Raw genomic sequence first — 114804 nt, 5'->3', positions numbered from 1 at the left:
CCTTCCCGGCCGGGTGCGGTGCAGGCGGCCGGTGCTCGGTTGTCAGTCCTTCCAGTTTGGCGCGCGTGCTTACCCGGCGACTAGGGCCAAAGGTCCTTAAGAGCGCACCAGCCGGGCGATGGCAGCGGATGCTTCCTGCAGCTTGGCCTCGGCTGCCGCGCCGCCAGCCACGGCCGCGTGCAGCACGCAGTGGTTCAGATGGTCGTCGAGCAGGCCGAGGGCGACCGACTCGAGCGCGCTCGTCATTGCCGAAATCTGGGTGAGAATATCGATGCAGTACTTGTCGTCGGTGACCATGCCCTGCAGGCCGCGAGCCTGGCCCTCGATGCGACGCAGGCGTTTGAGGTATGCGTCCTTGTTCGAGATGTAGCCGTGCGGGCCGTCGTGGGTCTCTGACTCGGTCATGACATTACTGTACCCCCTTGGGGTATAGTGGGGCAACGGTACCCCCAAGGGGTATGCTGGAATGAAGGCCCCGTTGCGGGGTGTGGCCCCTTAGCGGGGAGAAGACAGTGAGGCATAACCATGAGCACCACGACCGCCTACGGCGTTGACGGAATGACCTGCAATCACTGCGTTGCGAGTGTGACCGAGGAGATCGGGGGTCTCGCGGGCACCGAATCCGTCAGCGTCGACCTGATCTCGGGCGGCACCTCCCGGGTTACCGTCACGAGTGCGTCGGCGCTCGACCCCGCTCTGGTTTCTGCTGCCGTGGAGGAGGCTGGCTACCAGTTGGTGGCCGTTTGATGTCCGCCGGTCAACAGGTTGACCTGCTCGTCGGGGGCATGACCTGCACCTCCTGCGCCGCGCGCATCGAGAAGAAGCTCAACCGGATGCCAGGCGTCGCCGCCACGGTCAACTACGCCACCGAGAAGGCGAGTGTTTTCGTTCCGGTCGGCACGAGCGTCGACGACGCCATCAAGACCATCGAAGCCACCGGTTATACGGCCGTGCTGCCGACTCCCGTGGTCGTGGACGATGCCGGCTCGCTTGAGGTCTCTGCCCTGCGCCAGCGCCTGCTGATCTCGGCCGCGCTGACCCTGCCGGTCGCCGTTTTATCGATGATTCCCGTGCTGCAGTTCACCAACTGGCAGTGGCTGGCCCTGACCCTTGCGGCGCCGGTCGCCGTCTGGGGCGCCTGGCCATTCCACCGGGCCGCCTGGCTGAACGCCCGGCACGGTGCCGCGACCATGGACACCCTGGTCAGTGTCGGTGTACTCGCCGCCCTCGGCTGGTCGCTCTACGCGCTGTTCTTCGGCCTTGCCGGGATGGCCGGCATGACCATGAGCTTCAGCTTCTCGGCCACCCCGGGAAGTGGCGCCGACGAGATCTATCTGGAGGTGGCATCCGCTGTCACCGTGTTCATTCTGGCCGGACGCTATGCGGAGGCGCGGGCCAAGCGCAATTCCGGCGCGGCCCTGCAGGCGCTGCTCGAGCTCGGTGCGAAGGAGACCACCCTGCTCAAGGACGGCGTGGAATCGCGCATCAGTACCGCGCTGCTCGTGGTCGGTGACCAGTTCGTCGTGCGGCCGGGGGAGAAGGTCGCGACCGACGGGGTGATCGTCGACGGTTCAAGCGCAATCGATGCGAGCCTGCTCACCGGCGAGTCGGTGCCGATCGAGGTCGGGCCAGGCGACAGCGTTGTGGGGGCCACGCTGAACTCCGGCGGGCGGCTCGTGGTGCGCGCTGTGCGGGTTGGCGCTGACACCGAGCTCGCCCAGATTGGCCGGCTGGTGGAGCAGGCGCAAACCGGCAAGGCCGAGGTGCAACGGCTGGCCGACCGGGTTTCGGGTATCTTCGTGCCGATCGTAATTCTTCTCGCCCTCGCTACGCTGGCCGGCTGGCTGCTGGTCGGTGCCGGGGCTTCCGTCGCGTTCACGGCGGCCGTGGCAACGCTGATCATCGCCTGCCCATGCGCGCTCGGGCTGGCCACGCCGACCGCGCTGCTCGTGGGCACTGGGCGCGGCGCGCAGCTGGGCATCCTGATCAAGGGGCCGCAGGTTCTGGAATCCACGCGGCGCGTCGACACGATCGTTCTCGACAAGACCGGAACGATCACCACCGGGCGCATGACGCTCTCCACCGTCGCTCCGCACGAGTGTGGTTCTGCCGATGAGCTGCTGCGGCTGGCGGGGGCGGCGGAAAGCGGGTCGGAGCATCCGATCGCGCGGGCCATCACGGCTGGTGCGGTTTCCCGGCTGGGCGGGGTGGCTTCCTCTTCGGAGTTTGCGTCGGAGCAGGGGCTCGGCGTGCAGGCCATGGTTGAGGGCCGGCAGGTTCTGGTCGGGCGGCCCTCATGGCTGATCGATCGGTGGCAGATTGCGATACCCATCGAGATGCAGGCGGTGATGGCGACCGCCGAGGGGCTCGGCAAGACGGCCGTCATGGTGGCCTGGGAGGGTCAGGTACGGGGCGTGCTCACCGTCGCCGACACCGTGAAACCCACAAGCGCTGCCGCCATCGCCCGGTTTCGAGCTCTCGGGCTGACGCCGCTGTTGGTGACCGGTGACAATACTGCCGCAGCGCAGACTGTTGCGGACGTGTGTGGCATCACCGATGTGACCGCCGGGGTACTGCCGGCCGACAAGGCGCGGTTGATTGCTTCCCTGCAGGCGCAGGGGCACGTGGTTGCGATGGTCGGTGACGGGGTCAACGATGCGGTCGCCCTCGCAACCGCTGACCTCGGTATCGCCATGGGGTCGGGCACCGATGTGGCCATCGAGGCGAGTGATCTCACGCTCATGCGCAGCGACCTGCTCGCCGCAGCGGACGCCATCCGCTTGGCTCGCCGCACCCTCGCGACGATCAAGGCCAACCTGTTCTGGGCCTTCGCCTACAACGTCGCGGCGATTCCGCTCGCTATGGCCGGGCTGCTGAACCCGCTCATCGCCGGGGCCGCGATGGCCCTGTCGTCGATTTTCGTGGTGACGAACAGCCTGCGCCTGCGCGGCTTCCGGGCCCTGCCGGCCTGAGCATTCCGGCCTGAGCCTTCCGGACGGGGCCCGGGCCCCGTCCGTGGGCCCAGTTTATAGACTGGGCCCCGGTTCCTAAGGTGGGCCCGGGCGAGCGGATACCCCGCCGTGCCGGCTTGTGCGCGGATACCCCTTGGGGTATCCTTGGGCTGGAGGTAAACGTGAAAATCATCATCGTAGGCGGAGTTGCGGGCGGAATGTCGGCGGCAACGAGGTTGCGCCGGCTCGACGAGACGGCCGAGATCATCGTGTTCGAGCGCGGCCATTACGTGTCGTTCGCGAACTGTGGCCTGCCCTATTTTGTCGGTGGAGTCATAAGCGATCGGGGCGATCTGCTGTTGCAGACCCCCCAGTCTCTCGGAGCCCGTTTCGCGCTCGACGTGCGCGTCGACACGGAGGTCGTGCAGATCGACCGCGTCGCTCAGACCGTCACGGTGCGCGACCTGCTCACCGATGTCGAGAGCGTCGAATACTACGACCGCCTTGTGCTCGCTGCCGGAGCCTCCGCCAGGGCCGGCGCTGTGAGCGACGCCACCATTCCCACGCATACGCTGCGCACGGTCGACGACGTCGACCACATCACGGCGGTGCTCGCGGGGGCGGGCGCGGTATCCGCTGTGGTGATCGGCGGCGGCTTCATCGGCCTCGAAGCCGTCGAAAACCTCGTGCACCGCGGCGTGCACGTGACCCTCGTGCAGCGCGGGCCGCAGATCTTCACCCCGCTCGACCCCGAGATGGCCGCGCCCGTGCTTGACCGCGTGCGCGAACGTGGCGTCGACGTGCGGCTGAACACGATCGTGACCGGGCATTCTGGTGACAGTGTCACCCTCAGCGACGGCACAACCGTGTCGGCCGACCTCGTGATCGACGCGAGCGGCGTGCGCCCCGACGTGACCCTCGCGGAGCAGGCCGGCCTGCGCATCGGCGAGAGCGGCGGCGTCTGGGTCGACGGCACCCAGGCCACGAGCGATCCGCTCATTTTCGCCGTCGGCGACGGTGTCGAAAAAACGGATGCCGTCACCGGCTCCGGCACGCTCGTCACCATGGCCGGTCTCGCGAACCGCCACGGACGCTCCGTCGCTGACAGCATCGCCGGCACCGCCGAGCATGCCGCCCCGGCCCTCGGCACCGGAATCCTGGGGATCTTCGGTCTCACCGTGGCACTGGTCGGCTGGAACGAAACACGCCTCCTCGCCTCCGCGCGCGCGCACCGCATCGCGCACACCCACCCCGCCAACCACGCCGGTTACTTTCCCGGCGCGGAGGGCATGTCGATGAAACTACTCATCGACGCCGATACCGACGCCATTCTCGGGGCGCAGATCGTCGGCGGCGCGGGGGTGGACAAGCGCATTGACGTCATCGCGGTGGCGATGGCGGCGGGGCTGGGCGCATCCGCTTTGACGCGTCTCGAACTGGCCTATGCGCCGCAGTACGCCTCGGCGAAAGACCCGATCAACCAGCTCGGCTATGTGGCCGACAACCTCGCGCGGGGCACAAGCGTCAACCTGCAATGGCACGAATTGGAGGCTGCGCGCGCGGCGGGCTCCGTGCTTATCGACGTGCGTTCAGCCGGAGAATTTGCGGCGGGCAGCATTCCGGGCGCGCTCAACGTGTCACTCGACGACCTGCGGGCACGGCTCAATGACCTGCCCCGCGTGCCGCTGATCGTGCACTGCCAGGTGGGCCAGCGCGGCCACACCGCCGCGCGCATACTGGCCCAGAACGGCTTCGATGTGAAAAACCTCGACGGCGGTTACCGCACCTGGCTCGCCGGAACGTCTAGCCTTGTTGTTTCCCCCATTGCTGAAAGGGTCCTCGCATGAAAGAGATCACCGTCACCGAGCTGTCCGCGCTCACCGAGCCCGTCGTCATTGACGTGCGCGAACCGTGGGAGTACGAAGCCGCCCACGTGCCCGGCGTAACGCACATTCCCATGGGGGAGGTCGTTGCGAGAATCGGCGAGATTCCAGCGGATGTGCCGGTGCACGTCATCTGCGCGATCGGCGGTCGCAGCGCGCAGGTTGCCGAGTATCTCGCAGCTCACGGCCATGACGCCGTGAATATTGCCGGCGGCACCACCGCCTGGCAGCAAGCCGGACTTCCGACCGAGCAGGGGGCCTGAGATGGACGAGGTTCGGGCTGCTGAGCAGAAGAAGATCCTGAACCGGTTGCGCCGGGCGCAGGGGCAGTTGACCGCCGTGATCGCGGCGGTCGAGGGCGGTGGCAATTGCCGTGACGTCGTCACCCAGCTTGCCGCGGTGTCGAGCGCGCTCGACAAGGCCGGCTTCGTGATTGTGTCGACCGCGATGCGCGACTGCATCGCAAATCCCGACAGCGAGAACTCGCTCACGGTGCCCGAGCTCGAGAAGCTGTTCCTGACGCTCGCGTAGCGGAGAATCCGCTCGCCTGATAAGCGAGGGTTAGGTGACGGGCAGAATTTCGGCGAGCAGTGCCTCGATGCGCGCCTTGATCTCGTTGCGAATCGGTCGCACGCTCTCGATGCCCTGGCCGGCCGGGTCGTTTAACTGCCAGTCCTCGTAGCGTTTGCCCGGGAAGATCGGGCAGGCGTCGCCGCAGCCCATGGTGATCACGACGTCCGACTGCCTGACCGCCTCGGTCGTGAGGATCTTCGGCACGTTGCCGGCGATGTCGATTCCCTCTTCGGCCATCGCCGCGATCGCGACCGGGTTGATCTGGTCCTTGGGTTCGGAGCCGGCCGAGAGTACCTCGACGCGACCCTGAGACAGGGCGGTCAGAAAGCCGGCGGCCATCTGCGAGCGGCCGGCATTGTGCACGCAGACGAACAGTACGGAGGGTTTCATGGAACTCTTCCTTGTGACGTGTGGCTTAGACGAGAGCGGATGCCGGCGTCAGCGCGTCGGCTGCCGGCATCCGTTTGGGGAACAGTCGTGGCTTGAGCCAGAGCGCGACGTAGACGAGGGCGACGAGGGCGGGAACCTCTATAAGCGGGCCGACGATTCCGGCCAGGGCCTGGCCGCTGAGCGCTCCGAAGGTGCCGATCGCGACGGCGATGGCGAGCTCGAAGTTGTTGCCGGCGGCGGTAAAAGCGAGCGTCGTGGTGCGCTCGTAGGTTAGGCGCAGCAGCCGCCCGGTGAGAAAACCGACCAGGAACATGACCGCGAAGTAGACCAGCATCGGCAGCGCGATGCGCGCGACATCGCCGGGGTGGTCGATGACCTGCTGGCCCTGCAGGGCGAACAGCATCACGATCGTGAACAGCAGACCCCAGAGCGCGAACGGGCCGACTCTGGGCAGAAAACGCACCTCGTACCAGACTCGGCCGCGGCGCGCCTCGCCGATGCGACGGGATAGATAACCGGCCAGCAGCGGGATGCCGAGGAACACCAGCACGCTCGCGGTAATCGCCCAGATCGAGAACTCAGCGCTCGTGGTTGGCAGGCCGAGCCAGCCAGGGAGTACCTGCAGGTAGAACCAGCCGAGCGCACCGAATGCTACGACTTGGAACACCGAGTTCACGGCCACGAGAAAGGCCGCGGCTTCGCGGTCGCCGCAGGCGAGGTCGTTCCAGATCAGCACCATGGCGATGCAGCGGGCGAGGCCCACGATGATGAGACCCGTGCGGTATTCCGGCAGGTCGGGCAGAAAAATCCAGGCCAGGGTGAACATAAGCGCCGGGCCTACCAGCCAGTTCAGCAGCAGGGAGGAGACCAGCAGCCGCTTGTCTGAGGCGACGGCGCGGGCATCCGTATAGCGAACCTTGGCGAGCACCGGGTACATCATGATGAGCAGCCCGATCGCGATCGGTACGCTGATCGAGCCGATCGTGAACGCGTGCAGCAGGTTGCCGACGGCCGGCACGAACACGGCCAGGAGCAGGCCGAGGCCCATGGCGGCGAGGATCCAGACCGGCAGCAGGCGGTCCATCGAGCCGAGACGGGTGGGGGCAGGCGCCGAAATGCTCACGAAACTCCAAAGTATTGACGACAGCGACTCGCGGTAACGTTGATCGGTGTCGATGCCTACGCTAGAACATTGCATCGACCGATGTCAATCTAAGGAGAGTGTGTTCACGTGACGGTGACCCCGGTGCTGCCTCTGACCGCCATTGCAGCGGATGCCTGCTCCTCCCCGCTGGCCCGCGCGGCCATCGCCGCCCACAGCGCCGATAGCCTCGCCCGCTCGCTCAAAGCCCTCGCCGATCCGGCCCGGCTGCGCATCATCTCGATCGTCTCCGCCCACGCCGACCAGGAAGCCTGCGTCTGCGACCTGACCGACCAGCTCACCCTGAGTCAGCCGACCATCTCGCACCACCTCAAGGTGCTCGTCGACGCCGGGTTTCTGACCCGCGCCAAACGTGGCACCTGGTCGTATTACAGCCTCGTACCCGGCTCTCTCAGCGCCGTTGCCGAGGTGCTTACGAGCGTCTGACCCGATCGACGCGCGTGCGGCGGCCCTAGCCGTGCGCCAGGAAAGCGGCCAAGCTGGAACCGCAGCCGTGAGGCGGAAAGGAAATCCTCGTGAACACCTACGTGATCGTCGGAGTGACGCCGGGCCAGCCCGACGTGGTCGTGCTGGAAGCCGCCGCCTTCGCGGACCGGTTTCACGCCGAACTCGTTTGCGCCACGGTCGAGCCGGGCCGCTATGTCGTCGACGAATTCGCCGACGGCAGCATCATGTCGCTGCCGGTCGATCCCGACCTGCTGGATCTGGGTGATGAGGGCTTCCCGGTCGCCCTGCGATCCCACTTGACGACCCTGCTCGGCGGCGGCACGCTGATCTGGTCGACCCGCGCCGTGGCCGGTGACCCGGCCAGGGCTCTCGCTCACCTCGCCGACACGCTCGACGCCGCGATGATCGTGGTCGGTACCCGCGAGCGGGGCATGCGTGCCACCGTGCAGGAGTTTCTCGGCGGATCCGTGGCGGTGCACCTCGCGCACCGGCAGCACCGGCCGGTCGTTGTCATTCCGCTGGCCCCGGTTGCCTTCCGTGATCAACTACCGTGGGAGTCCACCGACTAGGGCGGTGTATTCTGGCCACGGCGATGGATCCCGCCGGAGCATCCGCTCGAACTGCCCGCGCTGATGGTTCCTACTGATTGCACCGGGTAGGTGAACCATCGACACGATCACACCGCGGCCTGCGCACCTGACCTGGCCCTACCTCGGCCTGGTCTTTCTCGGCGGAACCGCCGGTACTGCCCTGCGTGAGGCCCTCGGTGTGCTGCTGCCGTTCGATGTCGCCGCGGGTGCCCGCCTGCCGCTGACCACCGTCGGCATCAACCTGCTCGGCGCCCTGCTGCTCGGGCTGCTGCTTGAGGCCCTTGTGCGCCGCGGGCGGGACGCCGGTGGTCGCCGCTACCTGCGCCTGCTGCTCGGCACCGGCCTGCTCGGTGGCTTCACGACCTATAGTGCGCTCGCCACCGACAGCGCCCTGCTGTTGCAAGGCGGGGACATTCCGCTTGCCGTGGCCTATGCCCTCGGTTCGGTTCTGCTCGGCGGCCTCGCCACCTGGCTGGGCATCGTGCTGGGCGCGGCGCTGCACCGGCAGGCATCCGCTCGGGGGGAGAACGGATGACCCCGCTCCTGTTCCTGGGTGTCGCTGCCGCTGGCGGCGTGGGTGCGGCCGCCCGCTTCGTTCTGGACGGCCTCGTGCGCAGCCGCCTCGGCGGGGCGTTCCCCTACGGCACCACGATCATCAACGTGAGCGGGTCGCTGCTGCTCGGACTCGTCACGGGTTTGGCCATGAACCACCTGCTCGCTCCGGAGTGGAGCCTCGTGCTCGGCGTCGGCCTGCTCGGCGGGTACACGACGTTCAGTACGGCCAGTTTCGAAACCGTGCGGCTGGCGCAGGCGCACCGCTACTTCGCCGCGCTGGCCAACGGTGTGGGCATGCTTGTCGCATCCGTTGCTGCTGCTGCGCTCGGCCTGTGGGCGGGTCTCGTGCTCGGCTAGTCGTGGGGGTTGCTCGCGCCGGGCCCAGGTTATGAACCCGGGCCCAGTCTATAAACTGGGCCCGGGGACGGGGCCCGGGCCCCGTCCAAAAGCGCCGCAGGTCCCACGCCGCGCGATTGTGGGTGGGCGAGGGCTACTCGCCGGCTGCGGTGGTCATCTGCGTGGTGACGAACGCTTCGAAGGCGGCGGCGTCGGTGAAGGAGCCGGTGTAACTCACACCATTGACCAAAATTGTTGGGGTTCCTTTGACCTGCTCGATGTCGGAGTTGGGTATGGGCCCGTCGAGAGCGCGCTGCGTCGACGCGTCGACCCAGCCAGAATAGGTCTGGTCGGTGATGCAGCTCGCGACCTCGGCCCCGGTCGCCCCGGCCCCGTCGACCAAACTGGTCAGTTCGGCATCGGTCAGTCCACTCGAATTCTCGGCGGGCTGCTGGGCGAACATCGCCGTGTTGAAGTCGAGAAACTTATTCGGTTCGTAGTTGGCGACGCAGGCCGCGGCATTGGCGGCTCTGGTGGCGTATTCGGTGCCCGACGACAGCCGGTCGAGTATCGAAATCGGGTGCACCTCGACCGTGGCGTTGCCGGCGGTGACCCAACTCGTGATCTGCTCGCCGTTGGTGTTCTCGAAATTGCCGCAGATGGGGCAGAGATAGTCGACATACATGACGATGTTGGCCGTATCGGCCAGTGCGCTCTGATCGGTGGCCGTCGGGTCGGCGTCGGCTTCGAGGGCGGGCGTCGTGGCGGCGGACACCGTGGTGCCGTCGCTGCCGAGCAGAATGCCGTCGCTGGCCATGTTCGCCGGTCCGGGGGCCGTCGGTGCGTTGACGTTGTTGACGATGACGAGGGTGACGATGGCGACGACGGCGAGCAGCCCGATACCGATTCCGCCGCGCAGAAAGAGGCGACGACGGGAGTCCCGCTTGACCTGTTCGGCCCGCATGAGGCGAGCAGTTTCGCGGGCTTCCTCACGGCGGTCTTTCTTGGGCGGTCGGGCCGGGCCGGAAGTGCTCATGCGAAAGTTCACCGTTCGTTCGTCGCTGCGCTGCCGAGGCAGCCTTTTCTTATGACGTTAGCGGTCCTGCCTAATGGTCCGGTCCAGACTGGCTGGGAGCCGGCTGGGAGAAGACTTCGCCAGGGTACCCGCTGCGAGACGTGGGTAATTCAGAAAAATCCCGGCGGGCAGCATCCGTTTTGCGTGTCGGGCAGCGGATGCCGGCACGCCCCGGCTCGGATCTCCTGAATTAACCACGGGGCACGCGGGGGAGCTGGACGTGGTCCCGCCAGCTGTGCTCGGGCGCGTAACCGAGCAGCCGGCGGGCCTTATCGATGCAGAGCAGGGTCTCGTGTTGGGCTACCGGCCGGGTGAATCCGACCCGGGGAAACACCTCAGCGGCGAGATCGGAGCTGGACCGGCTCGATACCGTGTCGGCTGCGGCGATGATGAAGGCCTCAAAGCCCGGTCCGGCCGTCGCGAGCGCTCGGGACACAGCCTGGGCGCCGTCGCGCCCGTCGATGTAGCCCCACAGGTTCCATTTGCGGGTTTGCGCCTTCTCGTCGTAGTCGGAGAAAGCGGCGTAATCCTCGGGGTCCATCACGTTCGAGAAGCGCAGCGCGGTGATGCTCAGCGACGGGTCCCAACGCACGAGCTGAATGGCCATCTGTTCTTCGAGGTGTTTGGCCAGGGAATACGTGCTTTCGGGCCTGGCGGCATACTCTTCATCGACCGGCAGGTAGGGCGGGTCGATGTCGAACGGCAGGCCGAGCACCGTTTCGCTCGACGCGTAGACGATGCGGGTGATTCCCACCCGACTCGCGGCCTGAAAAACGTTGTAGCTCGTGAGCATGTTGTTGTGGAACGTTGCCGCATCAGGGCGCAGGCCAGGGGCCGGTACTGCCGCCAGGTGCACGAGCGCGTCGAAGCCGGTCGCGGTGTCGTCGACACCGTGAAAGGCATCGAGAACCTCGCCATAGTTGGTGAGGTCGATGCTGAGATAACCGGGGCCGCGCGTGCCGGCCCGATCCAGGTTGAGCACCTCATGGCCTTCGTTGGCCAGTCGCGCAACGACGCTGCGGCCGAGTTTTCCGCTTCCTCCGGTGACGATGATTCTCATGGGGACTCCAGAACGATCGAGTGAATTAGGGCAGGAACCCGGGAAACCTATCACGGCGACCTGCCGGATCTGGTCGCGGACTTCGCGAAGTTGGGAATACTGGCGGTCTACCCCGCCTTGCGTTCAGAACGGTCGGGTGTGCAGTTGCCGCCTCGCCTTCCCAACCAGCCAAGGACATCCGCTTTCGTGATTACTGCCAGCATTCCCGTGGTTAGCGCCGCACAACTCGCCTCGACCGCCGAGCACCCCGGGGATAAACTGACTCGCCGCCAGCGCATCGTCTACATTCTCATTCTCGGGGCGCTCACCGCGCTCGGCCCATTCACCATCGACCTGTACCTGCCGGCGTTTCCGACGCTGGAGCAAGAATTTGGTGTGCTGCCGTCGGTCATTCAGCTCACCCTGACCGGAACCATGATCGGCTTCGGCTTCGGGCAGCTGGTCGTGGGGCCGTGGAGCGACAAGGTCGGCCGTCGGCTGCCACTCATGCTCGCGACCGGGCTGCACATTCTCGCCTGCGTCGGTGCCGCGCTGTCGAACGAGATCGTCATGCTCGCCATCTTCCGCGTGCTGCAGGGGTTCGGGGCAGCGGCCGGTGCTGTCGTTGCGATGGCGATGGTGCGCGATCTGTTCGGTGGCAAGCCGCTCGTGCGCATGCTCTCCCGCCTCGCCCTGGTCAGCGGACTCGCTCCGGTGCTTGCTCCGGTGATCGGGTCGCAGCTGCTGCTGGTCATGAACTGGCGCGGCATCTTCTGGATGCTCGCCGCCTACGGCGTCATCGTGATTCTGGCGGTCGCCTTCTGGATCGTGGAAACCCTGCCCGAAAGTGAACGTCACGCGAAGGGGCACAACACCCTGGGCCAGCGCTACAAGGCGGTTCTGAGCGACCGCACCTTCGTTGGCGTCGCGATTATCGGGGCGATGACTTTCACCGGTCTGTTCTCTTACCTGTCGGCGTCACCGTTTCTGTTCCAGAAAGTTTACGAGTTCAGCCCGCAGGAGTACGGTCTGCTGTTCGCCGTCAACTCCCTCGGCGTCGTCACCGGGGTTCAGCTCAGCTCGCGCCTGATGCACCGCTTCAACATCGGGCCGCAGTGGATCCTCTCGGTCTCAACGGTCGTGCTGGTCGCCACCGCCGGTGCGATCGTGCTGCTCGACCTGGCCGGCATAGGACTGTGGGGCACCCTCGTGCCGCTCTGGTTCTTCATCGCAGCCTGCGGCTTCACCCTGCCGAGCGTGCAGGTCATTGCGCTCAACACCCACGGACACGAGGCCGGAACCGCGGCGTCACTGCTCGGCGCGGCCAACTTCGGTGTGGCCGGTCTGATCTCGCCGATTGTGGGAGTGCTCGGGGTGGGAACGGCGCTACCGATGGCATCCGTTATGGGCGTCACCGCGGTGATCTCGATTCTCTCGCTCTGGCTCATCGTACGCCCGAGCCGCGTGCCGGCACTCGACCGCTGAGTCGGCGCGCCCACTTGAGATTTTCGCCGACTGGGCCCATGTTGTAGCCCCGGGCCCAGTCTATAAACTGGGCCCGGGGACGGGGCCCGGGCCCCGTCCAAAATGCAGAGTGCGGATGGTGGGGGCGGCACGTTGCGGGGTCGATGGCGGGGTGCTCCTCTACTATGGCGGGATGAGTAAACCGGAACGCGCCGCAGACCCCGCTTCCCGCCGTATCTCCCGTCGCTGGCCCGTCATTAGCGGGCTCTCCGCTGTGGCACTCGCCGCCCTGCTGGGCCTCGTCGTGGTCGTGCGCGCCAACGGCCTCGCCCTCGAGGTCGACACCGAGTGGATGGACGAGATCATCGAGCACCGCTCGCCGATCTGGGAGGTTCCCTCGCTGTTCATGAACGCCCTCGGCGGCGGCCTGTTCGGTGTGCTCGTCGTACCGCTGGCCATCGCCCTGATCGTCGTGCTGATCAAACGGCCCTGGGCGGCGGGGTACTACATCGTGGCAACCGTGCTGAGCGCGGGCGGTGTGCAGGTGCTCAAACAGGTCTTCGGGCGCGCGCGCCCCGAGGACATGCTGGTCACTTCAGATTTCGGGTCGTTTCCCTCCGGTCACGTCGCGAACGCGGCGACCATGGCGGCCTGCCTCTTCATAATCTTTCCGCGGCTGTGGGTGGGGATCGCCGGTGCCGCGTACACGATCGTGATGCTTCTGAGCCGCACCTATCTGGGCGCGCACTGGCTCACCGACACCATCGGTGGGTTGCTGCTCGGTGCCGGCATCGCCATCGTGCTGTGGGCACCGATCGCCGCCAAACTCGACGGCGAACGTGAACTCGCCGACCGTCGACGCCTGGAACGTCAGCGCCACAAAGCCGCCAGATCATGATGAAAGCCCGGCGCAACGGAGACGTATCGTTCTGGTGGGACTAGCTCGGCCGGCCAGCTCCGCGCGCCGCCCTGCCCGGGTCGACCAGCAACGGAATCGTCATGGTCGGTGCATACCTGTACGCAACGCACGAGTAACGACCCAGCCACCGGGTGCGCTCCGGGGAGCCGAAACCACCGCGCTGTATCGGGCCTGTTCCCCCGCCGATCGGGCCGAACTCGGCAGCCGCCGCACGACGTCAACGCTCGCGCGAGTGGTCGATATCGCGTCGGGCCGGGGTCACTAGACGCCCTGGCGGGCTGTGCGTCGCGCGCACCGGCGCACCAGCTGCGGCCGGAGGCGGCCGAGATCGGCGACGGTGAGCGGGTCGGGCGGGCGCACGACCGCGACCCCGAGCGTGTCGATCAGTTCTTCCATGCCCGATCGAGGCCAGATCTGGCCCCGGAGGCGCAGCACAACCTCGCCGTCGGCGTCGAGCAGGTACAGGTGCGGGAGCGTGTCGAGCGTTCCGCTTTGGTACAGGTTGACGAGTACGACGCTGGTGATCGCGCTCGCGTCGATCGTGGTCACCCGACCCATCAGGTTGCGGCTCTCCAACTGCGCGGCGCTGACGGTGACGCGCATCCTGCGCACGCCGAACACGGCCACGACGGCGAGAATGGTCAGCCCGAACTGAACGGCGGCCACAAACATCCAGGTGTCGAGCGGCACGGTGAGCCAGTACAGCACAATCAACAGGGGTACCAGCAACGCCAGCGCGGCAATGATCGCCCGGGACGCCAGCTGTTCCCGGGGTCGCAGAACGTGCCTATCTGCCGGTTCAAGCCCTTTGCGCACCATGTATTTCGTATGCCCCCCTAGATTGAGTATCCCGCACTTCGGGTGGTATTTCTGTACCGCGCCGCGGGGGTAGACGAATCCTTCTAGAGCGAGTAAACGCTCAGAACTCGAGAGAACCCGGCGGCCGGCTCAGCGTAGAGTTGGCTTCGTGCATTCACGGGCCGTCCGCGTAGGCGGCAACACAGCGAAGCGGTACCGCCTCCATCCGGCGCAGGTCGTCGTCGCCGGCTTTGCCGTCACCGTTCTGGTCGGCACCGCGCTTCTCATGCTGCCGAACGCCCGGGTGGGACCCGGCGGGGCCTCGTTCCTTGAGGCGCTGTTCACAGCGACCAGCGCCGTCTGCGTCACCGGGCTGACCGTCGTCGATACGGCGGTGTACTGGACACCGTTTGGGCAGGTCGTGATTGTGTTGCTCATCCAGATCGGCGGTTTCGGAATCATGTCGTTCGCGTCGGTCGTCGGCCTCGCGATCTCCCGCAAGCTCTCGCTGCGCTCCCGCATGACGGCCGCGGCTGAAACGAAAAGCGTGGGATTCGCCGACGTCAAGGGACTGGTCTTCGGCGTCGTGCGCATCTCCCTCGCCATCGAGATCACGGTGGCACTCGTTCTTTCCCTGCGTTTCATGCTCGGCTACGGCGAGCCGGTGGGTCGGGCACTTTGGCTGGGGGTGTTCCACGCCGTGTCGAGCTTCAACAACGCCGGCTTCGCGCTGTTCAGCGACAGTCTCATGGGCTACGCGACGGATGCTTGGATCTGCCTGCCCATTAGCGCCGCGATCATTCTTGGTGGGCTGGGCTTTCCCGTGATCGTGCAGCTCCGACGGCACCTGCGCGAGCAGGCGAGGCATCCGCTGCGCTGGTCGCTGCGCACCTGGACCATGAACAGTCGCATCGTCGTGGCGGGCACGATTACGTTGCTCATTCTCGGAACGATATGTATCACCGCCATTGAATGGTCCAACGTAAATACCCTCGGTGCGCTGGACTGGCCGGGCAAGTTGCTCACCGGGTTCTTTCAGTCGGTGCAGACCAGAACCGCCGGGTTTAACAGCGTCGATATCGGCCAGATGGACTCCGCCAGCCTGCTCGGTATGGACGTGCTCATGATGATTGGTGGCGGCCCGGCCGGCACGGCGGGCGGAATTAAGATCACGACTTTCGCCGTGCTCTTCTTCATTTTGTGGACCGAGCTACGGGGCCAAGTCGCCGTCAACGTCTTCGGAAAGCGGCTGTCGCGCGCGGTGCACCGCGAAGCGCTTACCATCGCCTTGCTCGCGGTTGGCGTCATTATCGCAGCGACAGCCGCGCTCATGCTCATGACCGACCTTTCCATGGACGTGCTGATGTTCGAAGCGATATCGGCCTTTGCGACTGTCGGGTTGTCTACGGGAATCACCGCAGGACTTCCGTGGGAGGGGCAGCTGGTCCTTATTGTGCTCATGTTCATTGGCCGGCTCGGCCCGATCACCATTGGCTCGGCCATCGCCCTGCGCGAGCGCCACACCACCTTCGAACTCCCTAAGGAAAGGCCGATCATTGGCTAAATACTCATTCTTCGGCCATCGCGACACTGCCCGCATTGCGGAGGCCGAGTCGGTCGTCGTCATTGGGCTTGGACGTTTCGGCAGCGCTCTGGCGCTTGAGCTCATGCGCAGTGGCACCGAGGTGCTCGGCATCGATGGCGACGAAGAAGTCGTGCAGGCCCATAATGGCCTACTGACTCACGTGGTGCGGGCAGACTCTACCAAGGAGGCCACCCTTCGAGAGCTGTCGGTACCCGACTTCTCCAGCGTGGTCGTGGCCATCGGCGGTGATATTCAGGCGAACATCCTCACCGCCAGTCTGCTGCTCAAGCTCGGCATCCCGAACATCTGGGCCAAAGCCGTCAGCGACCCACACGGTGAAATCCTCACCCAGCTGGGGGTGCACCACGTTATCTCGCCGGAAAAGGATATGGGCAAGCGGGTAGCCCATCTCGTGCGCGGCGCCATGCAGGACTACATCGAAATCGGTGAAAACTTTGCGCTGGTCAAGGCCGCGCCGCCGAAGTCGCTGATCGGGATTCCACTCGGCCAGGCCAAGGTGCGCGCCCGCTACGGCATCACCGTGACGGCGTTTTACCGTCCCGGCACCGGCTGGAGTTACACGTCGCTTGACACCGTGATCGAAGACGGCGACATCATTCTCATCGCCGGGGAGTCCGCGCGGGTCGAAGAGTACAGCCTGATGCGGTGAGCGATCCCTTCGCTTTTCTAGCGGATGCCCCGCTCGGCACCCGTGTCGTCGTGCGCACCCGCATCCCGGGTGGCTACACCGACGCGCTCGGGTTTCTGCGGGAGCGGAGCGCGGCATCCGTTTCGGTGGAGACCAAACGCGGCCTGGTCACGCTCGCGATGGAGGATGTGGTGGCCGCAAAGAACGTACCGCCCGCGCCGGCGCCGCGCCCACGACGGGCTTAGGCTTTCGGGGCCTGGTTGGTGCTGACGTCGTCGAGAGCGGCTGCTGCTTCGGGGCTCGGCCGCGCTGTCCAGTCGCTACCGAGGTCGACGACGCAGAGGTGCGGGCCGACGAAGGGGCGCAGCGCGATTGCTGTGTCGTCCTGCCCGAGCGTGCGGGCCACCCGTTGGATGAGCCCGAGGTGCACGGAGCAGACCACGGTCGGGTTCTCGCGAGCCGCCTCGCGAAACGGGCAGGTCGTGAGTGCGATCGTCTGCTGGGCCTCGTCGAGTTCGGGGGCGAATTCGAGCCGGGCGAGCAGGTCGACCAGCGGCGCGGCGCCAGTACCGGCCCCGGCGGCGAGGCCGCCGGCGAATGCCTCCGACCACTTCTCGCCGGCCCGGATGGCCCGGGCCCTGCCGCCGTCGTCGTCCTCGGTGAGCACGCTCGCGAGCGCGTGGCTGAGCTGGGTTTGCGGGTCATCGTGGGCGGCGGGCATGGCGGTGAAGCGGATGCGCGGTCGCCCGCGCTGGCCGGAACGGTCGGGTTCGCGTTCAATCAGCCGGGCCGCCAGCAGCGAGTCGAGGTGAAACCGGGCGGTGGTGATGTGCAGGTTCATCTGGGCGGCGACATCCGCTGCGCCCTGCGGTACGCCGGATTCGACCAGGAAGTCGAGCACGCTGCGCCGAATCGGCGACGCGAGCGCGGCATGCCAGGCGGGTGTGCGTTCTTCGGATTCCACGATTCAACAGTAGCCCTGATTTATAAGCAGTAGTGTGCTCTTAATGCCGCGGCACGCGCGCAGGCTACAGAACGATGCGCAGCGGCTCCTCGAGCAGGGTGACGAGGTCGCGCAGGAACGCAGCAGCGACGGCACCGTCGAGCACCCGGTGATCGACCGTGAGGGTGATCTTGACCGTGGGAACGGCTACCAGAACGCCGTCCCGCACGGCGGGCACGTCGCTCGCCGCGCCGATCGCCAAAATGCCGGCCTCCGGCGGGTTCAACACGGCGGTGAACGAGTCGATGCCGAACATGCCGAGGTTGCTGATGGTGAAGGTTCCGCCGGTCATCTGGCCGAGGGACAGGCTGCCCGTGCGGGCCAGACCGGCCAGGGCGCGCGTCTCGACGGCGATGGCGCCGAGAGATTTCTGGTCGGCGTCGGCGACGACGGGCACGAGCAGTCCGTCGTCGGTCGCGACGGCCACGCCAACGTTGACGTGGTGGTGGCGCCGGATGACGCCGTCGCCCCAGGACGCGTTGACTTCGGGGTGCGCGCGCAGCGCGACCGCGCTGGCCCGCACGAACAGGTCGTTCAGGCTTACCTTGGTGCCGAGCGCGGCGAGCGACTCATTGACGTCGGCGCGGAAGGCGACGAGGCGTTCCACGTTGACGACGCTGGTGAGGAAGAAGTGCGGCACGGCCTGGCTCTCGGTGAGTCGGCGGGCCGTGACGGCGCGGATGCGGCTGACCGGCACATCGACGGAATCGGTCGGCCCGGTCGTGCTCGGCAGCGGTGAAGCGGATGCCGGTGCCAGCGCGGGTGCGCTGCCGGCCTCGCGGCCCACGGACTCCTGCTCGGCGATTGCCGCGTCCACGTCGGTGCGGGTGATGCGACCCTGCGGGCCGGTGCCGGCGATGCTGTGTAGGTCGATGCCGTGCTCCCGGCCGATCTTGCGGGCCAGGGGGGAGGTGCGCAGTTCGCCCGTTCGGGTTGGCGCGGCAGTCGGGGCAGGCGCGGCAACCCGGGCAACCGGGGCAGGCGCGGCAACCGGAGCAGCCGGAGCCGGGGCAGCCGGAGCGGCGGCATCCTCGGGGGGAGTCGCAGGGGGAGTCGCGGCAAGCGGAGCCGCGGGCGCTGCGTCACCCGTGACGATGTTGCTGCCGTCTCCGATGCGGGCCACCGGCGCGCCGATCGGCACGAGGGCACCGGCTTTGACCAGCAGCTGTTCGAGGATGCCGTCGTCGAAGGCCTCAAGATCCATCGTGGCCTTGTCGGTCTCAATCTCGGCGAGCACATCACCCTTGTGAATCTCGTCGCCGACCTGCTTGGTCCAACGGCTGAGTTCGCCCTCCTCCATGGTGTCGGAGAGGCGGGGCATGATGACATCGGGCATTAGTGGGCTCCAACTGGGAGGGGTGAAACGTTCAGGACCTCACGCACGACCTTGGCAAGCGCGGCTGCATTGGGCAGCGCGGCAAGCTCGAGGGCCTTCGCGTAGGGCAGCGGCACCTCGGCGGCGCCGACGCGGCGCACCGGGGCATCCAGAAAGTCGAAGACGCTCTCGCCGATCGTGGCCGAGATCTCGGCACCGATTCCATAGCTGAGCCAGTCGTCTTCAAAGATGACGGCGTGGCCGGTTTTTCGAACGGAGGCGCAGATGGTGTCGCGGTCAAGCGGCCGGAGGCTGCGCAGGTCGACAACCTCTATGGAGAGGCCCTCGGCCTGAAGCTGCTGGGCGACGTCGAGGGCGGTGGTGGTGCCGCGGGAATAACTGACGATCGTCAGGTCGGTACCGGTCTTGACGACGGCGGCCTTGCCGATCTCGGCGACCTGCTCGCCGTCTGGTACTTCACCCTTGGCGCTGTAGAGCGAGAGATTTTCCAGAAAGATCACCGGGTCGTCGTCGCGAATGGCCGCAGCCAGCAGTGCTTTCGCGTCGGCCGGGGTCGAGGGTGCGAGCACCTTGAGCCCCGGAATGTGCGCGTACCAGACCTCGAGGTTCTGCGAGTGGGTTGCGGCGAGCTGCTGGCCGCCGCCGCCGGGCATGCGAATAACCATCGGTACCGACACCTGGCCGCCGAACATGGACCGCATCTTCGCCGCATGGTTCACGATCTGGTCGATCGCAATGAGGCTGAAGTTGATCGTCATGATCTCAACGACCGGGCGCATGTCGATCATGGCGGCGCCGATGGCAGCGCCGACGAAGCCCTCTTCGGCGATCGGGGCGTCGAGCACGCGTTCGGGGCCGAACTCATCGAGCAGGCCGGCGGTGATCTTGTAGGAGCCCTCGAAGACGCCGATCTCCTCACCGATCAGGATGACCTTGTCGTCGCGGCTGAGTTCGGCCCGCAACGTCTCGTTGAGTGCCTGCCGGTAGGTGATCATGCGCGTGGCCTGGGGGTCGGGTGCTTCGGTGTTACTCACAGTGCGTCCATTACGGGTTCTCCTGGCAGAGCGGATGGCGCGTTGGCCACCGATGTCGCGTATACGTACTTGAAAAGGTCGTCGGGGTGCGGCTCTGGACTCTCGTCGGCGAAGGTGACGGCGGCCGTGGTGCGCGCTTCGGCGTCGGCATCGATGGCGGCGGCATCCGTTTCGCTGAGTACGCCGGCGGCTATCAACTGGGCCCGAAAGGCCGGGACCGGGTCGGAATCCTGGGCAATGGTGGTGTCTTCGGCCGAGCGGTAACGTGCCGGGTCGACGACCGAGTGGCCGCGCAGGCGATAACACATAACCTCGAGCAGCACCGGCTGGCGGGACTCACGGGCCTGTTGAAGTGCCTCGCGGGCGGCGTCTCGCACGGCGAGCACGTCGTCGCCGTCGACGCGCACACCGGGAATCCGGTAGGAAGCGCCGCGCTTGTAGAGGTCGGGTTCGGCCGCGGCCTTCTCCACCGTTGTGCCCATGCCGAGGCCATTGTTGACGATGACGTAGACAATCGGCAGGTGCCACAGGCCGGCCAGGTTGAGCGACTCGTGGAATGCACCAATGTTGGTGGTGCCATCGCCGAGCAGGCACATGACGGCCGCGGCATCGGGGCCGGGCTTCTGCTGGTAGGTCAGGCCAAGCGCGACACCCGTGGCCGGCGGAATCTGGCCGCCGACGATGCCGTACCCGCCGAATAGGCGTGATTCGCTGTCGAACAGGTGCATCGAGCCGCCGCGCCCGCCGGAGATTCCGGTGGACTTGCCGAACAATTCGGCCATGACCCGCTCGGGCGACAGGCCGCGCAGCAGGGCGTAGCCGTGGTCGCGGTAACCGGTGAACAGGTAGTCACGGGTTTCGATGGCGGCCATCAGGCCCACCACGGTGGCCTCTTCCCCAAGATTCAGGTGGCAGTAGCCACCGATCTTGGCCCGGGCATACATCTCGCTGGAGCGCAGCTCGAAGGCCCGCACCAGCGACATCCGTTCGTAATACTCACGCAGGGTGTCGGCGGGTTCACCGCCCGGCGCCTCAACTTGCTTGGGCCGTGTGCGGGCTTTGGCTGCCATTCTTTCCCACTTTCCTGCTGACTTCGTCTAACAACCCTATTCCTTTGATCGCACAGGTTTCCTCTCAAATGCGAATCTGAACAGATGTGTAAAAAATTGGCCAGATCGGTTTCTGCGTCTGTCAGAAGAGATAATGAAACATGGCCGCCCAACCCCCCAGCTACAAAACGCTCGCCAGCCTGAGCCGAATGAACCTGCTCTACCAGCTGCAGAGCCGCGGAACGATGACGGTGAACGACCTGGCCGAGGCCGCCGGGCTGCACCACAATACCGCGCGCGAACACCTCGACCGCCTGATCAACGATGGCTTCGTTACCTGTGCGCCCGAACCCCGCGACAGCAAAGGGCGCCCCAAGATGCTCTACAGCGCGGCCAGCGGGGCGGGCACCGAACTCGGCTCCATTCGCAGCCGCAAAATTGCCGCCGCGCAGGCGCGTGCCGAACAACTGCGACGGATGCTGCCGCTTCTTCCCGCGGGCCAGCCCACCCTGGCCGGGTGCACCGGCCCTGCGGCGCAGCGTCAGCTTGACGCCCTCGACGACCACCTCGACCAGGCCGGTTTCGATGCGAGCGTTGCGTCCAATGGCGAACAACTGCACCTGCACGACTGCCCGTATTCTGAGATGGTCAAAGACCACCCTGAGGTGTGCGGTGTGCACTATCGGCTCATTCAGGGAGTGCTGGAACAGGCCGACGGCCCGCTGCGCGCGGTCGGTCTCAACCTCATCGACGCCCCACACCGCTGCGTGATCGACGTGATCGCCACGGCGGTACCGACCGCCACCGTGTCGACAGATCACACGAGCATCCCCACAAAACATTATTAACGGTCTTTTGCGGTTGTAGCCGTGTCGCGCAGGGGCAAAGCTCATTCTGAGGGTGAGTGCCGCTTCGGCATCCCCGGCACTAAGGGGCAGCCGTGAAAACGCGAACAAGCACAACGACCGGTTCTGCCGGTTCCAGCAAGCCCGGCACCGACGGCCCGGTGGCTGACTCCCTGCTCAAGCTCGGCCGTTTTCTGCGCCGCGGGGAAACCAGCGAAGACCTGCGCACCGTGTTCAAAAACGGCGGCCGCGGCGCCGACACGTTCTACCGCGACCGCTGGACCCACGACAAAGAGGTGCGCAGCACCCACGGCGTGAACTGCACCGGCAGCTGCTCCTGGAAGGTGTACGTCAAGGACGGCATCATCACCTGGGAAACCCAGCAGACCGACTACCCCAGTGTCGGCCCGGACAGCCCGGAATATGAGCCGCGCGGCTGCCCCCGTGGCGCCGCCTTCAGCTGGTACACCTACTCGCCCACCCGGGTGCGTTACCCCTACGTGCGCGGCGTGCTGCTGAACCTCTACCGCGAAGCGAAGGCCCGCCTGGGCGACCCGGTCGACGCGTGGGCTGAGATCACCGGCAACCCTGAAACTGCCCGCCAGTACAAAAGCGCCCGCGGCCAGGGTGGCCTGGTGCGCGCCAGCTGGGACGAAGCCGCCGAGATCGTCGCCGCCGCCCACGTGCACACCATCAAGAAGTTCGGTCCAGACCGGGTCGTTGGCTTCAGCCCGATTCCGGCCATGTCGATCGTGTCGCAGGGTGTCGGCAACCGATTCATCTCGCTGCTCGGCGGTACCATGCTCTCGTTCTACGACTGGTACGCCGACCTGCCGGTCGCCAGCCCGCAGGTGTTCGGCGACCAAACCGACGTGCCCGAATCGGCCGACTGGTGGAACTCCAGCTACCTCATCATGTGGGGCAGCAACGTTCCCGTCACCCGCACCCCCGACGCCCATTTCATGGTCGAGGCCCGCTATCGCGGCCAGAAGGTCATCACCGTCTCACCCGACTACGCTGACAACTCCAAGTTCGCCGACGAGTGGCTCGCCGTGCACCCCGGCACCGACGGCGCCCTCGCGCTCGCGATGGGCCACGTCATTCTGAAAGAATTTCTGGTTGACCGCCGCACCCCGCGCTTCGTCGAATACCTGAAGAAGTTCAGCGACTCGGCCTACCTGATTGCGCTCACCCCGCGGCAAGACGCCTGGGTTCCCGGCAAATTTCTGACGGCCGACGCGCTGCCCGGCACCGACGCATCCGTTTCGAGTGCGGCGTTTAAGACGGTCATGCTCGACGAGAACGCCGAACCGTTCGTGCCGAACGGGTCGATTGGCCACCGGTTCAGCGAGGCCGACAAGGGCAAGTGGAACCTCGACCTGGAGGGCCGCGACCCGCTGCTCTCCATAGCGGATGCCCCCGACTACGACGGTGCCACCGTTGCGATCGACCTGCCCCGCTTCGACGTGACCCCGGATGCGAGCCACGATAGCGCCGGAGAGCAGCATGCCGGAGCGGCCGGCATCGTGCGCCGCGGCGTGCCGGTGCGCCTCGTCGCCGGTGTGCTCGTGACCACCGTGTTCGACTTGCTGCTCGCCCAGTACGGCGTCGGCCGTCCGGGTCTACCAGGCGTTTGGCCCACCGGCTACGATGACGCCTCAACCCCGGGCACCCCGGCCTGGCAGGAGGAAATCACCTCGGTGCCGTGGCAGGCCGCCGCGCGCATCGGCCGGGAGTTCGCGCAGAACGCGGAGGACTCCGAGGGGCGCTCCATGATTCTGATGGGCGCCGGAACCAACCACTGGTTCCACTCCGACACCATCTACCGCGCCTTTCTCGCCCTGACCACCATGACCGGCTGCCAGGGCGTCAACGGCGGCGGCTGGGCCCACTATGTGGGCCAGGAAAAGGTACGCCCGCTCACCGGTTACGGCCAGTACGCCTTCGGCCTGGACTGGGTGCGTCCGCCGCGCCAGATGATTGGCACCGGTTTCTTCTACCTCGCCACCGACCAGTGGCGCTACGACGGACTGAGCGCCGATACCCTCGCGAGCCCACTCGGCGTCGGCACCTTTGCCGGCCGCACCACCGCCGACTGCCTGGTCGAATCGGCTAAGCGTGGCTGGATGCCGAGCTACCCGACCTTCAACCGCAACTCCCTCGACCTCGTCGACGATGCCGCCACCGCGGGCCAGGAGCCCGCCGAATATGTCGTCGATTCCCTAAAGGACGGCTCGCTCGAGTTCTCCTGTGAGGACCCCGACGCGCCAGAGAACTTTCCGCGGGTGCTCGTGGTGTGGCGGGCAAACGTGCTCGGTTCCTCGGGCAAGGGCAACGAATATTTTCTCAAGCACCTGCTCGGGGCGCCGTCCGCCGTGCGCGCCGTCGAATCGATGCCGGCTCGCCGCCCGACGACCATGAAATGGCACGAGAGCGCCCCGGAAGGCAAGCTCGACCTGCTCGTCACGAGCGACTTCCGCATGACGAGCACCACGATTTACAGCGATGTCGTGTTGCCGCCGGCCACCTGGTATGAGAAAAACGATCTGTCGACGACGGATATGCATCCGTTCATTCACTCCTTCAATCCGGCGATCGCCCCGCCGTGGCAGGCCAAGACCGACTTCGATATCTTTCACGTGCTCGCCGCGAAGATCTCGGAGATGTCGGTGAAGCACCTCGGGGTGCGCAAAGACCTCGTCGCCGCGCCGCTTTCACACGACACCCCCGACGCCATGGCGACCCCACACGGCACCGTGCGCAATGACCAGCCGCTCATTCCCGGGGTGACGATGCCCAAGCTGGTGGTGGTGGAACGCGACTACCCGGCCTTCGCCGCACAACTCGGTGCGCTCGGGCCGCTCACCGAAAAGCTCGGCATGGTCACCAAGGGGGTGAAATTCAACCCCGACGTTGAGGTTGACTACCTCGGCAAGAAGAACGGCCTGGTGCAAAGCGGCCCGGCTGCCGGTCGGCCCCGGCTGTCAACGGCCATTCACGCCTGCGAGATGGTGCTCGCCCTGTCGGGTACCACCAACGGACGCCTCGGCACCCAGGGTTTTCGGCAGCTCGAGGAACGCACCGGCGTCAAGCTCGCCCAGCTGGCCAGCGACAATGAGGGCCGCCGCTTCTCCTACCCGGATGTGCAGGGCGCGCCGGTTCCGGTGCTCACCTCCCCGGAATGGTCGGGCTCAGAGCATGGCGGTCGGCGTTACAGCGCCTTCACCATCAACGTTGAGCATCTGAAGCCCTGGCACACCCTCACCGGTCGCCAGCACTTCTACCTCGACCACGACTGGATGATCGAGCTCGGCGAGCAACTGCCCATCTTTCGGCCGCCGCTTGACATGCACCGCCTGTTCGACGACTCGATCGTCGGCGCGACGACCTCCACCGGAGCGCCCGGCTCTGAGGGTCACGCCGAGGTAGCGGTGCGCTACCTCACCCCGCACTCGAAATGGTCGATCCACTCCGAGTACCAGGACAACCTGCTCATGCTCTCGCTCTCCCGCGGCGGGCCGACCATCTGGATGAGCCCGCAGGACGCCGACAAGATCGGGGTGCGCGACAACGAGTGGATCGAGTCGTACAACCGCAACGGCGTCGTCGTGGCGCGGGCCATCGTGTCGCACCGCATGCCGGAGGGCACGGTGTACATGTATCACGCTAAGGACCGCACCATCAACGTGCCGGTCGCTGAAACCAGCGGCATGCGTGGCGGCACCAACAACTCGCTCACCCGCATCCTCTTGAAACCGTCTCACCTGATCGGCGGCTACGCCCAGCTGTCCTTCGCCTTCAACTACCTCGGCCCGACCGGGAACCAACGCGACGAGGTCACCGTGATTCGTCGTCGCAGCCAGAAAGTGGACTACTAATGCGTGTCATGGCCCAGATGTCGATGATCATGAATCTCGACAAGTGCATCGGATGTCACACCTGCTCGGTTACCTGCAAGCAGGTGTGGACCAACCGCACCGGCGTGGAATACGCCTGGTTCAACAACGTGGAGACCCGGCCCGGTATCGGCTACCCGCGCGAATATGAGAACCAGGAGAAGTGGAAGGGCGGTTGGGTGCGCAATAAGCGCGGCCGGCTGCAGCTGAAGGCCGGCGGGCGCCTGAAAAAGCTCTCGCAGATCTTCAACAATCCCAACCTGCCGCAGATCGACGACTACTACGAGCCGTGGACCTACGACTACGACATGCTCACCACGGCACCGGCCGGTACGCAAAGCCCGGTCGCTCGCCCGAAGTCGCTGCTGACCGGCGAGAACATGGACATCAAGTGGTCGGGCAACTGGGATGACAATCTCGGCGGCTCGCAGGAGACCGCAGCGCAGGACCCGATTCTCGCGACCATGAGCGAGCACGTGAAGATGGAGTTCGAAGAGACCTTCATGTTTTACCTGCCGCGCATCTGCGAGCACTGCCTGAACCCCGCCTGCGTTGCCGCCTGCCCCTCCGGAGCCATGTACAAGCGCGAAGAAGACGGCATCGTGCTCGTTGACGAAGACGGATGCCGCGGCTGGCGCATGTGCGTCTCCGCCTGCCCCTATAAGAAGGTGTACTTCAACCACAAAACGGGCAAAGCCGAGAAGTGCACGCTCTGCTACCCGTTGATCGAGCAGGGCAAGCCCACCATCTGCTCCGAAACCTGCGTGGGGCGCCTGCGTTACCTTGGCCTCATGCTGTACGACGCCGATGCCGTACTCGCCGCAGCCTCGATTGAAAACGATCAGGACCTGCTTGACGCCCAGCGTGCCTGCTTTCTCGACCCGTTCGACCCCGAGGTCATCGCCGCAGCCAAGGCCGAGGGTATGGCCGATGACTGGATCGAAGCCGCCCAGAACAGCCCCATCTACAAGCTCATCTCCGAGTACGAGATTGCGCTGCCGCTGCACCCGGAATACCGCACCATGCCCATGGTCTGGTACATCCCCCCGCTCTCACCCGTCGTCGACGTTGTCAGCAACTCGGGCAGCGACGGGGAAGACGCCCGCACCCTGTTCGCCGCTATCGACAAGCTGCGCATTCCGGTGGAATACCTCGCCGGGCTGTTCTCGGCCGGCGACGTGGTTCCGGTGGAGTTGTCGCTGCGCAAGCTCGCCGCGATGCGCGCCTACATGCGCGACATCAACCTCGGCAACGAGCCAGACGAGCGCATTCCAAACGCGGTCGGCATGACCGGGGAAAGCATCCAGGCCATGTACCGGCTGCTGGCCATTGCCAAGTATGAAGATCGCTACGTTATTCCCAAGGCCCACGTGGAGACCGCGCGCGAGCTCGAAGAACTCGGTTGCTCGCTCGACACCGATGGCGGCCCCGGCATGGGCGGCCCGGGCGCAGCGGGCCACTCCGGCCCCTTCGGCAACACCGTTGGAATGCCGCTCGGCGCCACGGTCGACAACTACAACGAGATGACCGGCCGTTCCAGCGCAACGGCACCGACCACTCCGGGCCGGGTCAATCTGCTCAATTGGAACGGTGGCGGCGTTCCGAAGGGCATGTTCCCACCGGTAGCGGATGCCGGGAGCCCCGCGTGAAAACCGGCACGGTTTTGCCCGCCCTTGCCGCCCGCATGAACTTTGGTTTTCGAGCACCGAAGGTGGCTCCGCGGGCCATCGCGGCTGTTCCGCTCACGCCCGAGCAGGGAGTGATCGCGCACATGGCGGCGTCCATTCTGCTCGACTACCCGACGCCACAGCGACGGGCGCAATTCGCGCTGGTGGAGGAATCCGTTCACGATCTGCCCGGTGATTTACACCGGAGCTTCGAGGCCTTCTTTGCCGCGGTGAACCCACGCAGCCAGCAGCAACTGGAAACGCATTTCACCGCCACCTTTGACCTGAAACGCAAGTGCTGCCCGTACCTCACCTACTATGCGGCGGGCGATACCCGTCGTCGCGGTATGGCGCTCGTGCGATTCGTCGAGGCCTACCGGGCGGCCGGCTGGCAGGTTGACGCCGACGAACTGCCCGATTACCTGCCGATGGTGCTGGAGTTTTCGGCGCTGTCGGACTCCCCGATCGCGCAGGAACTGCTCGCCGCGCACCGCGATGGCATCGAGGTGCTGCGCTCGGCGCTCGAGAAGTTTGAGAGCCCCTACGCCCACCTCGTGGAGGCGGTGTGCCTCTCGCTGCCGGTGATCGACGACGAGACGCGCGAACGCTACCTCAACCTGGTCAATGAGGGGCCGCCGACCGAGACGGTCGGCATGACGTACCTCGGCAACCTGAAGCCGTTTTCCGCGAGTTCGAATGAGGTGCGAGCATGACCGCCTGGGATTACCTGCTCTGGGTCGCCTTCCCCTACGCCGCCTCCGGCGTGTTCGTGGTCGGTCACCTGCTGCGCTACCGCTACGACCAGTTCGGTTGGACGTCGCGGTCAAGCCAGACCTACGAGAACCGGCTGCTGCGCTGGGGTTCGCCGATGTTCCACTACGGCATTCTCATGGTGATCGGCGGGCATATCGTTGGCCTGTTCATTCCCAAGCCATGGCTGGAATTCTTCGGGGTGACCGAGCACCTGTACCACCTCGGTGCCACCTGGCTGGGCAGTTTCGCGGCCGTGCTGACCGTGGCCGGGCTCGCCATTTTGATCTACCGGCGGCGGCTGACCAAGCGGGTGCTGCTCGTTACGACCGTGATGGACAAGGTCATGTACGTGTTCCTGGCCGGCACCATCGCCTTCGGCACGACCGCGACGGTGCTGTACCAAATCTTTGGCGGCGGCTATGACTACCGCGGGTCGATCTCGCCATGGATTCGCTCGCTCTACAGCCTGCAGCCCGATCCTTCACTCATGAGTGATGTGCCGTTCTTCTTTCAACTCCACGTGCTCACCGCCACGACGCTCTTCTTGCTCTGGCCGTTCACCCGCCTGGTGCACGTGTTTTCGGCGCCGCTTGGCTACCTCGTGCGCCCCTACGTGGTCTACCGCTCACGGGACAACCCTCGCGGCGCCGGGTCGCGGGCCCCGCGTCGCGGTTGGGAAAAGAGCGAGCGGCCGCTCGAACGGTCGAGAAAGTAGTTCACATGGTGCGCATCAAGCGGGCATATGAGGCCGCATCCGGTGATGACGGATGCCGGGTGCTGGTTGATCGGCTCTGGCCACGCGGCGTCTCCAAGGAGCGCGCCGACCTCGACGAATGGCTGAAGGATGTGGCACCGTCGCCCGCGTTGCGCACCTGGTGGAACCACGACCCCGAGCGCCTGGAGGAATTCGCGCTGCGTTATCGCGCCGAACTCGATGCCAATACCGAGGCGGTTGCGGCGTTGCGGGCGCTCGTCGCCCGCGGCGTCACGACTTTGGTCTACGGCGCCAAGGACCCGCAGGTGAACCACGCCCGGGTACTGGCGGAGTATCTCGAGCAAAACGGCTAGACCTGCTCGAGGGGGACCGACTCGTCGGCCAGGCGCGCGGAATCGACCCGGTCGCCGCGGCGAATCAGAGCCTGCACGGCGTCGTTGACGTCCCAAACGTTCAGGTTCATGCCCGCGACCACCCGGCCGTCGTTCAGCCAGAACACCACGAATTCCCGGCTCGTGCGGTCACCGCGGTAGACCAGCTCGGCGCCGCTGGTGAGCGGTCCAAAACCGGAATACTCCATGCCGAGATCGAACTGGTCGGTGTAGAAATACGGGATGGCGTCGAACGAGACGTCCTGGCCGAGCATCGCGCGTGCCGCGACCGGCCCGCCGTTCAGGGCGTTCGCCCAGTGCTCGCTACGCAGGCGCAGTTTCACGAGCGGATGCTGCGCATTGGCCACATCGCCCGCCGCGAAAACGTGCGGGTCGCTCGTTGCGAGGTGTGCGTCGACCAAAATTCCGTTGTCGACGTCGAGCCCGGCTTTCTCGGCGAGTTCCACGTTCGGAACCGCGCCGATCCCCACCAGCACGAGGTCGGCGGGCACAATTTCGCCGCCGGCGAGCATTACCCCGGTCACCTGGCCGCTGAGACCGACGAGGCTCTCGACCGTCACGGACCGGCGCACGGTCACCCCGTGCTCCTCGTGCACCGTTGCGAACAGGGCGCCGAGTTCGGGGCCGAGCGCCGCAGCGAGCGGCACGGCGCCGCGTTCGAGAACGGTGACGTCGTTACCGAGGGTTCTGGCCGTCGCTGCTACTTCCAGGCCGATCCAGCCCGAACCCACGACGACGAGCCTTTTGCCGCCGTCGGCCAGCAGGGACTGCAGCACCTCGGAGTCGTCGATGGTGCGCAGGTAGTGCACCCCGGCCAGGGTGGCCCCCGGCACGGTCAGTCGACGAGGCCGAGAGCCGGTGGTCAACAGCAGCCGGTCGTAGCGGCGTGATCCGCCATTATCCGTGCCGATCCGACGGTCCTCAAGGTCGAGGCTGACCGCTCGCGTGCCGGGGTGAAACTGCACGTCGCAGTCGGTGTACCAGGTCTTGCTTTCAACGAAAACCGAAGCCCGGTCGGCGCTGCCGGCGAGATAGTCCTTCGAGAGCGGCGGGCGAATATAGGGAAGATGCTCTTCGGCGCCGATGAGGTGAATCTCTCCCCGGAAGCCCTCATCGCGCAGGGTGCGGGCCGCGCTCGCGCCCGCGAGCGATGCCCCCACAATCACGAAAGTCTGTTGGTCGGCCATGGCGTGGTCCTCCCTCGAAAGCGTGCTCTGACTGTACGAGGGTTTGCCCGTTTGGGCGAGGGGCGGTTTTCGGGGCCTGGGCCGGCATCCGCTTGGCGCGGCTGCAGGTTCCCGCTGGACGGATGCCCCGCCCGGGTCGAGCGGGCGGGCTCAGCTCGGCGAGACCACCGTATCGCAGCGCCAGCAGGGAGCAGGCAGCTCGCCGGAGACGTAGGCGCCGCACTCCGGGCAGACCTGTTCGAGCCAGCAGACCGGGTCGCCGCCGATGGATTCCTGTGGGGTCATAGTTTCAGTATGGCCCCCGGGCAGAAAAAACCCGAGGACCCCCGCTGGAGGAGAGGGGGCCTCGGGTGGGAGGAGGGCGTCAGCTCGGGTTGGGCGCGCCGGGCCTGGCGTAGTAGAACCAGGCCAGGCCGGTGCAGATCACGCAGAATACCGAGCAGCCGATGAAGAACGTCGTCGGGCTCATGGCGGTGAGGGCCATGCCCACGATGAACGGTCCGAAGGCGGCGATCGCGGCGGTCCAGCCGATCGCGCCGCCGGCCTGCCGCTTGGGAAAGATCATCGGCATCTGTTTGAACGTTCCGGCGTTGGCCAGGCCGGAGAAGAAGAAGATGATGATCATGCCGGTGAGAAAGCCGGAGAACTCATTTACGCTCGTCGGGGTGAGGAAGAACACCGTGACCAGGGTGCCGACGGCCATACCCGCGCCGCCGATGAACGTGAAGATGGCGCCGCCGAACCGGTCGCAGAACGGGCCGGAGGCCGCGCGCACCAGGGCGCCGACGACGGGGCCGATGAAGGCGAAGGCAAGCGGGTTGGGCGCGTCGGGAAAGTCGCCGTAGACGTTGAGGATGATCAGACCCATCTGCGCGGCCAGGCCGCTGAACGCGCCGAAGCTCATCAGGTAGATGGCGGTCATGATCCAGGTGTGCTTGACCTTGAAAATATCCATCTGCTGGCGAAAATTCGCTTTGATCGGTACTTTGCGCAGAAAGATCAGTGCCAGGGCGACCGCGAGCAGCACCCAGGGGATGAGCACGAGGCCGCCGTTGTGCAGCCAGACCAGTTCACCGTTCGAGTCGCTCTCCGGGGTGAGTACCGCGGTGCCGAGCAGGCCGAAGCCGACGACCCAGGGGGTGAGCAGCTGGATCAGTCCGATGCCGAAGTTGCCGAGGCCGGCCTGCAGGCCGAGCGCGGTTCCGGCGAGGCGCTTGGGAAAGAAATAGCTGGTCGAGGCCATGAAACCAGAGAAGCTGCCGCCGCCGATGCCCGCGGCGAACGAGAGGGAGAGGAGCACCCAGTAGGGGGTGGAGACGTCCCGGGCGACCAGGGTCCAGCCGATCATCGGCAGCAGTAGCAGAGCGCTGGAGAGGGCTACGAGAATGCGGGTGCCGAGAATCGGAGGTAAGAACATGAACACAAGACGCAGCAGGCCGCCGGCGAGGCCGGGCAGCGCGACGAGCCAGTACAGCTGGCCGATGCTGAGGTCGAAGCCGATGTCATTGAGTCGCGGCGCGATCGCGCTGACCAGGTACCACGCGGCGAAACCGAGGGTCATGCTGAAAGTCGTGATCCACAACGTGCGCCAGGCGAGGTGCGAATCCCAGGTTTCGTCGTGTTCCGGATCCCAGTTGGAGAGGTCCGGCTTCAGCGTGGACGTGACACGTGGGGGGGAGACGGTTGGCATGGGCTTCCTCGGTTGTTCGGTCGGGCGTGTGGCCCGTTGTGATAGCCAGCTTGTTCGCTTATGCATCGAGGTGCATCGCGCAAACACCGTGACAAATGATTCCAACGAAAGCGGATACCGGTGGCCGGCCCTCTGCGCTCTTCGGTCGCGCGCATTCGATGTTCGAGCTCGCCGCGATCAACGTCGACTGGTTGATCGTGTCCAGGGTCGCCGGCATCCGCTGCAATCGGAGCGCTTTCGCTGCGTCGGGGTACTGTGGAACGGTGAAAACTCAGCTCAAGCTAGGGGCCGAACTCGGGGCCGTCGTGATCACCGTGTCTGATCGCTGTTCGCGCGGCGAACGCGAGGATCGGTCGGGCCCCGCCGCCGTCGATGCGCTCCTGGAGGTCGGCATCCCGGCTGGTCCGCCGCGCGTGGTGCCCGACGGAATCGAGAGTGTGGCCGGGGCCATCTCGGCGGCGCTCGGCGACGGTGCCCGCCTCGTCGTGACGACCGGCGGCACCGGTGTGTCTTCGCGGGACCTCACCCCGGAGGGAACGGTGACCGTGCTGCACACCCTGCTGCCCGGCATTGCCGAGCGGATGCGCGCCGTCAGCGTCGCGACCATTCCAACCGCCATGCTCTCCCGCGGCATCGCCGGCATTGCCGATTCGGTGGGCAATAACGGTGCCCTGGTGGTGAACCTGCCGGGCTCGGTTGGCGCCGTGAACGACGGTGTGGGTATTCTCGCACTGCTCGTGCGGCACGTCATCGACCAGCTCGACGGCGGCGACCACTGATGGCTGCCGGCTTCGCGCTGGTCACCGAGTCAACGCTCGATGTCGGCGAACACGTTTCGGCCGTGTCCAATGCGACGCACGGCGCCGTTGTGACGTTCATCGGGCAGGTGCGCGACCACGATCCCGATGCCACGGGCCGCGTCACGGGCCTCGACTACAGTGCGCATCCCGACGCGGGGCGCATTATCGGTGAGATCGCCGACCGGGTGCGGGGGCAGCATCCGCTCGTGGTGTTGGCGGTCAGCCACCGCATCGGGCATCTCGACGTGGGCGACCTTGCGCTCGTCGCCGCGGTCGCGAGCGGGCATCGCGGCGACGCTTTTGCGGCCTGCGAGAGCCTGGTCGAGGCCGTCAAGGCCGAGGTTCCGATCTGGAAGAAGCAATACGAGGTTGACGGAACGCATGCCTGGGTCGGTCTGTAACTTTTTACCGGGGTTAGCCGCCGGCGAAGGGCGGGAGTACATCCACCGTATCGGTGGGAGTGAGCGTGACCGCGTCATCGCTCGCGCGGGCGCCGTTCACGAGTAGGGAACACAGTTTGAGCACGCGCACGAACTCGCTGCCGTAGCGCTCGCCGAGCTCGGTGCGCAGTTCACCGATCGTGCCAGCGTCAAGGGTGGCTGTCTCGGCGTGCGCGGCTTCGGCAGCGCCGGCGAAGAATCGCAGGGTCGCCATCAGAGCTTCTCGGGCGCCCAGTCGCGGGCAAGTTCGCTCGCGACGGCGCAGGCGGCTTCGATATCGGCGCCGGTTCCGCCGTTCTTCGCGGCGGCCAGGCCGATCAGAAAGGTGCTGAGCGGCGCGGCCGGGCGGGCTACGTTGTGGGCGACGTCACGGGCCACATCGAGCAGGTCGCCCACCGGCACGTCTGCCGGGTCGAGCTGGAGCCGATCGGCGAGGGCCGTGAGCCAGTCGTCGAGCGCTTCGGGAGGTAACGGTGCAGAGCTCATTCGGGGTCACTCCTCGGGTCGGGTTGATGAGCACCGGTCAGGCGTGCGATGCTGCTCTCAACATCCTGCCACGTGTCCACGTCAGTACCGGCGTCGGATTGGTCCAGCAGTCCGTCCAGGTTCAGCCCCGCGAGCAGCTCGCGCATGCTGGCACCGTTGACCTTGTTGCCGAGACGAGCCACGGCCGCGCGCAGGGCGGACGCCCGGTAGATCGCGGCGAGCCATTGCGCGTGGCCGGTGTCGTCGACGAGGTGTACCCCATCCGCATCGAGAGTGGATGCCGCCTGCACGAGCAGGCGGGCAGCATCCGCTCCCCAAGGAAGGTCGCAGGCGAGCACGAGCACCCAGCCGTCGGTTGTCTTTTCGTGCGGTTCGTTGCCTGCGTGGGTATCGAGTGCAGCGAGGCCCGCGGCCAGGCCGGCCACGGGGCCGCCGAACGGCGGGTCTTCGAGGGCCCAGATGAGTGGTGGGAACGCGCGAACCTGGCTCTGGGCCGGCACCGGCACCGACACCGGCGCGGACACCGGCGCGGACACCGGCACCGACACCGACACCGACACCGGCGCGGACACCGGCACCGACACCGGCGCGGTCGCGGCGGGCTGGGCGGCGGGGGGACCGACTACGACCGCGTTCCGGGCGAATCCACGGGCATCGAGCACTCGGGACAGCAAAGTGCGCCCGGCTACCTCGACCGCCGGTTTGAGGGCACCACCGAGCCGACTGCCGCGGCCGCCCGCGAGCACGATGAGGTCGACCGGCAGCATCCGCTTAGCTGTTCTCGCGTAGCCAGTCGCCGCTTTTGCCGCCACTCTTGGCGAGCAGGCGCACGTTCTCGATCGTGACGGACTTGTCGAGGCCCTTGACCATGTCGACGACGGCGAGGGCGGCGACCGAGACGGCCGTGAACGCCTCCATTTCGACGCCGGTGCGGTCGGCGGTGCGCACGGTGGCGGTGATGCTGACGCGGTCGTCCTCCACAACGAGGTCGACGACAGCGCCGTGCACCCCGATCACGTGGGCGAGGGGGAGCAGGTCGGCGGTCTTCTTGGCGCCCTGGATGCCGGCAATGCGGGCCACGGCAAGCACGTCGCCCTTGGGCGCGGTGCCGTCGCGGAGGGCCGCGATCACTCTCGGGCCGCAGCGCACGAAGCCGGCGGCGGTGGCGCTGCGCACGGTGGGAACCTTGTTGGTCACGTCGACCATGCGGGCCTGTCCGGCCGGGTCGAGGTGGGTGAACAGCTGGGCGGGCACGGCCGCGCCGGTCGTGTCGGTGGTGTGCGTCATGATGTCAGCATGACAGTGATGCGGTCGCCGCCGCGAATGTGACTCGTGTCTTCGGGCACGATGGCGAGCCCGTTGGCCTGGGCCAGGCCGGCGACGAGGTGCGAACCCGACCCCCCGCGGGAGGCCGGGCGCACTTTCCAGAGCGTTCGGTCGCCGGTGCCTTCGGTGTCGGTCGTCACGATGACGGGCATGTACTGGGCGCGTCCTGGCGGAGACTTCCAGCCGTCGGCGACGGTTGCCGTGATCGTTTCGCGGTGCAGGTTGGGCTGGCCAAGCAGAGCCTGCACCGCGGGGCGCACGAAGACTTCGAACGAGACGTAGGCGCTGACCGGATTGCCGGGCAGGGCGAAGATGAGTGGTCCTGGCACGTCTCCGGTGGCGGGCCACCGTCCGAATCCCTGCGGCTTGCCTGGTTGCATCTTGACGGGTCCGAAACCGACGGTACCGAGCGGTTTCAGCACGGCTTTGACCACGTCGTAGGCTCCGACGCTCACGCCGCCAGAGAGCACGATCACATCGACCGTGCCGGCCAGCTCGGCCAACAGGGTGCGCAGCACATCATCGTCGTCGGGCACGGCGCCGATGCGCACGGGAATGCCACCGGCCTCGGCAACGGCTGCCGCCAGCAGAAAGGAGTTCGAGTCGGGAATCTGGCCGCGACGGGTCGGGCTGCCCGGTGTTACGAGTTCGCTTCCGGTTGAGATGACGGCCACGCGCGGAGCGGGGTGCACGAGAACCGTGCTGGTTCCGGCGCTCGCCGCTGCGGCGACGCGGGCAGGCCAGAGCACGCTGCCGGCGGCGAGCACCCGGTCGCCGGCGCGGGCGTCCTCGCCGGCTCGGCGCACATGCGCGGCGGCATCGGGGGCTTGGGTAATCGTGACCAGCTCGGTGCCCTGGTCGGTGTCCTCGATTGGCACGACGGCATCCGCTCCATCAGGAATCGGCGCGCCGGTCATGATGCGCGCCACCTGCCCGGGCACCAGAGTTGGGTTCTCGGCGGTGCCGGCGGCGAGGTCGGCGACAACGGGCAGCGTGATCGGGTTGCTAACGGATGCACCGAGCAGGTCCGCGCGGATGACGGCGTAACCGTCCATTGCGGAGTTGTCGAAGGGAGGCGTGTCGGTCACGGTGAGCACGTCTTCGGCCAGCACGAGTCCGCGGGCTGCGTCGAGCTCGACGTGCACGGGCGGTAGGGGAGCGACGCTGCCCAGCACGAACGCGAGTTGCTCGGCGACGGTGCGGGCGGATGCGGCGGGGGCGCAGGCATCCGCCCGCTCGGTGTGCGTATGCCCGGGGGTGTGTTCGGTGTCGGTCACCGGTCAGACCAGGCTGTCGGACTGTTCGGCGCTGCCGGCGTCATCGCGCGCCGACGCGTGCCGCCCGGTCGCGGCGGTTTCGGGCGAAGCCCAGCGGCTGCCGAATCCGGGGGCCCGCCCGGCCGTGACGAGGTCATCCCAGGCGAGGATCCCGCCGGTGAGTACCGAAACGTCGGTGAAGCCGGCCTCGCGCAGCGCGTTCGCGGCCCGGGCAGCGCGGCCACCGGCGTGGCAGTGCACGATCAGAGGGGTGTCTTCCGGCAGCGCGGCGCGGCCGGTCGAAGAGAGCACGCCATCGGTCAACAGCTCGCCGAGGGGTAACAGCCGGGCGGTTGGAATCGAGCTCTCGGCGAATTCGCTGGGCTCACGCACGTCCACGACAAGAAAACTGTCGGTGCCGGCGTTCTGGGCGGCGAGGCGGTCGACGAGTTCAACGCTCGAGACTTCGGGGGTGCCGGCCCGGCAAGCCTGCGCCGCTTCGGCGGCGAGCTCGGCAGCGGTCGGCTCGGCGGCAATACCCGTTCCGAGCAACGGAAGCTCGCTGAATCGGCCCGACAGCGCATCGATCACGAGCACCCGCCCGATCAGCGGCGAGCCGATTCCGGTGATGAGCTTGATGGTTTCGGTCGCCATGAGCGATCCGACCTGGCCGCAGAGCGCGCCAAGCACACCGGCGTCGGCGCAGTTGGGCACCTCGCCCTCGGCCGGCGGGGTCGGAAATAGATCGCGCAGGTGCACTCCGGTGATGCCGGAACCCGCGGGAGGCGTGGCCCAGAACACCGACAGCTGGGCGTCGAAGCGCAAAACGGATGCCCACACCAGCGGCAGCCCGAGACGCGCGCAGGTGTCATTGACGAGAAAACGGGTGGGAAAGTTGTCGGTGCCGTCGATGACCACGTCGTAACCACCGAGGATCTCGGCCGCGTTACTCGCGACCAGGCGTTCGGCGTGCCGCACGACGCGCGTTTCCGGAGCGATCTCGGCGATGCGCTCGGCGGCGCTGTCTACCTTCGGGCGGCCGACATCCGCTTGGCCGTGCACGATCTGGCGTTGCAGGTTACTCGGTTCCACGTCGTCGCCGTCGACGATTCCGATGGTGCCGACCCCGGCCGCGGCGAGGTAGAGCAGAGCAGGGGAACCGAGACCGCCGGCGCCGAGCACGAGCACCCGGGCGTTGGCGAGGCGGCGTTGGCCGAGCTCGTTGAGCTGGGGGAGGCGACGTTGGCGGGCGGTGCGCACGGATTCAGATGCACTGAGTCGATCGACGGGCTCAACAAGGGGAGAAATGGCCATGCCTTAACGCTAGGCGCTAGGCGGGCCGTCGGCCACCCATCCGCTCGACGGCGCATAACTCCTGCAATTTCTAGCTGCCGGCAGAGCGATGCCCCTGTTTCAGGCATAGTCGCTGACCGGCGCAAGCAATTTGCAGGAGTTATGCGAGTGGGTCGGCTGTCTCGGTGCCTAATTCAGGAAATCACCCGGCGGTCGGCCCCGCGAAGAGGGGCGATCGGTCATCCGGACGCCGATTTTCTGTATGAGCCACGGGTGGTCGTGAAGACTGAAACCGAGTCAGGCAGGCATAACCGCAGATGCGGTGCTATTGTCCCGTTTATGACGCAATATCGTATTAGCGAGGCCGCCGAGCTGCTCGGCGTCAGCGACGACACGGTGCGACGCTGGGTCGACGGTGGCCGTCTCGCGGCCGATGCCGACGCATCCGGTCGCCTGGTGGTTGACGGCGCCGCGCTCGCCGCTTTCGCGGTGGAGCAGGCGAGTACCCCGGCCGACCCGTCGAGCGTAGGCCGCAGCGCCCGCAATCGCTTTGTCGGCATTGTCACCGCCATCACCATGGACACGGTCATGGCTCAGGTCGAATTGCAGTGCGGCCCGCACCGCGTCGTCTCGCTTATGTCGAGCGAGGCCGTGCGCGAACTCGGCCTCGAGATCGGCTCGCTCAGCGTTGCCGTCATCAAGGCCACCAACGTGATCGTCGAAACTCCCGGGCGGATGCCATGAATCGCTCTGCGAAGACCCACCCGCCTCGGCCCACCCTGTTGCCCAAACGGTTGCGCAATCGATTCGCACTGACCGCGACCGCGGCCGCGGGCCTCGTGCTACTTGCCGCGTGCACTACCCCGAACGCCACAATCGCTCGAACGGATGCAGGGAGCCCTGATGCCAAGGGCCCGCAAACCCTCACCATCTATGCCGCAGCCTCGCTGTCGGGCGTCTTTGACAAGTTGGCCGCCCAGTTGGAAGCCGACAACTCGTCAATCACCGTCGAGACCAATTACGACGGCTCGTCGACCCTGGTGACCCAGATCACCGAGGGCGCCCCGGCCGACGTTTTCGCCAGCGCCGACACCAATAATATGGATGCCCTCACCACCGCCGGCCTCGTCGGCCCGGCCACGCTCTTCGCCTCGAACACTCTGCGCATCGCCGTCGCTCCCGGCAATCCGCTCGGCATCACAACTCTGGAAGACCTCGCCCGCCCCGACGTGCTCAGCGTGCTGTGCGCGCCCCAGGTGCCGTGTGGGGCGGCATCCGCTACGTTGCTGAGCAACGCGGACATCACGCTGTCGCCGGCCAGCGAAGAACAGAATGTCACGGCCGTCGTGACCAAGGTGGCCGAAGGCATAGCGGATGCCGGCCTCGTCTACTCCACCGACATTGCCGCGAACCCCGACCGCCTTGAGGGCATCACTCCCGAAGGGGCAGCGGATGTCGTGGGTCACTACCCGATCGCCGTCGTCGCGGGCAGCGCCCATGCCGAGGTCGCCCAGGCCTTCATCGACCTCGTGCTCTCAGAAAAGGGCCAGGCAATCCTCGCCGAGGCCGGGTTTCTCGCCCCGTGAGCGCTCATTCCTCATTGACCTGTGAGTATTGGTCGGCGACATGTGATTTTGGGATCATAAACAGGCTGAATTCGGATCGAAACTCACATGTCGGTGGCCGCACCCGCGCCCGCGCCATATGATTCCGCGGCTGCTCTATATTCCTGCGAGCATCGGGCTCGCCCTGCTCGTCGTGCCACTCGCTGGACTCCTGCTGCGCGTGGACTGGGCCAGCCTGCCCACCCTCTTGCTCTCGAAGGAGGCGCTGGAGCCGCTCGGATTGTCGCTCGCGACGGCATCCGTTTCTACCCTGCTCTGCCTGCTTCTCGGCGTTCCCCTCGCCGTTGTGATTGCCCGGTCCACTCCGCGAATGGCCGGCGTGCTGCGCGCCCTCGTGACCATTCCGCTCGTTCTGCCGCCGCTCGTGGGCGGCATCGCACTGCTCTCGCTGCTCGGCCGCACCGGTGTGCTCGGCGAATACCTCCACCTGGTGGGCTTGAGAGTGCCCTTCACCACGGCCGCCGTCGTTATCGCGCAGACCTTCGTGGCGATGCCGTTTCTCGTGATCGCGGTCGAGGGCGCGCTGCGCACCGCCGGAACCCGCTTCGAACGCGTCGCTGCCACCCTCGGCGCGCACCGCGCAACCGTCTTTGCCCGCATCACACTGCCACTCGTGCTGCCGGGCCTCCTCGCCGGAACCGTTTTGAGCTTCGCCCGGGCGCTCGGCGAATTTGGAGCGACCGCCCTGTTCGCCGGCAACCAGGCTGGCGTAACCCGCACCATGCCCCTCGCCATCTACACCGCCTTCAACGGCTCAGGCGTCACAACCGACCAGGCCGTCGCCCTGTCGCTGCTACTCATTGCGGTGGCCGTGATCATCCTTGTGCTGGTCGGAACCCGCCGAGCGAGCGTGCTCTCGTGACCTTCGTGAAAACGGATGCCGCTGGCCGCGCCAAGCGCGCCGCCCCACCGAGCATGGTCCACACGCCTACCCCGAGCAGACCGGCGGACGCGGTCCGCGCCCTCGGCCCGAACTCAACCCGGAGCCCGCTGTTATGACCCCCGCCCTCTGGAAATCCGCCGCCAACGCCCTCCTCGCCGCCAACCTGCAGCTCACCCGCGGCTCGTTCACGCTCGACCTGCAGCTCGCGCTGGCGCCCGGCGAGGTGCTCGCGCTCCTCGGACCGAACGGCTCAGGCAAGTCCACCGTGCTCGAGCTGCTCGCCGGCCTCGCCACGCCCTCCAGCGGAACCGTCACCCTCGACGGCGCCGTCCTCACCGCGCCCGGCCGATTCGTGGCGCCCGAACGACGCGCCATCGGCCTGCTCGGGCAGGAGCCCCTGTTGTTTCCGCACCTCAGCGCCCGCAACAATATCGCCTTCGCCCTGCGCGTAGGCGAAGCGCGCTTGAACGCCGCCGAGGCCCGAAAACAGGCCGACCGCTGGCTCAACCGCGTCGGTCTGGCAGGCTTCGGCGAGAGCAAACCCGGCGCTCTCTCCGGCGGGCAGCAACAGCGCGTCGCCCTCGCCCGAGCCCTCGCGGCCGGCCCGCGCCTGCTGTTGCTCGACGAACCGATGGCCGCCCTCGACGCCGAAACCGCGCCCCTCATGCGCCAGCTCATCCGCGAGCAGCTCGCCGAATCCGGCACGAGCGCCATCATCGTCACCCACGACATCGTCGACGCCGTCGTGCTCGCCGATCGTGTCGCCGTGCTGCACGACGGCGCCCTCATCGACGAGGGCACGACCGTCAGCGTGCTCGCCGCCCCGCGCAACCCGTTCGTCGCGGCGCTCGCCGGCGTCAACCTCGTCGTCGGCACCCTCCAGAACGGTGCGGTCGTCGCCCCCGACGGCCGCACCTTCGCGGTGCGTCCTGCGGATGCCGCCGCCCTCGGCTCCACGGCACCCGCCGCGAGCCCCGGCGCACAGACTTCCGCAGCACAAGTTTCCGCCGCGGAAGCCTCCGGCGGAGAAGCCTCCGCTGCGCCTGCCGCGAGCCCCCGACTCCCCGTCGCGCCCATATCCGGAAACCTGTCCGCCGCGGCGGTCTTTCCCCCGGCATCCGTTGTCGTGCAGACCGAACAGCCGCGCCACGCCAGCCCTCGCAACGTCTGGTCGGCCCGGGTGACCGGCATCGAACCGGGCAGCGGCGGGGTACGCCTGCGCACGAGCGGCGACCCCGAGATCATCGCGGAGCTCACCCCCGCCGCCGTCGCCGACCTCGGCCTGCAGCTGGGCTCGACCGTCTGGCTATCGGTCAAGGCCACCGAGGTCAGCGCCTACCGCCGCTGACGCCGTCCTACTGGCAGTCTCGTTCACAACTGCGGAGATTTGCGGAACTTTAGGCCCCCACACGGTGAAACGGGGCCCCAGCGCGAAGGTCTCCGCAGTGCTGAACGTTCACTAGCCCCGCGGCCCGGCGCCGCCACTTGCGGAGCTTGCCAGGGACGGGGCCCGGGCCCCGTCCGCAAGCCGGGGTACGGTAAAGGAACAACGAAGGAGACCCATGACTCCGTCCGAACTGCTCATCGAAGAATTCTCCCGCATCCAGGGCACCGTGCATCGCGCTCTGAAAGACGCCAGTGTCGCCACCCTCACTTTTCGAGCGGATGCCGACGCCAACACCATCGCCTGGCTCACCTGGCACCTGTCCCGCGTTCAGGACGACCACCTCGCCGACCTGGCCGGCACCGCCCAGGTGTACGCCGACCAGGGCTGGGCCGACCGTTTCGCCCTGCCGTTCGGGCCGACGGCCACCGGCTATGGCCACACCTCCGCCGATGTCGCCACCGTGCAGGCCGACGCCGAGCTGCTCGGCGGCTACTACGACGCCGTGCACGCGGCGACCGTGGCGTACCTGGGTACCCTCGTCGAGGCCGATCTCGACCGGGTCGTCGACGAGTCCTGGACCCCTGCTGTCACGGTCGGCGTTCGTCTGGCGAGCGTACTCTCCGACGACCTGCAGCACGCCGGCCAGGCCGCGTTCGTGCGCGGCCTGGCCGACCGCGCCGGGGTCTGACCACAGGACTACTCGCGTACAGGACTGCGGGGATTAGCGCCACCGCGCTGTGACTTCGCCAAATTCGCCCCGGCACCGGCGCGACCTTGCGCAGTTCGGCAGGCCACCCGGCGAGCCAGCCGCCTACAGGCCGCCCGGTACTGTCTGGAGCCGACGAATGATCTGGTCGCGCACCGTCACCGTGCGCCAGTCCAGCCTGTGGGCGGCGATGGGGCCGCCGCCCGCGAGGGCCGTGTCGTGGCCGAGCACCACGAGAATCTCTCGCCCAAAGTCAGACCGCAGGGCGTCGAGCAGCCGGGCAGTACTTGGGCGCCGACCGTTGGAGATGGCCACAACGGTCGTGCGCGCCAGCCCCGCTTCGCTGTACCTCGCCCGCACCGACTGCAGCACACGATGCGCGGCTGCGATTCCGATGGGAGTGTTCGCCGTCACCACGATGCCGAGACTGCTCGGTGATTCGAGCAGGTCGAGTCCTTCACCCTCTGCGTGTGCGCCCAGGTCATGCAGCAGGACCGCGGGGTCGATCGCGGCGGCGGAGTCGCCTCGGGCCAGCCGAGCGCCGAGGTTGCCCGAGGTGTGGTCGGCGAGGGTGGCGACGCCGCCCGAGGTAGAGACGCGATCGAACAACAGGGCCGCAAGCGTGGTGGTACCCACACCGCCGGCGGTTCCCGCCAGCACGATGCGCACGGTCATGAGACCACCACCGGCACACGCGCCTGGGCGATCTGCACGATGCGCGGCCGGTCACCGCGACGCACCAGACGCCCGCGCCCTGGCGGTAGCTGCTCGGCATACACACCGGGTGAGATCTGTCCTTCGGAGCGTTCGCCGCTCAGGATCAGGCTCGTGGCCCCGGTGTCACGCAGCGACTGCAGCACGACGTCGTAGAGTGCCCGTGTTGCGCCGGCGACGGGACGCGTCACAATGACGTTCAGCCGCAGCTCGCGGGCGCTCGGCAAAAACGGCAGCAGCGGGTTGAGCGGTTCGGTGCCGCCGGAGGCGAGAATGTCGAGGTCGTCGGCGATGACCACGATGCGCGGCCCCACCGTGCGGTCAGCGGATGCCTGTCGCGCTGTCAGTTCCCCAGCGATCGCCGTGGCCAGGGTGCGCGCTTCGCCGCTCGACGCGGCGAGCCCACCCAGGTAATCGTCGGGGCAGGCCGCCGAGATCTCCCCGCGCACGTCCATGATCGCGATAACGAGCTCGTCGGGTGTGTACCGATCGGTCAAGCCCTGGATCAGTCCCTGCAGCAGGGTGGACTTGCCCGAAGCGTGGTCACCGAATACCAGCAGGTGCTGGTCGGTTGCGGCGAGGTCGAGGTAGGCGGGTTCCATGGTGTCCTGGCGCAACCCGAACGGCACCGCGTCGGGCGAGTCGATCGCGTCGGGCAGTTCGTCGGCCGAGAAATTCTCCGGCAGCAGTCGGATGGGTGCGGCTGCCGGGCCCTCCCAGCTGCGGGCCGACCGGGCGGCGAGCGCTGCGAGTTCGTCACCGATGAGCTCGTCGGCGGTGTCTTCGAGTACCGGCAGTGCGATCTGCGCGAACAGGCCGGAGTCGGTGAGCGCGCGTCCCGGCTGGTCGACCCGCAGCGTGGCCGACAGTTTGCGGCCCATCTGCGAATCCATGGCGTCGTTCAGGCGCAGTTCGATGCGGGTGCCGATGAGGGGTTGCTGTGCCATGCGCAGCTCGTTCCAGCGGGTCATCGACATGACCACGTGCATGCCGAAGCTCGACCCGCGTGCCAGCAGGTCGTAGAGCGCCGGTTCCAACTCCTCGAAGTCGGCGCGCAGGGCCCCAAGTCCGTCGACGAGGAGCACGATGTCGGCGGCCACGAGCTCCGGAATGCGTCCGGCCGCGTGCTGGCTGCGCAGGGTCGCGAGCGAGTCGATGCCGCGCTCGGCGAAAAAGCGTTCGCGCACGTTCAGCATGCCGGCGAGTTCCTCGAGCAGACGCCGCAACCGGTCCGGATTCGACCGGGTCGCGACCCCACCCACGTGCGGAAACCCGTCGATCCGGGTGAGTCCCGAGCCGGTGAAGTCCATCGCGTACACGCTGACCTGCCGCGGCGTGTGGGTCAGCGACAGTGACACGGCCATGGTGCGCAGAAAGGTGCTGCGCCCGGTCTGCGGCGCCCCGAAGATGGCCAGGTGGCCGCCACTGCGGGTGAGGTCGACCAGCCACGGGTCCTGTCGTTGCTTCTCGGGCTCATCGAGCAGGCCCATCGCCACCTGCAGGTTCGACGCTGGCGCGTCCGCGATGATGCGGGAGAGCGCCATCCGCTCGGGCAGTGGCGACAGCCAGATCGGCGGCACCGCCTGGTCGGCGTGCCGCAGTTCGTCGACGGCGGCGTCAACGAGAATGCGCCCGGTCGTCGGTCGGGCCAGGGCTTCCTCGGCGGTCTCGGAGTCGTCACGCTGGCCGAGCCCGTTGTACAGCGGCAGCCGGCGGGCTTCCAGCCGGTCGCCGCCGAGGTCGCTCGGCGTCAGCTCAGCCAGGGCGAGGGCACCGGAGACGTACCCGGAGCGAAAGCGTCGGTAGACGGAGGTGTCCACCTTGAGATAGGCGAAGCCGGGAATGGCTGGCAGGTGAAAGGCATCGGGCGTGTCGAGCACGATCGAGCTTTCCGACGCCGAGAAGGTGCGCAGCCCCACGCGATACGAGAGGTACGTTTCGAGGCCGCGCAGCTTGCCCGCTTCGATGCGCTGGCTGGAGAGCAACAGGTGCACCCCGATCGAGCGCCCGATGCGGCCAATGGTCAGCAGCAGGTCGACGAAGTCGGGCTCGGCGGCGAGAAGCTCGCCGAACTCATCGATCACGATGAGCAGGTGCGGCAGCGCCGGCAGGTCGGGCCGGGTCGCCTGCAGCTCGCGGTAGTGCGTGATCGAGGGCGAGTTGTCGGCGTCTTTGAGTAGCTGTTGGCGCCGCACCACCTCCCCGGCGATGCTCACGCGGGCCCGCTGGGTGAGTTGCGGGTCGTCGGCGAGGTTGTCGATGATGCCGGCCACGTGCGGCAGACCGGCGAACGGGGCGAAGGCCGCGCCACCCTTGTAGTCCACGAGCACCATACTCACGTCCTTGGGTCCGTGCGAGAGGGCGAGCGCGAGAATCAGGGTGCGCAGCAGTTCGCTCTTGCCCGAACCGGTCGCCCCGATGCACAGGCCGTGCGGTCCCATACCGAGCTGGGCGGATTCCTTCAGGTCGAGCAGCACCGGCTCGCCGAAATCATCGAGCCCGATCGGCACGCGCAGAAAGTCGCGCGGTGAGCGCTGTTCCCAAGCGGATGCCGTATCGAAATTGGCGATGTCGTCGATCTCCAGAAGCTCGGCGATATCCACGGCCCGCGCTGATTCCACCTCGTCCTGACGGGTGAGGTTCAGCCGCAGCGGTGTGAGCATGCGGGCGACGGTCTCGAACAGTGCGCCGGAGATGCGGTCGAGCACGGCCCGCTGCACCGCGACCTGCCCGTCGGCGTCGTCGCGGGCATCCGTTATTTCGGCTTGGCCGTCGGCCACGCCCACGCGAATGGTCACGTCCGACGGCTCGTGCAGCCGATCGCTGAGCAGGTGCACCATGGTGATGTGCAGGTCGGAGGGCGAGAGATCGGCATCGGGTACTGGCAGAGCGGATGCCACATGGCCGTAGTCGTCGACAAAGACGATGAGCCGGGAATTCTCGGCGACGGCAGCGTTACTACCGCTGCGCTTGGACGTCGCGGCGAGCTGCGCGCGATCGCCGAGGTCCTGGCCGAGCACCCTGCGCAGGGCCGTGATGTCGGGCGCGACGCGGCGAGCCGGAACCGGCCCGTCGAAGGTGGATTCGTCGACGAAGTGCGGGAGCAGGTCCACGCCGGCCCAGTCGGCGGCCGCACTGGGTGGGTAGGCGATGGCGAGGTGCACATCGTCGGGGGCGTGCAGGGCCGCCAGCTGGAGCATGAGCGCGCGCGCGACCTGCACGGTGTCCGAGCGGTCGCCGATGATGGCGACGGTGCCGGCCCCGTCGAGCCGCAGCTCGATCGGCATACCGCGCAGGGTGGAATAGTGCAGGGCGACCTGGCCGGCTTCTCCCGCAAGAATGGGGTCGAAGGGCTGCACCGGGTTCTGTTCAGCCGGAATGATCAGGTCGAACCAGGTCTGATCGCCCAGACCGAGCCGGGGACGCAGAAAATCGGCGTGCTGGCGGCGGCGCTCCCACAGGCGGCCGGGATCGCGTACGAGCTCGATCAGGGCGGCCGGTTCGGGGCTCAGCAGTGATGCCAGCGCGCGTACTTCCTTGCCGCGGCCGCGCATGCGGGAGCGGAGCCGTTCGAGGTAGTCGAGGTAGCGTTCCCGCTGCACGCGGCGGGTGCGGGCGGCATTGCCGCGCTGGGTGAGGGCCATGGCCAGGCCGCCGACGATCGCGACGATGAGAATGAGAGCGCCGATCACCATGAACAGGGCGTTGCCGCGCAGCGTCACCATCATGACCACGCTGGTCGCTGCGCCGAGCACGGGGATGAGCGCCTGGATGGGCAGCCCACCCTGGGCTCCGTCCTGCATGGCCGGCGGCGGGGAGATGATCTCGGGTTCCGGGCGTCGCAACGGCCGGGTGACCCGGGTAGGACGGTGGATGAGTTTCAGGGTCATCGCCGGGCCTCGATTCGGGCGGGGCCCGGCAACAGGGTCAGCTGCGCCTCGGCCAGGATGGCGCCCGCCAGGACGGCGTGGGCGATGCGGGCTGCCGTGCTCAGGTCTTCGCTCGCCACGGGGGTGGCGCCGCCGGCCGCCGCGTCGTACGGCACGTGCACGATCGGCACGCCGAGGTGCGGCAGTATGCCCAGGCGGGGTGTCAGCCGTGCGCCGCCACCGACATCGACGATCACGAACACGATGCGGGGGGCATCGGCCCGGCCGAGCAAGGCCGGAACGATCGCGGCCGCCTCTTCGACGGCGTGGCGTTCCGACCGGGTGACGACGCAGATGACGTGGCTGGCCACGGCCACCTGGGACAGGTCGATCTGCCAGCCGCGCACTCCCCAGTCGGTGATGACGAGGTCGAAGAAGCGCGAGCGGGGGTTGATCAGGTCGAACCAGGTACGGCTCGCGGCCGGAGTGGTCGGCTGCGACGGGTCGCGCAGTTCCAGCCCGATCAGCCCCGACGGTGCCACGCCCAGCCCCGCGGTGGCGTGCCGGGTCTCACTCGGCGTCGCCGGCGCGGCCGGGCCCACGACGGCGTCACCGCTGCCGACTCCGGCGTGCCAGAGCATATTGTGCGTACCGGCCGAGGCGTTCACGCCGAGTACCAGACCGGTGCGGCGGTGCGCGAAGATGCTGGCGATGCTCGCCGCCACAACGGATGCCCCGACGCCGCCGGCCACCTGCACCACCCCGATGCGCCGGTTGAGGGTGAGCGGCAGGCGAATGCGCGCATCCGCTTGGGTGAGGTCGTGCAGGCGTGCGCTCGCGCTGCCGAGCACGGCCAGGGGAAGCGATCGCAACGCCGACGCGATGCGCGACATTTAGAACGTTCCCAGCAGGTCGGGGTAGATGCCGAAAATTCCCAGCAGTACGGGCAGCAGCGAGACGACAGCGAGCATCTCGATGCCGTTGCCTACCCGTCGCAGTCGGGCCCTGGCGTGCGGCGGCGGGGTCAGCGCCACGGTCACCAGGGTGATCGCGGCCAGCGCCACGAGCGCGGCGATGATGCCCCAGCCGTCGGCGTGCGCGAAAGCCGCCAGCACGAGGGTGAGCAGCGCCGCCGCCCACAGGGTGATCGCTTGGGCGGCGAGCGGGAAGGCGCGCGTGCGCAGGGCCGTGACCGCGGCGAGGGCAGCGCCGAGTGCGATCGCCCACCCGTTGGTCGAGGCGGCGAGCGCGGTGGCGGTGACGAAGAGCGGCACGGCCACAGCCACCGTCGACCAGGTCAGCGAACGGTAGGCGTCGTTGACGGTCGTCAGCACCGCCGCGCGGTGGGTGAGCCGGCCCGCGATCACGAGGTCGTCGAGTCCGGTCAGCCCCGAACTGTTCATGGCGTACCAGGGCAGCAGGCCGCACATCAGGGCAGCCGTGATTCCGACGATCCCGGCCGTTTCCAGCCCGCCGACGCCGATGACCGGCAGAGCGAGTGCGAGAACGACCAGAATAAGGGCGAGGCCGCTCGCCCGCAGGGCCGGGCGGAGGCCCAGACCGATTCCGAGGGCCAGACCGATCGTGAGCCAGACGAGGCCGAAGGCGACGATGGCGGCGGGCGCGGCGGCATCCGTTGAAAGCAGAGCGGATGCCAGCGCGAGCGCCGTCGCCGGAACCAGGCCGAACGCTGCTGCGCTGAAGCCGATGGCCGGCCAGCGTCGACCGAGCAGGCCGAGCGCAGTGGCGACGGCGAGGCAGCCCAGAAAGGCGATGCCGAGCCCGAGCGCGACCGGGGTAGCCGACGTTCCCAGGGGGATCGCGAGCCAGCCGGCGGTACCGGTGAACAGGCCGATCAGGGCGGCACCGACGCCCTGTCGGTGTGCAGCCTGCCAGAGGCCGCGCCGATCGTCGCGGGCTTCAGCGACGACGTCGGTCACGTCGGCGACTTCGGGCGGCGCCGGAGCTTCGTCCACCCGCAGCAGGCGCAGCAGCTCACCGGCGGCGACCGCCTGGTCGACCAGCGTTAACGCGGTGTCAAGCTGCTGACCGGTCGCGCGTACGAGGGTGAGCGGGCGGGCCACCGATCCGGTGTGCTCGTCGAGCAAATCCATCAGCTGGGGAATGAGCGCAGCGATCGTCTCGTCGTTGGGCACCACGATCTCGGCCTTGCGCGTGCGGCCCACAATGGTGAGCCGGGTGAATCCACTCACGGGGTGTCCGTTTCTATTGCTGTCGTCGGTGTCGGCACCGGAGCGACGGGGGTCTGGGTCTGGCTGGCAGCAGCGGCGCGCTGTGCCAGCAGGTCCACCACGAACGAGACGCCGATGCAGCCCGCACACAGCACGGCGGCCAGCACCATGCTCCCGATCACGCGGCGCACATTGTCATTGGCCGTGCGCCGCTCCGACAACTCGCCGAACAGAAAGGCGGCACGCAGTCGGTCGCGGTGCGTTTTGACTGTTTCCAGCAGCACCACATCGTGGTCAGAAGACACCGGACGACCTTCTTTCCATTGTCTCGGCGGTGCTGGTTTCAGGTGCGCGCACCCCGAAGGCACGATCGCCGAGCTCCACCGTGCAACCGCTGGCTGCGGCGGTGGGCGTTCCGGCGACGAGGCGCATCCGCTCGCCCTCCGGCGTCACCAGCGTCGTTCCGTTCGCCGAGCCGAGGTCGGTCACCCAGAGCAGGGAGCCCGACCAGGTGAGCAGGGCATGCGTCTTCGACAGGGTGCGCGAGAGGTCGGCCCAGGCGTACAGCGGATGCTGCGCGCCGTCCGCTCGATTGGCCGGTCGTCGACCCATCAGCAGCGACGTCGCGACCTGCAGGGTCTGGTCGTTGTCGAGCACGATGCTCACCATCGCCGCTTCCGGCGGTTTCGGCGCGTAGCCGTCGTCGGCCGGCTGCACCGCGCGCCCTGGTACCGCGGGTGCTGCTGGTGCTGGGCCTGCTGGGGGTGCTGCTTCGGGTGCTGCGAGTGTCGCCGGTGTCGCCGGTGTCGCCGGTACGTCGAGCGGATGATGCGCCACGGGTTCACGCGCTCCCGTCGCTCCCACCGCGGTCGGCCCGGCCGCGTCGATGTGGACGGCCGCGATACCGCTGGTGTCAACGATCGGCGCGGTCGAGTGCGAGGGGCGCACGTTGTGCCCGAGCTGGTCGGCGCCGAGCGGGGGCAGGGCCGGAGCATGCGGGTCGCGTCCGCGACGCAGGTTGGCGGTGACGGTCGCGCCCGCCGCCTGGGGCGTCACGTCCAGCACCGAGGCCGCCGCCCGAACAGTCGTCGGCGGCAGGCCGGTGAGGGAATCGACCGTGCGCAGCCCGAGCAGCAACCGACCGACGCTGCGCCCGCACGTCGTGAAGAGCGCGACCTGAAGCACCAGGAACACCACGAGCAGCGCTGCGAGCTGAAATGCCACGCCACCGCGCCCGGTGAGCGCCCCTCCCACAGCGAGGGCGATCAGCACAACGGCGGGTACGGCATCGATAGAAAGGGACCAGAGCCGCAGGTTGACGCTGGCCGGCACGACGCCGCCGAGCATGCCCTGGCTTGATCCAGGTGCCAGGGCCGCGATGCGCACGACGCCGCAGCGGTCGCAGTAGTGGCCGAGGGGGGGCAAACGGGCGCCGCATCGGCCGCAACTGATCGCGCCGAGAAGTGCGCTGCCCACGTGTGCACCCCAGTTTCCGATAGATCACTCACAGTGGGGTTCCACGGCCCGCCAACGACGTCGCCCAATTCCCCAAAATCCCCGAGGTCAATATGAGCAGCCTAGCCTGAAGGCTCACCCACCTTGGGGGTAGGGCCGGCCCTTCGTGTATGAGGGGTGGCAGTTCGTCGAAGATTGTGCAACTTTACCCAAAAACCCCCGCTGCACAGCTTGGGGGCCTATCCTGAGGGCTCACCGACTTTTGGGGGTATTCGATGTCTGGCATGAAGTTTGCGATGGGGTCTGACGTTCTGTCGCACCTGGTCAAGAAGACCAGCACGTCTTCTGATGATCTGGGTTCGCTCGTGAAGCAGCTGTTCGAAGCGGCCGCGCCGCTCGAGGGTCGGTTCAACGGTGCTGGCCGTGCCGCGTTCGACCGCTTCAAGAATGAGACGGATTCCATTTCGGCTGAGTTGAACGGCGCACTGTCGTCGATCCTCACCGGTATCGCCGGCCAGGACGTGGCCTTCGGCCAGGCCGACCAGGAGTTCGCTGACCAGACGACATCGGCACAATCCGGGGCGGGTTTCGACTCGGCACGGTTCGGTTCACGGGGATAGGGGAACACGCTCATGGCTTCAGGCGGTAACGCGGCGGATCGTCGCGACTATGACATTGCAGCATCACAGAATGCGCAGGACAACTTCAACGCCATTGCTGGCCGGCTGGAGGCGCTCATCGATCAGCGTGATGCCGATGTGAAGGCCCTGATGGCCGATTACCAGGCCGACGGCGTGTCGGAAGAGTACGCATCGAAGGAAATCCGCTGGAACACGGTGGCCGGTCAGGTGAAGCAGATCATCACCTCGCTGCGTACCTCGCTCGCGTCGAACGATGAGACCGCGCAGGCCGCCCTGGCTCGTGGCCGTTCCGCCGTTCAAAACATCGGATAGACGTATGCCTTCGGGCGTTGGGAAGGGCTCGGGGGAATGAGCGGCTGGAGTATCAACGCGCCTGGCGTGCAGTCCGTGCTGACGTCGGTGGAAACCGCCGCGACCGAGCTGAGTACTGCGCTCGATGGCATGTCGGCGGCGTTTTCCGAGCTCAGCAGCGGTGCCGGCTCCGGCTTGGCCGACGTTCCGGCGGCCGTGCAGGCGCTGATCACCAGCGAGCAGAACCGCCTGATCGCCATCGGTAACCGCATCACGGCGGGGTCGCTCGGGGCCAGCGCCGCCACCATCGGGTATGTGCAGGGTGACGAGGAGATGGCGGCGACCGCGCAAGCGGCGGCGAGCCAGGCCGCGTCATCCGGTGACCTGTCGTTCTTCACCGGTGCGTCCTAATGGCCGCGCAGATGTGCCTGGTTGATGGCGATCTGATCCAGCCCGACCTGATTCCGGGAGCGGATATCGATCCGGCGACGCTGGCCGGGTCGGCGACGGGCTTTTCCACCGCGGGTACGGCGGTGACCGAGAAGGGAGCCGCGGTCGTCACGCAGTGGGCGGGTTTGTCGGGCGTGTACGTCGCACCGGAGTCAGCCGAGTTACTGGAGGTGATGGCGCCGGTCGCCATGGATTCCGCGGCCCTCGGCCAGACCTTCGCGTCGGTTTCAACGATCATCGCCAACTTCGCCGACGACGTCGCTCCGGTGAAGGCGCGTTTGGCGATCATTCGCGAGGAGGCTCGGGCGTTCGTCGCCCGGGTGTCCGACGGCGTCACCGTCACGATGGGGGACTCGGATCACCCGCTGTGGTTGTTGGGCCTTTCGGCCCCGACGGCGGCGGAGATGTCGCCGACGGTGATCACCTGGCGTGAGCATAAGCCATCCGTTGAAGAGAATAAGGACCTGATCCACCGGGTGAACGTTGAGGTCGCCGCGCTCGACACCGTGCGGGTCGATTGTGTGAATGCGATCAATGCGTTGCGCACGGATGTGTGCGTGGTTGATGGGGTCGCGGTGGCGGTGGCGGACCTTGACGGTGACGGTGTCTCGTTGCCGTGGGGCGCGGCAACGGACGGAGACCGGTCTGGCCTGGAGTCGTTTGGCGATGGTGCTTGGGGTTCTTTGGTGGGTATGTGGCAGGGTGCTACCTCCCTGGTCGGTTTTAATGCGGTCACCGGTGAGGGCGGTGATGGGGCGCTGGCGGGTCAGGCGTGGTCGGGTGTGGGGATGTTGTTGGTCGGGATCGTTTCCTATAGCCAATATTCGCCGAATTCGCCCGGGCGGGTCACCGATGATCTGCCGGTGGGTGTGAACCCGGTCGCTGATTATATGAGGGCGTCGACGGAGCAGGTGGATGCTGCGCTGTTGGCGTTGGTGGCGGCCGATACGTGGGCGGAGAACCCGGCCGAAGCGGCCGGGGCGGTGCTGGTGAACGTGGGAACTCTGTTCATCGGTGGTGGTGCCGGGGCCGGGGTGAAGGCCGGCTCGATCGGCGGGCGCGCGGCGAGCATTGTGGGTCACGTGGCTGAGTTCGCGGTACCGTTCGGATCGTGGGGGGTGCGCGGGGCGACGGCGGGTCTGCTGCATGCCGGTCAGGGGTTGGCTGTGGTGACGGATGCGGCGAAGGCGAGTCTGGTCTCCGGCGTCGGCGCGGCGCGCGGCGCGCTCGCGCAGGCGATGCACTCGTTGGCTGATTCCATTCCGACGGTGCGGGTGGAGCCGGGCCTGTCAGGGGTGACGCCGAACGGTGCTGTGCTGTTCGAGCCTCCGCGGGTGGTGGTCGGTGAGCCGGGCAGTGGCGGGCAGGCGCTGCACAGCACCGCCGACCAGATGGATGCTCCGGTGACCGATCCGGGTGTCCCTCCCGCCCCGAACGGTCCGGGAGGGGAGTACCCCAGTCGCCCGAACTCGCGGAGCGATCACACTGCTCCTAGCAATGGAACGCATGACGGCTGGACCAATACAGATGGCCTAGGCGCTGCCGATTCTGGACGCGACGGCGACTATGACGCCATTCGGAACGACGGGAGCTGGACCCCTGAACCCGGCCAATCAGATCCAGCTAGCGATCCGAGAAGTCCTCACTACAATCCCGATCCGTTTCAACACGCTGGCCAAAGGCCGCGGGCGGAAGGACCGATGTATTCGCCCGACGACACCGGTGACGGCTGGAAGAGGGTCCCGGACGAGCGCATTTCCCTGAGAGGATTCGGCGAACCGCACGTAGATCACGGACATGTGGAATCGTGGTTCCAGAAGCCTGTCGCGGTGACCAATCCCGAAACGCAAAGGATCATTGGCCACCCCGAGGCACCCAACGGATGGGACGAGGCCGGTCAGCCCCTTGATCGTCAGAATTGGGACCAGCGATACGCGAAACCAGACAGCTCAGACGGTGATCCAGGTGGGGTGAGATGGCCTGGAAACGATGGTGCAGTGAACGGCACACGAGTTGAGTACTCGAGCATGGAGGCGCTCCTGCGTGACTACCCGGAGTTTCAGCACCTCGATAGGCTTGGCCGAGATGGCGGTGATTACCTCACCGTCTATGGAACGCAATTCGAGCAACGCGGACTCACCCCCGGTCACACGGCATTTGACTACAACGACTACCAACTCGCGAGCGCACTCCCAGAGAATGTGAAGGTGGAAGTTTCGATCGTCGCCCCCGCCAATGGGTTTCCCGGGGGCGGATGGCAGGTACGGTTCTGGGACGAGAATTTAGGCGACTGGCTGTCAGTCGAGGATCTGAAGAAACCGAACTTAAGGCTATTGCAATGATGGTGAGTGAAAGACTTGAAGGTTTGATCGAATTCGCGTCTTCGGGCGGATGGCATTGGCGTGTTCCGCCTGGAACTGTCTTCGCGTTCATGACGGGTGACCCTGACGATATGTGCACTTTCGACGACGGCGTGTACGTGGTTCGAAAGCATGAGCGCGGTGTGGTCAGTAAGCCATTGATCAGGTCAGCTCGTTTGGAAGACATCGACAAGTATCTTTCGTTTAGATATGGCAACACGGTCAGGCGTAAGTCGGGCCTTCCCGAGGTCTGGCTCCCGGCCTTACTGCCGGCGGAAGTCGGAACTTCGCGGGATGGCTTTTCCTTCAGCGGAACGCCAGCCGACATGATCGTGTCTTGGACAGATTCGCTCGGTGGGCATGAGGTACGACTCAATTACAGAAGCGCTGCCGAGTGGGTGCAGTACTCGCGGTTCTCGGCACAGGAAATCCGTGACTCGTTCCTAGATCCTGAAGGCAGTCCGGTGTTCGATTCCCGGGTGCAACACAGATCCTGGTCCTGAAGCACAGTGAGTGTCTCGCTCCGACGGTTTTCACTAGAGTAGCTATCCATTTAGGTGCGTAATTCTGCGGCTTTCCAGGGACTCATAGGAGGTGATGGGCGGGGCGCACACCATCTTCCGCGACTGAGCGTACCGGCGCAAACCCCTAGGGAAGGCAGAGCAACGGTGTCGGCTAGCGAGTCAGGAGTGACGGTTCTTGGACGATCGGCGGAGACGCCCATCAGGCCAGCTTTTCCCGTGGGGTCGGTGGAAACAACAGGGCAAGAATCTTTGCTCAAGCCGCTGACGCGTCTCTGTCGGACGTTGTGGTGGCGCTGACCGCAGCGGACGGCGGACAGATATTTGCGATTCACGAAGAGGCCTCACCTACGTCCTCGTGAACTTGGTCCAGCTCCACGTAGCAGTACTTCCCAGAGGATTTTGCAGCCGATCTTGACAGAGCTCACGCGGAAACGAAGAACACACGAAACGTTCGGAGCGGTGGCGCCGGCTGTCGTGGATGCGTCCTGATGGCTGACGGCGGGTCTGCTGCATGCCGGTCAGGGGTTGGCTGTGGTGACGGATGCGGCGAAGGCGAGTCTGGTCTCCGGCGTCGGCGCGGCGCGCGGCGCGCTCGCGCAGGCGATGCATGCGTTGGCTGATTCCATCCGACGGTGCGGGTGGAGCCGGGCCTGTCAGGGGTGACGCCGAACGGTGCTGTGCTGTTCGAGCCTCCGCGGGTGGTGGTCGGTGAGGCCGGCAGCGGCGGGCAGGCGCTGCACAGCATCGCCGACCGGGTGGATGCTCGGCCGGGTGCGGCAGCGGAGGCGCCCGCCGGCGGTTTTGAGGATGCGTCGTCCGACGGTTCCGCACCCACCGGCTCTGCGCCCGAGGGCTCGGGGTCGGGCGGTGTTGGCCACCCGGAGGTCGAGACCGAGGCGGGGGCCGGCGGTGGCCCGCAGCTTCAGGTGGACTTTCAGGTTCCGGGCACGACGAAAACCATCGACTATGTCGCGTACCACGAGACGCTTGCGGCCAGCGTGCACAACGCGGATGCGTTGGAAGTTATGCTCGGCAAGTGGGACGGCGGCGGGCCGGAGAGCTACGTTGCAAAGGCCGAGGCCGGCGGGTATAAGTATTTCAGCCTCGGAGCTGACTGGGACCCCATCATGGAGGCCCAGGGTCTAACGCTGTCAGACATGTTCGACGCCTACAACGTTCCGTTCCTGGACGCTGCCATCAGGGAGGGCAAGACGTTCCACTTTTCCCATGATCCGCAAGTTGACAAGGGATCCTTAGCGGGAGAGTTCAGATATTTGAATGGACACGGCTATGAATACGACCCAGTATCCATGACCGCAAGCCCGTTAAAATAGTGATCGACATGAGGTTAGGACGAAAGAAATGAAGGACGTATTCACGTACCGTGATCTGGTCCTCCTAGCTCGTGATCTCTTTGGCGAACGGATGACGGAACAGGTCAGTTATCGCGATGATCAGATCATGGTCGCTAATTTGTATGGTGCCCTGGCGTTCGCCGGGCACCTTGACCCGGCTACGGGCAGCTTTAGTGCGGCGATTCTCGTTGGTGCCGGTCTCAAGGTGAATGGTGGCTCACAGGGCAAATTTGTGTCGGCTGGAGATCGTGAGTCAGTGTTGGGGGTGTTGCGCGCTGTGGACGAGTCTTGTCGCCTGCGGCTTCCCGAGGACTACTTGGCGATATTTGATGTTGCCTTTGATTGGGACATGAAATTTTACGGACCGCGAAAGGATGGGCCTCCGCTGCCGGACATGCCGTATGCGGAGTTCTACGGACTGGCGGTGGATTTTTTCGGCCCCCGGCTGTCGATCCCGACCAATGATGAAGCCGGCCGCTCAATGACGGGCGTTCTTTACGATTCGTTTCTTTTTTGGTGTGGTTATGACGAGCAGAAACCGATGTTTGGTGCGTCTATTCGCCTCAGCCCTCAAAGCGGTATCGGAAGTTTTCTGGGGCGTAGTCCTTCGTGGAGTTCGGATCGTGATTCGATTGTGGAGAGTTTCCAACTGATTGATGAGTATTGTCGGTTGCGTTTGCCGGAGAAGTTTTTGAGTGTTTTTGATGTGGCTCATGGGTTGTCGCGTCCGGTGTTGGAGGGGTGAGTGTGGTTGATGAGTCGGCGCGGGATCCGCGTGAGGGTTATAAGCATTTTGATTTGGATCGGGATTGGGAGAAGGTCAAGGCCGAGCAGGGTTTGACCGATGATGACATGTTCGCGGCGTATATTGTTCCGTTTTTGGATGGGAGTATTGCGCGGCGTCAGGTGATTCGTTTTGCGTCGGATCCGGTGGGGGACCCGGGTTTTCTGGGGCGGCAGTTCGAGTATTTGTTGCAGCACGGCTATGTGTATAACCCGCGGGAACGCGCGGCGTCGTGGCCGGTCGATAAGACGGGGAGCCAGGTATGAATCCCGAGGAGTTTTTCGCGTTGGTCGGGGAGTTCTTTGGTGCCAAGGCATCTCAGATGACGGTGGACAGCGCAGGTCCGATGACGACGTGTGTGTTGTATGACTCGTTCGTGTTCATGTGTGGCCTCAATGGTGAGCATGGAACATTCACCGGTGGGATTGAGTACGACACGAACAAGTATTTGACGGTGTTTCTGAATGAACGGTTCTCGTTCAACACCGATCGGGAGTCGATCCTGCATAATCTGCAGATCGTTGATCGGTATTGCAGGCTGCGTCTGCCCGACAAGTTCCTGCAGGCCTACGAGGCTCACTAGCCGGAACTGGCCGACCCGTGCGATCAGTGGACTCAGGACGCATGGGTCGCTTCAGGCGCCTGGAGGCGGTCAATTGCCACCAAACACCTCAGGAACGGTGCAGGCGTGACCTTCGACAATGACCCGAGCGACCTGACTCATCCGCGTGATCTGAGTATTTTGCGCGACCGAGCCATTCCGGGGGGTCGCGTGCACCTAGAGGGGTGGGCACGGTTCAACGGGGTTCGCGTTCACGTTGAGTCGGTCAGCCCGCGGGGTTTGGTGGCCGTGAACGGTGAACTGCCCCTCCGCGGTGTGCACAACCTCAAGTATCTCGACGGGAGCTACCCGGGGTCGCGATCGCCGTTGATGTCTGGCGAGGTGAGCTTTCTTGATCTCGATCGTTTCTGGTTGACTCGCACGTCGGTCTTCGACGTGATCGACGGCGAGACACCCCTGCCCGGATTATTGACGACGATGGACGGTAAGGACTTCGGCGTTGCCGATTCCGCAGGCACGGTCAGCCTGGCCGGCGTGCCGCAACTTCAGCTGGTCTGGTTGGACGATGGCGAGCCGCCGGGCGATGAGTGGCAGCCGGACGGGTATCAATCGTTCACCCGTCTGGTGCCGCGCGACCAGGTGCCGGGACTTCGTTATGTGGAATGGACCGCGGTGTGGCGTGACATCACGGTGAAGGTCGCGGGAATCCGCGGCGCCCGCGCGCACATCTTCGTTGAGCGTGGAGGATTGCCAGCGGTCGAGCATCCCGAAATTCGGCACGGGGCGAACGTGAAGAGCGGATGGTCGGCCGTCGTCTCGCGCACCGAGCTCAGCCTGCGTTCGTGGTCAAGTGCAGAAAGGCCCGTTGGCCGGGGAACGGTCATCGGGTGCGTGGCACACGTACGCGGACGAGCGGGCGTCGTGGTGCTACCCGGCGACCGGGATGAGCATGACGAAGGAATCATCGTGCGCAAGGACCTCGGTGAGACCGTGACCGAAGACTATGGGCTCTACGCGCTCGGCACCCAGCGCCATTCCCCCATGGAATGGCGCACGATCGTCGCGGCCGCGCTCAAGCCGATCTATACCGCCGCTGACGCCGAGACGGCCTGGGACGCCCTGACCGAGTTCGCGGCGTCGCCGCGGGGCGTGAAATACCCCACGGCCGTCAAAACGTTCGAAGATGCTTGGGAACGCTTCACCCCGTTTCTCGCGTTTCCGCCCGAGCTGAGGCGGGTGATTTACACGACGAACAGCATCGAATCGTTGAATTTCCAGCTGCGGAAAGTGACCAAGAATCGCGGCCACTTCCCCAACGACGACGCCGTGATCAAGATGCTCTGGCTGGCCATCTGCAACATCGAAGACAAACGAGCCCGCGACCGAGCCAAGGAACGCGGCCAACACCGCAGCACCAAACGCACCGCCGAAGGCCGCCTCGTCGAAGGCCAAATCACCACCAACTGGAAGCAAGCCCTCAGCCAACTCGTGATGATTTACCCCGACCGAATCAACCCCCACCTCTAACCAATTCCCGACACTTACACAAAAAACTTGACAGGCTCTCGCGCCGCGCTGGCCCAAGCGTTGCACTCCATCGCCGATCAGATTCCCATGGTGCACATCGAGCCGGGCTACACGGCCGTGACTCCGGATGGCGCCGTCGGGTTTGGCGCGCCGCCGCACCTGGCCGTTGGCGAGGCCGGCAGCGGCGGCAGCGCTCTGCACAGCATCGCCGACCGCGTGGCGCCGCCCGCCGCAGCGGCCGCACCTCCGGTCGCTGCGCACGTTGATGCGCACGTCGACGTCACCCCGACAGCGGATGCGCCCGCCGGCGCAATCGACGACGTCGCGCCCGACGCTGCGCCCGACGGACCTGGGTCTGGTGGCGCTTCCAATGGATCCGAGCCCGATGGCCAAACTTCGGAGAATGCGGGCACAGGCGAGGCGTCGGGTTCTGACCTGGATCCGAACGCCGGTATCGGCACCGCACCGGTGCAGGCAGACTTTCAAGTTCCGGGCACGACGAAAACCATCGACTATGTGGCGTACCACGAGACGCTCGCGGCGAGCGTGCACAATGCGGATGCGTTGGAAGTTATGCTCGGCAAGTGGGACGGCGGTAAGCCGGGCAACTACGTTGAAATGGGCGAGGCCGGCGGGTATGAGTATTTCAGCCTCGGCGCTGAATGGGACCCCATCAAGAAGGCCCAGGGGCTCGACGACTCGGACATGTTCAACGCATACAACATGCCGTTTCTAGACGACGCGATCGCGTCGGGAAAGACGTTTCATTTCTCTCACGATCCGCGATTCGACGAGGGCGCACTTTTTAGGGAGTTCAAGTACCTGGAAGCCAGTGGCTATCGATATGATCCAGTGGCGATGACGGCGTTACCTCGTTCGGCGAGGTTGTAGGTCAAGAAATGGGAAACCACATGACGTTCGATGAGCTGTATGACCAGATGCTGGCGTATTTTGGCCAGCGGCTGGATATGCCCACCTATAGCCCGGGATCGCAGACTTTCACGGGTGTGCTCTATGGAGCTATGTGCATTAGAGCGGTGTTAGACCCGGCCAGTGGTGGATTCAGCGCGGCAATTTTCGTGGGGGCAAATCGCGATGATAGAGGAGGTTCCGAAGGTCAATTTGTGTCGGCTGGTGATCGTGATTCGGTGTTAGGTGCGCTGCGGGCCGTGGACGAATCTTGTCGCTTACGGCTTCCTGACAATTACCTTGCGAAGTTCGACGTGGTCTTTGATCGAAGTCTGCGACTTTTCGGTCCTCGAAAGGGCGGGTTACCGGCTCCCAGCCTGCCGTATGCGAAATTCTATGAATTTGCACTGAACTTTTTTGGAGCTCGAATCTCGTTGCCGACATCTGACAAGGTTGGTCAGCGGATGGCCGGGGTATTGTATGACTCTTTCTTGTTTTCCTGTGGCTTTGATGAGCAGCGGATGATGTTTGGTGCGTCGATCTGGATCGGCTCGGAAGGCGCTATCGGAAGTTTTATGGGTCGGAGTCCGTCGATGAGGACGGATCGTGATTCGATTCTGGAGAGTTTGCAGTTGGTGGATGAGTATTGTCGGTTGCGTCTTCCGGAGAAGTTTTTGACTGTTTTCGATGCGGTTCATGGGTTGTCGCGTCCGGTGTTGGAGGGGTGAGTGTGGTTGATGAGTCGGCGCGGGATCCGCGTGAGGGGTATAAGCATTTTGATTTGGATCGGGATTGGGAGAAGGTCAAGGCCGAGCAGGGTTTGACCGATGATGACATGTTCGCGGCGTATATTGTTCCGTTCTTGGATGGGAGTATTGCGCGGCGTCAGGTGATTCGTTTTGCGTCGGATCCGGTGGGGGACCCGGGATTTCTGGGACGGCAGTTCGAGTATTTGTTGCAGCACGGCTATGTGTATAGCCCGCGGGAACGCGCGGCGTCGTGGCCGGTCGATAAGACGGGGAGCCAGGTATGAATCCCGAGGAGTTTTTCGCGTTGGTCGGGGAGTTCTTTGGTGCCAAGGCATCTCAGGTGACGGTGGACAGCGCGGGTCCGGTGACGACGTGTGTGTTGTATGACTCGTTCGTGTTCATGTGTGGCCTCAATGGTGAGCATGGAACATTCACCGGTGGGATTGAGTACGACACGAACAAGTATTTGACGGTGTTTCTGAATGAACGGTTCTCGTTCAACACCGATCGGGAGTCGGTTCTGCGTAACCTGCAGATCGTTGATCGGTATTGCAGGCTGCGTCTGCCCGACAAGTTCCTTGCGGTTTACGACGCGCACTAGCCAGAACTGGCCGACCCGTGCGGTGAGTGGTTGAGGACGAATCGGGCGCTTCAGGCGCCTGGCAGCGGTCAATTGCCGACCAAACCTCAGGTACGGTGCAGGCGTGAACTTCGAGATGACACCGTGAGTACGGTTCTGCAGAACGTCGTACGGGGGCGCCTGGCTGACATGGGAGGGATGATGGGGACAGAGGTTTTGCTGCTGCGGTCTGGCATCCGCGCCGAGACGGAGTGCCAACTTGGTGGCCCCATTAACTTCAACAAGTGGATCGACACATTGGGCGGGCCCAAATCGGGCAACGATCTCCTGCTGGAGCGGCTTGAATCTGCGCTCCTGCGCCTGCACGAGCTGACGTTCCTCATCCCCGGCGCCGCGTTGCAGCTGTCCCGCAATTCTGTGGGCATCGACGTGCCCGGCGCACCAACGGTCACGGTGACCTTCGACGCCCACCAGTGTCGCCTCTCGGCCCGCGCCTCGGGCGTGGAACGAGAGCTCGGCGTCTTCGCCAATCCCGATCTGCTCCTGCGGGCTGCCGTCTGGTCGATCGGCGCCGCAGCGTGGGGCGACCGATGGATCGACCCGCCCGCGGTGCCGCTGTCGATCCTGCCTCCGGCGGATGGTCGCCGTGACGCATTCCGGTGACAGCGACTCGACCGGCGCGATCTGCGGCAACATCCTTGGTGCTCTCCATGGAGAGTCGGCGCTGCCGTCAGTGCTCGTGGCCGGGGTCGAGGGTCTGTCCACGACGCGCGGTGTAGCCGATGCCCTCGCGAAAGCGCGATGATGGAAGACGCACCTGCCCGTAGCGAGAGACGAGAGTTCCGATATGTCATCGGCCGATGAGCAATCACCCGTAAGGAAATTTCTCGCGACGATGGACAAACTTCCGCCGTGCGCCGGACTGGTCTACCACGGCCTTCGCAGCGACCCGGGGAACGGGGCAGTCACGCTTCGCGGGCTGGCTGCGTCGTCGCGCAGCCCTCGCGTAGCGAGCGAAAACTTCAGCACGCCGTTCCTCCTGGCGATTCTCACCCGCACGGGTCGCGACCTTGCCCCCCTCGCCGGCAACCCCAGCGAGCAAGAGACCGTTCTTCTGCCCGGCACCGTACTGGTCGACGTCGAACGGTTCACCTTGGCCTCGCCTCGGCTGGAGGTGTGCATATTTGAAGAAATCAGCATGGCTGAAGCTGCGACTATACCTCCCGAGTGGCCGGTATCTCGCGAAACACTGAAAGATTTCATTCAGTCTGGCATCGACACTGCGTTCGCCGAGGGATCGGTGAACGTGGCCTCCCCGGGCAAGTTCATCGCCGACCTGCCTCGCTGATGGTCTGCGGAGGACTCCTGCTCCCATATTCCCCTCTAGATACTCGTGGGATGGCCTGAGGGCCCGAGTGTGCGACGGCGTCACCGTCACGATGGGGGATTCGGATCACCCGCTGTGGTTGTTGGGCCTTTTGGCCCCGACGGCGGCGGAGATGTCGCCGACGGTGATCACCTGGCGTGAGCATAAGCCATCCGTTGAAGAGAATAAGGACCTGATCCACCGGGTGAACGTTGAGGTCGCCGCGCTCGACACCGTGCGGGTCGATTGTGTGAATGCGATCAATGCGTTGCGCACGGATGTGTGCGTGGTTGATGGGGTCGCGGTGGCGGTGGCGGACCTTGACGGTGACGGTGTCTCGTTGCCGTGGGGCGCGGCAACGGACGGAGACCGGTCTGGCCTGGAGTCGTTTGGCGATGGTGCTTGGGGTTCTTTGGTGGGTATGTGGCAGGGTGCTACCTCCCTGGTCGGTTTTAATGCGGTCACCGGTGAGGGCGGTGATGGGGCGCTGGCGGGTCAGGCGTGGTCGGGTGTGGGGATGTTGTTGGTCGGGATCGTTTCCTATAGCCAATATTCGCCGAATTCGCCCGGGCGGGTCACCGATGATCTGCCGGTGGGTGTGAACCCGGTCGCTGATTATATGAGGGCGTCGACGGAGCAGGTGGATGCTGCGCTGTTGGCGTTGGTGGCGGCGGATACGTGGGCGGAGAACCCGGCCGAAGCGGCCGGGGCGGTGCTGGTGAACGTGGGAACTCTGTTCATCGGTGGTGGTGCCGGGGCCGGGGTGAAGGCCGGGTCGATCGGCGGGCGTGCGGCGAGCATTGTGGGTCACGTGGCTGAGTTCGCGGTACCGTTCGGATCGTGGGGGGTGCGCGGGGCGACGGCGGGTCTGCTGCATGCCGGTCAGGGGTTGGCTGTGGTGACGGATGCGGCGAAGGCGAGTCTGGTCTCCGGCGTCGGCGCGGCGCGCGGCGCGCTCGCGCAGGCGATGCATGCGTTGGCTGATTCCATTCCGACGGTGCGGGTGGAGCCGGGCCTGTCAGGGGTGACGCCGAACGGTGCTGTGCTGTTCGAGCCTCCGCGGGTGGTGGTCGGTGAGCCGGGCAGTGGCGGGCAGGCGCTGCACAGCACCGCCGACCAGATGGATGCGACGCCAGGACCGGTCGCCACAGGTCATGGAAATCCCGAGTCGTTCATGCCCTCTGAGTCAGGGATAGTAGGGGGGCCGGATGTTGATGTTTCTTCCTTCCCCACAGACGGAATCAACGAGGTGCCTACGGGTACTGTGCAACCCGCCGATCCGGTCCACTCGTCCGCGTCCGCCGGACCGGACTGGGTTCGTTGCCCAGACTATGGAACGGTGGACGCGCAGTACGGTCTGCCCCAGACCGACCACGGGCAGCTGCCTTATCGATACAGTGCGCCCGGTCAGCTCTCGACGGAGATGCGTGCTTTGGTCGAACGCCCCGATGCACCCTACGGCGTCTCCGTAGACGGCGTTCCCTACACGAAGGAGCAGTTCGAGACCCGATTCGTCGATGAAAATGGTCGCTTGCGTTGGCCGGGGAATGACGGAGCGGTACCCGGAACGATAGTTCACTTTTTCACGCTGAGAGCGTTCGGCTTGCACTACCCCGAGGCAATCCAGCTGGATCGAATTGGGGCAAGATCGGGCGCATACCTAGCGATCCGGGGTGCTCCCTTCGAGGACCGCGCTCTGGCCCCGAGCCACTTAGGCGGAGAAGTGAACAACTACGATGTTCAGTTGGATGCGGATATCGACATTCGGGTGGAAATATCCGAAGTTGCAGCCGGATTCGGCCAACCAGGCGGGGGACTGCAAGTGCGATTCTTTTACAAGAACAATCTCGACGAGGCCCTGAGCGTGAGCGACCTCATTGATGAAGGAGTACTTCGATGATTGACGTTCCATTGGAATTCGTCGAATGGTGTGGCTACCAGAGCGCTCCACTGAAGGAAGGCGAGCTGGCGGCGTACGACGAAGTCGAAATGCGCTTCGCCCTCGCGCGTCGCGATTCACTCGTGGTTGTACAGCGTTGGTCCAGGGGATCAGGACCAACCGAAATGGGAGTATTTTTGCACGAGAGCGATGCGATTCGGCATCTGGTTATTCTCATAGGAAGTGATGGGCGGGGCGCACACCACCTTCCGCGACTGAGAGTACCGGCGCAAACCCCTAGGGAAGGCAGAGCAGCGGTGTCGGCTAGCGAGTCAGGAGTGACGGTATCTTGGACGATCGGCGGAGACGCCCATCAGGCCAGCTTTTCCCGTGGGGTCGGTGGAAACAACAGGGCAAGAATCTTTGCTCAAGCCGCTGACGCGTCTCTGTCGGACGTTGTGGTGGCGCTGACCGCAGCGGACGGCGGACAGATATTTGCGATTCACGAAGAGGCCTCACCTACGTCCTCGTGAACTTGGTCCAGCTCCACGTAGCAGTACTTCCCAGAGGATTTTGCAGCCGATCTTGACAGAGCTCACGCGGAAACGAAGAACACACGAAACGTTCGGAGCGGTGGCGCCGGCTGTCGTGGATGCGTCCTGATGGCTGACGGCGGGTCTGCTGCATGCCGGTCAGGGGTTGGCTGTGGTGACGGATGCGGCGAAGTTCTGGTCTCCGGCGTCGGCGCGGCGCGCTCGCGCAGGCGATGCATGCGTTGGCTGATTCCATTCCGGCACTGCGGGTGGAGCCGGGCGTGTCTGGGGTGGTGCCGAGCGGTGCTGTGCTGTTCGAGCCGCCGCGGGTGGTGGTCGGTGAGCCGAGCGGTGCTGTGCTGTTCGAGCCGCCGCGGGTGGTGGTCGGTGAGCCGGGCAGTGGCGGGCAGGCGCTGCACAGCACCGCCGACCAGGTGGATGCTCGGCCGGGTGCGGCAGCGGATGCGCCCGGGGGTTCGGGGCCGGGCGGTGGCCCGCAGCTTCAGGGGACTTTCAGGCTCCGGGCACGACGAAAACCATTGACGATGTCGCGTGCCACGAGACGCTCGCGGCCAGCGTGCATAACGGGGATGCGTTGGAAGTTATGCTCGGCAAATGGGACGGCGGTAAGCCGGGCAACTATGTTGAGATGGGCGAGGCCAGCGGGTATGAGTATTTCAGCCTCGGAACTGAGTGGGACCCCATCATGGAGGCCCAAGATCTAACGCTGTCAGACATGTTCGATGCGCGCAACGCGCTGTTCCTGGACGACGCCTCAAGGAGGAAAGACCTTTCATCTCTCCCATGATCCGCGTTTGGATAGCGCTTCTCTAGGTCGAGAATTCGAGTATTTGCAGGACCATGGCAACAGGTTTGATCCCGACGCGATGACGGCTCTACCGCCAAGTTTGAAAGTTAGTTCAAGAAATGGGAAACCAGATGACGTTCGATGAACTGTATGACGAGGTGTTGGCCTATTTTGGCCAACGTCTGGATACGCCGACGTACAGTCCGGGGTCGCAGACTTTCACGGGTGTGCTCTGCGGTGCGGTATACATTCGAGCGGTGCTGGAACGGACTGGTGGTGGATTTAGCGCGGCGATTCAGGTTGGTGCAGGTCGCAATGTTACGAGTGGCCTTCACGGCGAGTTTGAGTCGGCTAATGATCGTGAATCGGTGGTGAATGTGCTGCGTGCTGTGGATGAGTCTTGTCGGTTGCGGCTCCCGGACGACTACTTAGCGATATTTGATGTTGCCTTTGATCGAGACCTGAGGTTTTATGGGCCGCGGAAGGATGGACCTCCGCTGCCGGGTATGCCGTATGCGGAGTTCTACGGACTGGCTGTGGATTTTTTCGGGGCCCGAATGTCGTCCCCGACCAATGATGAAGCTGGCCGCTCGATGACAGGCGTGCTTTACGATTCCTTTCTTATTCGGTGTGGGTATGACGAGCAGAAACCGATGTTTGGTGCTTCGATTTGCGTCAGCCCGCAAAGCGGTAGTCGGGGTTTTCTGGGGCGTAGTCCCTCGTGGAGTACTGATCGTGATTCTCTTGTGGAGGGTTTGCAGCTCATTGATGAGTATTGTCGGTTGCGTCTTCCGGAGAAGTTTTTGACTGTTTTTGATGCGGCTCATGGGTTGTCGCGTCCGGTGTTGGAGGGGTGAATGTGGTTGACGAGTCGGCGCGGGATCCGCGTGCCTCGCGCAGGCGATGCATTCCTTGGCTGATTCCATTCCGCCGGTGCGGGCTATGAGTACATTAGTAAGTCCATGACTGCTCGACCGATCTAACAGTGATTCGCTGACGATTGAGGACAAAGAATTGACCGAAGACTTCAATTACCGCGATCTATTCCTGTTGACTCGCGAGGTATTTGGAGACCGGATGTCGGGACAGTTCAGTCACGGTGACGATCAGACAATGGGTGCCAATCTATATGACGCGCTGCCAATCTCCTGCGTTCTCAACCCTGTTACGAAGCTCTTTAGCGCCACGATCTTGGTTGGTGCCAGTCGTAACGTGACCGTTGTGCGTGGAGGCCAGTTTGGCTCGGCTGGTGATCGTGTTTCGGTGTTGGGGGCGCTGCGCGCTCTGGATGAGTCTTGTCGCTTGCGCCTTCCGGACGTCTATCTGGCGAAGTTTGATGTTGCGTTTGATCGAGACCTGCGCCTTTTCGGGCCTCGGAGCGACGGACCGCCGGCTCCCAGCATGCCGCACGCGGGATTCTATGAACTCGCACTGGACTTTTTTGGGGCTCGGATCTCGTTGCCGACGTCTGACAAGGTTGGTCAGCGCATGGCGGGTGTCCTGTATGACTCCTTCTTGTTTTCCTGTGGTTTTGATGACCAGCGGATGATGTTCGGTGCGTCGATCCGCCTCAGCCCGGAAGGCGGTATCGGAAGTTTTATGGGTCGGCGTCCGTCGATGAGGACGGATCGTGATTCTCTTGCGGAGAGTTTGCGGTTGGTGGATGAGTATTGCCGGTTGCGTTTGCCGGAGAAGTTTTTGACTGTTTTTGATGCGGCTCATGGGTTGTCGCGTCCGGTGTTGGAGGGGTGAGTGTGGTTTACGAGTCGGCGCGGGATCCGCCCTGGCGTCAATCATCACGGGCAGCGAATGGCCGATCACGATCGGCTGGCTCACCACGATCGTGTCCGACCTGGCATTCTCATTCTCGGGGCGCGCCATGGTCGAGGCCGCGTCACGGGCCTATGGCCGCACCGAAGCCGAGATCTACTGGGACGCGGCGGGTTGGTGACGTAGCCCGTCGTCGAGTGCGCCGGCGCATCCGGTCGGGCTTCAGCTTGGGGAGCGTGACCCCGTTGTCAAACGCTTGTCCTGAGATGACAGAACGGGTGGGGGAATCGGTGATGGGGAACGCGAACTCGAGCGTCGAGCATCCGCTGGTCGACTTTGTCGGCGACGGATTCGTCGCGACCATCAGCACGGCGTCGCTCATCGCAGCGACCGAGGGTTTCGCGAGTCTCGTGGCCGATGCGGCCGGGGTCGGTCGGCGCGTTTTGCTGGTCACCGGGCCCGGGTCGCGGGTCACCTTCGGCGTGCTACAGCTGCTGTCGGCGACCGGGGCTGCCTGGGTAGTGCGCAGCGCCGACGGGGCACTGCGCAATGCCCTCACCGGCCGCACCGTGGCTTCCTTCGACGACGCGTTCCGGGAGACTGGCGCAACGGATGCCGCTGCCGACTCTGTCACGCCGCCCGAGCTCGCCGAGGCCTGGCTGCAGGTCACCGTGTCCGTCAATCATCAGGCGCGAGACGAGACCACCCTGGGCGGCACCGTTGAGCTGCTCGCCGCGCAGCTTGCCGACACGGTGCCGGTGGGGTGGGGCGTGAACGAACCGGCCGGCCTGCACTGGAATCGCGCCAATGTGACGCGGTTCGTGCGCGGCCGCATGCCGCGCGTTTCCAAGATCTACGTGGCCGGGCGGGGCGAACGAGCCATGACGGCCACCGTGCGGGTCAGCCGCAGCGCCAGGGGCGTCACCGAGGAGACCAAGATGCTCGTCGCCCTCGGCAGCGATGAGGGCATCGCCCGGCAGCGGATCGTGGACGCCCCGGCTGTTTTGGGGCGGCTGGCCGATGCGCAGACGGTGCTGGTCGCATCCGCTGTGCTGCTGCGTGGTCGCGCCGATCTGTCGATCGACCCGGTACTTGCCGCTCCGCCAGTTCCGGTGGCGGTCGTGCTGGGTCCGCGCGCCGTGCAGGACCTGCATCTGGATCTGACGGATCTCGAGACTCGATTCGGGGCCTTCCGCGCCGGTCGGCCGCGCATTCCGGCGCTCGTGCTTCCCTTCACCGCGGGCGGAGACGGCAGCTGGGAGCAGTTCGTGAACCTGGCCCGGGAGTTCAGCGTGGTCGACCTCGCCCGGGCGCTCGGCCTGCCCCCGGTTGCGGAAGGCGCCTGATGCCCCGTGCACTCGTGATCGTCTCGCGGCGACCGGTGGACCTCGCCGATCACCTCATGGCTGCGGCCGACGTCGACCCGAACCTGGGGCTGCGCACCATCTGGAACGGCGGCGCAACCCAGATCTGCTCAGCGGATGGTGCGGCGCTTCTGACGGTGTTGCGCACCAAAGGAATCGACGTGCTCGACGACGTTGAACGGTTGCTCGGTACCCATCTCCCGGCAGATCACGCGTTCTGGACCGAGCTGTATGCACCCCTCGGCACGGCCGGTGATCGCGGCCTGGCGCTTGCGCAGGCGCTCGCGGCCGCCGTCGGCGGCGACCTGGTTCAGAGCCCCGACGCGTAGGCCTCGGATCGCTGGCAACCTTCGCGCGGCGCTCAGTGTCGTTGGTCGAGTTTGTCGAGACCGCCATCGACCAACGCGGGGATGTCTGCGGATCGTGCGGCAGGCATCCGCTTGGCGGAGAATGGGGGATTCGAACCCCGCGAATTGGCATTGTGCTTTCACCCAACACGCTGCGTTTCTAACTGTGGCGGAGAATGGGGGATTCGAACCCCGCGAATTGGCATTGTGCTTTCACCCAACACGCTGCGTTTCTAACTGTGGCGGAGAATGGGGGATTCGAACCCCGCGAATTGGCATTGTGCTTTCACCCAACACGCTGCGTTTCTAACTGTGGCGGAGAATGGGGGATTCGAACCCCCGAGGGCTTTCACCCAACACGCTTTCCAAGCGTGCGCCATAGGCCACTAGGCGAATTCTCCTGGCCGCCGCTGCAATAAAGCAACGACACCAGAGAATCTTACCTGTTTCCAGCGGATGCTGCCGCCACCTCCCCGCCCAGCCCCCGGTTGGTTCATTCCTGCGTCGTACCCTAAACTGAGGTTCGGCTCCTCGCGTGGTGTCATCTCGGCCAATTCCCCCAGGACGGAAACGTAGCAAGGGTAACTGGGCTCTGGCAGGTGCGCGAGGGGTCTTTTTCGTACCCGCGCGTGAGAATCGAGTGGAGATTTTGACCCCCATTTAGCCGAACACGCGGGAGTCGGGACCTTTGGCACTGGGGTCGACGCCGAGGCTCAATAGTATGGAAGCAGCGCGGCTGTGTCGCCGTGCCAAAAACGCGGAGGACCGATGAGCGACGATTCCGGCACCATGACCTGGGCTTCGCGCGCGCCGAAACCCCTCACCGCAGCAGCTCTGAACAGCATCGACGCCTGGTGGCGGGCTGCCAATTACCTCGCCGTTGGCCAGATCTACCTGCTCGATAACGCGCTGCTCCAGCAATCTCTGACCCGCGAACACGTTAAGCCGCGCCTGCTGGGCCACTGGGGCACCACGCCCGGCCTCAACTTTCTCTACGCGCACCTCAACCGTGCCATCCAAGAACGCAGCCAGAGCACCATCTACATCACCGGACCTGGCCACGGCGGCCCCGGCATGGTCGCCAACGCCTATCTCGATGGCACCTACACCGAGGTCTACTCCGATATCGAGCAGAACGCGCACGGCGTACAGAAGCTGTTTCGCCAGTTCTCTTTTCCCGGCGGAATCCCCAGCCACGCCTCGCCGGAGCTGCCCGGATCCATTCACGAGGGAGGCGAACTCGGCTACGCCCTCAGCCACGCCTACGGTGCCGCGTTCGACAACCCGAACCTGCTCGTGGCCGCGGTTGTCGGTGACGGCGAGGCTGAAACCGGCCCACTCGCCACCAGCTGGCATTCCAACAAGTTCATCGACCCGCTCCAGGACGGCGTCGTACTGCCCATCCTGCACCTCAACGGGTACAAGATCGCCAACCCCACCGTGCTCGCGCGCATCCCCGAAGGCGAGCTGCTTGATCTCATGCGCGGCTACGGTCACACTCCCTATTTAGTGAGCGGCGGCTTCGACGGCGAAGACCCCATGCTCGTGCACGCGCGCATGGCCGAGACGCTCGACGCGCTGCTCAATCACATCGCTGAGATCAAGGTGGCAGCCGCCGAGGCCGAGAAGAACCACGAAGACTTCGCTCGCCCGCGCTGGCCCATGATCATCCTCCGCACCCCCAAGGGCTGGACCTGCCCCGCCGTGATCGACGGCGTACAGGTTGAGAACACCTGGCGGGCGCACCAGGTTCCGCTGGCCAACGCCCGCGACACCCCGGCGCACACCGCCCTGCTCGAACAGTGGATGCTCTCCTACCGCCCCGCTGACCTGTTCGACTCACACGGTGCCCCTGTGCAACAGATTCGGGATCTCGCTCCGCGGGGAAACCTGCGCATGAGTGCCAACCCGATCGCCAATGGCGGGCTGCTGCGCCGCGACCTGCACCTGCCCAACTTTCGTGATTTCGCCGTCGACGTTCCAGAACCGGGTGCAACGGTCAGTGAGGCCACGCGCGTGCTGGGCGGCTACCTGGCCGAGGTCATCCGCCGAAACCCAGACAATTTTCGCATCTTCGGGCCGGATGAAACCGCCTCGAACCGGCTGGCCCCGCCGGTCTATGAAGCCACCGACAAGCAGTGGAACGCCGAGTTGCGACCCGGCGACACCAACCTCGCCCGTGCCGGTCGGGTCATGGAGATGCTCAGCGAGCACCAGTGCCAGGGCTGGCTCGAGGGCTACCTGCTCACCGGGCGGCACGGGCTGTTCAACTGCTACGAAGCGTTCATCCACATCGTCGACTCGATGTTCAACCAGCACGCCAAGTGGCTCAAGGTGACCGCGGAGATTCCGTGGCGGGCTCCTATCGCCAGTCTGAACTATCTGCTCAGTTCGCACGTCTGGCGGCAGGACCACAACGGGTTCAGCCACCAGGACCCCGGTTTCATCGACCACGTCGTCAACAAGAGTGCCGATGTCGTGCGGGTGTACCTGCCCTTCGACGCCAACACCCTGCTCAGCACCTACGATCACTGCCTGCGCAGCGTCAACTATGTCAACGTTGTCGTCGCCGGCAAGCAGCCGGCGCCGAACCTGCTCACCATGGCCGAGGCCGTCGCGCACTGTACCCGCGGCCTCGGCATCTTCGACTGGGCCGGCACCGAGGTGCCCGGCCTTGAACCGGATGTCGTGCTCGCCGCCGCCGGCGACGTGCCGACGCTCGAGGTGCTCGCCGCCGCGGAGATTCTTCGGGAGAACCTGCCCGACCTCAAGGTGCGGGTCGTGAACGTCGTCGACCTGATGCGGCTGCAGTCCGAAGACGACCACCCGCACGGCCTGAGCGACAGCGCCTTCGACGCCGTCTTCACGCCCGACAAGCCCATCATTTTTGCCTACCACGGCTATCCGTGGCTGATCCACCGGCTCACCTACAAGCGCCATGGCCACGAGAATTTGCACGCTCGCGGCTACAAGGAGATTGGCACCACGACGACCCCGTTCGACATGGTCATGCTCAACGACCTCGACCGGTACCACCTCGTCATGGACGTCATTGACCGCACCCCCGGCCTTGCCGCGCGGGCCGGCCTGCTCCGGCAGCAGATGCAGGATGCTCGCCTGGCTGCGCGCCAGTACACCCGCGATCATGGGGAAGACCTGCCCGAGGTCACCGGCTGGTCCTGGTCGTCCCAAACGGATGCCGCCCCGACCGTCGCCGAGACCGGCAGCGACAATGTCTAGCGCCACCCCAACGCTCAACGCTGGCAGCCTGCGGAGGCCACCCCTTTCCGCTGGTCGCGCGTGCCCCGACCGCCATCGCCCACCCCAGCCTGACCTGCCGACGCGGGGACGCGTGCCCCACCGGTAATCCCCGCCCGACACTCTCCCAACCCGAATACGTTTGAATGGACATCGTGGCTCGTAGTATTTACATCACCAGTGCCGAAGGTAATACCGGCAAATCCTCGATCGCGCTCGGCGTGATTGACACCTTGACCCACCTGGTGGAACGGGTCGGCGTGTTCCGCCCCGTCGCCCGCACCGCGACCGAACCCGACTACGTCGTCGACCTTCTGCTGCGCCACCTGCAGGCCAACGCCGGTCCGGGCGCCGCAGCCGGACAGACCTACGAGCAGAGCATCGGTGTCAGCTACGACGACGTCAACACCGACCCCGACGCCGCCCTGGCCCGCATCGTTGCGCGCTACAAGGCGGTCGAGGCCAACTGCGACACGGTCGTCGTTATCGGCAGTGACTACACCGACGTCGGCAGTCCCACCGAGCTCGCCTTCAACGCCCGCATCGCGGCGAATCTCGGCGCGCCCGTGCTGCTCGTGCTCGGCGGCCGCGTCGGCCCCGGCGAGGGCGAACGCCTCGGCCAGAGCGACGCCCGCTCCGCCGTTGACATCGGCCATCAGACCGACGTGGCGCTCGCGGAATTGCGCGATGAACACGCATCCATTTTGGCGATTATCGTCAACCGGGCCGACGAACTCGCCCTGGCCGAGATAATCGATTCGGTGCGAGCCACGACCAATGCGCAGCCGGCGCGCTCGGGCGGTGCGTTCGGCGTGCCGATCTGGGCCATTCCCGAAGACCCCTACCTCGTAGCCCCGAGCATGCAGAGCATTATGGAGGCGACCGAGGGCACCCTGATCAAGGGCGATCCTGCACTGCTGGCCCGCGAAGCGCTCGGCGTCGTCGTGGCCGCCATGTCGATGGTTAACGTGCTGCCGCGGCTGATCGAGGGCGCCGTCGTCGTGGTGCCGGGTGACCGGGAAGACGTGCTGCTGGCCGTGCTGCTGGCCAATGCGTCCGCGACGTTCCCGTCGATCGCGGGCATCGTGCTCAACGGCGGTTTCGAACTGCCCGACGCGATCCAGCGGCTGATGGAGGGCCTCGCGCCGTCGCTGCCGATCATCAGAACGTCTCTCGGCTCCTACGACACGACCATGCGCATCACCCGCACCCGCGGGCGACTCGCCGCCGACTCGCAGCGCAAGCACGACACCGCGCTGGCCCTGTTCGAGAAGAACGTCGACGCCGCGGCGCTGCTCGACCGGCTCGATGTCAGTCGGGCCGAGGTTGTCACCCCGCTCATGTTCGAGTACGCGCTGCTCGAGCGGGCGCGCCAGCACCGCAAGCACATCGTGCTGCCCGAGGGTGAAGACGACCGCGTGCTGCGGGCCGCCGCCACCCTGCTGGCCCGCGAGGTGGTCGAGCTGACCATTCTCGGTGAGGAGTTCGAGGTGCGCTCGCGCGCCATCGGTCTCGGCCTCGACATCTCTCGGGCTCACGTCGTGAGCCCCTACGACGATCTGCTGCGACTCAGGTTTGCGCAGGAATACATGCAGCTGCGCTCGCACAAGGGCATCACCCTCGACCAGGCCAACGAGACCGTCACCGACGTGAGCTACTTCGGCACCATGATGGTGCAGCTGGGACTCGCCGACGGCATGGTCTCCGGCGCCACCCACACCACCGCACACACCATCCGGCCCAGCTTTGAGATCATCAAAACGCAGGACGGCGTCGGCGTGGTGTCGAGCGTGTTCCTCATGGCCCTCGCCGATCGTGTGCTCGTCTACGGCGACTGCGCCGTCATCCCGGTGCCGACGGCGGAGCAACTCGCCGACATCGCCATCTCGGCCGCCGCGACGGCGGTGCAGTTCGGCATCGAACCGCGCATCGCCATGCTCTCCTACTCCACCGGCAATTCCGGCGAGGGCGCCGACGTTGAGAAGGTGCGCACCGCAACCGCCCTGGTGCGTGAGCGGCGCCCCGACCTGCTGGTCGAAGGCCCAATTCAGTACGATGCCGCAGCGGATGCTGCGGTCGCCGCCACCAAGATGCCCGGTTCCAGCGTGGCCGGCCGCGCCACGGTGTTCATCTTCCCCGACCTGAACACCGGCAACAACACCTACAAGGCGGTGCAGCGCAGCGCCGGCGCCGTCGCGATCGGCCCCGTGCTGCAGGGTCTGCGAAGGGCGATCAACGACCTCTCGCGCGGCGCCCTGGTGCAGGACATCGTAAACACCGTTGCGATCACCGCCATCCAGGCCGCAGGGCTGACGGATGCCGCAGCCCCGGCCCTCGACGCCACTCCGGCCGGAGCCATCCGATGACCGCCGTATTGGTCGTCAATTCCGGCTCGAGTTCGTTCAAATACCAGCTCATCGAGATGGACACCGAAACCACCCTGGCGAGCGGGCTGGTCGAGCGCATCGGCGAAGTCACCGGCGATTCGGTGCACTCCATCGCCGGGGTGGCGGCGACAGTGTCGGCGGCAGAGGCCGCGGCGGAGACGCACGTGCCGGCATCCGCTGATCGAAAATGGAAACGCGAGCTGCCCATTCCCGACCACACGGCCGGATTCGCCGTGATGCTCGAGGCCTTCGCGACGCACGGGCCGTCGCTGGCCATTCACGTGCCGGTAGCTGTCGGGCACCGCGTGGTGCACGGCGGGGCACGCTTTCACCAGCCAACCCTGGTCACGGCGCAGGTCGAGCGTGACATCGACGAGCTGTCGGGGCTCGCGCCGCTGCACAATCCGGGCGCGCTGCAGGGCATCGTGGCGGCCGTTGAGGCGTTCGACGACGTGCCGCACGTGGCTATTTTCGACACCGCCTTTCATCAGACGCTGCCGCCCGAAGCGTTCACCTACGCCATCAACGCCGACCTGGCCGAGCGGTTTCGCATTCGACGCTATGGGTTTCACGGCACCAGCCACGGCTTCGTCGCGCGCGAGGCGGCCAACTTTCTGCAGCGTCCGTGCGAGGAGTTGAACCAGATCGTGCTGCACCTCGGCAACGGCGGGTCAGCCTGCGCGGTCGAGGGCGGGCGTTCGGTCGAGACCAGCATGGGCATGACGCCGCTCGAGGGGCTCGTCATGGGCACCCGATCGGGCGACATCGACCCTGGCGTGCTGTTTCACCTGCACCGCCGGGCCGGACTCGATTTTCCCGAGATCGACAAGCTGCTCAACCGGGGCAGCGGGCTGCTCGGCCTTACCGGACGCGGTGACATGCGCGATGTGATCGTGGCGGCGGCGGCCGGCGACGGGCCCTCGCAGCTCGCGATCGACGTGTACGTGCACCGGATCAAGGGCTACGTGGGGGCTTACTACGCGCAGCTCGGCCGGGTCGACGTGATTTCTTTTACCGCGGGTGTTGGCGAGAACGCGCCGCTCGTGCGCGAGCGTTCCCTCGCCGGGTTGGAAGCTCTGGGAATTCGCATCGACCCCGTGCGCAACGCTGCTGAGGAGCGCGGCGCCCGCGTCATTAGCGCCGACGACTCCGCGGTCACCGTGCTGGTGATTCCAACGAACGAGGAGCTGGAGATCGCCCGCCAGACCCTCTCAACGGTGCGCTAGCCGGCTCTGCCGCAAGTCCTTCCAACCCTGCAGTGCATAACTGCGAAGATTTTCGCATAGAGCCCAAAAACTGGCCCGAGCCGGGCGATTTGTCTTTGTTTCTCCGCAGTTATGCACGGCATTTGCGGTACCGGGGGGCATCCCGCCTGAATTCCGTCAGCCGGCCGGCGGTTACGTCCGGCAAGACTCTGCGTGGGGTCGTTGACTCGTTTGGTGCAGAACTGCGGAGATTGTCGCGCTTGACCCGCGACAACCAACGATTTGAAACCCATTTCAGCGATTTCTCCGCAGTTACGCACGGTGCTTTCGGGCTGCTGCGTCCTCGGCGTCGCTAACCATGCGACGCACGGTCTCGAGGGTGGTGTGCCAAGTGTCGAAGATATGTGGCCGGGCCAGGCGGAGGACTCGGATGCCCTGCCGTTCAACCTCGCGATCTTTGCTGCGATCGGGCAGGAATCGTTCTGGACCGTGCCATTCTTCTCCGTCGGTTTCAACTCCGACGCACCCGTTCACAAGCATGTCGACGTGGCCGGCACCGGGCACATAAAACTGTGTCTCGACCCGAAAGCCCGCGCGCACGAACCCCACCCGGGTGAACGTTTCAAATCCGGACTGCGCCCCGCGGTCGAGACGTCGCAGCACCGAGCGCAGGTGGTCAGGCGCTAGCCGGAGGAGCTCGTCGAGATCGTCCTCGGTGAGGAACTTCATGAAAAGCGCGGACTCCAGGCAGGCCAGCGCGTCAACATCGTCGAGGCACGACAACGCTTGCAGCACCGCATCAAGCGGTGACACCTCGAATACCGGTCCCCAGCCGCGGACGGCGCGACTCCAATGGATCGTTGCGCCGGGGGCCGAGCGTCGCTGGTGGTGGTGCGGGCGCAAGCGCAGATGAAGACCTGGCCGCGAGATTCCGCTCCAGATGCCAAGCTGTGACAGACGAGTCAGGCAATCGACTCGCCCGCCGACTTGTAGTGCGGAGAGAGTCGGCTGATCGAGGTGTGCGCAGCAAAATATGCCGTGGGCAACGTGTCTGATCTGCCCAGATTCCACGGCAGATTTCACGGATCGTCGGGTGGCCCCGATACCAGCCAATTGTTGTGACGTGGCGACGTGCCCCAGATGGCACAAAATACTGACGAGGTCGTGGCCCATGACTTAATAGTTCGACGAATGACAATGCGCGTGTCGAATTACGGGCAAGATGTGCAAAGCCACCCGGGTCTGGCGGTTGAGGAGGAGGGGTCGGCCATGTGTGTCACTAGCGGTTCAGAAGTGCGGAGAAGTCGCCAGTTTGTACCAGTTTTGGCCCTGCTGGGCGGAATCCGGAGAGTATCACCGCAGTTCTGTACCGGGCGGGTTGGCACGAAAGAAGTCGGACGCGGCGGTGGTTTAGCGCAGATTGGTACGGCTTTAGCCTGTCCTATTCTCGAGCCTGTTCACTACTGCGGAGATTTCCACTTGGAAGGCAATTTCGGGGTGATGCGGGGCTGGGCTCGGCCAGATCTCCGCAGATATGAACGAGGAGCTCGGTACCGAGGGGTCAGGCGTTCGCGATTGTGCAGGTTCCGGTGCCGACGAGCAGGGGGAACGTGGCGTGCGCACTCGAGATGAGGGAACGCCAGCCGCTTGAGTGCGCCGTGGCCACGCCAACGTCGCCGGAGCCCCCGAGCAGACCGCCGAGTAGCGACCCGGTGAACGTTGATGTGTAGGTTCCGGTGACCGGCCCGGTCGTACTGACGCCACTGCCGAGGGAGACCAGCGTCAGACCGGCGATGCCGGAGTTTGAGTTGTAGTACCGAGCATTGGTGGCGACGTATCCGCCGGTCGGATAGTGCCAGGTCAGCACAACCCTCGGCACCAGACTGAGCGACACCAGCACGCTCGACGCCGTGCAGGTGTCAATGACCGGCGCCGGAACGACGATGGCCGTCACAGTGGATGCCGCCACCTTCGAGTTCACCGATGTGCCCGACCCGGTGATTGAGAGCCTCGCTCCGATCACGGCCCGGAGGCCGGCGGAACCCGCGTCGTCATCACCGGCAGCGGCTTCACCGATGCCACGGACGTCACCTTCGGCGGCCTGTCGGCACGATCGGTGACGATCGACTCTGACAGCCAGATTACGGCGGTCAGCCCGGCGCACACGGCGGGAACGGTCGACCTGATCGTGCTCTCACCAGGCGGTAATTCGACCGCGGTCGACTTCACCTACAACCCGCTGCCCGTGCTGCTCGGTCTGGTCGGCCTGGCCGGCACCGGATTCACCGGGCTGCTCGCCGGCGGCTTAGGGGTTCTGCTGCTCTTGCTCGGCATCCTCGTCGTGACCATCCGCAGAAGGCGCACGCTGCACCTTCTCTCCTAGACACGTGCGGCTCCGGTCGACCCCCCGCCGCTGGGGCCGCACGCATTACCTGCTAATCCGTGCCCTACTGCGGAGAGCGTGAATCGCGAGGCCGATTCCTTTTGGGAATCGGCCTCCTGGCATCGCCGGCTTTCGCTGTCAGAGCGGATGCCTGCCCATCTGCCAGCGCGGACGCCGCAGGGTGGCCGTCGTGGAGGGTCGCAGCATCCGCTTGACGGTTTCGCCGGCGGATGGGCCAGTTCAGGGGCGTGCGCGGGCGAGTGTCGGTGCGGGCAAGTACCATGGAGAACGTGGTTACCGCCCTGTATCGCCGCTACCGGCCAGAGACCTTTGCCGAGATGATCGGCCAGTCCCAAGTGACCGATCCGTTGATGACGGCGCTGCGCACCAACCGGGTGAATCACGCTTATCTGTTCAGCGGCCCGCGCGGCTGTGGCAAGACCACGAGCGCGCGCATCCTGGCCCGCTGCCTCAACTGTGCCGAGGGTCCAACCGACACGCCGTGCGGTGTGTGCCCGAGCTGTGTAGAGCTGGCTCGTGACGGCGGCGGCTCGCTCGACGTCGTCGAGATCGATGCGGCCAGCCACAACGGTGTCGACGACGCCCGCGACATTCGCGAGCGTGCCATCTTTGCGCCAGCACGCGACCGCTACAAAATCTTCATCCTCGACGAGGCGCACATGGTCACCCCGCAGGGCTTCAACGCGCTGCTGAAGATCGTTGAAGAGCCACCGGAACACGTGAAGTTCATCTTCGCGACCACCGAACCCGAAAAGGTGATCGGCACCATCCGCTCGCGCACCCATCACTATCCGTTTCGGTTGGTGCCGCCTGGGCCGATGCTCGAATATGTGCAGCAGATGTGCGAGACCGAGAAGATGGTCGTCGCGCCCGGCGTGCTTCCGCTCGTGGTGCGTGCCGGCGGCGGCTCACCGCGCGACACGCTGTCCCTGCTCGACCAGCTCATGGCCGGTTCGGATGGGCAGACCATCGAGTATGAGCGTGCCGTGGCACTGCTCGGTTACACCAGTGCGTCACTGCTTGACGAAGCCGTCGACGCCATCGGCGCCCGCGATTCCGCCGCTGCGTTCGACGCGGTCGACCGGGTCATTCAGACCGGGCAAGATCCGCGCCGATTCGTCGAAGACCTGCTTGAGCGACTGCGCGACCTCATTATTGTCGCGGCCACGAGCGTGGCGGGTGCTGCGTCCGTGCTGCGCGGTGTGCCGCAAGACGAGCTCGAGCGTATGAACGTGCAGGCCGCCGCTTTCGGGCCGGCCGAGCTCTCGCGTACCGCTGACATTTTGAACGCCGCGCTCACCGAGATGAGCGGGGCCACGTCGCCGCGTCTGCACCTCGAGCTCATGGTTGCGCGCGCCCTGATTCCCGCAACCGACGACACGACCCGCGGCGCCCTCGCCCGGGTTGAGCGCCTTGAGCGCCGCATTGGCGTCGACGGGGTGCCGGCTGCGTCGGCCGCGTCCGCTGCGAGCTCTGCGTCCAATCCGCTGGTCGAGCCTGTCGAGACCGCCATCCCGGGAACGCCGGCTGTGCAAGCGGGCCAGCCATCAGCTGCGGGCGCCGCTCCGTCTGCCGGTTCCGCCTCCACTCCGCCTGCCAAGACCGCCATCCCGGGAACGCGGGCCGCCGCAGCAACCCAACCGTCCCCGGCGGGCCCGCCCGCCCGCCCCACCATCTTTCCCGGCGCTCCCGTCACCCTGCAGCAGCTCAAAGACGCCTGGCCCGAGATCCTCGAAGCCGTCAAGAACGAGAAGACCACCGCGTGGCTCGTCGTCTACACCGCGCACGTGCTCGGTCTCAACGGCGACGTGCTCGCACTGTCGTTCCCCAGCCAGGCCGATGTCGACAGCTTCAAACAGCAGAAAGTTCCCGGCATGGGAACCAGCGATTTTCTGCGCACCGCCATCGTCGCCGTGCTCGGACTGCGGGTCAAGTTCATCGCTCGGGTCGAAGCCAGCCGTGAGGTCTCCTCGCCCAGCGTGGCGTCCGGCGCCTCGTCGACCGTCGCTGCGGAGCCTGCGCCAGCGGCACCCGCAGCAGAAACGAGCGAGGCTGCAGCACCCGCTGTGGTGCCCGCCGCCAACGATCTCCCGTCAGCTGAGCAGCTTGCGGCGCGAGCGGACTCGCCTGAGCCCGCGCCGCTGACGGCGAGCAGTCCCGTTGCATCAGTGCCCGCCAGAACCACGTCCGCCGCCGCTGGCACAGCCGGTGCCACGCCGCCCAATCCAGCCTCTGCTCCGACCTCCCCTCCTGCCGCTGCTACGCAGCCCCCTCCTGCCGCTGCGCGCGACGTCGCATCGCAGCCCACAGAGGGAGCTTCGCCCGTCGCAGCGTCCACCAGCGGGTGGGCCACCGTGGCCATTCCCGGCTCGCCCGACGGTCCGGCAGTGCCCGTTATCGACGACGACACAGCGGATACCGCATCTCCCGGGGTGCCGCCAGCGAACGCCCACGCGACCCCCGCTTCTCAATCGCCCGTTCGAGCGCAGTCCATTCAAACCGAGGAGGCCCCCGGCGGCGGGTCAGCCGACGAACCGTGGCCAGCGACTGCGTTCGCATCACAATCTCGCGGCGACGAACCGCCCTTCGACGACATACCACCCCCGTTCGACGACGACATTCCCCCCGAGATGGACGCACCCGCCGACGAACGCGTGTCGAGCTATGAGGCGCACGCCGAGGCATCCGCTCCGCAGGCGAGCCCCGAGCAGCGTCGGCAGCAGCAGGGAGCACAGGGACCGAACTCCGCCCGGAGCGACTCCAGCCAGCCGAATGCCACCCAGCAGAATGCCAGCCGGCCGAACGCGGGCCAGCGAGACTCCGTGCAACGCCAGCATCCGAACGCATCCGGCCAGCGGGGTACGACGAAAGACTCGTCCCGCGCGCCGTCTTTCGCCGAGAAGCAACGTTACGGCGAGGCCGTCGTGCGCGAAATTCTCGGCGCCACCTTTATCGAAGAACAGCCGTACAACGCGGCACCCCGAACGAGAAACGACTACTAGACCATGTATGAAGGCATCGTTCAGGAACTGATCGACGAGCTCGGCCAGCTTCCCGGAATCGGCCCGAAGTCCGCCCAGCGCATCGCGTTTCACATTCTGCAGACCGAGAAGTTCGACGTGACCCGGCTCGCCAACGTGTTGCTCGAGGTGCGCGACAAGGTGCGGTTCTGCGATATCTGCGGCAACGTGAGTGAGCAGCCGACCTGTCTGATTTGCCGCGACCCGCGCCGCAATCCCACGTCGATCTGCGTGGTCGAAGAGGCCAAGGACGTTGTCGCGATCGAGCGCACCCGCGAGTTCAAGGGGCTCTATCACGTGCTCGGCGGAGCTATCAGCCCGATCGACGGTGTCGGACCCGACGACCTGCGTATCCGCCAACTGATGCAGCGCCTGGCCGACAACACCGTGCAGGAGGTCATTATCGCGACCGACCCGAACCTGGAAGGGGAGGCCACCGCAACCTACCTCTCCCGATTGCTGACCACCCTCGAAATCAAGGTCACCCGGCTCGCCTCTGGCCTTCCCGTGGGTGGGGACCTTGAGTACGCCGACGAGGTCACCCTCGGCCGCGCCTTCGAAGGTCGCCGCGAGGTCACCCACTAGCCACCCCCGCCGCCGCCGCCACCCCCGCCCCCGCCGCCGCGGCCCACTCAACGTAACCCGCCCCTTTTTTGGACGGGGCCCGGGCCCCGTCCCTGGGCCCAGTTTATAAACTGGGCCCAGGGACATAAGGTGGGCCCAGCCAGCGGATGTCCCGCCCACGCCATCCATACAAGCGCCACCCACCCATGCAGCGCAGCGTCACATGGCACCCGCCTCGGGCACGAGCATTTAGGATGGGAACTTGGACGCGGCCCGAACGGCAGGCCCGCGAACCCCAATCTCAGGAGTCACATGAGCTTGATCGTGCAGAAGTTCGGCGGATCATCCGTCGCCGATGCCGAAAGTATCAAGCGGGTCGCCAAGCGCATCGTCGATACCCGCAAGGCCGGCAACGAGGTCGTCGTCGCCGTCTCGGCGATGGGCGACAGCACCGACGAACTGCTTGACCTGGCCCACCAGGTCACCCCGCTGCCCGCCCCGCGCGAGCTGGACATGCTGCTCACAGCAGGAGAGCGCATCTCCATGGCGCTGCTCGCGATGGCCATCAAAAGCCTCGGTTACGACGCTCGCTCCTTCACCGGCAGCCAGGCCGGAATGATCACGGATGCCCGCCACGGCTCCGCGCGCATCGTCGACGTTACGCCGGGACGCATCCGCTCGGCCCTCGACGAGGGCGCCGTCGCCATCGTCGCCGGCTTTCAGGGCTTCAACCGCGACACCCTGGACATCACCACCCTCGGCCGCGGCGGTTCTGACACTACCGCCGTCGCCCTCGCCGCCGCGCTCGGCGCCGACATCTGCGAAATCTACACGGATGTCGACGGCGTCTTCACCGCGGATCCGCGCGTCGTTCCCCGCGCCCGCAAACTCGAGCGTGTCACGAGCGAAGAAATGCTTGAACTCGCCGCCGCCGGAGCCAAAGTTCTATATATTCGCGCTGTGGAATATGCCCGCCGCCACGGCGTCACGCTGCACGTGCGCTCCTCGTTCAACAACAACACCGGCACCATCGTGTACAACGCCGCGACCGCGCGAGAAAATGGAGAAATTGTGGAAGAACCAATCATCGCCGGAATCGCCGCTGACCTGAGCGAGGCGAAGGTCACCGTCGTTGGCGTCCCCGACATTCCCGGCAAAGCCGCGCTCATCTTCAAGATCGTCGCCCGCACCAACGCTAACGTCGACATGATCGTGCAGAACGTGTCGGCCGCGGCGACCGGACTCACCGACATCTCCTTCACGCTGCCCAAGTCCGAGGGCCAGCAGGTACTCACCGCGCTGACCAACGAACGCGACCGCATCGGGTTCACCGGCCTGCAGTACGACGATCAGATCGCCAAGCTTGCCCTGGTCGGCGGCGGCATGCGCACCAATACGGGCGTCTCGGCGAAACTGTTCGAGGCGCTGTACGAGGCCGGAATCAACATCGAGATGATCTCCACGAGCGAGATCCGTATCTCGGTCGTTACCCGCGCCGACACCATCAACGAGGCCCTCCGCGTGGTGCACACCGCGTTCGGGCTCGACGGCGAGATCGAAGCTGTCGTGCACGGGGGCTCCGGCCGCTAGCCCTCGCTTCGCCAAACGGATGCCCCGCCTCACCCCTCCCCGGTCATAACTCCTGCAATTTGTCACCATCGTTCTGCACTTCCCCGTAATTACGCGGAAGAGTACCGAACAGTCAACGAAATTGCAGGAGTTATGCCCCAAAAGGCCGAGGGAACATTGCAGAATGAAGTGCCCGTGAGGGCGAACGACGTTAGGAAACACACGTGACCAACCCAGCCAGCACCCCCGGCATCAACATCGGCGTCGTCGGAGCCACCGGACAGGTTGGCGCCGTGGTGCGTCGCCTGCTCGAGGAGCGCGACTTTCCGGTCAGGAGCATCCGCTTCTTCGCCTCGGCACGTTCGGCCGGAACCACCCTCACCTTCAAGGGCGAGCAGATCACGGTCGAAGATGCCTCCGTTGCCGACCCCACCGGGCTCGACGTGGCCATCTTCTCGGCCGGTGCCACCCTGTCCAAGGCGCAGGCCCCTCGCTTCGCCGCAGCCGGCGTGCTTGTCGTCGATAACTCGAGCGGCTGGCGCATGCACCCGGACGTTCCTCTCGTCGTCAGCGAGGTCAACCCCGAAGCCATCAAGCAGGCCGTCAAGGGCATCATCGCCAACCCGAACTGCACCACCATGGCCGCGATGCCCGTGCTCAAGGCGCTGCACGACGAGGCCGGCCTGACACGGCTCATCGTCAGCACCTACCAAGCGGTCTCCGGCAGCGGTCTGGCCGGCGCGTTCGAACTGGCCAGCCAGATTCGCGTCGCAGCGCAAGACGAGAACCTGTTGCAGCTCGTGCACGACGGCAGCGCCGTTTCATTGCCCGAGCCCACGATCTACGCCCGCCCGATCGCGTTTGACGTGATCCCGCTGGCCGGCAGCATCGTCGATGACGGCCAGTTCGAAACCGATGAAGAGAAGAAGCTGCGTAACGAGAGCCGCAAGATCCTCGGCTTGCCCGAGCTGCTGGTCAGCGGAACCTGCGTGCGTGTGCCCGTCTTCACTGGCCACTCCCTGTCGATCAACGTCGAGTTCGCCAGGCCGATCAGTGTTGCCCGCGCCGAAGAACTGCTGAAGAGCGCCCCCGGGGTCGAACTGACGGATATTCCCACGCCGCTGCAGGCGGCCGGCCGGGATGCCAGTTTCGTCGGTCGCATCCGGCAGGACGAAGGCGTAGCGGATGGCCGCGGCCTCGCCCTCTTCATCAGCAATGACAACCTGCGCAAGGGGGCAGCGCTGAACGCCGTGCAGATCGCCGAACTGATCGCCGCCGCGCGAGTCGACGCCTAACCCGCGCCGAGGCCGGGTTAAACCCGAACAGCCCGTTCAAAACATACCCGCACGCACTTATCGACCGGTAAGTCGCGTAGGCTTTGACCGCGTGAGCCAAACTGGGGTGTTGGGCGTGCTGCGGCGCGTCTCCCTTGGCGTGTTCACTGCCGTTGGGCTGGTGTTTATCTCCGGTGCAGTCGTCATCGTTCTTGCTGATCCTGGCACCAGAATTACCGCCGCGGTGACCGGCCTCGTCTGCGTCGCCGCACTCGAAATAGCCTGGATTCGCGTGGGCAGCGTGCCCCATCGCACTCCGGCCATGAGCGTGCCCGTTCTGGCCGTTCCGGCCCTGGTCCCGGTGCTGCCCTATCAGGCCATTGTCGGCGTGGTCATGCTCGGAATTCTGATCGCGTTGATGATTGAATCCCGCCGCATCGGCGTATCCGTCTACAGCGCGGGCCTGGCGGGCATCGGCTGTCTGCTCTATTTTCTCATCGCCGGGATGCTCGGCCGGGCCGGTGTGGCATTCCTGCCGGCGGTCGCCGCAGCATCCGCTGGGTATGTGCTCATCGTGCTCGCGTTGGAAGTTCTGCGAGTGCGCCTGATCAACGCCCCAGCGGACCGGGGCGGCCAGCCGCTCATCTCACCGGTACGCCTCAGCGCGCTGCTTGTCACCGTCGCTGCGTTGGCCGTGCTCTCGGCGCACTGGTCCGTAATCGGACTTCCCACCCCGGGGGAAGGCCGCACCGGAATCGAGACCGCCGTCGGCACCCTGATGGGCAGTTTCGCGGTGGCGTTGATCGCCATTGTCGTGCGCACGCTGCTGGACATGCGGCGTCGTTTGAACGGCCTCGTGGTCGGGAGCAGCATCCTGAGTACCACCCGCAGCGTCGACAACGTCGCGGAGGCACTGTGCCAGGCGGCTGCGACCGCGGTCGGCGTGCAGTCGATCACGGTGCAGCCTGGCCCCGCTGAGAGCGGGGCTATTGGGGTTCCGGTCATGTTCACCCCCGGTGAACCACGATTTCTCGTCGCCCGTCGCGACCCAATGGACGGCGCGTTTTCCGGCGTTGACCGCCGAGCGCTGCAAGCCCTCGCCGCCACCGCCGAACTGGCCGTGCAGGCGCGGCAGAACCTGGCGGGGCTGACCGCGCGAGCCAACACCGATCCGCTCACCGGTCTGCCCAACTACGGTGCCTTTCAGGAAGCCCTCGACACGATCAACAGCACCCGCAGCGACGCCGAGGCGATCGCGGTTCTCTTCATAGACCTCGACGGTTTCAAGCGTCTAAACGACACCTACGGGCACCAGACCGGCGACGAGGTGCTGAAGGTTCTCGGCCAGCGGCTACGCCAATCGGTGCGCCCTCACGACGTCGTCGCCCGGGTCGGTGGCGACGAATTCGTCATCATCCTCACGCGACTCGCCTCCCTCGCCGAAGCCAAAGCCATCGCCGAGACGGTGCTGACGGCATCCGCTGCGCCGCTCGCCGTTGGCTCCGACGCCATCAATCCCAGCCTCAGCATCGGTCTCGCCTACTCCGTTTCCGTTGAAACGGATGTCGCCTCTCTCGTTCACGACGCCGACCACAGCATGCTCTTGGTCAAGAAAAGCCGCCGCCGCGGCAGCACCGACAGCGGCACGAGCATCAACGTCTCCGGCCATCTCTCCTCGCAGTTCAACGACACTGTCGCCCGTGCCATCGACGAGAATAGGCTGCCACTGGCCTATCAGCCCATCGTCAGCCTTGTCACTGGCCGCATCTGGGCGTTCGAAGCGTTGCTGCGATACGTCGACCCGGAACTGGGCGCGATCTCACCGCCGTCGCTGGTGGAGAAGGCCAAGAGCCTGGGCCGGTTCGACAAGTTGACCCAGCAAATTGCGGAATCGGCGATGACCGCTGCGGCCGAGTTTCGTCTGGTCGAACCCGGTATCGTCTGCATGACCATCAACGTCGAGGCCGGTCAACTCGCGCCGGAGCGTCTCGGTCGGTTTGTGGAGGAGTTGAACACGCGGTATCCGGAGATCTCGCTCTGCCTTGAGCTCAATGAGCGCTCGGCCGTTCGCGTCTCGGCACCGATTCGCGAGCAGGTCAACCGGTTGCGCGACCTCGGAATTTTGATTGCGCTCGACGACTACGGCTCGGACGATTCCTCGGTCGATTCGCTGGTGCGGGTTCCGATGGACATTCTCAAGATCGACCGCAGCCTGGTCGACGACCTCACCAATGTGCGCCAGCGTGAGGTTCTCATGGCGCTGCAGAGCTTTGGTGACAAACTCGAGTATTCGATGATCGTTGAGGGTGTGGAGAACGAGCGCATGGCGGTGCAGCTGGCTCGGCTCGGCATTCGCAGTGCTCAGGGCTTTCATTTCGGGGTGCCGCAGGGGTTCTCCGAAACCATCGACCGGCTCGATGAATTCGGCGCAAAAGCCGTTTTGCCGACCGCGAGCCACGCCACGGTAACGCCCTCGTGATGCAACGACTCCCGAGACCTGACCGAGCGCACCGCTATCGGGTCGAGCGGTCTGTCTTTCTCTCCCAGCTACTGGTCGGGTCGGCGACCCTGCTGCTGGTCGCGGTCTCGGGGCTGCTCGGACCCCACATCCTAACCAATCAGCTGTTTCTGGCCGGGATTCTCATTGTCTTCGTTACCACCGGAGTGGCGGCGGGGGTGCCGTGGCGGCACGTCGACAAGAAGTGGATCGTCATTCTGCCGATCGTCGACCTGGTCGCGCTGGTGATCGCGCGCGAGGGTGAGCCGCTGCTCGGCACGACGTTTCTGCTCGTGTTTCCCATCATCTGGCTATCGAGCCATTTTGGCGGTCGGGGCGCCGTCGGGGGAGTGGTGCTCACCGCCGTGCTGCTCTGGTCAGCGGGCCTGCTGCGGGCGGAGCCGATTTCAGGCAATGAGATTCCGCGGCTGGCGATCGTGCCCATCGTGCTGGCCTTTGTCGCCGCCACCACCTACACAACGACCAAGCGTGCCGCTGCGCAGCGGGTGCTGCTCACCCAGCAGTCAGTACTCTTTGCGGGGGCGCTGCGGCGTTCTCGCCGTGAGGAGCGCACCCTCGACGAAATTTTCAATACCATCGACTTCGGCGTCGTCGGGTTCAGCCGTGAGGCCAAACCCAACTTCATCAACCGGGCTCAGCGCGAGATGTTCTCCCGCTTCGGGGTGAAAGACGGTCAATTTTCCTCCATCGTGGTCTTCCACGATGACCAGATCACCCCGTATGCCGAGGCCGATCGGCCGTTCCAGCGGGCGATGCGGGGCGAGACGGTCGATCACGTCACCGTCTGGGTGGGGGAGAAGGGCAAGCAGCAGGCCGCCGTGCTCATCTCGGCCCGGCCCATTCTCGACGAGAACGACAATTACGATGGCGGTGTTATGGTGGCGCGCGATGTCACCGCGGAACTGCGCGCAATCAAGGCGCGGGACGACCTGGTCGCATCCGTTTCGCACGAACTGCGCACCCCGCTGACGTCGATCATGGGTTATCTCGAACTGGCCCTCGACGACGACACCCTCGATCCCTCGACCCGGCGCATGCTCGAGGTGGCGTCGAAGAATTCGGATCGACTGCTGGCACTGGTCGCCGATCTGCTCACGACGGCTGCCGCCACCAAGCATGAATTGGCAATCACGCTCGCCCCGTGCGACCTGTCGGTGATCGTCACCGAGGCCATCGAATCGCTGCGGCCGATGGCAGCCGAGCGCGACATCACGTTCGTGCTGGCAGCGCTGCCGACCGTGCGACTACAAGCGGATGCCTTTCGCCTGCGCCAGGTGATCGACAACCTGTTCTCCAACGCGGTCAAGTACAACACGAAGAGCGGCCACATCGAGGTGACCCTGATTGATTCCGTCAGCCAGGTCGAGTTACGCGTTGCCGACACAGGTCGGGGCATGACCCCGGGTGAGCAGCTGAACCTCTTCGACCGGTTCTACCGCGCGGATTCGGTGCGGGGGTCGAGCATTCACGGCACCGGCCTCGGACTGAGCATCAGCCGGGACATCTGCCGCCAGCACGGGGGAGACCTCAGGGTCGAATCGGCTCCCGGCAAGGGCACCATCGCGATCGCGACCCTGCCACGTGACTATGAACGGTAACCAAGAGGTAGGCACATGCTGCTGGACACACTGACACTGCTCCTGCTCAATGGGGTGGTCGTCGCGCTGTGCGGGGTGTCGTTCATTCTGAACACCGCTTTCAACCGCAACGATTCGGCCGGGCGCATCTGGAGTTTGGCCTTCATCGCCGCCATGATGGTCACCATTGCGAGCGGCGCGTCGCAGAGCGGGCAAATGATCTGGTGGGCCGTCGTCGTGGCCAATGTGGCCCTGGCCGTAGCCGTCGGGTCGGTGTGGACAGGACTTCGCCGCTACAACGGGCGCAGCCGCGGCTTCTGGCTGGTCACCCTGATCAGCATTTTGGTGCTCATCGCCACGCTGCTTCACGGCGAACCGGCCGGACGCTGGGCCGGCGCCGCCGAACTGTGGATTGGCCTCTCGGTGATGTCGGTGCTCGGGGCACTCGAAGCGGTGCGCGGACGATTACGCCGCAACCTGAGCGGCCGTACGCTGGCCGTCGCCCTCTGGATCGCCGCGGTGGCGGCTCTAGTTCGTGCCATCGTCTTCACCGTTGACGGCGTCACCGGGGCAGTGTTTCTGACCTACTTCAACACGGCCAACACCGCGGGCCTCAGCCTGTGCCTCGTGGTGCTGATGACCATCGCCGCCGCGGCGCTGCGCGCCCAGCAGGCGTCCGGCAGCGCCGTCGGCGACCTGACCGACGGCATCCACTCTGCAGCGGGGGTGCTGTCGGCCGCCGCGTTTGTGCAGGCGGCCACCGATCATCTCGATCGCGCGAAGAGTGCCGGCATGGGGCTCGCCCTCATCGGGGCCGATATCGACAATCTTCCCGAGATTAACGTTGCCTTCGGACGGGCTGCCGGCGACGAGGCCATCGCACGATTCGCGGCGAAGCTGCGCGGGGGTGCCCCGGTGCTTTCCATCATCGGCCATCGCGCCAGCGGGCGGTTCTTGGTGCTCGCCGGCGCGGCCTCGGCGGCCGAAGCTCGCGCCCTTGCTGAACGAATTCAAACCACGCTCGTCGACGAGCCGCTGAAAGAGGCCTCCCTGATTCGGCTGACCGCAAGTTTCGGCATCGCCGACACCTTCGACCACGGGTATACCCTGACCGCGCTCAGCGTGGCGGTTAACACGGCCATCGACACCGTCAAAGTGAGCGGTGGTAACGACATCGCCGTTGAGCTCGCTGCGGTCGGCCACGCCGAATCTTGATCAGATCTTGAGCGGAAGCAGACCTAAACTGAGCCCGGAACTGGGGTCGACCTGTCAGTGTTGATGAGTGACCCTGCCGATCCCTGACACCACCGCGTCCAGCGGATGCCTGGCATGAGTGCGCTCGTCGACCCGGCCCCGCTCCAGCGGCTGAGCAGCGATCTCGGCGGGGATGTGGCCGTGCAGCACCGATTCGTAAACGACTTCCTCGCCCTGTGGCACACCAGGGAACTGCGCCTGCGCACCGCCATTGCCGCGGCCGACCTCGAAGACGCTGACATCGTGTTGCTGAGTATCCGGTCGAGCAGCAAGATGCTCGGAGCAGTGCGCCTCGACCACACCGCCAGCCAATTGCACAGCACCGTCAAGGACAAGGACCTCTCCGGCTGCCGGCGGCAGTTGCCCCATCTCAGTGAAGTCGGCGTCGACACCTGCATGGCCTTATCGCGGCATATCAAGCGCTGAGGTCAGATCAAGCGCTGAGGTCAGATCGAGCGCTGAGGTCAGATCGAGCGCGCAGCCGGGCGGTCGGCGCGGCCCACCGGCCGAGTTACACCTCGGCGGCGGCGAGGCGGTAACCCACGCCACGCACGGTTTCCAGCCAGCGCGGGGTCGCACTGCTGTCGCCGAGTTTGCGCCGCAGATTGCCCATGTGCACTTCTACCGCTCGCCGATCCGCCTCGTTTACCGGGTAGACGCTCGTGAACGCCTCACCGCGCAGCAGCATGGCAAGGTCGTTCTTGCTGCGCACGCGCCGCTGGGATTCAAGGAGTGCGGCCAAAAGGTCGAACTCGGTACGGGTCAGTTCAAGCTGGGCGCCGGCGAGTTGTACGACGCGTTCTGCCGGATTCAGCCGCAGGTCGTTGTGTTCAAACCAGCCGTTGACCAGCGCGGCCTTCAGTATCGGGCTCGCGGCGTCGGCGGCCGCCACAAAAGTGGGAGCGGATGCGATGGGAGTCGGTCGAAATATCGGTGACATGACCGCTGTCACCTGTGCGGTACTGGCCGCATCCGCAGTGGTGTCAGAAGCACTGATGGCAGCAGAAGCACTGATGGCAGCAGAAGCGTCGGGCTGCTCGGCGAACGCCGCAGCGGGGGGCGCAGCTGACGATGCTGGCCGACTGGCGGCATCCGCTGTGGCCGGGTGGCGGGGGCGTCGTAGCATGGCTTCGATGCGCGCGCGCAGTTCGCGCGGGCGAAACGGCTTGGTCAGGTAGTCGTCGGCGCCGGCGTCGAGGCCCTGCAGGGTGTCGATTTCGTCGTCGCGGGCGGTGAGCATGACGAGGTAGGTGGGGCTGAAATCGCGAATACGGCGGGCCGTTTCGAAGCCGTCCATGCCGGGCATGCTCACGTCGAGGGTCGTCACGATCGGGTCGTAGGCGCGCACCGCGGCGATGCCATCGAGGCCGTTGCTCGTGGCGATTGTTTCGAACCCGGCCTGGGCGAGCACGGCCTCGAGCAGGTTGCGAATATCGGCGTCATCTTCGATGATGACGGCGACGCGGCGCTGCGCGTTGTCAGGGTTCATTGTGCCATTATCCCCTACTCGGGGGAGCGGCCGGGGGCAGGGTGGCCGCGGTCGGGCGCGGTCGGGTGTATCCGCTCGCAGCGATACACTCGACAGTGTGAATTCTCAGGGAACCGTTGACGTAGTCCTCATTGGTGGCGGCATCATGAGTGCCACCCTCGGCACGCTCTTGAAGGAGCTGCAGCCCGATTGGCGGATCGAGGTGTATGAGCGTCTCGGTGAACTCGCCCAGGAGAGCTCGAACCCGTGGAACAACGCCGGTACCGGCCACGCCGGGCTGTGCGAACTCAACTACATGCCGCAGGCTGCGGACGGTTCGGTCACCGCCGACAAGGCCGTCGTCATCAACGAGCAGTTCCAGATCAGCCGCCAGTTGTGGGCGCACCTCGTATCTGTTGGCGCCCTGCCGGAGCCGAACAAGTTTATTAACTCCACTCCGCACATGACCTTCGTACACGGCAAAGCCAACGTGGACTACCTGCGGAAGCGCCACGCCGTGCTCGCGGTGGAGCCGCTGTTCGCCGGTATGGAGTTCAGCGACAACGTCGAAAAGATCGGCACCTGGACCCCGCTGCTCACCCGCAAGCGTCCGGCCGGTCAGAAGATCGCCGCCACCCGCATCGTCAGCGGCACCGACGTCGACTTCGGCGCCCTCACCCGGCTGCTGTTCGACAACCTCGAGAAGCAGGGGGTCACGATGCACATGAACGAGCAGGTCGTCGGCCTGGGGCACAAAGCGGATGGCACCTGGAACCTGAAGCTGCTGCGCCAGGTCGGACAGACCCGCAGCACCATCAACGCCCGCTTCGTCTTCGTCGGCGCCGGTGGCGGCGCCCTGGCACTGCTACAGCAGAGCGGAATCCCCGAAATCAAGGGGTTCGGCGGCTTCCCGATCAGCGGCCAGTTTCTGCGCACCACCAACCCGAAGCTCGTCGCCCAGCACCAGGCCAAGGTCTATGGCAAGGCGGCCAAGGGCGCTCCGCCCATGTCGGTGCCCCACCTCGACACTCGCGTCGTCGATGGCGAAATGTCGCTGCTGTTCGGCCCGTACGCCGGATTCAGCCCCAAGTTTTTGAAGACGAGCACCTGGTTCGACCTGCCCTTCTCCATTCGCACGCACAACCTCGGCCCGATGCTCGCCGTGGCCCGCCACAACTTTGACCTCATGAAATACCTGGTCGGCGAGGTGTTCGCGTCACGAGGAGCAAAGCTGAAGGCCCTACGCGAGTTCATTCCCGCCGCGGTCTCCGAGGACTGGGAACTCATCACGGCCGGCCAGCGCGTGCAGGTCATGAAGAAAGACGCCAAGCTCGGGGGAGTGCTGCAGTTCGGCACCGAGGTCATCACCTCGTCTGACGGCTCGATTGCCGGTCTGCTCGGCGCCTCGCCGGGAGCCTCGACGGCCGCGCCGATCATGGTGGACCTGTTGGCCCGTTGCTTCCCCGATCGCATCGAAGGCTGGAAGCCGCGGATTCGCCAGATGATCCCGAGCTATGGCACCAGACTCTCCGACGATCCCGCCGCCGCCGCGGCGTCGCTCGCCGCGACTGCTGAGGTGCTGCACCTCAGCAACTAGGTTTCGGCCCCTGCCTGTCGGCTCGCGCGTGGCATAACTCCTGCAATCTGCGTGGCGAAAAATGAACTTCCCCGTGATTACGGGGGTGGTGCAGGGCGCTCGGAACAAATTGCAGGAGTTATGCGTATCGACGCCTTGGAGCGCCGTGGGAATTGGGTTGGAGGGTGCTGTCAACCCCTTGAATGGGGTGGTCGGCAGGTGTCTACTTAAGGACCAACCGGCCCGGAGGCGGCAAGTGAACCCGAACAATGGCGTTTCGGATGCGGAAAATCTGCGCGTATCGCAGCTCGGCATCCTTCAGCTCACCCCGACCGAGTGGTTGGTGCGAGATTCTCAAATTCTCGACGGCGATCCGGCCGCTCTGCTCGGAGTCATTCAGCAAAGCGGGGATGCCTACGAGGTGACCAAGCTCGGCGTGCTCACGACCAGGTGGTTCTACTCGTCGTTTGACCGGGCGCAGGCCAGTTTTCTGGTGCGGGGCGCCTCGCTAGCGGGCGCAGTCCAGGGGGCCACTCCGCCTCCAGCACAGCACGCGTTTCACGCATGATGGATTGACCGACGGGCATCGTGGCCGATACGCGGTGCGGCTGACAGGTGGCGCGGCTGACACGCGGTGCGGCTGACACTCGGCGCGGCTGACAGGCACTACGGCCGATAGGCCGCCGAGCCCGACACCACGGCCCGGCGTGCCAGCCGGGGTATCGGCATCGCAGGGGCTTAGATTTCGTGACTGCCGTCATCCGCTGTGGGGCTGGCCTTACGCTCTTCTTTTTTGACGGATGCTTCGGTGCGGTCCAGCAGATCGCTCACCTTGGTCTGCGCCACGGATGCTGCGTCGCGGGCGATGGTTTCGGCCTGCGAGATGACCTTCTGGGTGGTGGGGTCGCCCCACAACTCGTGAGCCTTCCCGCTGAGTCGGTCGTAGGCCTGGCGGCCGGCTTTGGATCCGAGCACGAAGCCAGTGGCGATGCCGGCGAGGAACAGAAATTTGCCTTTCATGGGGGCTCCCTGGGGTTAGGCGGTGGGTTCAGCGAGGGTGGGGTCTTCGTCGTCGATGTCGTGACCGACCAGGTCGGGGTTCGATGGACTATCGGCCGGGTCGATGTCGTCGAGGCTCGGCTCGTTGTCGGCGTTGTCCTGGTCGTCTTCGGTGTCGTCTTCGGCGTCGGTGTCTGGTTCGGCCGCGGCGGTAGCTTCTCCGGCGGTTGAGCCGTCTTCGCTGGGAGCCGGACCGTCGGGGCCGGTGCTCGCACTCGCGAGCGGAACGGCCGGTTCGGGGTGTTCGTTGGCCGAGCCCGCGTGTTCCGTATCCGGACCTTCGGGGCCGTCCGGTCCGACGAGCTGGTCGGGATTGCTGGGAGTGCTCGGCGCCTCCGGAATATCAAGCGGCGGCTCTTCAACGGGATCAGAATCGTGGGTCACGGGTGAACCTTTCTCGACGGCAGTGCGGCAGCCCCAGCGAGGCGGCATTCAAGTTATACCCCGAACGGGGGATATTGTCAGAGCTTCGCCCTCGTTAAGTGATGCCAATTTTTCGCCGGGGGCCACGGCCCACAAATCGGGCGCATCGCTGAGGGGACTGCGTACCGTGCGATGCTCTGGCCGAAGGTGGGACTCAAAGGGTCCGGGTCGACGGCAACAAGTCGCCGGGGCTACGAGTCGTTAACCCCTCACGAACCACATCACGCGCCGTCACTCGGCAGCAGCGCCCGCAGCGCCGTTTCGACCGAGACCCTGCCAGCAGGGTCGATGGTCTCGCCCGCGCGAAAGAGGTCGACGATTCGCGGATCAACGTAGCTCGTGCGCGCGATCGCCGGTGTGTTGCCGAGGGCATCTGCCGCCTGGCGCATCGCTTCGGCGATAGCGCGGTCGTCGGCGCGACGGCTGCGCGTCGCCGCGCGCGGCGGCCGGGCAGCGGATACGGCCGGTGCAGTAGCCGAGGCGGCCACGCTCCTTGAGAGGAGCCCGTCCGACGATGCTCCGCCGGACCCTGCGCTCGCCGCGCCCGCCCCAGCCGCCGGCCCCGTGCTCACCTTCAGATCCTGTGCCAGGCTCTGCGCCAGGCTCTGCGCGGCAGCGGCCGTGCCCCGTAGCGTGCGAAAGTCCTTCGCCGTGAACTCCCCGCCGGTGCGTTCCCGAATGAAATCGTTGATCTCGGCGGCCGACACGACCTCCTCGGTATCGCCCCGCACCCAGGACAGCAGCGGTGCAGCCGGCCGCTCGCGCAGGCGGGCGCGCAGGTAGGTGGCGAGGTCGGCATCCGTTATGACGCTGTGAAATTGTTGCCCACTCTTGGCGGGAAAATCCAGCTGCACCACGTCTCCGCGCACGGTGACGTGGGAGCAGAGCAGGGTGGAGAGGCCGTGGCTGCCGTAGGTGTCGGCGTAGCGCTCGCTGCCGATGCGCAGGGAGGCGAGGTCGAGCATGCGAAACGCCGCGGCGAGCGCCCGGGTGCGCGGCGGGCCGTCACCGCGCAGTTCGCGGGTGACCTGGCTGCGCACCTGCGGCAGCGATTCGGCCAATTGCAGCGCGCGTTCGAATTTGAGGCGGTCCTTCTGTTCGCGCCAGGCGGGGTGGTAGAGGTACTGGCGTCGCCCGGCGGCATCGACGCCGATCGACTGGATATGCCCGTTGGGGTGCGGGCTGATCCACACCTCGGTCCACGCCGGCGGAATCGCGAGGGCCGCGAATCGCTCCCGCAGTTCTGTCTCGGAGACGGCCTTTCCGGCCGGGTCTCGGTAGCTGAACCCCCGACCTGCCCGTCTTCTCGTGTACCCCGGCCGGGTCGGGTCGCTGCGTCGCAGCCGGGTCATGCCGGTGCAGTCTGTTCTTGCATTCCGGCACAGTACTGCGAATCGTCGCGTTCGGCGCGAAGTGGATGCCGCGCCGCGGGTTCTCGCCGCACTCGGCGCCCTTGTTCAGGAAGCGGGCACGTGTTCAAACCAGTGCCAACCTCTCAAACGCGTGCCGCGAGGCCGTGGTGTGAGCGGGGCGAGTGGCGGCATCCGCTTAGATGCGGGTTTTCAACGAGACACTTGCAATTTACTAGTACTTGTGTTCGACTTGCTGCATGCGGTGGAGCGGGCAGCAACTACAGACCGAGCAGGTCGGGGCACTGCCAGGCCTCGCCCGCCTGAACAACCTCGTGCGCAGCGTGCAGACGCCAGAATTCGCCGGAATTACGTTCCACGAGATCCTTTGCAAGTCGGCGCTCAACCACGTGCCCGGGCAGAGCGCCATGCCGTTTGGCTACACGATCAACCCCTATCGCGGCTGCTCGCACGCCTGCACCTACTGCTTCGCGCGGCCCACGCATCAGTACCTCGACCTCGATGCCGGTAAAGATTTCGACAGCGAGATCATCGTCAAGGTCAATGTGGCCGAGGTCTTGAGAAAAGAACTCGCGAAACCCACCTGGGGCCGGCATCCGGTTGCCCTCGGCACCAACACCGACCCGTACCAACGCGCCGAGGGACGTTACCGGCTCATGCCCGGCATCATCGCGGCGCTTGCCGACAGCGGCACGCCCATTTCCATCCTCACCAAGGGAACCTTGCTGCGACGCGATCTCGACCTGCTGGTCGAAGCGAGCGAGCATGTTCCGGTCGACCTTGCCATGTCCATCGCCATCTATGACGACGGACTGCGCGACGACGGACTGCGCGACGACGGACTGCGCGATGACGGACTGCGCGATGACGGACTGCAGCAGTCCGTCGAGCCCGGAACTCCCACCACCAAGGCGCGCCTCGCGACGGTCACCGCGGTGCGCGAACGGGGATTGGACTGCGGCGTCTTTCTCATGCCCATTCTGCCCTTTCTCACCGACACCCGCGCCCACCTCGATGAGGCCCTGCGGCAGGCCAAAGCGGCCGGTGCCACGAGCGTGCTCTACAGCGGTCTCAACCTCAAGCCCGCAGTCAAGGATTGGTACCTGGGCTGGCTCTCCCGCGAGCATCCTGAGCTCGTCGGCCGCTACCATGAGCTCTACGCCCGAGGACAGTACGCTCCCAAGGAGTACCGCACCTGGCTCGCGGCCCGCATCCGGCCCCTCATTCGCGCGCACGGCCTCGAGCGTGGCGTCGTCGACCCCGCGACCGGCGGCATCCGCTCGAATGCTTTCCCGTCGTTCCCTGAGCGCATGCCCCCACCCGCCGCCCGCCCGCCCGCGCGTCACCCTGCCCCTGTGCCGCCCGCGTCTCCTGTGCCGGCCGCGTCTGCTGTGCTGAACGGGTCTGCTATGCCGGCCGCGTCTGCTGCGCCAGCCGCCGCGGCCATAAGGCGGGCCCGGAGCGCGGAGGTGCCCCGGTCGCTGATCGCGGCCGAGCTGCCGCCCGACCTGGCGCCGACCCTGTTCTGACTCCATTCTGGACGGGGCCCGGGCCCCGTCCCCGGGCCCAGTTTAGAAACTGGGCCCGGGGCCATAAGGTGGGCCCGGAGCGCGGAGACGCCCTCACGTCACCTCCCTCACATCACCACCACCATCCCGCCCCAATGCCATACTTACCTTGGGGGAAAAATGTCTCTAGGGTTGCCCGGCCATCTGGTCCAGCTGACGCTCGCGCGCGCCCTCGCGCGGGCCGCGCACTGGTTTGCGCTGACCTGCCTCATGGCGGGGGCGGTGTCGGTCGCCGTCCTCAGTCTGAGCCGGCCCGAACTCTGGATCACCGTCGTGGCCGTACTCGCCATGGGCGCCCTGCTCGTGCTCTTCACCCGGCACCGCCGCATCGGGTTCGCGGTCGCCTATCTCGTCTTTGGAACCCTCTGCGTCTACGTCTTCACCCGGGCCGTACTCGGCGTTCCCGACGTATTCCCCGCATCGAATATGTTCCTCGTCGCCCTGCCAAAGATGGCTCTCGTCATGGTCGGCGGCGCCGGATCCACCGCCCTTGCCGGCGTGCTCTGGAGTACCGCGGCTTTTCTCCTCGCCGAGTCCGCCGCTCTCCTCGCTATCCTCGGCACCACGGTGCCCTACCGGCCCGACCTGTTCACCCTCTCGACCTACCTCGTGCTCGTCGGTGTCATGCTGCTCGCGGGAATCGACCGCCGCTTGAGCAATGCCGCGCAGCCCGCCATCCACCGCGCGGTTCAGGACGGCGCCAACCGGCAGCTGCGCGACGCCCTCGACACACGCGCCATCGCCCTGCTCAACGACACAACCGTTGCCCAGCTCGTCGCGCTCTCCCTCGCCGAACCCGGCGGGCTCTCGCCGGGACTCCAGACCAGCCTCCGGTACACCCTGACCACCCTGCACGACACCGACTGGCTCACCGACATCGACGCCCGCAGCGACACCGGCCCGCACCCCACCCTGCCCGAAAAAGCTTCCGAACCGACCGAGACCAGCGTCTGGATCTCCAGCGCGGTCCATGGCGCTATCGAACGGGGCCGCGACCGCGGGCTGACAATCGACGTCACCGGAGACATCAACGCCCTCTCCCGCCTCGATGCCGGCAGTGACCGCGAGGTTGGCCTCGCCGTGCAGCAGTGTTTGGTCAACGTCATCCTCCACGCCGGAATCGCCTCGGCTGAGGTCGCCATCGAGCAAGACCTGACCACAATTTCACTCCGCATAACGGATGCCGGCCGTGGCTTCACCGAATCCGAATCCGCTTCCGACCGCCTCGGTCTCCGGCAGTCCGTGCGGCGTCGCATCGAACAGCTCGGCGGATCCGTGCTGATCTGGAGCCGCCCCGGCGCCGGAACCAGCGTGCGCCTGACCGTACCCGCCGCTCAGAAGAACTCATGACTCGCGCGACCCCCACTCCGAGACGGCCGCGCGCACCGGCATCCGCTTCGCAACAGCGCCTCGACCCGATCGGCGGCCTCGCCGCGTGGCCCCTCGCCCCGGTTGTGGCCCTCGTCGTCGTGACCTATGCCGTCGCCGCCACGACCAGCCGCCAGCACGAGATTCAGCTGGAAGAGCTCGCCGCCGCCGCCGTTGCCGTGCTGACCATCGCGGCCGCCGTGCTCGTCTGGTCTTCCAGGCCCGACCTGGCCCCCTTCACCCGCACCCGCGCCGTCGTGATCGTGGCGCTCGGGCTGGTGGCGCACCTGCTCGCGGTGGCGAGCACCTGGCAGTTCAACGGCATGATTCAAGACGACTTCGCCCCGATGGGACTCGGCCTGCTGCTGCTCGCCATGGCGCCGTTTCGGCCGTGGAAGGAAATCCTCGCGCTCGGCGTAGCGGCGGCCGTCACTGTCGGCATCACGGCCCTCGCCCAGTCGCCGTTCCTGGGTATCCAGACCCCGCCCGTGCTGTTCGCGATCATCGCCATGACCCAGGTGCTCGCCCCGGCCCTCGCCGCCGCCGCGTATTCGCGTCAGGTCGTCAACTCCATTCATCGCTGGCAAACGGATGCCCGCCGCGCCATCCGCGCGAGCACCGAAGCCAGTCGCGGCCTCCTTGCCACCGAGGTGGTCGACCATCGACTCAAGAACCTCGGCGCCGAGGTTCTGCCCTTCCTGGCCGACGTTCTCGAACGAAAGACCCTGACAGCGGCCGACGTGAAACGCGCGCGCTCCCTCGCTTTTCAGGTGCGTCGGGTGCTTGTCGCTGAGGTCGACCACACCTGGCTCGACGACCTCATCGACCGCGAACGCGCAGTCCTCACCGCGCGCGGCCTTGCCCCGCTCTGCGTCATCGCCGACCCCGAGCGACGCGCGACCGGTTTCGACTCTGACCAGCGCGCCGCCGTCGGAGCCCTGATCGTGGCCCTTTGCCGCCTCAAGGGCTTCGACCCCACGAGCCTCGTCGTGCAGATTGACGGTTCTGGCGCCGCCCCCGCCGATACCGACCAAATCACCCAGGCCTTCGGCGACCGCAGCGCTCGTCCCACCCCGGCCACCGACACGACGACGATGGCGATCGTCACCGCTGCACAGACGCAGGCCGCCGCGCAGGCCAGGGCGCAGGCCCGCGCGCAGGCCCAGGTGCACGCCGCAACCCAGGCCGGTACTCCCGCCACCGCGTTCCGAAGCGCATCCCCGCGAGACACGATCACCATCCAGGCGGGCATCTCCCTGCCGCCGTTTCAGCGGCGCCGGGCCCTGCGTCCATACCTCAGCGTGCTGCGGGCCGTGTTCACCCGGGTGCGCGTGACCAGCCGGCATCCGCTGCTCACGCTAGAATTCGATGCTGAACGCTTCCAGACCAAAGGCACCCCATAATGGCCAAACTGTACTTTCGATACGGCGCCATGAACAGCGGCAAAAGCACGTCCATGCTGCAAGCGGCATATAACTATGAAGAGCGTGGACACCACGTGCTTCTCGCTAAACCGTCGGTCGACACCAAGGGCGATCGCGGCATCTTGTCTCGTCTCGGTGTCACGCGGGCCGTTGATTTTCTGCTGACCCCCGAAACGGACGCCTACGCCGCGTTCCAGGAGCACCGCGCGCAGGTCTTCGACCGGTTCGGCCGCGATGTCAGCGCCCTGCTGCTCGACGAAGCCCAGTTTCTGACCGAAACCCAGGTCGACGATCTGCTGCGCATTGCGATTATCGAGAACGTTCCCGTACTGGCCTACGGTATTCGCACGGACTTTCAGACCGTCGCATTTCCCGGCAGTCGCCGTCTGCTCGAGGTTTCGCACAGCCTGGAAGAGCTCAAGACCATCTGCCGGTGCGGGCGTAAGGCCGTCTTCAACGGGCGCAAGATCGGCGGCGCCTACGTCTTCGACGGCGACCAGGTGGCCATCGACGGCGAAGAGGTTACCTACGAGTCGCTCTGCGGCAGCTGCTATCTCGAGGAGAGCCACGGCGTGCTCAATAACCGCAGTCGGCCGGCACCCGTCTCGTCGGCAACAGGCACGACGAAGTTAAAGACCCCCACTACGGGTGCTTAACCGCGTTTCTACGCCATTTTTCGCACAAGATGACAAAACAAATTGTGTATTGCACCAACCAGCCCGCTAACCTGAGAGTCGCCTAGGTATTTCACGACGATATGCCGGGACTCGCCGTTTCGGCGTATCAGCCATTCACTTACCCGGGGGGACCCTCACTATGTTCAAGAAAAGCCTCGCAACAGCGGCACTCGCCGTCATCGCTGTCTTCGCCTTCGCGCCAGCCGCCAACGCGGCTGACTATGTCGCCTCGAACCTCACCACGGTCACGGACTCGACGCCGGCTCCCGGCTCGGCCACCACCGTGTCCTTCGCGGACACTGCCTTCGACGATGGCGAGTCGGTCAGCTTCACCGCTTCGGGAACGCCCGCTGCCACCCTGAGCGTCGTCAAGGCCGCCGTCTCCAACACCGTCGTCAAGACGGCATCCAGCACCGGCGCCGTTTCTGCCGTCATCACCGTTCCCACCAACGCCACTGGCCTCTACACGGTCACCGCGACCGGCGCCACCGGCACCGTCGGAACCGCTGTACTGACCGTCACCGCTGCTGATGGAACGCCCGCCAAGGCACTTTCCTCCACCGGCTACAACGTTCCGGTTCTCGTTATCTGGGGTGCCGCTGGCCTCCTCATTCTCGGTGCCGCTCTCGTCGCCGTGCGCATCTCGGTTCGTCGTCAGCACGCTTCCGCGTAAGTAGCTTTACCGCGCAGCACCCGCTGCACCCAAACGCCTCGACTCCAACTGGAGTCGAGGCGTTTTGCGCACCCGTTGCGCCCGCGGCAACCAGAACCCACCGCCCCATCCAGTCCACCGTCCCGTCCACCGTCCAGTCCACCGTCCCGTCCACCGCCCAGTCCACCGTCCCGTCCACCGCCCCGCAACGACCAACGCCACCGAAGCCCGGCACACCGCGAGCCCACACCCGACGAAGGCACAGCCGTCGAGCCCACAGCCGACGTGCCCACAGCCGTCGAGCCCACAGCCGCCGGGGGCGCAAAAAAGCCCGACCAGAAATCTGGCCGGGCCGGGGCATCCGTTTCGCAAAAACTACGGCACGCGCTTCGGCGGCTCGACCACAACCTGCAGGCCAGTCGCCGAGTTGGCCGACAGCGACAGCGCATCGACCCAGTCGCGATTGAGGATGGGGGTCTTGCTGCCAAAGAATTTGAAAGACAGGGAGATGCCCGGATGCACCCAGACCGTGCTGCGGCCTCCGCCAGCGAGTGGGTCGTCACGCCAGGAGAAATAGAACGATTCACCACGACGCAGCTTGGCACCGATCACGATCTGAATGTGCGCGAGCACGCGGTCATCAAAGTCGACGGCGACACTCGAGTCGTACGTAAACTTGCCCATAAGCCTGCCTCGCGTCGGTTCAAGGGCGAACGCGAACGGGGTAGCCGCGCCGCATACAACCACAGGTTTTGTTGCCACTCTGGGAGCGGTAATTGCACTGCGCTTTGATCCTAGTGAAGCCGTTCCCGAAAAAGCTCGCCTGGTTAGTCAGAACGCAGCCCCAATGATGGGGACAGTCAGATCGGTCTGGGCCCTAGTATCAGCCCGACGCTAGAGGCTCAGCAAAGCCGGCACCATCACGAGCCCGTTGAAGGTCACGTGTGCAACGATCGCACCGCCGATTCGCCCGGTTGCCAGCGAAACGGATGCCGCTGCCAGCCCGAAAATCAGCGTCGAGACTCCGACCACCACGATGACAGCGGTGCTGCCGGCATCGATGGTCACGAGGTGCATGAGTGCGAACGTCAGCCCGCTTACCCCAATCGCGAGCGGCGCGGCCCACGGTGTGGAGCCGCGTCCCGATTGGGTCGGTACGTTCTGTCGGCTTTTACCTGTACTGGGTACGCGACTCGTCGCCACCTGCCCGTAAACGGCGCGCAGCACGAGTCCGCGAAAAAAGAGTTCCTCCACGACCGGGGCGAGCAGCACCGGGGCCAGCAGAGCGCCGAACAACCACCAGAAGTCGTAGACGGTCTGATCGAACGTCGCACCGGCCGTTCCGATGCTGCCATACCCCCAGACCTCAACCAGGCTGGCCAGGGTGCGAGCCAGCAGCCCAATCGCGAGCCCCCAGATCAGGTCGATCGGGCGAAACGACAGCCGCAGCAGGCTCCGCATCGAGCGGATGCCCCCAGCGAGCCTCCCGACGGTCTCCGGGGCGCCCAGGCCGTGCTGCCCGGCGTAAGCGTAAGCGCCAGCGACTACGATCGCCGCGAGCAGCGGCACCCAGACGCACAGATAGCCGAGGAGGGTGGCCAGATGAGCGTCGGCGAAGGTTGTGGCGCTCACCGCCACCATCAGCAGCATGGCCACCACGATCCCGACGCCCGCGGGCACGAGCACACGTCGGGCCTCCAGCCGAACCATTGCCCCCATAAAATCCACCCTCCCCATCACCTCAAAGCTACCGGCCCCCGCCGCCGGTCTGCGCTCAGGTCAAAGTTCGGTACCCTCAGAACAGGGGAGCCGAACGTTCGTACGGTGAAGTACGCCCCGCATCGGGGCTGCCATCCCCATTCAAGACTCGAGGGGATCGCCGCCGCATGGAACTTCGCGACTACATTCGCATTCTGCGCAAGAGCTGGGTGCTCATCGTGCTGTGCACGCTGGTGGCCGTGGGTGCGGCATCCGCTTATTCGATTCTGCAAACGCCGCAGTACAGCGCGACCTCCAAGGTATTCGTTTCCACTCAGTCCAGCGGGTCCACCGCCGACCTGGCCCAGGGCAACAACTTCTCGGTTGCCCGGGTCAAGACCTATTCCGCGTTGGTGACCACGCCGATCGTGCTGCTGCCGGTCATCGCGAGCCAGAACCTCGGTCTGCCCGCTGACGCCCTGGCCGAGAAGGTCGTCGCGTCCGCCCAACTCGACACCTCGATCATTGAAATCACGGTCACCGACACCGATCCGGTGCGAGCCGCCGACACGGCCAACGCCGTTTCAGCCAGCCTCACGCTCGTCGTTGAAGACATTGAGACCCCCGACACCGCCGGCGCGGCCTCGCCGGTCAAGCTGACCCGCGCGCAGCAGGCCACCGTGGCCACCGTTCCGGTGAGCCCCAACGTGCCGCTCAACATCGCGCTCGGTGCCCTCGTTGGCCTGGCGCTCGGCATGGGCGTCGCCGTGCTGCGTGAAACCCTCGAGACCCGCATCCGCAACACCCGCGATGTCGAACAGCTCACCGACCTGCCCATTCTCGGCGGCATCGTCTTCGATCCCAAGGCCAAGGACCGGCCGCTCATCGTGCACGTCGACCCGCGCAGTCCGCGCGCCGAGTCGTTTCGCACGCTGCGCACCAACCTGCAGTTTCTCGATGTGGGCCGGGTCGAGCGTTCCTTCGTCATCACCTCTTCGATCGAGAGCGAAGGTAAGAGCACGACCGGCGCCAACCTGGCCATCGCCTTGGCTGACGCCGGCTCCCGCGTGCTGCTCGTCGACGCCGACCTGCGCCGCCCTAAGGTCGCCGACTACATGGACATCGAGGGCGCCGTTGGGCTCACCGACGTACTCATCGGCCGCGCCGACCTGGCCGACGTCATTCAGCCCTGGGGTAAGGGCCAGCTGTTCGTGCTGCCGGCCGGCCACGTACCGCCCAATCCGAGCGAGCTGCTCGGCTCCACCCGCATGACCCAGCTGATCGCCGAATTCAACCGGGCCTTCGACGTTGTGCTCTTCGACGCCCCGCCGCTGCTTCCGGTCACGGATGCTGCGGTGCTCGCCAAAAACGTTGGCGGCGCCCTGGTCGTCGTCGCGGCCGGTCGCACCCACAAGAACCAGCTCACCGGCGCCATTGCCGCGCTCAACAATGTGGGCGCCCCCATTTCGGGTCTCGTGCTCACCATGCTGCCCACGAGTGGCCCCGACGCCTACGGCTACGGCCATTACGGCTACGGCTACGGCTATAGCTATGGCGGTGCCGACCCGGTTGCACCCGGGTTGATTCCCGCAGCGGATGCCGCGCCGGCCCGCGCCCGTGGCGCTCGCGTCAAGCCGTAACCGGCCGCGCGTTCTGCTTGAATAGGGCAATGTCTTCCTCCCCTTCGGCACCGGCCGCACCCCCGAAGCGCACGCGTACCATCGTGGGGCTGGTCGTGCTCGGGCTGCTCGTCATCGTGGTGGCGGCCACTGCCTGGGTCGGTATTCGCGGGCTGCAGGCCAAGGACGCCCTCGAAGCCGCTGTGCCGCTGGCCGAGAGTATCAAGGAGCAGGTCACCGCCGGTGACGGGGCGGCCGCCGCTGTGACTGCGGCCGAGCTGGCCGAATTCGCCGCCACCGCCCAGGAGCGCACGAGCGACCCGATCTGGCACACCTACGAACTGCTTCCCTTCCTCGGCCCGAACCTCGTGGCCGTGAGCCAGCTCGCCGCTGTGGTCGATGATGTCGCCCAGAACGCCGTCACCCCGCTCGCGGCGTTGGCCGGCACCCTGAACCTGGCCGATTTTAAGCCCGTTGACGGCGCCATTGCCCTGCAGCCGTTGCTCGACGCGCAGCCAGCGGTGACGACAGCCAATACCGCCCTGGCCCGCGCCGCTGCCAGTGTGAACGCCATCGAGACCGACAACGTGCTCGACGTCGTTCGAAGCGCTGTTACCCGGCTGACGACCGTCACGGTCGAGACCTCTGCCACCCTCGACGGCATGGACCGCGCGGTTACCCTGCTGCCGGCCATGCTCGGCGCCACCGCACCGCGTGACTACATTCTGCTGTTTCAGAATCCGGCCGAACTGCGCTCTACCGGCGGCATTCCCGGCGCGCTCGCCCTGCTGCACACCGACAACGGCAGCATCGAACTCACCCAGCAGGCCAGCTCGACCTCCTTCCCCCAGTATCCGCAGCCGGTGCTGCCGCTCAGCAACGAAACCCGCAGCATCTACGGCGACATCACCGGTCAGTTCATTCAGAACGTCACGATGACGCCCGACTTCGAGCAAACCGGCGCGCTGGCGCGCGAAATGTGGCGCCTCGAATTCGGTACTGAAGCCAACGGGGTGCTCTCGGTCGACCCGGTCGCGCTGAGCTACCTGCTCGATGCCACCGGCCCGATCACCCTCGCCACAGGCGATGTACTCACCGCCGACAACGCCGTGCAGCTGCTGCTGAGCGACGTCTACGCCCGCTACGAAGACCCCCAGAAGCAGGACATCTTCTTCGCGGCCGCCGCTGGCGCCGTGTTCGACGCCGTCAAGAGCGGCAACGCCGACCCCACCAAACTCATCGCGGCGCTGGCCCGCGCTGCCACCGAGAACCGGGTGTTGGTTTACAACGCTGATGCGGCCGAGCAGGCCATCCTCGACGGCACCACCCTGGCCGGAGCCCGGCCCATCAGCGACGAAACCGCCAACCGGTTCGGGCTTTACCTCAACGACGGCACCGGCGCCAAGATGGACCTCTACCTCGACGTGCAGACCGCGATCGGCCAGCAGACCTGCCGCAAAGACCTGCGACCGCAGTACGCACTCGAGGTCACCCTCACCAACACGGCCCCAGCGGATGCCGCCACCAGCCTCCCCGCGTACGTCACCGGCGCCGGCGCCTTCGGAGTACCGCTCGGCAACATCAAGACCATGGTGTCGGGCTACGGCACCCCCGAGGTGCAAAACCTTGGCCTCACCAGGGACGGCACCGAGGTGCCGTACCACCCGGCTACCGACGCCGGCTACCCGGTGAGCACCATCGGCATCGAGCTCGCACCCGGCGAAAGCACCGTGCTGCGCTTCAACTGGCTCGGACCGGAGCCTTTCACCGGCAACCTCGAACTGCATTCCACACCGCTGATCGCGCTGAACGACACGGCATCACTAGACTTCAGTTGTTAGGGTACGCAACGGGGGAACCACGGCGATCGCACAACCAGAGCGATCCGGGCAACCACGGCGATCCGGCACCAACGCACTACGGGGGATTCACCTTGATCAAAAAACTTCTTGCCACGCTCGCGCTCGTCGGCGCTGCACTGCTGGCCGGCCCGGTCGCCGCGCACGCCGCCGGCTACGTGGCCGCCGACCTCATCACCGTGTCGGGCAGCCAGACCGCCGGCAGCACGGTCGCCGTGGCGTTCGATGACGGCGCCTTCGCCCCCGCCGAAAAGGTCTCTGTCGCTGTCTCCGGCGAGGGATCGGTCACCCTGGCCACCCTGCGCGCCGCCACCGTCGACATTCAGAAGACGGCCACCGGCGCCGGCGCCCTCGACCTCAAGGTCACCCTGCCCACCGGCGCAACCGGTTCCTACACGCTCACGGCCACCGGTCTCAGCTCGCAGAGCGTCGGCACGGCCACCATCACGGTCGTCGCCGCCGACGGCACCAACCTTGCATCGGCAGGATTCGACGCCCCGATCGTGCTCATCTACAGCGCCGCCGGCGCGTTGCTGCTCGGCGTCGGCCTCGTCATCGCACTGCGTCTCACCCTGCGCCGCCGCGCCGCCACCGTCTAGTCAACCGGCTCAACCCCCTGATTGAGGGCCGCTGGCGTACCCAGTCGGCCCCGTCACCTGTGTCAAGCTACGGGTTGGCAGCTTTGTATCGCAACGAAAGGCAGCAGCGTGGAACTCCGCGACTACATCCGCATCCTGCAGAAGAGTTGGATGCTCATCGTGGCGCTGACCCTGGTGGCCGTCACCGCGGCATCCGTTTTCTCGATTCTGCAGACGCCGACCTTCAGCGCCACGTCGAAGGTATTCGTCTCAACCCAGTCGAGCGGCACCACGAGCGACCTCGTGCAGGGGGCGAGCTTCACCGTTGCCAGGGTCAAGTCCTACTCCGGTATCGCCATCACACCGCTCGTACTGCTGCCGGTCATCGAGACCCTGCAGCTCGACGTCTCGGCGGCCGAGCTGGCCGATAACGTGGCCGTGTCGGCGCCGCTGGACACCTCGATCATCGACGTTGTCGTCACCGACGCCGATCCGAGGCGCGCCGCCGATATTGCCAACGCAATTTCGCAGAGCCTCGCCGAGAACGTGCAGAAGATCGAGCAACCCGATGCGGTCACCGGGGCGCCGTCGGTGAAACTCACCCGGGTGCAGGTGGCGAGCGTGCCGTCGTCGCCGGTGGCTCCGAACGTTCCACTCAACATTGCGCTCGGCGCGCTCGTAGGACTGGCCCTCGGCGTCGGGCTCGCGGTGCTGCGCGAAACCCTCGATACCCGCATTCGCAGCCAGCGCGATGTGGAACAGGTCACCGACCTGCCCATCATCGGTGGCATCGTGTTTGACCCGAAGGCCGCCGAACGCCCGCTCATCGTGCATGCCGACCCGCGCAGCCCCCGCGCGGAGTCCTTTCGCACGCTGCGCACCAACCTGCAATACCTCGACGTTGAGCGCACTGACCGTTCGTTCGTGGTCACCTCCTCCATAGGCAGTGAGGGCAAGAGCACCACGAGCGCCAACCTCGCCATTTCCCTCGCGGATGCCGGCGCCCGCGTTCTGCTCGTCGATGCCGACCTGCGCAAACCCCGCGTTGCCGAGTACATGAACATCGAGGGGGCCGTCGGTCTCACCGACGTGCTCGTCGGGCGGGCCGAGCTCGAGGATGTCATTCAGCCCTGGGGTCGCGGCCAGCTGTTCGTGCTGCCCGCTGGCCACATTCCGCCGAACCCGAGCGAGCTGCTCGGATCGTCGCGAATGGCGCAGATCATCGAGGACTTCAACGGCACCTTCGACGTTGTCATCTTTGATTGCCCGCCGCTGCTTCCGGTGACCGACGCCGCCATCCTCGCGAAAAGCGTCGGCGGCGCCATTCTCATTGTCGCGGCCGGGCGCACGCAGAAGAACCAGCTGACCGGGGCTATCGCTGCGCTCGACAAGGTCGGCGCCCCGATCAGCGGCGTGGTCATGACCATGCTGCCTACCAGAGGACCGGATGCCTACGGCTACGGCCACTACGGCCAGTACGGGTATGGTCACACCTACGGCGACGTCGGCCCGGCTCCCGAGATCATCGCCCCCAACTACTCCCGTCGATTGAGGTCCAAAGCATGATCGCGCCCAGCGAACTCGCCGCTCGTATGCCCCGCATCCTCATCGTCTGCACCGGTAACATCTGCCGATCACCGCTGGCTGAGCAGTTGCTGCGTGAAAACCTGCAGGCCGCCGGCATCGGCGTCGTCGTCTCGAGCGCCGGAACCCACGCCATGACCGAAAGCGCCATGACCCCTGAGGCTGCCGCGCTCTCGTCGCAATACGGAGCCTCCAGCACCCAGCACACGGCTCGCCAGCTCACCGAGCAGCTCATTGCCGATGCCGACCTCGTTCTCACTGCTACGCGTGACCATCGTCGCGAGGTCGTCACCCTGCTGCCCAAAGCCACCCGCTACACCTTCACGCTCAACCAGTTCGCCCGCCTGGTCGCCGCGGCTGACTCCTTCACGCCCGTTGACGCCGCCCCGAACTCGCCGGTCGATTCCGCCATACGACAGCCGCAACCCGCCTCCACAGCCCGGCCCCCCCTCGACTTCGCCGGTTACATCGCCGAGGTCGCCTCGACCCGCGGACTCCACCCCTCGCCCAACCCGCCGACGCTCGACGACGTCGATGACCCTTACCGCCAGTCGGCCGCCGTCTACGCCCGGGCGGCCGCAGCCATCAACGCCTCCGTCACCACGATCACCGCCGCCCTCGTCGCGGCCGGAGCCTGATGCCCCAGCAGTCCCGCCGTCGCCGCCTGATCGCATATTCGGCCGTCGGCCTGTTCCTGCTCATCGACGCCGTGCTCATCACGAGCGCCCTCACCTCCACCTCCGTCGACGCAGCCGTCGACGCGTCGTCGACGACGGCGGCATCCGCATTCCCCACGGCCAGTCCCACCCCGTCGCCCGCGGTGATCCCCACCCCGACGCGCACGCCGTCGCCGGCCGTCGCCCCGGTCCCGGCCTCCCGACTGCTCTCCGCAGTGTCAAACACCGCGGCCTGGCGCGCCACGACTGGACCCTGCCCGGCAACCGCGGCGTCGCCCGAACTGAGCACCGACTCCGGTGCCAGCTGGACCGCCAGCAACGCCACCGCACCGACCGGGGTCACCGGCCTGCAAGCCATCACCGCGCAGAGCGAGTCGGTCGCTGAATTTGTCGGCCTCGACGACGCTGACTGCGCTCCGCAGTTCGTGAAGACCTTCATCGGCGGCGACAACTATTCCAGCTACCCCGACGAGCTCGACGCGGCCTGGTACGTCGACCCCGCCGACCGGGCCACCGTGCACGGCCCCGACGGGCTCGCCCCGGCTCCGTGTGACGCTGTCGTTACCCTCGCCGCGAGCTCGGCCGACGCCGACTCCGCAGCCGTACTCTGCGCCGACGGCCGCCTCTTCGCCACAACGGATGCCGCCACCACCTGGTCGCCCCCCGTCACCGTGGCCGGAATGGTCACCCTCACCGCCACACCCACCGGATTTTCGGCTGTCACCACCGCCGTCACCGCGTCATCCGCCACCGCCGACCCGGCGACCTGCGCCGGAGTGAACCTCGTCGCCCTCAACGCCGACCTCGTAGCCACGGTCACCGGCTGCTACGAGACCGACGAGACGCCCGCAGCGCTGGCCGGCAACGTCGCGGTCGCGGTCGCCGACGACACCCTGTGGCTGTGGATCGGCGACGCCACCGTTCGGTCAACCGACGCCGGCCGCACCTGGCTCTAGCCGCCCCGCCCCGTCAGCGGCGCTCACGGCCCCGCGCCGCCGATGCCGCCGTGCCGAACTGCGGAGATATTCCCCGAGAGGCTCCAAATCGCCTAGTTTGACCCACCGATAGACGCAATCTCCGCTGATATGCGTGCCACGGGCGGCAACGAGGCCGTGAATTGTCCACAGAGCAGCGAATCCCCGACGTGCAATCTCCGGCGGGACTAGTCTCGGCCCATGGATGAAAACGTCTCCTGGCTTTTCCAGAAGAAGGACGTGCAGCAACCGCGCCGCTGCCCGCAGTGCGGCGACGCCATGGAGGTCATCTGGCAGGGCACGCGGTACGACTACGGCTGCGCGAACCTCGCCTGCACGCAGCTCTACTTCGGCCCGCCATACTCCGAGGCCGAGCTGGCCAGCCCCGTTCCGGCCGAGGCGCGCACGCCAAATTGTCCCCGCTGCCTCATGCCCATGAAGATCGTCCCCGACGGTGACGACTGGCACTTTGTCTGTCAGCAAAGCGGATGCGACGGCATCTGGCCCCCCACCGACTCCTGACCCAGCCTCCAAACGCCTGGGTCTCCCCCTCTCTATCCATTGCGGGCTCGGGCCCCAGATCCCCGCACGTTGTCCCAAGTGCCCCCTGCCCCGCCTAAAGTCGACACATGCCCCCAAACAACCGCTCCGCCGCGACAGCCGGGCCGCCGGCATCCGCTCAACTCATCGCGCTCGCCCGCCGCGCTATCGATCTCATACCCGAGCAGGGCCGCATCCTGGTCGGTATCGCCGGCAGCCCCGGCGCCGGCAAGACCACCCTCGCAATGAACGTCGCGGCGACGATCAACGACCTTCTGGGCAGCACTGCGATAGCCGTGCACCTCCCCATGGACGGTTTTCACCTCGCCAACGCCACCCTCGAACGCCTCGGCCGGCACGACCGCAAGGGGGCCATCGACACCTTCGACGGCTGGGGATTCGTCGCTCTCCTCCGCCGCCTCCTTACCGAATTCGACCACACCGTCTACGCGCCGAGCTTCAGCCGCAACGTCAACGAGGGCATCGCCGCCGAGATCGCCGTGTTGCCCAGCAACCGTGTGGTCATCGTCGAGGGAAACTATCTGCTCGCCGACACCGAACCGTGGCTGCAGATCACGAGCCTTCTCGCCGAGAGCTGGTTCTGCGAGACCAACGCGGCCGAACGCCTGCGCCGCCTGATCGACCGCCATGAGCGCCACGGACGCACCCCCGAGGCCGCCCGCGCCTGGGCCGAATCCGTCGACGGGCAGAATGCCGTCCTCATCGACGCCACTCGTGCCCGCGCCACCCTCACCATCCTGGGCCAATAGCACCACCCCGCCCCAGCGCATGCCGCCCTCCAGCCCGTGCGCGGCGCAGGGGGAGTGGAGGAGCATCCCTATTCGCGCGGTCATGCTCTGGCCGCTAATTCTCTATATAGAGGACTACGCCATAGCGGCGAACATTACGGCCATGGCGGCCGCGCCGATAGCTTCAAACCCGTGTTCCGCTCGTACGGAATGACCACGAGCTGCCCAAGTGCGGTGGGAGGTTTTCGATAGCTGCCGACGCGCCTGAAGGACGACAAAAACCACGGCGGCTGCTCCAAATAATGTTGTCAGCACGATCGCCAGAATGGGGGCGTCAGCCAGTGCTATTCCGCCGGTACTGGGAGATGAGGCCGCCATCGTGTGGTGGGAGCCTGCCAGGCCGGTCTGACTCTGCGCAAGAATTCCAGTGCCAGCGGATGCCGCATGCCCCATCATCATTGCGACCATGAGAGCAGCGCCGGCCATGGAAATGCTGTGGTACGCGCATTTCAGCCGGCCTCGGTGGCTGGGACAGAGGGTTTTGAGCTCAGGCCTGGCGACCGCCTGAAGCACAAACCACAATGCCGCAAAGGTGAGAACGGCGATCTGAACCAGCATCGTCGTTGCCCCGAGGTGCCAGAGCATAGACGCCATGACGACATTCATGAGGGCGCTGAGGCCGTGGTTGATCCGGCTCATGATCTGCTGAGACCGTAGGGCTTGCACCACATAGAAGCCTGCGCTGAGCGACAATACGGCCGTCAAAGTCCAGGCAATTGCAGCAAATTCGAACACGCAGATCACTCTCCCTACACTGGGTTTGGGGTAGCTACGGGTTTGATCCCCGGGGCGGCCGCAACCGCACCGGCCGAACGGTGCTTTCGCTTGGTGTCCACTATCTCGAAACGAGTCGGCAGGGGTAACTCTGTCTTGTGATAGCTCTAACTACCCTTTGGGGTGGCGTGATTCGTGACCTTCATGATGTTGGTCTAATAAAGACGGAAGTACATGAATTCGCGCCACCAGTGGCGCTTGAAGTGAGACGTCAACGGCTCTGGTCGATGAGACTTGCCTGGATTCAAGACCGGGATTGGTTTTTGTAAAAAAAGCTGGACTATATGAATTACGTCCCGTAGCTTTACATCAGGGACGACGGCTCCGAACCGGACTGTCACCAGAAGAGCTCGAATCAGAGATCGGCTGGCCCTCGAGAAAAGAGCGGAATTCCGGTTACAGCCGAATCCTCTTAGTTTCCCCCGGATGTTCCGGCTCGGTGTTAAACCCAGTCGCCCATCACCACGGAAAAGTTCTGACGCACCTTTCACAACTCATCGGAGAGATTATGGAAACCGTATTGGGCACCCTCAGCAAGGCTCTATCCACCTGCTCGGTCGAGGGCGGTTGCCTCTCCGGCATTACGTTGCCGCGCCGTTCGTGATCCGGGGCTAGCTGCTGCCACAGCACGAAAATCAGCCGCTACCGCTGCCCGTTGCCGGCTAACTTGTCGCGGCCCAATCTGTCCACCGAGACTCCACTGATTGCCTTCCCGGAATCTTTCGGAATCTGAGGTGACCGCCGATGCGAAGACGCCTCGGCTGCACGACTTTCTGGAACCCATAGAACAACCGAAGGAGAGAACCATGACCATCAGTATTGACACTCAGACCGTTGTCGGCGCACACCCCCTCGATCCGCTGTCGCGCGCCGAGATTTCTCGTGCGGCTGCCATCCTCAAGAACGGACCAGCAGAAGCCGAGACGTTCCGCTTCATCAGCGTTGAGCTGCGTGAACCGTCTAAGCACGCCCTGCGCGCCGGCGATGAAATCGAGCGCGAAGCAGACTCGGTCCTCATTGACCGCGCCACGGGCAATGCTTACGAAGCTATCGTCAACCTTGACGCCGGCATCGTCACCACCTGGACGCAGCTGGCTTCCGGCGTTCAGCCGCCTTTCATGCTGGACGAGTTCGCCGAGTGCGAGATCAACTGCAAGAAGGACCCGCGCGTCATCGAGGCCCTCGCTGCCCGCGGCCTGACCAACCTGGACCTCGTCTGCTTTGAGCCGTGGTCGGTTGGCTGGTTCGGAGAAGACGCTGAGGGACGACGCCTGATGCGCGCCCTCGTTTTCGTGCGTCAGGATCCTGACGACAGCCCCTATGCGCACCCGATAGAGAACTTCGTCGTCATCTACGACCTCAGCTCCGGCACCGTCGCCAAGGTCGAGGACGCCGAAGCTATCCCGGTCCCCTCTGCCGCCGGCAACTACCTGCCCAAGTATGTTGGACCAGCCCGCACCGACCTCAAGCCCATCTCCATCACCCAGCCCGAAGGCGCGTCCTTCAAGGTGACGGGCAACCACGTGCGATGGGCCGACTGGTCCTTCCGCGTCGGTTTCACGCCCCGTGAAGGCCTCGTGCTGCACCAGCTCAAGTTCCGCAACAAGGGCACCGACCGATCCGTCATCAACCGTGCGTCACTGGCAGAGATGGTCGTTCCCTACGGTGACCCAGCTCCCGTTCAGGCCAAGAAGAACGCCTTCGATTCCGGCGAATACAACATCGGTAACATGGCTAATTCGCTGAAACTCGGCTGCGACTGCGTGGGTGAGATCAAGTACTTCGATGGCATCACCACCGACAGCCACGGCAACCCGATGACCATCGAGAACGCTATCTGCATGCACGAAGAAGACGACAGCA

111 protein-coding genes, 1 tRNA gene, 1 other RNA gene, 2 pseudogenes and 1 riboswitch are annotated in these 114804 nt (G+C 65.8%); of the genes and pseudogenes, 80 read left to right on the top strand and 35 right to left on the bottom strand.

Annotated features, from left to right (window positions below; translation table 11 throughout):
* Nucleotides 1-96: 96 nt before the first annotated feature.
* The gene (locus QMK31_RS09785; protein ID WP_283500760.1) at nt 97-405 is read right to left on the bottom strand and encodes a metal-sensitive transcriptional regulator; all 309 of its coding nucleotides are present in this window, start codon (nt 403-405) and stop codon (nt 97-99) included.
* Between the two features lie 120 nt (nt 406-525).
* Here QMK31_RS09785 and QMK31_RS09780 point away from each other — a divergent pair, with 120 nt between their 5' ends.
* From QMK31_RS09780 to QMK31_RS09760, 5 genes are all read left to right on the top strand, one after another.
* Nucleotides 526-747, top strand: a complete 222-nt coding sequence (locus tag QMK31_RS09780) for a heavy-metal-associated domain-containing protein (RefSeq protein ID WP_283500759.1) — start codon at nt 526-528, stop codon at nt 745-747.
* Nucleotides 747-2972: a heavy metal translocating P-type ATPase gene (locus QMK31_RS09775; protein ID WP_283500758.1), complete on the top strand. Its 2226-nt coding sequence runs from the start codon at nt 747-749 to the stop codon at nt 2970-2972. Before QMK31_RS09780 ends, QMK31_RS09775 begins: the two co-directional genes overlap by 1 nt.
* Before the next feature lie 161 nt (nt 2973-3133).
* Nucleotides 3134-4798 (top strand): FAD-dependent oxidoreductase, encoded by a 1665-nt coding sequence (locus QMK31_RS09770; RefSeq protein WP_283500757.1) that lies wholly within the window; start codon nt 3134-3136, stop codon nt 4796-4798.
* Nucleotides 4795-5097, top strand: a complete 303-nt coding sequence (locus QMK31_RS09765) for a rhodanese-like domain-containing protein (RefSeq protein WP_283500756.1) — start codon at nt 4795-4797, stop codon at nt 5095-5097. Before QMK31_RS09770 ends, QMK31_RS09765 begins: the two co-directional genes overlap by 4 nt.
* A 1-nt stretch (nt 5098) precedes the next feature.
* Complete coding sequence (locus QMK31_RS09760) at nt 5099-5365, top strand: metal-sensitive transcriptional regulator (RefSeq protein ID WP_283500755.1); 267 nt, start codon at nt 5099-5101, stop codon at nt 5363-5365.
* Between the two features lie 30 nt (nt 5366-5395).
* Here the strand turns inward: QMK31_RS09760 and QMK31_RS09755 are convergent, their stop codons facing one another.
* Entirely contained in the window at nt 5396-5797 is a 402-nt protein-coding gene (locus QMK31_RS09755; RefSeq protein ID WP_283500754.1) for an arsenate reductase ArsC, read from the bottom strand.
* Between the two features lie 25 nt (nt 5798-5822).
* Nucleotides 5823-6881 (bottom strand): ACR3 family arsenite efflux transporter, encoded by a 1059-nt coding sequence (arsB, locus tag QMK31_RS09750; RefSeq protein WP_283501014.1) that lies wholly within the window; start codon nt 6879-6881, stop codon nt 5823-5825.
* Nucleotides 6882-7028: 147 nt separating this feature from the next.
* Between arsB and QMK31_RS09745 the strand changes: the two genes are divergently transcribed.
* From QMK31_RS09745 to crcB, 4 genes are all read left to right on the top strand, one after another.
* Nucleotides 7029-7385: an ArsR/SmtB family transcription factor gene (locus QMK31_RS09745; RefSeq protein WP_283500753.1), complete on the top strand. Its 357-nt coding sequence runs from the start codon at nt 7029-7031 to the stop codon at nt 7383-7385.
* Between the two features lie 89 nt (nt 7386-7474).
* The gene (locus QMK31_RS09740; protein ID WP_283500752.1) at nt 7475-7975 is read left to right on the top strand and encodes a universal stress protein; all 501 of its coding nucleotides are present in this window, start codon (nt 7475-7477) and stop codon (nt 7973-7975) included.
* A 10-nt stretch (nt 7976-7985) separates the two neighbouring features.
* Nucleotides 7986-8055: riboswitch (Fluoride riboswitch) on the top strand.
* A 17-nt stretch (nt 8056-8072) separates the two neighbouring features.
* The gene (locus QMK31_RS09735; RefSeq protein ID WP_349361559.1) at nt 8073-8531 is read left to right on the top strand and encodes a CrcB family protein; all 459 of its coding nucleotides are present in this window, start codon (nt 8073-8075) and stop codon (nt 8529-8531) included.
* Nucleotides 8528-8908: a fluoride efflux transporter CrcB gene (gene crcB / locus QMK31_RS09730; RefSeq protein ID WP_283500751.1), complete on the top strand. Its 381-nt coding sequence runs from the start codon at nt 8528-8530 to the stop codon at nt 8906-8908. Before QMK31_RS09735 ends, crcB begins: the two co-directional genes overlap by 4 nt.
* Before the next feature lie 133 nt (nt 8909-9041).
* Here crcB and QMK31_RS09725 read toward each other — a convergent pair whose 3' ends face one another.
* Together QMK31_RS09725 and QMK31_RS09720 are read right to left on the bottom strand one after the other, a co-directional pair.
* Nucleotides 9042-9923 (bottom strand): thioredoxin domain-containing protein, encoded by an 882-nt coding sequence (locus QMK31_RS09725; protein ID WP_283500750.1) that lies wholly within the window; start codon nt 9921-9923, stop codon nt 9042-9044.
* A gap of 229 nt (nt 9924-10152) precedes the next feature.
* Nucleotides 10153-11022 carry an NAD-dependent epimerase/dehydratase family protein gene (locus QMK31_RS09720; RefSeq protein ID WP_283500749.1) on the bottom strand — a complete coding sequence of 290 codons (870 nt, stop codon included), beginning with the start codon at nt 11020-11022 and terminating at the stop codon, nt 10153-10155.
* A 186-nt stretch (nt 11023-11208) separates the two neighbouring features.
* Between QMK31_RS09720 and QMK31_RS09715 the strand changes: the two genes are divergently transcribed.
* Nucleotides 11209-12486: a multidrug effflux MFS transporter gene (locus QMK31_RS09715; protein WP_283500748.1), complete on the top strand. Its 1278-nt coding sequence runs from the start codon at nt 11209-11211 to the stop codon at nt 12484-12486.
* A 172-nt stretch (nt 12487-12658) separates the two neighbouring features.
* Nucleotides 12659-13363, top strand: coding sequence for a phosphatase PAP2 family protein (locus QMK31_RS09710; RefSeq protein WP_283500747.1), 705 nt, complete (start codon nt 12659-12661; stop codon nt 13361-13363).
* 282 nt (nt 13364-13645) lie between these two features.
* On the opposite strand, the gene QMK31_RS09705 is transcribed toward QMK31_RS09710, so the two are convergent.
* Nucleotides 13646-14203 carry a hypothetical protein gene (locus QMK31_RS09705; RefSeq protein WP_283500746.1) on the bottom strand — a complete coding sequence of 186 codons (558 nt, stop codon included), beginning with the start codon at nt 14201-14203 and terminating at the stop codon, nt 13646-13648.
* 148 nt (nt 14204-14351) lie between these two features.
* Between QMK31_RS09705 and QMK31_RS09700 the strand changes: the two genes are divergently transcribed.
* The 3 genes from QMK31_RS09700 to QMK31_RS09690 are packed head-to-tail and all read left to right on the top strand — an operon-like array spanning nt 14352 to nt 16661.
* Nucleotides 14352-15746 (top strand): TrkH family potassium uptake protein, encoded by a 1395-nt coding sequence (locus QMK31_RS09700; RefSeq protein ID WP_283500745.1) that lies wholly within the window; start codon nt 14352-14354, stop codon nt 15744-15746.
* Nucleotides 15739-16437, top strand: a complete 699-nt coding sequence (locus tag QMK31_RS09695; protein ID WP_283500744.1) for a potassium channel family protein — start codon at nt 15739-15741, stop codon at nt 16435-16437. The genes QMK31_RS09700 and QMK31_RS09695 overlap by 8 nt, the downstream gene beginning before the upstream one ends.
* Nucleotides 16434-16661, top strand: a complete 228-nt coding sequence (locus QMK31_RS09690) for a putative acetyltransferase (RefSeq protein ID WP_283500743.1) — start codon at nt 16434-16436, stop codon at nt 16659-16661. Before QMK31_RS09695 ends, QMK31_RS09690 begins: the two co-directional genes overlap by 4 nt.
* Here the strand turns inward: QMK31_RS09690 and QMK31_RS09685 are convergent.
* The 4 genes from QMK31_RS09685 to pdhA form a co-directional block, all read right to left on the bottom strand.
* Entirely contained in the window at nt 16658-17380 is a 723-nt protein-coding gene (locus QMK31_RS09685; RefSeq protein WP_283500742.1) for a helix-turn-helix transcriptional regulator, read from the bottom strand. The two genes, QMK31_RS09690 and QMK31_RS09685, sit on opposite strands and share 4 nt — an antisense overlap.
* A gap of 64 nt (nt 17381-17444) precedes the next feature.
* Entirely contained in the window at nt 17445-18755 is a 1311-nt protein-coding gene (locus QMK31_RS09680; RefSeq protein ID WP_283500741.1) for a dihydrolipoamide acetyltransferase family protein, read from the bottom strand.
* Nucleotides 18755-19789, bottom strand: coding sequence for an alpha-ketoacid dehydrogenase subunit beta (locus QMK31_RS09675; protein ID WP_349361555.1), 1035 nt, complete (start codon nt 19787-19789; stop codon nt 18755-18757). The genes QMK31_RS09680 and QMK31_RS09675 overlap by 1 nt, the downstream gene beginning before the upstream one ends.
* Complete coding sequence (gene pdhA, locus QMK31_RS09670) at nt 19786-20859, bottom strand: pyruvate dehydrogenase (acetyl-transferring) E1 component subunit alpha (RefSeq protein ID WP_283500740.1); 1074 nt, start codon at nt 20857-20859, stop codon at nt 19786-19788. Before pdhA ends, QMK31_RS09675 begins: the two co-directional genes overlap by 4 nt.
* A gap of 140 nt (nt 20860-20999) precedes the next feature.
* Here pdhA and QMK31_RS09665 point away from each other — a divergent pair, with 140 nt between their 5' ends.
* The 6 genes from QMK31_RS09665 to QMK31_RS09640 all read left to right on the top strand — a co-directional run bounded on the left by QMK31_RS09665 (nt 21000) and on the right by QMK31_RS09640 (nt 29067).
* Nucleotides 21000-21686: a helix-turn-helix transcriptional regulator gene (locus QMK31_RS09665; protein ID WP_283500739.1), complete on the top strand. Its 687-nt coding sequence runs from the start codon at nt 21000-21002 to the stop codon at nt 21684-21686.
* A gap of 92 nt (nt 21687-21778) precedes the next feature.
* Nucleotides 21779-25561 carry a nitrate reductase subunit alpha gene (locus tag QMK31_RS09660; RefSeq protein WP_283500738.1) on the top strand — a complete coding sequence of 1261 codons (3783 nt, stop codon included), beginning with the start codon at nt 21779-21781 and terminating at the stop codon, nt 25559-25561.
* Nucleotides 25561-27228: a nitrate reductase subunit beta gene (gene narH / locus QMK31_RS09655; RefSeq protein ID WP_283500737.1), complete on the top strand. Its 1668-nt coding sequence runs from the start codon at nt 25561-25563 to the stop codon at nt 27226-27228. The genes QMK31_RS09660 and narH overlap by 1 nt, the downstream gene beginning before the upstream one ends.
* Complete coding sequence (gene narJ / locus QMK31_RS09650) at nt 27225-27959, top strand: nitrate reductase molybdenum cofactor assembly chaperone (protein ID WP_283500736.1); 735 nt, start codon at nt 27225-27227, stop codon at nt 27957-27959. The genes narH and narJ overlap by 4 nt, the downstream gene beginning before the upstream one ends.
* The gene (gene narI / locus QMK31_RS09645; protein ID WP_283500735.1) at nt 27956-28714 is read left to right on the top strand and encodes a respiratory nitrate reductase subunit gamma; all 759 of its coding nucleotides are present in this window, start codon (nt 27956-27958) and stop codon (nt 28712-28714) included. Before narJ ends, narI begins: the two co-directional genes overlap by 4 nt.
* 5 nt (nt 28715-28719) lie before the next feature.
* Entirely contained in the window at nt 28720-29067 is a 348-nt protein-coding gene (locus tag QMK31_RS09640; RefSeq protein WP_283500734.1) for a DUF488 domain-containing protein, read from the top strand.
* On the opposite strand, the gene QMK31_RS09635 is transcribed toward QMK31_RS09640, so the two are convergent.
* The 3 genes from QMK31_RS09635 to QMK31_RS09625 form a co-directional block, all read right to left on the bottom strand.
* The gene (locus tag QMK31_RS09635) at nt 29064-30293 is read right to left on the bottom strand and encodes an NAD(P)/FAD-dependent oxidoreductase (RefSeq protein WP_283500733.1); all 1230 of its coding nucleotides are present in this window, start codon (nt 30291-30293) and stop codon (nt 29064-29066) included. The genes QMK31_RS09640 and QMK31_RS09635 overlap by 4 nt on opposite strands.
* A gap of 150 nt (nt 30294-30443) precedes the next feature.
* Nucleotides 30444-30578 carry a hypothetical protein gene (locus tag QMK31_RS09630; RefSeq protein ID WP_283500732.1) on the bottom strand — a complete coding sequence of 45 codons (135 nt, stop codon included), beginning with the start codon at nt 30576-30578 and terminating at the stop codon, nt 30444-30446.
* Between the two features lie 79 nt (nt 30579-30657).
* On the bottom strand, nt 30658-31983 hold the full coding sequence (locus tag QMK31_RS09625) for an MFS transporter (RefSeq protein WP_283500731.1): 1326 nt from the start codon (nt 31981-31983) through the stop codon (nt 30658-30660).
* A gap of 95 nt (nt 31984-32078) precedes the next feature.
* Between QMK31_RS09625 and QMK31_RS09620 the strand changes: the two genes are divergently transcribed.
* Both QMK31_RS09620 and QMK31_RS09615 read left to right on the top strand, forming a co-directional pair.
* Nucleotides 32079-32762 carry a MogA/MoaB family molybdenum cofactor biosynthesis protein gene (locus QMK31_RS09620; RefSeq protein ID WP_349361554.1) on the top strand — a complete coding sequence of 228 codons (684 nt, stop codon included), beginning with the start codon at nt 32079-32081 and terminating at the stop codon, nt 32760-32762.
* On the top strand, nt 32762-33184 hold the full coding sequence (locus tag QMK31_RS09615) for a molybdenum cofactor biosynthesis protein MoaE (RefSeq protein WP_283500730.1): 423 nt from the start codon (nt 32762-32764) through the stop codon (nt 33182-33184). The genes QMK31_RS09620 and QMK31_RS09615 overlap by 1 nt, the downstream gene beginning before the upstream one ends.
* 13 nt (nt 33185-33197) lie before the next feature.
* Here the strand turns inward: QMK31_RS09615 and QMK31_RS09610 are convergent, their stop codons facing one another.
* The 6 genes from QMK31_RS09610 to QMK31_RS09585 are packed head-to-tail and all read right to left on the bottom strand — an operon-like array spanning nt 33198 to nt 37605.
* On the bottom strand, nt 33198-33437 hold the full coding sequence (locus tag QMK31_RS09610) for a MoaD/ThiS family protein (RefSeq protein WP_283500729.1): 240 nt from the start codon (nt 33435-33437) through the stop codon (nt 33198-33200).
* The gene (locus QMK31_RS09605; protein WP_104083227.1) at nt 33437-33709 is read right to left on the bottom strand and encodes a DUF6457 domain-containing protein; all 273 of its coding nucleotides are present in this window, start codon (nt 33707-33709) and stop codon (nt 33437-33439) included. The genes QMK31_RS09610 and QMK31_RS09605 overlap by 1 nt, the downstream gene beginning before the upstream one ends.
* On the bottom strand, nt 33706-34476 hold the full coding sequence (mobA, locus tag QMK31_RS09600) for a molybdenum cofactor guanylyltransferase (protein ID WP_283500728.1): 771 nt from the start codon (nt 34474-34476) through the stop codon (nt 33706-33708). The genes QMK31_RS09605 and mobA overlap by 4 nt, the downstream gene beginning before the upstream one ends.
* Nucleotides 34477-34480: 4 nt before the next feature.
* Complete coding sequence (gene moaC / locus QMK31_RS09595; protein ID WP_283500727.1) at nt 34481-34996, bottom strand: cyclic pyranopterin monophosphate synthase MoaC; 516 nt, start codon at nt 34994-34996, stop codon at nt 34481-34483.
* Nucleotides 34993-36312, bottom strand: coding sequence for a molybdopterin molybdotransferase MoeA (locus tag QMK31_RS09590; RefSeq protein ID WP_283500726.1), 1320 nt, complete (start codon nt 36310-36312; stop codon nt 34993-34995). Before QMK31_RS09590 ends, moaC begins: the two co-directional genes overlap by 4 nt.
* Before the next feature lie 3 nt (nt 36313-36315).
* The gene (locus QMK31_RS09585) at nt 36316-37605 is read right to left on the bottom strand and encodes a ThiF family adenylyltransferase (RefSeq protein WP_283500725.1); all 1290 of its coding nucleotides are present in this window, start codon (nt 37603-37605) and stop codon (nt 36316-36318) included.
* Between the two features lie 318 nt (nt 37606-37923).
* On the opposite strand from QMK31_RS09585, the gene QMK31_RS09580 reads away from it, so the two are divergent.
* The 5 genes from QMK31_RS09580 to QMK31_RS09560 all read left to right on the top strand — a co-directional run bounded on the left by QMK31_RS09580 (nt 37924) and on the right by QMK31_RS09560 (nt 42167).
* Complete coding sequence (locus QMK31_RS09580) at nt 37924-38328, top strand: TOBE domain-containing protein (RefSeq protein WP_283500724.1); 405 nt, start codon at nt 37924-37926, stop codon at nt 38326-38328.
* Entirely contained in the window at nt 38325-39170 is an 846-nt protein-coding gene (gene modA, locus QMK31_RS09575) for a molybdate ABC transporter substrate-binding protein (protein WP_283500723.1), read from the top strand. The genes QMK31_RS09580 and modA overlap by 4 nt, the downstream gene beginning before the upstream one ends.
* Before the next feature lie 118 nt (nt 39171-39288).
* Nucleotides 39289-40071, top strand: coding sequence for an ABC transporter permease (locus tag QMK31_RS09570; RefSeq protein ID WP_283500722.1), 783 nt, complete (start codon nt 39289-39291; stop codon nt 40069-40071).
* A 133-nt stretch (nt 40072-40204) separates the two neighbouring features.
* Nucleotides 40205-41440: a sulfate/molybdate ABC transporter ATP-binding protein gene (locus QMK31_RS09565; protein ID WP_283500721.1), complete on the top strand. Its 1236-nt coding sequence runs from the start codon at nt 40205-40207 to the stop codon at nt 41438-41440.
* Nucleotides 41441-41654: 214 nt separating this feature from the next.
* Nucleotides 41655-42167, top strand: a complete 513-nt coding sequence (locus QMK31_RS09560) for a mycothiol transferase (RefSeq protein WP_283500720.1) — start codon at nt 41655-41657, stop codon at nt 42165-42167.
* Between the two features lie 123 nt (nt 42168-42290).
* Here QMK31_RS09560 and QMK31_RS09555 read toward each other — a convergent pair whose 3' ends face one another.
* The 6 genes from QMK31_RS09555 to QMK31_RS09530 are packed head-to-tail and all read right to left on the bottom strand — an operon-like array spanning nt 42291 to nt 50385.
* Nucleotides 42291-42860 carry a hypothetical protein gene (locus QMK31_RS09555; RefSeq protein WP_283500719.1) on the bottom strand — a complete coding sequence of 190 codons (570 nt, stop codon included), beginning with the start codon at nt 42858-42860 and terminating at the stop codon, nt 42291-42293.
* Nucleotides 42857-46789 (bottom strand): type VII secretion protein EccCa, encoded by a 3933-nt coding sequence (gene eccCa / locus QMK31_RS09550; protein ID WP_283500718.1) that lies wholly within the window; start codon nt 46787-46789, stop codon nt 42857-42859. The genes QMK31_RS09555 and eccCa overlap by 4 nt, the downstream gene beginning before the upstream one ends.
* Entirely contained in the window at nt 46786-47661 is an 876-nt protein-coding gene (locus tag QMK31_RS09545) for a hypothetical protein (RefSeq protein ID WP_283500717.1), read from the bottom strand. Before QMK31_RS09545 ends, eccCa begins: the two co-directional genes overlap by 4 nt.
* The gene (locus QMK31_RS09540; protein ID WP_283500716.1) at nt 47662-48981 is read right to left on the bottom strand and encodes an EsaB/YukD family protein; all 1320 of its coding nucleotides are present in this window, start codon (nt 48979-48981) and stop codon (nt 47662-47664) included.
* A complete protein-coding gene (locus tag QMK31_RS09535; RefSeq protein WP_283500715.1) occupies nt 48978-49265 on the bottom strand; it encodes a hypothetical protein in 288 nt (95 codons plus the stop codon). The genes QMK31_RS09540 and QMK31_RS09535 overlap by 4 nt, the downstream gene beginning before the upstream one ends.
* On the bottom strand, nt 49255-50385 hold the full coding sequence (locus QMK31_RS09530) for an FHA domain-containing protein (RefSeq protein ID WP_283500714.1): 1131 nt from the start codon (nt 50383-50385) through the stop codon (nt 49255-49257). The genes QMK31_RS09535 and QMK31_RS09530 overlap by 11 nt, the downstream gene beginning before the upstream one ends.
* 326 nt (nt 50386-50711) lie before the next feature.
* On the opposite strand from QMK31_RS09530, the gene QMK31_RS09525 reads away from it, so the two are divergent.
* The 24 genes and pseudogenes from QMK31_RS09525 to QMK31_RS09415 all read left to right on the top strand — a co-directional run bounded on the left by QMK31_RS09525 (nt 50712) and on the right by QMK31_RS09415 (nt 69196).
* Complete coding sequence (locus QMK31_RS09525; protein ID WP_283500713.1) at nt 50712-51035, top strand: hypothetical protein; 324 nt, start codon at nt 50712-50714, stop codon at nt 51033-51035.
* A 12-nt stretch (nt 51036-51047) separates the two neighbouring features.
* Nucleotides 51048-51368, top strand: a complete 321-nt coding sequence (locus QMK31_RS09520; RefSeq protein ID WP_283500712.1) for a pore-forming ESAT-6 family protein — start codon at nt 51048-51050, stop codon at nt 51366-51368.
* A 36-nt stretch (nt 51369-51404) separates the two neighbouring features.
* Nucleotides 51405-51758, top strand: a complete 354-nt coding sequence (locus QMK31_RS09515) for a DUF6507 family protein (protein ID WP_283500711.1) — start codon at nt 51405-51407, stop codon at nt 51756-51758.
* Nucleotides 51758-54139: a glycohydrolase toxin TNT-related protein gene (locus QMK31_RS09510; protein WP_283500710.1), complete on the top strand. Its 2382-nt coding sequence runs from the start codon at nt 51758-51760 to the stop codon at nt 54137-54139. The genes QMK31_RS09515 and QMK31_RS09510 overlap by 1 nt, the downstream gene beginning before the upstream one ends.
* Nucleotides 54136-54660 (top strand): Imm61 family immunity protein, encoded by a 525-nt coding sequence (locus tag QMK31_RS09505; protein WP_283500709.1) that lies wholly within the window; start codon nt 54136-54138, stop codon nt 54658-54660. Before QMK31_RS09510 ends, QMK31_RS09505 begins: the two co-directional genes overlap by 4 nt.
* 653 nt (nt 54661-55313) lie before the next feature.
* Nucleotides 55314-56015, top strand: a complete 702-nt coding sequence (locus QMK31_RS09500) for a hypothetical protein (RefSeq protein ID WP_283500708.1) — start codon at nt 55314-55316, stop codon at nt 56013-56015.
* Nucleotides 56016-56043: 28 nt separating this feature from the next.
* Entirely contained in the window at nt 56044-56781 is a 738-nt protein-coding gene (locus tag QMK31_RS09495) for a hypothetical protein (RefSeq protein ID WP_283500707.1), read from the top strand.
* Nucleotides 56782-56783: 2 nt separating this feature from the next.
* Nucleotides 56784-57086, top strand: a complete 303-nt coding sequence (locus tag QMK31_RS09490; protein ID WP_283500706.1) for a hypothetical protein — start codon at nt 56784-56786, stop codon at nt 57084-57086.
* The gene (locus QMK31_RS09485; protein ID WP_283500705.1) at nt 57083-57403 is read left to right on the top strand and encodes a hypothetical protein; all 321 of its coding nucleotides are present in this window, start codon (nt 57083-57085) and stop codon (nt 57401-57403) included. Before QMK31_RS09490 ends, QMK31_RS09485 begins: the two co-directional genes overlap by 4 nt.
* Nucleotides 57404-58432: 1029 nt before the next feature.
* Nucleotides 58433-58909, top strand: a pseudogene (locus QMK31_RS17360) (transposase); the annotation flags it as partial.
* A 27-nt stretch (nt 58910-58936) separates the two neighbouring features.
* Nucleotides 58937-59800 (top strand): hypothetical protein, encoded by an 864-nt coding sequence (locus tag QMK31_RS09475; RefSeq protein ID WP_283500704.1) that lies wholly within the window; start codon nt 58937-58939, stop codon nt 59798-59800.
* A 20-nt stretch (nt 59801-59820) separates the two neighbouring features.
* Nucleotides 59821-60546 carry a hypothetical protein gene (locus QMK31_RS09470; RefSeq protein ID WP_283500703.1) on the top strand — a complete coding sequence of 242 codons (726 nt, stop codon included), beginning with the start codon at nt 59821-59823 and terminating at the stop codon, nt 60544-60546.
* 2 nt (nt 60547-60548) lie between these two features.
* Nucleotides 60549-60851, top strand: coding sequence for a hypothetical protein (locus QMK31_RS09465; RefSeq protein WP_283500702.1), 303 nt, complete (start codon nt 60549-60551; stop codon nt 60849-60851).
* Complete coding sequence (locus tag QMK31_RS09460) at nt 60848-61168, top strand: hypothetical protein (protein ID WP_283500701.1); 321 nt, start codon at nt 60848-60850, stop codon at nt 61166-61168. The genes QMK31_RS09465 and QMK31_RS09460 overlap by 4 nt, the downstream gene beginning before the upstream one ends.
* A gap of 123 nt (nt 61169-61291) precedes the next feature.
* Nucleotides 61292-61810: a hypothetical protein gene (locus tag QMK31_RS09455; RefSeq protein WP_283500700.1), complete on the top strand. Its 519-nt coding sequence runs from the start codon at nt 61292-61294 to the stop codon at nt 61808-61810.
* On the top strand, nt 61794-61952 hold the full coding sequence (locus tag QMK31_RS09450; RefSeq protein WP_283500699.1) for an ADP-ribosylglycohydrolase family protein: 159 nt from the start codon (nt 61794-61796) through the stop codon (nt 61950-61952). Before QMK31_RS09455 ends, QMK31_RS09450 begins: the two co-directional genes overlap by 17 nt.
* Before the next feature lie 90 nt (nt 61953-62042).
* Nucleotides 62043-62495, top strand: coding sequence for a hypothetical protein (locus QMK31_RS09445; RefSeq protein ID WP_283500698.1), 453 nt, complete (start codon nt 62043-62045; stop codon nt 62493-62495).
* Nucleotides 62496-62562: 67 nt separating this feature from the next.
* Nucleotides 62563-64413 carry a TNT domain-containing protein gene (locus tag QMK31_RS09440; RefSeq protein WP_283500697.1) on the top strand — a complete coding sequence of 617 codons (1851 nt, stop codon included), beginning with the start codon at nt 62563-62565 and terminating at the stop codon, nt 64411-64413.
* A complete protein-coding gene (locus QMK31_RS17355) occupies nt 64410-64925 on the top strand; it encodes an Imm61 family immunity protein (protein ID WP_502852871.1) in 516 nt (171 codons plus the stop codon). Before QMK31_RS09440 ends, QMK31_RS17355 begins: the two co-directional genes overlap by 4 nt.
* A 595-nt stretch (nt 64926-65520) precedes the next feature.
* Nucleotides 65521-65733 (top strand): hypothetical protein, encoded by a 213-nt coding sequence (locus QMK31_RS09435; RefSeq protein WP_283500696.1) that lies wholly within the window; start codon nt 65521-65523, stop codon nt 65731-65733.
* A gap of 131 nt (nt 65734-65864) precedes the next feature.
* Entirely contained in the window at nt 65865-66590 is a 726-nt protein-coding gene (locus QMK31_RS09430) for a hypothetical protein (RefSeq protein WP_283500695.1), read from the top strand.
* 157 nt (nt 66591-66747) lie between these two features.
* A complete protein-coding gene (locus tag QMK31_RS09425) occupies nt 66748-67485 on the top strand; it encodes a hypothetical protein (RefSeq protein ID WP_283500694.1) in 738 nt (245 codons plus the stop codon).
* A gap of 311 nt (nt 67486-67796) precedes the next feature.
* Nucleotides 67797-68849, top strand: a complete 1053-nt coding sequence (locus QMK31_RS09420) for a DUF6177 family protein (protein WP_283500693.1) — start codon at nt 67797-67799, stop codon at nt 68847-68849.
* Nucleotides 68849-69196, top strand: a complete 348-nt coding sequence (locus QMK31_RS09415) for a hypothetical protein (protein WP_283500692.1) — start codon at nt 68849-68851, stop codon at nt 69194-69196. Before QMK31_RS09420 ends, QMK31_RS09415 begins: the two co-directional genes overlap by 1 nt.
* A 331-nt stretch (nt 69197-69527) precedes the next feature.
* Here the strand turns inward: QMK31_RS09415 and QMK31_RS09410 are convergent.
* A tRNA-Ser gene (locus tag QMK31_RS09410) sits at nt 69528-69615 on the bottom strand.
* A gap of 121 nt (nt 69616-69736) precedes the next feature.
* Here QMK31_RS09410 and ffs point away from each other — a divergent pair.
* From ffs to QMK31_RS09390, 4 genes are all read left to right on the top strand, one after another.
* An RNA gene (ffs, locus tag QMK31_RS09405) (signal recognition particle sRNA small type) lies at nt 69737-69833 on the top strand.
* A gap of 149 nt (nt 69834-69982) precedes the next feature.
* Entirely contained in the window at nt 69983-72454 is a 2472-nt protein-coding gene (locus QMK31_RS09400; RefSeq protein ID WP_502852867.1) for a phosphoketolase family protein, read from the top strand.
* Nucleotides 72455-72627: 173 nt separating this feature from the next.
* Complete coding sequence (gene pta, locus QMK31_RS09395) at nt 72628-74838, top strand: phosphate acetyltransferase (RefSeq protein WP_283500691.1); 2211 nt, start codon at nt 72628-72630, stop codon at nt 74836-74838.
* Nucleotides 74835-76085 (top strand): acetate/propionate family kinase, encoded by a 1251-nt coding sequence (locus tag QMK31_RS09390; protein ID WP_283500690.1) that lies wholly within the window; start codon nt 74835-74837, stop codon nt 76083-76085. The genes pta and QMK31_RS09390 overlap by 4 nt, the downstream gene beginning before the upstream one ends.
* A gap of 291 nt (nt 76086-76376) precedes the next feature.
* On the opposite strand, the gene QMK31_RS09385 is transcribed toward QMK31_RS09390, so the two are convergent.
* Nucleotides 76377-76877 carry a putative endonuclease domain-containing protein gene (locus QMK31_RS09385; RefSeq protein WP_283500689.1) on the bottom strand — a complete coding sequence of 167 codons (501 nt, stop codon included), beginning with the start codon at nt 76875-76877 and terminating at the stop codon, nt 76377-76379.
* 748 nt (nt 76878-77625) lie between these two features.
* Entirely contained in the window at nt 77626-78045 is a 420-nt protein-coding gene (locus tag QMK31_RS09380) for a hypothetical protein (RefSeq protein WP_283500688.1), read from the bottom strand.
* A 54-nt stretch (nt 78046-78099) separates the two neighbouring features.
* Here QMK31_RS09380 and QMK31_RS09375 point away from each other — a divergent pair.
* The 9 genes and pseudogenes from QMK31_RS09375 to QMK31_RS09335 all read left to right on the top strand — a co-directional run.
* A pseudogene (locus QMK31_RS09375) lies at nt 78100-78447 on the top strand (IPT/TIG domain-containing protein); the annotation flags it as partial.
* Between the two features lie 290 nt (nt 78448-78737).
* Nucleotides 78738-81470 (top strand): DNA polymerase III subunit gamma and tau, encoded by a 2733-nt coding sequence (locus QMK31_RS09370; RefSeq protein WP_283500687.1) that lies wholly within the window; start codon nt 78738-78740, stop codon nt 81468-81470.
* A gap of 3 nt (nt 81471-81473) precedes the next feature.
* On the top strand, nt 81474-82073 hold the full coding sequence (gene recR, locus QMK31_RS09365; RefSeq protein ID WP_092448250.1) for a recombination mediator RecR: 600 nt from the start codon (nt 81474-81476) through the stop codon (nt 82071-82073).
* Between the two features lie 291 nt (nt 82074-82364).
* Nucleotides 82365-83642 (top strand): aspartate kinase, encoded by a 1278-nt coding sequence (locus tag QMK31_RS09360; protein ID WP_283500686.1) that lies wholly within the window; start codon nt 82365-82367, stop codon nt 83640-83642.
* A gap of 203 nt (nt 83643-83845) precedes the next feature.
* Nucleotides 83846-84916, top strand: a complete 1071-nt coding sequence (locus QMK31_RS09355) for an aspartate-semialdehyde dehydrogenase (RefSeq protein WP_283500685.1) — start codon at nt 83846-83848, stop codon at nt 84914-84916.
* 91 nt (nt 84917-85007) lie between these two features.
* Entirely contained in the window at nt 85008-87374 is a 2367-nt protein-coding gene (locus QMK31_RS09350) for a putative bifunctional diguanylate cyclase/phosphodiesterase (RefSeq protein ID WP_283500684.1), read from the top strand.
* Entirely contained in the window at nt 87374-89011 is a 1638-nt protein-coding gene (locus tag QMK31_RS09345) for a sensor histidine kinase (protein ID WP_283501008.1), read from the top strand. Before QMK31_RS09350 ends, QMK31_RS09345 begins: the two co-directional genes overlap by 1 nt.
* Before the next feature lie 15 nt (nt 89012-89026).
* Nucleotides 89027-90205, top strand: a complete 1179-nt coding sequence (locus QMK31_RS09340) for a GGDEF domain-containing protein (protein WP_283500683.1) — start codon at nt 89027-89029, stop codon at nt 90203-90205.
* A gap of 114 nt (nt 90206-90319) precedes the next feature.
* The gene (locus tag QMK31_RS09335; RefSeq protein WP_283500682.1) at nt 90320-90670 is read left to right on the top strand and encodes a hypothetical protein; all 351 of its coding nucleotides are present in this window, start codon (nt 90320-90322) and stop codon (nt 90668-90670) included.
* An 85-nt stretch (nt 90671-90755) separates the two neighbouring features.
* Here QMK31_RS09335 and QMK31_RS09330 read toward each other — a convergent pair whose 3' ends face one another.
* Nucleotides 90756-91733 (bottom strand): response regulator transcription factor, encoded by a 978-nt coding sequence (locus QMK31_RS09330; protein WP_283500681.1) that lies wholly within the window; start codon nt 91731-91733, stop codon nt 90756-90758.
* On the opposite strand from QMK31_RS09330, the gene QMK31_RS09325 reads away from it, so the two are divergent.
* Both QMK31_RS09325 and QMK31_RS09320 read left to right on the top strand, forming a co-directional pair.
* On the top strand, nt 91696-93309 hold the full coding sequence (locus tag QMK31_RS09325) for a malate:quinone oxidoreductase (protein WP_502852861.1): 1614 nt from the start codon (nt 91696-91698) through the stop codon (nt 93307-93309). The two genes, QMK31_RS09330 and QMK31_RS09325, sit on opposite strands and share 38 nt — an antisense overlap.
* 235 nt (nt 93310-93544) lie before the next feature.
* Entirely contained in the window at nt 93545-93856 is a 312-nt protein-coding gene (locus QMK31_RS09320) for a hypothetical protein (RefSeq protein WP_283500679.1), read from the top strand.
* A gap of 170 nt (nt 93857-94026) precedes the next feature.
* On the opposite strand, the gene QMK31_RS09315 is transcribed toward QMK31_RS09320, so the two are convergent.
* The 3 genes from QMK31_RS09315 to QMK31_RS09305 all read right to left on the bottom strand — a co-directional run bounded on the left by QMK31_RS09315 (nt 94027) and on the right by QMK31_RS09305 (nt 96122).
* Nucleotides 94027-94308, bottom strand: coding sequence for a hypothetical protein (locus QMK31_RS09315; protein ID WP_283500678.1), 282 nt, complete (start codon nt 94306-94308; stop codon nt 94027-94029).
* Nucleotides 94309-94323: 15 nt separating this feature from the next.
* Nucleotides 94324-94731 carry a hypothetical protein gene (locus QMK31_RS09310; RefSeq protein WP_283500677.1) on the bottom strand — a complete coding sequence of 136 codons (408 nt, stop codon included), beginning with the start codon at nt 94729-94731 and terminating at the stop codon, nt 94324-94326.
* Between the two features lie 260 nt (nt 94732-94991).
* A complete protein-coding gene (locus QMK31_RS09305) occupies nt 94992-96122 on the bottom strand; it encodes a DNA topoisomerase IB (RefSeq protein WP_283500676.1) in 1131 nt (376 codons plus the stop codon).
* Between the two features lie 257 nt (nt 96123-96379).
* On the opposite strand from QMK31_RS09305, the gene QMK31_RS09300 reads away from it, so the two are divergent.
* From QMK31_RS09300 to QMK31_RS09280, 5 genes are all read left to right on the top strand, one after another.
* Nucleotides 96380-97669 (top strand): radical SAM protein, encoded by a 1290-nt coding sequence (locus QMK31_RS09300; protein WP_283500675.1) that lies wholly within the window; start codon nt 96380-96382, stop codon nt 97667-97669.
* 159 nt (nt 97670-97828) lie between these two features.
* Entirely contained in the window at nt 97829-99058 is a 1230-nt protein-coding gene (locus QMK31_RS09295) for a sensor histidine kinase (protein ID WP_283500674.1), read from the top strand.
* Nucleotides 99055-100479, top strand: a complete 1425-nt coding sequence (locus QMK31_RS09290; protein WP_283500673.1) for a hypothetical protein — start codon at nt 99055-99057, stop codon at nt 100477-100479. The genes QMK31_RS09295 and QMK31_RS09290 overlap by 4 nt, the downstream gene beginning before the upstream one ends.
* Nucleotides 100479-101156 (top strand): thymidine kinase, encoded by a 678-nt coding sequence (locus tag QMK31_RS09285; RefSeq protein ID WP_283500672.1) that lies wholly within the window; start codon nt 100479-100481, stop codon nt 101154-101156. Before QMK31_RS09290 ends, QMK31_RS09285 begins: the two co-directional genes overlap by 1 nt.
* 160 nt (nt 101157-101316) lie before the next feature.
* Entirely contained in the window at nt 101317-101850 is a 534-nt protein-coding gene (locus QMK31_RS09280; protein ID WP_283500671.1) for a sortase, read from the top strand.
* Nucleotides 101851-102204: 354 nt separating this feature from the next.
* On the opposite strand, the gene QMK31_RS09275 is transcribed toward QMK31_RS09280, so the two are convergent.
* Together QMK31_RS09275 and QMK31_RS09270 are read right to left on the bottom strand one after the other, a co-directional pair.
* Entirely contained in the window at nt 102205-102513 is a 309-nt protein-coding gene (locus tag QMK31_RS09275; protein WP_283500670.1) for a DUF7882 family protein, read from the bottom strand.
* A gap of 210 nt (nt 102514-102723) precedes the next feature.
* On the bottom strand, nt 102724-103548 hold the full coding sequence (locus QMK31_RS09270) for a CPBP family glutamic-type intramembrane protease (protein ID WP_283500669.1): 825 nt from the start codon (nt 103546-103548) through the stop codon (nt 102724-102726).
* Nucleotides 103549-103715: 167 nt separating this feature from the next.
* On the opposite strand from QMK31_RS09270, the gene QMK31_RS09265 reads away from it, so the two are divergent.
* From QMK31_RS09265 to QMK31_RS09230, 8 genes are all read left to right on the top strand, one after another.
* Nucleotides 103716-105167, top strand: a complete 1452-nt coding sequence (locus QMK31_RS09265; protein WP_283500668.1) for a tyrosine-protein kinase domain-containing protein — start codon at nt 103716-103718, stop codon at nt 105165-105167.
* A 29-nt stretch (nt 105168-105196) separates the two neighbouring features.
* The gene (locus QMK31_RS09260; RefSeq protein WP_283500667.1) at nt 105197-106987 is read left to right on the top strand and encodes a DUF4012 domain-containing protein; all 1791 of its coding nucleotides are present in this window, start codon (nt 105197-105199) and stop codon (nt 106985-106987) included.
* A gap of 92 nt (nt 106988-107079) precedes the next feature.
* Nucleotides 107080-107604, top strand: coding sequence for a hypothetical protein (locus tag QMK31_RS09255; protein WP_283500666.1), 525 nt, complete (start codon nt 107080-107082; stop codon nt 107602-107604).
* Between the two features lie 108 nt (nt 107605-107712).
* Entirely contained in the window at nt 107713-109149 is a 1437-nt protein-coding gene (locus QMK31_RS09250) for a tyrosine-protein kinase domain-containing protein (protein WP_283500665.1), read from the top strand.
* Entirely contained in the window at nt 109146-109805 is a 660-nt protein-coding gene (locus QMK31_RS09245; protein ID WP_283500664.1) for an arsenate reductase/protein-tyrosine-phosphatase family protein, read from the top strand. Before QMK31_RS09250 ends, QMK31_RS09245 begins: the two co-directional genes overlap by 4 nt.
* Nucleotides 109805-110800, top strand: a complete 996-nt coding sequence (locus QMK31_RS09240; RefSeq protein ID WP_283500663.1) for a hypothetical protein — start codon at nt 109805-109807, stop codon at nt 110798-110800. The genes QMK31_RS09245 and QMK31_RS09240 overlap by 1 nt, the downstream gene beginning before the upstream one ends.
* Nucleotides 110801-111019: 219 nt before the next feature.
* Nucleotides 111020-111340: a hypothetical protein gene (locus tag QMK31_RS09235; RefSeq protein ID WP_283500662.1), complete on the top strand. Its 321-nt coding sequence runs from the start codon at nt 111020-111022 to the stop codon at nt 111338-111340.
* Between the two features lie 107 nt (nt 111341-111447).
* A complete protein-coding gene (locus QMK31_RS09230; protein WP_283500661.1) occupies nt 111448-112128 on the top strand; it encodes a nucleoside/nucleotide kinase family protein in 681 nt (226 codons plus the stop codon).
* 114 nt (nt 112129-112242) lie between these two features.
* Here QMK31_RS09230 and QMK31_RS09225 read toward each other — a convergent pair whose 3' ends face one another.
* Entirely contained in the window at nt 112243-112902 is a 660-nt protein-coding gene (locus tag QMK31_RS09225; protein WP_283500660.1) for a DUF5134 domain-containing protein, read from the bottom strand.
* Nucleotides 112903-113747: 845 nt separating this feature from the next.
* On the opposite strand from QMK31_RS09225, the gene QMK31_RS09220 reads away from it, so the two are divergent.
* A partial coding sequence (locus tag QMK31_RS09220) for a copper amine oxidase (RefSeq protein ID WP_502852853.1) occupies nt 113748-114804 on the top strand: 1057 nt, incomplete at its 3' end.

It is taken from the genome of Cryobacterium sp. PH31-O1, assembly GCF_030063455.1.
GTDB lineage: Bacteria > Actinomycetota > Actinomycetes > Actinomycetales > Microbacteriaceae > Cryobacterium.
The sequence above is the reverse complement of the archived record's forward strand: the minus strand, read 5'-3'. Positions and strand labels throughout refer to the sequence as shown.

Coding starts and splice junctions, on each gene's coding strand:
- pdhA (WP_283500740.1), bottom strand. CDS start 20,859: ATGGCAGCCAAAGCCCGCACACGGCCCAAGCAAGTTGAGGCGCCGGGC.
- QMK31_RS09570 (WP_283500722.1), top strand. CDS start 39,289: ATGATTCCGCGGCTGCTCTATATTCCTGCGAGCATCGGGCTCGCCCTG.
- QMK31_RS09285 (WP_283500672.1), top strand. CDS start 100,479: ATGGCCAAACTGTACTTTCGATACGGCGCCATGAACAGCGGCAAAAGC.
- QMK31_RS09640 (WP_283500734.1), top strand. CDS start 28,720: ATGGTGCGCATCAAGCGGGCATATGAGGCCGCATCCGGTGATGACGGA.
- QMK31_RS09325 (WP_502852861.1), top strand. CDS start 91,696: ATGACGGCGACGCGGCGCTGCGCGTTGTCAGGGTTCATTGTGCCATTA.
- QMK31_RS09610 (WP_283500729.1), bottom strand. CDS start 33,437: ATGGCGACCCTGCGATTCTTCGCCGGCGCTGCCGAAGCCGCGCACGCC.
- QMK31_RS09260 (WP_283500667.1), top strand. CDS start 105,197: ATGTCTTCCTCCCCTTCGGCACCGGCCGCACCCCCGAAGCGCACGCGT.
- QMK31_RS09525 (WP_283500713.1), top strand. CDS start 50,712: ATGGGGTCTGACGTTCTGTCGCACCTGGTCAAGAAGACCAGCACGTCT.
- QMK31_RS09505 (WP_283500709.1), top strand. CDS start 54,136: ATGATGGTGAGTGAAAGACTTGAAGGTTTGATCGAATTCGCGTCTTCG.
- QMK31_RS17355 (WP_502852871.1), top strand. CDS start 64,410: ATGATTGACGTTCCATTGGAATTCGTCGAATGGTGTGGCTACCAGAGC.
- QMK31_RS09765 (WP_283500756.1), top strand. CDS start 4,795: ATGAAAGAGATCACCGTCACCGAGCTGTCCGCGCTCACCGAGCCCGTC.
- QMK31_RS09305 (WP_283500676.1), bottom strand. CDS start 96,122: ATGACCCGGCTGCGACGCAGCGACCCGACCCGGCCGGGGTACACGAGA.
- QMK31_RS09360 (WP_283500686.1), top strand. CDS start 82,365: ATGAGCTTGATCGTGCAGAAGTTCGGCGGATCATCCGTCGCCGATGCC.
- QMK31_RS09705 (WP_283500746.1), bottom strand. CDS start 14,203: ATGGTGCGCAAAGGGCTTGAACCGGCAGATAGGCACGTTCTGCGACCC.
- QMK31_RS09300 (WP_283500675.1), top strand. CDS start 96,380: ATGCGGTGGAGCGGGCAGCAACTACAGACCGAGCAGGTCGGGGCACTG.
- QMK31_RS09315 (WP_283500678.1), bottom strand. CDS start 94,308: ATGAAAGGCAAATTTCTGTTCCTCGCCGGCATCGCCACTGGCTTCGTG.
- QMK31_RS09755 (WP_283500754.1), bottom strand. CDS start 5,797: ATGAAACCCTCCGTACTGTTCGTCTGCGTGCACAATGCCGGCCGCTCG.
- QMK31_RS09495 (WP_283500707.1), top strand. CDS start 56,044: ATGAAGGACGTATTCACGTACCGTGATCTGGTCCTCCTAGCTCGTGAT.
- QMK31_RS09330 (WP_283500681.1), bottom strand. CDS start 91,733: ATGAACCCTGACAACGCGCAGCGCCGCGTCGCCGTCATCATCGAAGAT.
- QMK31_RS09760 (WP_283500755.1), top strand. CDS start 5,099: ATGGACGAGGTTCGGGCTGCTGAGCAGAAGAAGATCCTGAACCGGTTG.
- QMK31_RS09280 (WP_283500671.1), top strand. CDS start 101,317: ATGTTCAAGAAAAGCCTCGCAACAGCGGCACTCGCCGTCATCGCTGTC.
- mobA (WP_283500728.1), bottom strand. CDS start 34,476: ATGCTGCCGGTCGACCTCATCGTGCTCGCGGGCGGCCGCGGCAGTCGG.
- QMK31_RS09485 (WP_283500705.1), top strand. CDS start 57,083: ATGAATCCCGAGGAGTTTTTCGCGTTGGTCGGGGAGTTCTTTGGTGCC.
- QMK31_RS09420 (WP_283500693.1), top strand. CDS start 67,797: ATGGGGAACGCGAACTCGAGCGTCGAGCATCCGCTGGTCGACTTTGTC.
- QMK31_RS09710 (WP_283500747.1), top strand. CDS start 12,659: ATGAGTAAACCGGAACGCGCCGCAGACCCCGCTTCCCGCCGTATCTCC.
- QMK31_RS09275 (WP_283500670.1), bottom strand. CDS start 102,513: ATGGGCAAGTTTACGTACGACTCGAGTGTCGCCGTCGACTTTGATGAC.
- QMK31_RS09720 (WP_283500749.1), bottom strand. CDS start 11,022: ATGAGAATCATCGTCACCGGAGGAAGCGGAAAACTCGGCCGCAGCGTC.
- eccCa (WP_283500718.1), bottom strand. CDS start 46,789: ATGACCCTGAAACTCATCCACCGTCCTACCCGGGTCACCCGGCCGTTG.
- arsB (WP_283501014.1), bottom strand. CDS start 6,881: ATGGACCGCCTGCTGCCGGTCTGGATCCTCGCCGCCATGGGCCTCGGC.
- QMK31_RS09515 (WP_283500711.1), top strand. CDS start 51,405: ATGAGCGGCTGGAGTATCAACGCGCCTGGCGTGCAGTCCGTGCTGACG.
- moaC (WP_283500727.1), bottom strand. CDS start 34,996: ATGACGCACACCACCGACACGACCGGCGCGGCCGTGCCCGCCCAGCTG.
- QMK31_RS09545 (WP_283500717.1), bottom strand. CDS start 47,661: ATGTCGCGCATCGCGTCGGCGTTGCGATCGCTTCCCCTGGCCGTGCTC.
- QMK31_RS09430 (WP_283500695.1), top strand. CDS start 65,865: ATGACGTTCGATGAACTGTATGACGAGGTGTTGGCCTATTTTGGCCAA.
- QMK31_RS09235 (WP_283500662.1), top strand. CDS start 111,020: ATGGATGAAAACGTCTCCTGGCTTTTCCAGAAGAAGGACGTGCAGCAA.
- QMK31_RS09620 (WP_349361554.1), top strand. CDS start 32,079: ATGATTCCAACGAAAGCGGATACCGGTGGCCGGCCCTCTGCGCTCTTC.
- QMK31_RS09290 (WP_283500673.1), top strand. CDS start 99,055: ATGACTCGCGCGACCCCCACTCCGAGACGGCCGCGCGCACCGGCATCC.
- QMK31_RS09560 (WP_283500720.1), top strand. CDS start 41,655: ATGACTCCGTCCGAACTGCTCATCGAAGAATTCTCCCGCATCCAGGGC.
- QMK31_RS09270 (WP_283500669.1), bottom strand. CDS start 103,548: ATGGGGGCAATGGTTCGGCTGGAGGCCCGACGTGTGCTCGTGCCCGCG.
- QMK31_RS09340 (WP_283500683.1), top strand. CDS start 89,027: ATGCTGCTGGACACACTGACACTGCTCCTGCTCAATGGGGTGGTCGTC.
- QMK31_RS09780 (WP_283500759.1), top strand. CDS start 526: ATGAGCACCACGACCGCCTACGGCGTTGACGGAATGACCTGCAATCAC.
- QMK31_RS09240 (WP_283500663.1), top strand. CDS start 109,805: ATGCCCCAGCAGTCCCGCCGTCGCCGCCTGATCGCATATTCGGCCGTC.
- QMK31_RS09635 (WP_283500733.1), bottom strand. CDS start 30,293: ATGGCCGACCAACAGACTTTCGTGATTGTGGGGGCATCGCTCGCGGGC.
- QMK31_RS09630 (WP_283500732.1), bottom strand. CDS start 30,578: ATGACCCCACAGGAATCCATCGGCGGCGACCCGGTCTGCTGGCTCGAA.
- QMK31_RS09615 (WP_283500730.1), top strand. CDS start 32,762: ATGGCTGCCGGCTTCGCGCTGGTCACCGAGTCAACGCTCGATGTCGGC.
- QMK31_RS09445 (WP_283500698.1), top strand. CDS start 62,043: ATGGACAAACTTCCGCCGTGCGCCGGACTGGTCTACCACGGCCTTCGC.
- QMK31_RS09335 (WP_283500682.1), top strand. CDS start 90,320: ATGAGTGCGCTCGTCGACCCGGCCCCGCTCCAGCGGCTGAGCAGCGAT.
- QMK31_RS09230 (WP_283500661.1), top strand. CDS start 111,448: ATGCCCCCAAACAACCGCTCCGCCGCGACAGCCGGGCCGCCGGCATCC.
- QMK31_RS09415 (WP_283500692.1), top strand. CDS start 68,849: ATGCCCCGTGCACTCGTGATCGTCTCGCGGCGACCGGTGGACCTCGCC.
- QMK31_RS09605 (WP_104083227.1), bottom strand. CDS start 33,709: ATGAGCTCTGCACCGTTACCTCCCGAAGCGCTCGACGACTGGCTCACG.
- QMK31_RS09390 (WP_283500690.1), top strand. CDS start 74,835: ATGACCGCCGTATTGGTCGTCAATTCCGGCTCGAGTTCGTTCAAATAC.
- QMK31_RS09510 (WP_283500710.1), top strand. CDS start 51,758: ATGGCCGCGCAGATGTGCCTGGTTGATGGCGATCTGATCCAGCCCGAC.
- QMK31_RS09345 (WP_283501008.1), top strand. CDS start 87,374: ATGCAACGACTCCCGAGACCTGACCGAGCGCACCGCTATCGGGTCGAG.
- QMK31_RS09555 (WP_283500719.1), bottom strand. CDS start 42,860: ATGACCGTGCGCATCGTGCTGGCGGGAACCGCCGGCGGTGTGGGTACC.
- QMK31_RS09665 (WP_283500739.1), top strand. CDS start 21,000: ATGGCCGCCCAACCCCCCAGCTACAAAACGCTCGCCAGCCTGAGCCGA.
- QMK31_RS09585 (WP_283500725.1), bottom strand. CDS start 37,605: ATGGCCATTTCTCCCCTTGTTGAGCCCGTCGATCGACTCAGTGCATCT.
- QMK31_RS09565 (WP_283500721.1), top strand. CDS start 40,205: ATGACCCCCGCCCTCTGGAAATCCGCCGCCAACGCCCTCCTCGCCGCC.
- QMK31_RS09470 (WP_283500703.1), top strand. CDS start 59,821: ATGACGTTCGATGAGCTGTATGACCAGATGCTGGCGTATTTTGGCCAG.
- QMK31_RS09725 (WP_283500750.1), bottom strand. CDS start 9,923: ATGAGCACTTCCGGCCCGGCCCGACCGCCCAAGAAAGACCGCCGTGAG.
- QMK31_RS09245 (WP_283500664.1), top strand. CDS start 109,146: ATGATCGCGCCCAGCGAACTCGCCGCTCGTATGCCCCGCATCCTCATC.
- recR (WP_092448250.1), top strand. CDS start 81,474: ATGTATGAAGGCATCGTTCAGGAACTGATCGACGAGCTCGGCCAGCTT.
- QMK31_RS09520 (WP_283500712.1), top strand. CDS start 51,048: ATGGCTTCAGGCGGTAACGCGGCGGATCGTCGCGACTATGACATTGCA.
- QMK31_RS09400 (WP_502852867.1), top strand. CDS start 69,983: ATGAGCGACGATTCCGGCACCATGACCTGGGCTTCGCGCGCGCCGAAA.
- QMK31_RS09295 (WP_283500674.1), top strand. CDS start 97,829: ATGTCTCTAGGGTTGCCCGGCCATCTGGTCCAGCTGACGCTCGCGCGC.
- narI (WP_283500735.1), top strand. CDS start 27,956: ATGACCGCCTGGGATTACCTGCTCTGGGTCGCCTTCCCCTACGCCGCC.
- QMK31_RS09580 (WP_283500724.1), top strand. CDS start 37,924: ATGACGCAATATCGTATTAGCGAGGCCGCCGAGCTGCTCGGCGTCAGC.
- QMK31_RS09265 (WP_283500668.1), top strand. CDS start 103,716: ATGGAACTTCGCGACTACATTCGCATTCTGCGCAAGAGCTGGGTGCTC.
- crcB (WP_283500751.1), top strand. CDS start 8,528: ATGACCCCGCTCCTGTTCCTGGGTGTCGCTGCCGCTGGCGGCGTGGGT.
- modA (WP_283500723.1), top strand. CDS start 38,325: ATGAATCGCTCTGCGAAGACCCACCCGCCTCGGCCCACCCTGTTGCCC.
- narH (WP_283500737.1), top strand. CDS start 25,561: ATGCGTGTCATGGCCCAGATGTCGATGATCATGAATCTCGACAAGTGC.
- QMK31_RS09785 (WP_283500760.1), bottom strand. CDS start 405: ATGACCGAGTCAGAGACCCACGACGGCCCGCACGGCTACATCTCGAAC.
- QMK31_RS09775 (WP_283500758.1), top strand. CDS start 747: ATGTCCGCCGGTCAACAGGTTGACCTGCTCGTCGGGGGCATGACCTGC.
- QMK31_RS09625 (WP_283500731.1), bottom strand. CDS start 31,983: ATGCCAACCGTCTCCCCCCCACGTGTCACGTCCACGCTGAAGCCGGAC.
- QMK31_RS09680 (WP_283500741.1), bottom strand. CDS start 18,755: ATGCCCGATGTCATCATGCCCCGCCTCTCCGACACCATGGAGGAGGGC.
- QMK31_RS09460 (WP_283500701.1), top strand. CDS start 60,848: ATGAATCCCGAGGAGTTTTTCGCGTTGGTCGGGGAGTTCTTTGGTGCC.